The sequence below is a fragment of the Catenulispora sp. GAS73 genome (assembly GCF_041262085.1).
GTDB lineage: Bacteria > Actinomycetota > Actinomycetes > Streptomycetales > Catenulisporaceae > Catenulispora.
The window spans coordinates 1-112198 of sequence record NZ_JBGCCM010000021.1; the positions used below are offsets into that span (position 1 = coordinate 1).

At 70.8% G+C, this 112198-nt stretch carries 110 protein-coding genes and 2 pseudogenes (1 of these 112 cut by a window edge); 50 read left to right on the top strand and 62 right to left on the bottom strand.

Features of this window, described 5'->3' with window-relative positions; genetic code table 11:
• Nucleotides 1-490 precede the first annotated feature (490 nt).
• From tyrS to argC, 10 genes are all read right to left on the bottom strand, one after another.
• Entirely contained in the window at nt 491-1753 is a 1263-nt protein-coding gene (tyrS, locus tag ABH935_RS29075; RefSeq protein WP_370381292.1) for a tyrosine--tRNA ligase, read from the bottom strand.
• A gap of 89 nt (nt 1754-1842) precedes the next feature.
• Complete coding sequence (locus tag ABH935_RS29080; RefSeq protein ID WP_370381123.1) at nt 1843-2460, bottom strand: DNA-3-methyladenine glycosylase; 618 nt, start codon at nt 2458-2460, stop codon at nt 1843-1845.
• Nucleotides 2461-2511: 51 nt separating this feature from the next.
• Nucleotides 2512-3015 carry a dual specificity protein phosphatase family protein gene (locus tag ABH935_RS29085; RefSeq protein ID WP_370381124.1) on the bottom strand — a complete coding sequence of 168 codons (504 nt, stop codon included), beginning with the start codon at nt 3013-3015 and terminating at the stop codon, nt 2512-2514.
• Nucleotides 3016-3080: 65 nt separating this feature from the next.
• A complete protein-coding gene (argH, locus tag ABH935_RS29090) occupies nt 3081-4499 on the bottom strand; it encodes an argininosuccinate lyase (RefSeq protein ID WP_370381125.1) in 1419 nt (472 codons plus the stop codon).
• 42 nt (nt 4500-4541) lie between these two features.
• Nucleotides 4542-5048 (bottom strand): arginine repressor, encoded by a 507-nt coding sequence (locus ABH935_RS29095; protein WP_370381126.1) that lies wholly within the window; start codon nt 5046-5048, stop codon nt 4542-4544.
• Nucleotides 5045-5971 (bottom strand): ornithine carbamoyltransferase, encoded by a 927-nt coding sequence (argF, locus tag ABH935_RS29100; protein ID WP_370381127.1) that lies wholly within the window; start codon nt 5969-5971, stop codon nt 5045-5047. The genes ABH935_RS29095 and argF overlap by 4 nt, the downstream gene beginning before the upstream one ends.
• Before the next feature lie 2 nt (nt 5972-5973).
• The gene (locus ABH935_RS29105; protein ID WP_370381128.1) at nt 5974-7260 is read right to left on the bottom strand and encodes an acetylornithine transaminase; all 1287 of its coding nucleotides are present in this window, start codon (nt 7258-7260) and stop codon (nt 5974-5976) included.
• Nucleotides 7257-8165 carry an acetylglutamate kinase gene (argB, locus tag ABH935_RS29110; protein WP_370381129.1) on the bottom strand — a complete coding sequence of 303 codons (909 nt, stop codon included), beginning with the start codon at nt 8163-8165 and terminating at the stop codon, nt 7257-7259. Before argB ends, ABH935_RS29105 begins: the two co-directional genes overlap by 4 nt.
• Nucleotides 8162-9313, bottom strand: coding sequence for a bifunctional glutamate N-acetyltransferase/amino-acid acetyltransferase ArgJ (argJ, locus tag ABH935_RS29115; protein ID WP_370381130.1), 1152 nt, complete (start codon nt 9311-9313; stop codon nt 8162-8164). Before argJ ends, argB begins: the two co-directional genes overlap by 4 nt.
• Before the next feature lie 59 nt (nt 9314-9372).
• Nucleotides 9373-10401, bottom strand: coding sequence for an N-acetyl-gamma-glutamyl-phosphate reductase (gene argC / locus ABH935_RS29120; protein WP_370381131.1), 1029 nt, complete (start codon nt 10399-10401; stop codon nt 9373-9375).
• 265 nt (nt 10402-10666) lie between these two features.
• Between argC and ABH935_RS29125 the strand changes: the two genes are divergently transcribed.
• From ABH935_RS29125 to ABH935_RS29145, 5 genes are all read left to right on the top strand, one after another.
• A complete protein-coding gene (locus ABH935_RS29125; RefSeq protein ID WP_370381132.1) occupies nt 10667-13759 on the top strand; it encodes a BTAD domain-containing putative transcriptional regulator in 3093 nt (1030 codons plus the stop codon).
• Nucleotides 13760-14037: 278 nt separating this feature from the next.
• Nucleotides 14038-14424: an antibiotic biosynthesis monooxygenase gene (locus tag ABH935_RS29130; RefSeq protein ID WP_370381133.1), complete on the top strand. Its 387-nt coding sequence runs from the start codon at nt 14038-14040 to the stop codon at nt 14422-14424.
• Between the two features lie 23 nt (nt 14425-14447).
• Nucleotides 14448-15020 (top strand): GNAT family N-acetyltransferase, encoded by a 573-nt coding sequence (locus tag ABH935_RS29135; RefSeq protein WP_370381134.1) that lies wholly within the window; start codon nt 14448-14450, stop codon nt 15018-15020.
• Nucleotides 15017-15520 (top strand): AAA family ATPase, encoded by a 504-nt coding sequence (locus ABH935_RS29140; protein WP_370381293.1) that lies wholly within the window; start codon nt 15017-15019, stop codon nt 15518-15520. Before ABH935_RS29135 ends, ABH935_RS29140 begins: the two co-directional genes overlap by 4 nt.
• A gap of 106 nt (nt 15521-15626) precedes the next feature.
• Entirely contained in the window at nt 15627-16109 is a 483-nt protein-coding gene (locus ABH935_RS29145; protein WP_370381135.1) for a glyoxalase superfamily protein, read from the top strand.
• Here the strand turns inward: ABH935_RS29145 and ABH935_RS29150 are convergent.
• Nucleotides 16106-16648 (bottom strand): hypothetical protein, encoded by a 543-nt coding sequence (locus tag ABH935_RS29150; RefSeq protein ID WP_370381136.1) that lies wholly within the window; start codon nt 16646-16648, stop codon nt 16106-16108. The two genes, ABH935_RS29145 and ABH935_RS29150, sit on opposite strands and share 4 nt — an antisense overlap.
• Nucleotides 16649-16783: 135 nt before the next feature.
• Here ABH935_RS29150 and ABH935_RS29155 point away from each other — a divergent pair, with 135 nt between their 5' ends.
• On the top strand, nt 16784-17551 hold the full coding sequence (locus ABH935_RS29155; protein WP_370381137.1) for a class I SAM-dependent methyltransferase: 768 nt from the start codon (nt 16784-16786) through the stop codon (nt 17549-17551).
• Between the two features lie 141 nt (nt 17552-17692).
• Here ABH935_RS29155 and pheT read toward each other — a convergent pair whose 3' ends face one another.
• The 7 genes from pheT to infC all read right to left on the bottom strand — a co-directional run bounded on the left by pheT (nt 17693) and on the right by infC (nt 25193).
• Entirely contained in the window at nt 17693-20194 is a 2502-nt protein-coding gene (gene pheT / locus ABH935_RS29160; protein ID WP_370381138.1) for a phenylalanine--tRNA ligase subunit beta, read from the bottom strand.
• Nucleotides 20194-21315, bottom strand: coding sequence for a phenylalanine--tRNA ligase subunit alpha (gene pheS / locus ABH935_RS29165; protein WP_370381139.1), 1122 nt, complete (start codon nt 21313-21315; stop codon nt 20194-20196). Before pheS ends, pheT begins: the two co-directional genes overlap by 1 nt.
• 131 nt (nt 21316-21446) lie before the next feature.
• Nucleotides 21447-22619 (bottom strand): ATP-binding protein, encoded by a 1173-nt coding sequence (locus ABH935_RS29170; RefSeq protein WP_370381294.1) that lies wholly within the window; start codon nt 22617-22619, stop codon nt 21447-21449.
• A gap of 210 nt (nt 22620-22829) precedes the next feature.
• Nucleotides 22830-23648, bottom strand: a complete 819-nt coding sequence (locus tag ABH935_RS29175) for a TrmH family RNA methyltransferase (protein ID WP_370381140.1) — start codon at nt 23646-23648, stop codon at nt 22830-22832.
• A 54-nt stretch (nt 23649-23702) separates the two neighbouring features.
• Nucleotides 23703-24089, bottom strand: a complete 387-nt coding sequence (rplT, locus tag ABH935_RS29180) for a 50S ribosomal protein L20 (protein ID WP_194914953.1) — start codon at nt 24087-24089, stop codon at nt 23703-23705.
• A gap of 54 nt (nt 24090-24143) precedes the next feature.
• Nucleotides 24144-24338, bottom strand: a complete 195-nt coding sequence (gene rpmI, locus ABH935_RS29185) for a 50S ribosomal protein L35 (RefSeq protein WP_370381141.1) — start codon at nt 24336-24338, stop codon at nt 24144-24146.
• Nucleotides 24339-24476: 138 nt separating this feature from the next.
• Nucleotides 24477-25193: a translation initiation factor IF-3 gene (infC, locus tag ABH935_RS29190; protein WP_370381295.1), complete on the bottom strand. Its 717-nt coding sequence runs from the start codon at nt 25191-25193 to the stop codon at nt 24477-24479.
• 406 nt (nt 25194-25599) lie between these two features.
• On the opposite strand from infC, the gene ABH935_RS29195 reads away from it, so the two are divergent.
• Complete coding sequence (locus tag ABH935_RS29195) at nt 25600-25968, top strand: DUF1844 domain-containing protein (RefSeq protein ID WP_370381296.1); 369 nt, start codon at nt 25600-25602, stop codon at nt 25966-25968.
• Between the two features lie 23 nt (nt 25969-25991).
• On the opposite strand, the gene ABH935_RS29200 is transcribed toward ABH935_RS29195, so the two are convergent.
• Nucleotides 25992-27911 carry a S8 family serine peptidase gene (locus ABH935_RS29200; protein WP_370381297.1) on the bottom strand — a complete coding sequence of 640 codons (1920 nt, stop codon included), beginning with the start codon at nt 27909-27911 and terminating at the stop codon, nt 25992-25994.
• Between the two features lie 2 nt (nt 27912-27913).
• The gene (locus tag ABH935_RS29205; RefSeq protein WP_370381142.1) at nt 27914-28639 is read right to left on the bottom strand and encodes a hypothetical protein; all 726 of its coding nucleotides are present in this window, start codon (nt 28637-28639) and stop codon (nt 27914-27916) included.
• Nucleotides 28640-28775: 136 nt separating this feature from the next.
• On the opposite strand from ABH935_RS29205, the gene ABH935_RS29210 reads away from it, so the two are divergent.
• From ABH935_RS29210 to ABH935_RS29220, 3 genes are all read left to right on the top strand, one after another.
• Entirely contained in the window at nt 28776-29999 is a 1224-nt protein-coding gene (locus tag ABH935_RS29210; protein ID WP_370381143.1) for an amino acid deaminase/aldolase, read from the top strand.
• 38 nt (nt 30000-30037) lie between these two features.
• Nucleotides 30038-30571 (top strand): AAA family ATPase, encoded by a 534-nt coding sequence (locus ABH935_RS29215; protein ID WP_370381144.1) that lies wholly within the window; start codon nt 30038-30040, stop codon nt 30569-30571.
• A gap of 161 nt (nt 30572-30732) precedes the next feature.
• Nucleotides 30733-31146, top strand: a complete 414-nt coding sequence (locus ABH935_RS29220) for a peptidoglycan-binding protein (protein WP_370381145.1) — start codon at nt 30733-30735, stop codon at nt 31144-31146.
• Between the two features lie 767 nt (nt 31147-31913).
• Here the strand turns inward: ABH935_RS29220 and ABH935_RS29225 are convergent.
• The 11 genes from ABH935_RS29225 to ABH935_RS29275 form a co-directional block, all read right to left on the bottom strand.
• Entirely contained in the window at nt 31914-32894 is a 981-nt protein-coding gene (locus ABH935_RS29225; protein ID WP_370381146.1) for a GNAT family N-acetyltransferase, read from the bottom strand.
• 54 nt (nt 32895-32948) lie between these two features.
• A complete protein-coding gene (locus ABH935_RS29230; protein ID WP_370381147.1) occupies nt 32949-33407 on the bottom strand; it encodes a hypothetical protein in 459 nt (152 codons plus the stop codon).
• Nucleotides 33408-33599: 192 nt separating this feature from the next.
• The gene (locus ABH935_RS29235; protein WP_370381148.1) at nt 33600-34592 is read right to left on the bottom strand and encodes an AAA family ATPase; all 993 of its coding nucleotides are present in this window, start codon (nt 34590-34592) and stop codon (nt 33600-33602) included.
• 132 nt (nt 34593-34724) lie between these two features.
• Entirely contained in the window at nt 34725-35963 is a 1239-nt protein-coding gene (locus ABH935_RS29240; protein WP_370381149.1) for a T4 RnlA family RNA ligase, read from the bottom strand.
• Nucleotides 35956-37065 (bottom strand): RNA ligase (ATP), encoded by a 1110-nt coding sequence (locus ABH935_RS29245; protein ID WP_370381150.1) that lies wholly within the window; start codon nt 37063-37065, stop codon nt 35956-35958. The genes ABH935_RS29240 and ABH935_RS29245 overlap by 8 nt, the downstream gene beginning before the upstream one ends.
• Before the next feature lie 92 nt (nt 37066-37157).
• On the bottom strand, nt 37158-37970 hold the full coding sequence (locus ABH935_RS29250) for a GNAT family N-acetyltransferase (RefSeq protein WP_370381151.1): 813 nt from the start codon (nt 37968-37970) through the stop codon (nt 37158-37160).
• A gap of 142 nt (nt 37971-38112) precedes the next feature.
• Nucleotides 38113-40746: a polynucleotide kinase-phosphatase gene (locus tag ABH935_RS29255; protein ID WP_370381152.1), complete on the bottom strand. Its 2634-nt coding sequence runs from the start codon at nt 40744-40746 to the stop codon at nt 38113-38115.
• Complete coding sequence (locus ABH935_RS29260; protein ID WP_370381153.1) at nt 40739-42451, bottom strand: 3' terminal RNA ribose 2'-O-methyltransferase Hen1; 1713 nt, start codon at nt 42449-42451, stop codon at nt 40739-40741. Before ABH935_RS29260 ends, ABH935_RS29255 begins: the two co-directional genes overlap by 8 nt.
• A 57-nt stretch (nt 42452-42508) precedes the next feature.
• On the bottom strand, nt 42509-43066 hold the full coding sequence (locus ABH935_RS29265; RefSeq protein ID WP_370381154.1) for an RNA 2'-phosphotransferase: 558 nt from the start codon (nt 43064-43066) through the stop codon (nt 42509-42511).
• A 909-nt stretch (nt 43067-43975) separates the two neighbouring features.
• Nucleotides 43976-44989, bottom strand: coding sequence for a hypothetical protein (locus tag ABH935_RS29270; protein ID WP_370381310.1), 1014 nt, complete (start codon nt 44987-44989; stop codon nt 43976-43978).
• Between the two features lie 382 nt (nt 44990-45371).
• Nucleotides 45372-46100 carry an RNA polymerase sigma factor gene (locus tag ABH935_RS29275; RefSeq protein ID WP_370381298.1) on the bottom strand — a complete coding sequence of 243 codons (729 nt, stop codon included), beginning with the start codon at nt 46098-46100 and terminating at the stop codon, nt 45372-45374.
• A 217-nt stretch (nt 46101-46317) separates the two neighbouring features.
• On the opposite strand from ABH935_RS29275, the gene ABH935_RS29280 reads away from it, so the two are divergent.
• The 3 genes from ABH935_RS29280 to ABH935_RS29290 all read left to right on the top strand — a co-directional run bounded on the left by ABH935_RS29280 (nt 46318) and on the right by ABH935_RS29290 (nt 49990).
• The gene (locus ABH935_RS29280; RefSeq protein ID WP_370381155.1) at nt 46318-47145 is read left to right on the top strand and encodes an enoyl-CoA hydratase family protein; all 828 of its coding nucleotides are present in this window, start codon (nt 46318-46320) and stop codon (nt 47143-47145) included.
• A 113-nt stretch (nt 47146-47258) separates the two neighbouring features.
• The gene (locus tag ABH935_RS29285) at nt 47259-47645 is read left to right on the top strand and encodes a RidA family protein (protein WP_370381156.1); all 387 of its coding nucleotides are present in this window, start codon (nt 47259-47261) and stop codon (nt 47643-47645) included.
• Nucleotides 47642-49990: a bifunctional salicylyl-CoA 5-hydroxylase/oxidoreductase gene (locus tag ABH935_RS29290; RefSeq protein WP_370381157.1), complete on the top strand. Its 2349-nt coding sequence runs from the start codon at nt 47642-47644 to the stop codon at nt 49988-49990. The genes ABH935_RS29285 and ABH935_RS29290 overlap by 4 nt, the downstream gene beginning before the upstream one ends.
• 152 nt (nt 49991-50142) lie before the next feature.
• Here ABH935_RS29290 and ABH935_RS29295 read toward each other — a convergent pair whose 3' ends face one another.
• Nucleotides 50143-51012, bottom strand: a complete 870-nt coding sequence (locus ABH935_RS29295; RefSeq protein ID WP_370381158.1) for an alpha/beta fold hydrolase — start codon at nt 51010-51012, stop codon at nt 50143-50145.
• Nucleotides 51013-51066: 54 nt separating this feature from the next.
• On the opposite strand from ABH935_RS29295, the gene ABH935_RS29300 reads away from it, so the two are divergent.
• On the top strand, nt 51067-51669 hold the full coding sequence (locus ABH935_RS29300) for a TetR/AcrR family transcriptional regulator (RefSeq protein ID WP_370381159.1): 603 nt from the start codon (nt 51067-51069) through the stop codon (nt 51667-51669).
• On the opposite strand, the gene ABH935_RS29305 is transcribed toward ABH935_RS29300, so the two are convergent.
• Both ABH935_RS29305 and ABH935_RS29310 read right to left on the bottom strand, forming a co-directional pair.
• Nucleotides 51642-52445: a PaaX family transcriptional regulator C-terminal domain-containing protein gene (locus tag ABH935_RS29305; RefSeq protein WP_370381299.1), complete on the bottom strand. Its 804-nt coding sequence runs from the start codon at nt 52443-52445 to the stop codon at nt 51642-51644. The genes ABH935_RS29300 and ABH935_RS29305 overlap by 28 nt on opposite strands.
• Nucleotides 52446-52626: 181 nt before the next feature.
• On the bottom strand, nt 52627-54336 hold the full coding sequence (locus ABH935_RS29310; RefSeq protein WP_370381160.1) for an AMP-binding protein: 1710 nt from the start codon (nt 54334-54336) through the stop codon (nt 52627-52629).
• 107 nt (nt 54337-54443) lie between these two features.
• On the opposite strand from ABH935_RS29310, the gene ABH935_RS29315 reads away from it, so the two are divergent.
• Both ABH935_RS29315 and ABH935_RS29320 read left to right on the top strand, forming a co-directional pair.
• Nucleotides 54444-55604 (top strand): acyl-CoA dehydrogenase family protein, encoded by a 1161-nt coding sequence (locus ABH935_RS29315; RefSeq protein ID WP_370381161.1) that lies wholly within the window; start codon nt 54444-54446, stop codon nt 55602-55604.
• Between the two features lie 79 nt (nt 55605-55683).
• Nucleotides 55684-56148: a hypothetical protein gene (locus ABH935_RS29320; protein WP_370381162.1), complete on the top strand. Its 465-nt coding sequence runs from the start codon at nt 55684-55686 to the stop codon at nt 56146-56148.
• A 68-nt stretch (nt 56149-56216) separates the two neighbouring features.
• Here the strand turns inward: ABH935_RS29320 and ABH935_RS29325 are convergent, their stop codons facing one another.
• Together ABH935_RS29325 and ABH935_RS29330 are read right to left on the bottom strand one after the other, a co-directional pair.
• Complete coding sequence (locus tag ABH935_RS29325; RefSeq protein ID WP_370381163.1) at nt 56217-56816, bottom strand: GNAT family N-acetyltransferase; 600 nt, start codon at nt 56814-56816, stop codon at nt 56217-56219.
• Nucleotides 56816-57340 (bottom strand): hypothetical protein, encoded by a 525-nt coding sequence (locus tag ABH935_RS29330; protein ID WP_370381164.1) that lies wholly within the window; start codon nt 57338-57340, stop codon nt 56816-56818. The genes ABH935_RS29325 and ABH935_RS29330 overlap by 1 nt, the downstream gene beginning before the upstream one ends.
• Nucleotides 57341-57389: 49 nt before the next feature.
• Here ABH935_RS29330 and ABH935_RS29335 point away from each other — a divergent pair, with 49 nt between their 5' ends.
• Together ABH935_RS29335 and ABH935_RS29340 are read left to right on the top strand one after the other, a co-directional pair.
• Nucleotides 57390-57563, top strand: a complete 174-nt coding sequence (locus ABH935_RS29335; protein WP_370381165.1) for a hypothetical protein — start codon at nt 57390-57392, stop codon at nt 57561-57563.
• Between the two features lie 112 nt (nt 57564-57675).
• Nucleotides 57676-57966: a DUF6191 domain-containing protein gene (locus tag ABH935_RS29340; protein WP_370381166.1), complete on the top strand. Its 291-nt coding sequence runs from the start codon at nt 57676-57678 to the stop codon at nt 57964-57966.
• Here ABH935_RS29340 and ABH935_RS29345 read toward each other — a convergent pair.
• Nucleotides 57923-58447 carry a DUF402 domain-containing protein gene (locus ABH935_RS29345; RefSeq protein ID WP_370381167.1) on the bottom strand — a complete coding sequence of 175 codons (525 nt, stop codon included), beginning with the start codon at nt 58445-58447 and terminating at the stop codon, nt 57923-57925. The genes ABH935_RS29340 and ABH935_RS29345 overlap by 44 nt on opposite strands.
• A gap of 140 nt (nt 58448-58587) precedes the next feature.
• Here ABH935_RS29345 and ABH935_RS29350 point away from each other — a divergent pair.
• From ABH935_RS29350 to ABH935_RS29360, 3 genes and pseudogenes are all read left to right on the top strand, one after another.
• Nucleotides 58588-59277, top strand: a pseudogene (locus ABH935_RS29350) (lysophospholipid acyltransferase family protein); the annotation flags it as partial.
• A gap of 535 nt (nt 59278-59812) precedes the next feature.
• Complete coding sequence (locus tag ABH935_RS29355; protein ID WP_370381168.1) at nt 59813-60166, top strand: DUF6401 family natural product biosynthesis protein; 354 nt, start codon at nt 59813-59815, stop codon at nt 60164-60166.
• Between the two features lie 71 nt (nt 60167-60237).
• The gene (locus tag ABH935_RS29360) at nt 60238-60630 is read left to right on the top strand and encodes a VOC family protein (protein WP_370381169.1); all 393 of its coding nucleotides are present in this window, start codon (nt 60238-60240) and stop codon (nt 60628-60630) included.
• 17 nt (nt 60631-60647) lie between these two features.
• On the opposite strand, the gene ABH935_RS29365 is transcribed toward ABH935_RS29360, so the two are convergent.
• Nucleotides 60648-61331: a TetR/AcrR family transcriptional regulator gene (locus tag ABH935_RS29365; RefSeq protein ID WP_370381170.1), complete on the bottom strand. Its 684-nt coding sequence runs from the start codon at nt 61329-61331 to the stop codon at nt 60648-60650.
• An 81-nt stretch (nt 61332-61412) separates the two neighbouring features.
• Between ABH935_RS29365 and ABH935_RS29370 the strand changes: the two genes are divergently transcribed.
• Nucleotides 61413-62909, top strand: a complete 1497-nt coding sequence (locus ABH935_RS29370) for an MDR family MFS transporter (protein ID WP_370381171.1) — start codon at nt 61413-61415, stop codon at nt 62907-62909.
• Between the two features lie 35 nt (nt 62910-62944).
• On the opposite strand, the gene ABH935_RS29375 is transcribed toward ABH935_RS29370, so the two are convergent.
• A complete protein-coding gene (locus tag ABH935_RS29375) occupies nt 62945-63754 on the bottom strand; it encodes a hypothetical protein (protein ID WP_370355128.1) in 810 nt (269 codons plus the stop codon).
• Nucleotides 63755-64026: 272 nt separating this feature from the next.
• Here ABH935_RS29375 and ABH935_RS29380 point away from each other — a divergent pair, with 272 nt between their 5' ends.
• Entirely contained in the window at nt 64027-65703 is a 1677-nt protein-coding gene (locus ABH935_RS29380; protein ID WP_370381172.1) for an amidohydrolase, read from the top strand.
• A gap of 58 nt (nt 65704-65761) precedes the next feature.
• Here ABH935_RS29380 and ABH935_RS29385 read toward each other — a convergent pair whose 3' ends face one another.
• Together ABH935_RS29385 and ABH935_RS29390 are read right to left on the bottom strand one after the other, a co-directional pair.
• A complete protein-coding gene (locus tag ABH935_RS29385; RefSeq protein ID WP_370381173.1) occupies nt 65762-66229 on the bottom strand; it encodes a hypothetical protein in 468 nt (155 codons plus the stop codon).
• A 91-nt stretch (nt 66230-66320) separates the two neighbouring features.
• Nucleotides 66321-66857 carry an N-acetyltransferase family protein gene (locus tag ABH935_RS29390; protein ID WP_370381174.1) on the bottom strand — a complete coding sequence of 179 codons (537 nt, stop codon included), beginning with the start codon at nt 66855-66857 and terminating at the stop codon, nt 66321-66323.
• A gap of 99 nt (nt 66858-66956) precedes the next feature.
• Between ABH935_RS29390 and ABH935_RS29395 the strand changes: the two genes are divergently transcribed.
• Nucleotides 66957-67523 (top strand): exonuclease domain-containing protein, encoded by a 567-nt coding sequence (locus ABH935_RS29395; protein WP_370381175.1) that lies wholly within the window; start codon nt 66957-66959, stop codon nt 67521-67523.
• Nucleotides 67524-67621: 98 nt separating this feature from the next.
• Here ABH935_RS29395 and ABH935_RS29400 read toward each other — a convergent pair whose 3' ends face one another.
• Nucleotides 67622-68794, bottom strand: coding sequence for a PLP-dependent aspartate aminotransferase family protein (locus tag ABH935_RS29400; protein WP_370381176.1), 1173 nt, complete (start codon nt 68792-68794; stop codon nt 67622-67624).
• A 110-nt stretch (nt 68795-68904) separates the two neighbouring features.
• Here ABH935_RS29400 and ABH935_RS29405 point away from each other — a divergent pair, with 110 nt between their 5' ends.
• Together ABH935_RS29405 and ABH935_RS29410 are read left to right on the top strand one after the other, a co-directional pair.
• Nucleotides 68905-69453 (top strand): Lrp/AsnC family transcriptional regulator, encoded by a 549-nt coding sequence (locus tag ABH935_RS29405; RefSeq protein WP_370381177.1) that lies wholly within the window; start codon nt 68905-68907, stop codon nt 69451-69453.
• Nucleotides 69454-69503: 50 nt separating this feature from the next.
• Nucleotides 69504-71537, top strand: coding sequence for a M3 family metallopeptidase (locus tag ABH935_RS29410; protein WP_370381178.1), 2034 nt, complete (start codon nt 69504-69506; stop codon nt 71535-71537).
• 209 nt (nt 71538-71746) lie between these two features.
• Here ABH935_RS29410 and ABH935_RS29415 read toward each other — a convergent pair whose 3' ends face one another.
• On the bottom strand, nt 71747-72205 hold the full coding sequence (locus ABH935_RS29415; RefSeq protein WP_370381179.1) for an N-acetyltransferase family protein: 459 nt from the start codon (nt 72203-72205) through the stop codon (nt 71747-71749).
• Nucleotides 72206-72260: 55 nt separating this feature from the next.
• Here ABH935_RS29415 and ABH935_RS29420 point away from each other — a divergent pair, with 55 nt between their 5' ends.
• Nucleotides 72261-73277, top strand: coding sequence for an ADP-ribosylglycohydrolase family protein (locus ABH935_RS29420; RefSeq protein WP_370381180.1), 1017 nt, complete (start codon nt 72261-72263; stop codon nt 73275-73277).
• Entirely contained in the window at nt 73274-73459 is a 186-nt protein-coding gene (locus ABH935_RS29425; protein WP_370381181.1) for a hypothetical protein, read from the top strand. The genes ABH935_RS29420 and ABH935_RS29425 overlap by 4 nt, the downstream gene beginning before the upstream one ends.
• A 68-nt stretch (nt 73460-73527) precedes the next feature.
• Here ABH935_RS29425 and ABH935_RS29430 read toward each other — a convergent pair whose 3' ends face one another.
• On the bottom strand, nt 73528-73956 hold the full coding sequence (locus tag ABH935_RS29430; protein WP_370381182.1) for a pyridoxamine 5'-phosphate oxidase family protein: 429 nt from the start codon (nt 73954-73956) through the stop codon (nt 73528-73530).
• Nucleotides 73957-74077: 121 nt separating this feature from the next.
• Nucleotides 74078-74944 carry an alpha/beta fold hydrolase gene (locus ABH935_RS29435; RefSeq protein ID WP_370381183.1) on the bottom strand — a complete coding sequence of 289 codons (867 nt, stop codon included), beginning with the start codon at nt 74942-74944 and terminating at the stop codon, nt 74078-74080.
• A gap of 55 nt (nt 74945-74999) precedes the next feature.
• Here ABH935_RS29435 and ABH935_RS29440 point away from each other — a divergent pair, with 55 nt between their 5' ends.
• Nucleotides 75000-75554, top strand: coding sequence for a methylated-DNA--[protein]-cysteine S-methyltransferase (locus tag ABH935_RS29440; RefSeq protein ID WP_370381184.1), 555 nt, complete (start codon nt 75000-75002; stop codon nt 75552-75554).
• 60 nt (nt 75555-75614) lie between these two features.
• Here ABH935_RS29440 and ABH935_RS29445 read toward each other — a convergent pair whose 3' ends face one another.
• Both ABH935_RS29445 and ABH935_RS29450 read right to left on the bottom strand, forming a co-directional pair.
• On the bottom strand, nt 75615-75962 hold the full coding sequence (locus tag ABH935_RS29445; protein ID WP_370381185.1) for a hypothetical protein: 348 nt from the start codon (nt 75960-75962) through the stop codon (nt 75615-75617).
• Between the two features lie 12 nt (nt 75963-75974).
• Nucleotides 75975-76544 carry a GNAT family N-acetyltransferase gene (locus ABH935_RS29450; protein WP_370381186.1) on the bottom strand — a complete coding sequence of 190 codons (570 nt, stop codon included), beginning with the start codon at nt 76542-76544 and terminating at the stop codon, nt 75975-75977.
• Nucleotides 76545-76593: 49 nt separating this feature from the next.
• Here ABH935_RS29450 and ABH935_RS29455 point away from each other — a divergent pair, with 49 nt between their 5' ends.
• Nucleotides 76594-77073 (top strand): YbaK/EbsC family protein, encoded by a 480-nt coding sequence (locus tag ABH935_RS29455; RefSeq protein ID WP_370381187.1) that lies wholly within the window; start codon nt 76594-76596, stop codon nt 77071-77073.
• Between the two features lie 74 nt (nt 77074-77147).
• Here the strand turns inward: ABH935_RS29455 and ABH935_RS29460 are convergent, their stop codons facing one another.
• Nucleotides 77148-78242 carry a serine hydrolase domain-containing protein gene (locus ABH935_RS29460; RefSeq protein ID WP_370381188.1) on the bottom strand — a complete coding sequence of 365 codons (1095 nt, stop codon included), beginning with the start codon at nt 78240-78242 and terminating at the stop codon, nt 77148-77150.
• Nucleotides 78243-78251: 9 nt separating this feature from the next.
• Nucleotides 78252-79514, bottom strand: coding sequence for an MFS transporter (locus ABH935_RS29465; RefSeq protein ID WP_370381189.1), 1263 nt, complete (start codon nt 79512-79514; stop codon nt 78252-78254).
• A 205-nt stretch (nt 79515-79719) separates the two neighbouring features.
• Between ABH935_RS29465 and ABH935_RS29470 the strand changes: the two genes are divergently transcribed.
• Nucleotides 79720-80868, top strand: coding sequence for a hypothetical protein (locus ABH935_RS29470; protein WP_370381190.1), 1149 nt, complete (start codon nt 79720-79722; stop codon nt 80866-80868).
• Nucleotides 80869-81304: 436 nt separating this feature from the next.
• Here ABH935_RS29470 and ABH935_RS29475 read toward each other — a convergent pair whose 3' ends face one another.
• Both ABH935_RS29475 and ABH935_RS29480 read right to left on the bottom strand, forming a co-directional pair.
• Nucleotides 81305-82039: a hypothetical protein gene (locus ABH935_RS29475; protein WP_370381191.1), complete on the bottom strand. Its 735-nt coding sequence runs from the start codon at nt 82037-82039 to the stop codon at nt 81305-81307.
• Between the two features lie 299 nt (nt 82040-82338).
• The gene (locus tag ABH935_RS29480; RefSeq protein ID WP_370381192.1) at nt 82339-83898 is read right to left on the bottom strand and encodes an SPFH domain-containing protein; all 1560 of its coding nucleotides are present in this window, start codon (nt 83896-83898) and stop codon (nt 82339-82341) included.
• A 141-nt stretch (nt 83899-84039) separates the two neighbouring features.
• Here ABH935_RS29480 and ABH935_RS29485 point away from each other — a divergent pair, with 141 nt between their 5' ends.
• Entirely contained in the window at nt 84040-85206 is a 1167-nt protein-coding gene (locus ABH935_RS29485) for an aminotransferase class V-fold PLP-dependent enzyme (protein ID WP_370381193.1), read from the top strand.
• A 52-nt stretch (nt 85207-85258) separates the two neighbouring features.
• Here the strand turns inward: ABH935_RS29485 and ABH935_RS29490 are convergent, their stop codons facing one another.
• On the bottom strand, nt 85259-86005 hold the full coding sequence (locus ABH935_RS29490; RefSeq protein WP_370381194.1) for an aspartate/glutamate racemase family protein: 747 nt from the start codon (nt 86003-86005) through the stop codon (nt 85259-85261).
• 62 nt (nt 86006-86067) lie between these two features.
• Here ABH935_RS29490 and ABH935_RS29495 point away from each other — a divergent pair, with 62 nt between their 5' ends.
• The 3 genes from ABH935_RS29495 to ABH935_RS29505 are packed head-to-tail and all read left to right on the top strand — an operon-like array spanning nt 86068 to nt 87854.
• Nucleotides 86068-86676, top strand: a complete 609-nt coding sequence (locus ABH935_RS29495; protein WP_370381195.1) for a hypothetical protein — start codon at nt 86068-86070, stop codon at nt 86674-86676.
• A gap of 16 nt (nt 86677-86692) precedes the next feature.
• Nucleotides 86693-87232 carry a hypothetical protein gene (locus ABH935_RS29500; RefSeq protein WP_370381196.1) on the top strand — a complete coding sequence of 180 codons (540 nt, stop codon included), beginning with the start codon at nt 86693-86695 and terminating at the stop codon, nt 87230-87232.
• Between the two features lie 37 nt (nt 87233-87269).
• A complete protein-coding gene (locus ABH935_RS29505; RefSeq protein ID WP_370381197.1) occupies nt 87270-87854 on the top strand; it encodes a TetR family transcriptional regulator in 585 nt (194 codons plus the stop codon).
• A gap of 104 nt (nt 87855-87958) precedes the next feature.
• Here ABH935_RS29505 and ABH935_RS29510 read toward each other — a convergent pair whose 3' ends face one another.
• A complete protein-coding gene (locus ABH935_RS29510; RefSeq protein ID WP_370381198.1) occupies nt 87959-89440 on the bottom strand; it encodes an MFS transporter in 1482 nt (493 codons plus the stop codon).
• A 73-nt stretch (nt 89441-89513) separates the two neighbouring features.
• On the opposite strand from ABH935_RS29510, the gene ABH935_RS29515 reads away from it, so the two are divergent.
• On the top strand, nt 89514-90197 hold the full coding sequence (locus tag ABH935_RS29515) for a TetR/AcrR family transcriptional regulator (RefSeq protein ID WP_370381199.1): 684 nt from the start codon (nt 89514-89516) through the stop codon (nt 90195-90197).
• A gap of 21 nt (nt 90198-90218) precedes the next feature.
• Here the strand turns inward: ABH935_RS29515 and ABH935_RS29520 are convergent, their stop codons facing one another.
• On the bottom strand, nt 90219-91079 hold the full coding sequence (locus tag ABH935_RS29520) for a phosphotransferase family protein (protein WP_370381200.1): 861 nt from the start codon (nt 91077-91079) through the stop codon (nt 90219-90221).
• A 76-nt stretch (nt 91080-91155) separates the two neighbouring features.
• Here ABH935_RS29520 and ABH935_RS29525 point away from each other — a divergent pair, with 76 nt between their 5' ends.
• From ABH935_RS29525 to ABH935_RS29555, 7 genes are all read left to right on the top strand, one after another.
• Nucleotides 91156-91875 carry an ABC transporter ATP-binding protein gene (locus ABH935_RS29525; RefSeq protein WP_370381201.1) on the top strand — a complete coding sequence of 240 codons (720 nt, stop codon included), beginning with the start codon at nt 91156-91158 and terminating at the stop codon, nt 91873-91875.
• A 29-nt stretch (nt 91876-91904) separates the two neighbouring features.
• On the top strand, nt 91905-92642 hold the full coding sequence (locus tag ABH935_RS29530) for an ABC transporter permease (RefSeq protein ID WP_370381202.1): 738 nt from the start codon (nt 91905-91907) through the stop codon (nt 92640-92642).
• Between the two features lie 61 nt (nt 92643-92703).
• The gene (locus tag ABH935_RS29535) at nt 92704-93420 is read left to right on the top strand and encodes an HAD family hydrolase (protein ID WP_370381203.1); all 717 of its coding nucleotides are present in this window, start codon (nt 92704-92706) and stop codon (nt 93418-93420) included.
• 133 nt (nt 93421-93553) lie between these two features.
• A complete protein-coding gene (locus ABH935_RS29540) occupies nt 93554-93901 on the top strand; it encodes a hypothetical protein (protein WP_370381204.1) in 348 nt (115 codons plus the stop codon).
• Nucleotides 93902-93911: 10 nt separating this feature from the next.
• Nucleotides 93912-95603 carry a putative T7SS-secreted protein gene (locus ABH935_RS29545; RefSeq protein ID WP_370381205.1) on the top strand — a complete coding sequence of 564 codons (1692 nt, stop codon included), beginning with the start codon at nt 93912-93914 and terminating at the stop codon, nt 95601-95603.
• Nucleotides 95600-96214: a hypothetical protein gene (locus ABH935_RS29550; RefSeq protein ID WP_370381206.1), complete on the top strand. Its 615-nt coding sequence runs from the start codon at nt 95600-95602 to the stop codon at nt 96212-96214. The genes ABH935_RS29545 and ABH935_RS29550 overlap by 4 nt, the downstream gene beginning before the upstream one ends.
• Nucleotides 96215-96240: 26 nt before the next feature.
• Nucleotides 96241-96681, top strand: a complete 441-nt coding sequence (locus tag ABH935_RS29555; protein ID WP_370381207.1) for a DUF3224 domain-containing protein — start codon at nt 96241-96243, stop codon at nt 96679-96681.
• A gap of 15 nt (nt 96682-96696) precedes the next feature.
• Here ABH935_RS29555 and argS read toward each other — a convergent pair whose 3' ends face one another.
• Nucleotides 96697-98559 carry an arginine--tRNA ligase gene (gene argS / locus ABH935_RS29560; protein ID WP_370381208.1) on the bottom strand — a complete coding sequence of 621 codons (1863 nt, stop codon included), beginning with the start codon at nt 98557-98559 and terminating at the stop codon, nt 96697-96699.
• Nucleotides 98560-98742: 183 nt separating this feature from the next.
• On the opposite strand from argS, the gene ABH935_RS29565 reads away from it, so the two are divergent.
• On the top strand, nt 98743-100158 hold the full coding sequence (locus ABH935_RS29565) for an MFS transporter (protein ID WP_370381209.1): 1416 nt from the start codon (nt 98743-98745) through the stop codon (nt 100156-100158).
• 186 nt (nt 100159-100344) lie between these two features.
• Nucleotides 100345-100974 carry a TetR/AcrR family transcriptional regulator gene (locus ABH935_RS29570; RefSeq protein ID WP_370381210.1) on the top strand — a complete coding sequence of 210 codons (630 nt, stop codon included), beginning with the start codon at nt 100345-100347 and terminating at the stop codon, nt 100972-100974.
• A 115-nt stretch (nt 100975-101089) separates the two neighbouring features.
• Here ABH935_RS29570 and ABH935_RS29575 read toward each other — a convergent pair.
• Nucleotides 101090-101862, bottom strand: a pseudogene (locus ABH935_RS29575) (SAM-dependent methyltransferase).
• Between the two features lie 169 nt (nt 101863-102031).
• Here ABH935_RS29575 and ABH935_RS29580 point away from each other — a divergent pair.
• Nucleotides 102032-104173 carry a DEAD/DEAH box helicase gene (locus ABH935_RS29580; protein ID WP_370381211.1) on the top strand — a complete coding sequence of 714 codons (2142 nt, stop codon included), beginning with the start codon at nt 102032-102034 and terminating at the stop codon, nt 104171-104173.
• 226 nt (nt 104174-104399) lie between these two features.
• Here the strand turns inward: ABH935_RS29580 and ABH935_RS29585 are convergent, their stop codons facing one another.
• From ABH935_RS29585 to ABH935_RS29605, 5 genes are all read right to left on the bottom strand, one after another.
• The gene (locus tag ABH935_RS29585) at nt 104400-104597 is read right to left on the bottom strand and encodes a carbohydrate-binding protein (protein ID WP_370381212.1); all 198 of its coding nucleotides are present in this window, start codon (nt 104595-104597) and stop codon (nt 104400-104402) included.
• Nucleotides 104598-104784: 187 nt separating this feature from the next.
• Nucleotides 104785-105684 carry a serine protease gene (locus tag ABH935_RS29590; protein WP_370381213.1) on the bottom strand — a complete coding sequence of 300 codons (900 nt, stop codon included), beginning with the start codon at nt 105682-105684 and terminating at the stop codon, nt 104785-104787.
• Nucleotides 105685-105752: 68 nt separating this feature from the next.
• Entirely contained in the window at nt 105753-106757 is a 1005-nt protein-coding gene (locus ABH935_RS29595; RefSeq protein WP_370381214.1) for a hypothetical protein, read from the bottom strand.
• Nucleotides 106754-107707 (bottom strand): STM4015 family protein, encoded by a 954-nt coding sequence (locus ABH935_RS29600; protein ID WP_370381300.1) that lies wholly within the window; start codon nt 107705-107707, stop codon nt 106754-106756. Before ABH935_RS29600 ends, ABH935_RS29595 begins: the two co-directional genes overlap by 4 nt.
• A gap of 39 nt (nt 107708-107746) precedes the next feature.
• Nucleotides 107747-108448, bottom strand: a complete 702-nt coding sequence (locus tag ABH935_RS29605; RefSeq protein ID WP_370381215.1) for a GntR family transcriptional regulator — start codon at nt 108446-108448, stop codon at nt 107747-107749.
• A gap of 125 nt (nt 108449-108573) precedes the next feature.
• On the opposite strand from ABH935_RS29605, the gene ABH935_RS29610 reads away from it, so the two are divergent.
• Entirely contained in the window at nt 108574-109539 is a 966-nt protein-coding gene (locus tag ABH935_RS29610) for a bile acid:sodium symporter family protein (protein WP_370381301.1), read from the top strand.
• A gap of 26 nt (nt 109540-109565) precedes the next feature.
• Here the strand turns inward: ABH935_RS29610 and ABH935_RS29615 are convergent, their stop codons facing one another.
• A complete protein-coding gene (locus tag ABH935_RS29615; RefSeq protein ID WP_370381217.1) occupies nt 109566-110348 on the bottom strand; it encodes an IclR family transcriptional regulator in 783 nt (260 codons plus the stop codon).
• An 80-nt stretch (nt 110349-110428) separates the two neighbouring features.
• Here ABH935_RS29615 and ABH935_RS29620 point away from each other — a divergent pair, with 80 nt between their 5' ends.
• The 3 genes in view from ABH935_RS29620 to ABH935_RS29630 are tightly spaced (each overlapping or abutting the next) and all read left to right on the top strand, a layout consistent with a single transcriptional unit that may run on beyond the window.
• Nucleotides 110429-111124 carry an ABC transporter permease gene (locus ABH935_RS29620; protein WP_370381218.1) on the top strand — a complete coding sequence of 232 codons (696 nt, stop codon included), beginning with the start codon at nt 110429-110431 and terminating at the stop codon, nt 111122-111124.
• On the top strand, nt 111117-112139 hold the full coding sequence (locus ABH935_RS29625; RefSeq protein WP_370381219.1) for an ABC transporter ATP-binding protein: 1023 nt from the start codon (nt 111117-111119) through the stop codon (nt 112137-112139). Before ABH935_RS29620 ends, ABH935_RS29625 begins: the two co-directional genes overlap by 8 nt.
• Nucleotides 112136-112198, top strand: the 5' portion of a protein-coding gene (locus ABH935_RS29630; protein ID WP_370381220.1) for an ABC transporter permease. It continues 738 nt past the right edge of the window; 63 of the gene's 801 nt are visible here — the first part of the coding sequence; it begins with the start codon at nt 112136-112138; its stop codon lies off the right edge, out of view. The genes ABH935_RS29625 and ABH935_RS29630 overlap by 4 nt, the downstream gene beginning before the upstream one ends.

Here is a 112198-nt window from a genome sequence, read left to right on the forward strand (position 1 = left end):
GTTGAGTTCTCAAGAAACAGACGCCCGAACCACTCGTCCCGGAACCTTGATTCCGATCGGCTGCGACCCGGCGTTGTCAGGTCTTGCTGTTTTTCGTTTTGTTCTTGTCTTGCTTCGCTTTAGATCTTAGCAGATCCTCCGCGTTCTTCGCAATTTCAGCTTTCGCTTAATTGCGATTGCTTTGGGCGGGATTTAATGTCCCGTTCCTCGGCGTTTCCCAGACTGTATCGGACCGAGTGGCCGGCGACCAAATCGGCGCCGTCAGGGTCCTGACTCATCCGAAGACGCCGACACGGCACCTGCGTCGCTTTGCTGCTTCCCGAACCCGGGAACAGAGCGTCGCACTTGCCGTGGAGGTATGTCGCTTCGAATGGTTACCCGGAGTGATCCCGCGAGTGCGTTGATCCTGCCTGGTGGGCAACGTCTACAAACTATACGCTGGGCCGCCATCCTGGTCAACTCGGACCGGGATGGCGGCCGGAACAGCAGGTCAGGCTCCGACCTCGACCGAGCCGAGGGTGCGCTTGCCGCGCCGCAGCACGAGCCAGCGGCCGTGCAGCAGGTCCTCCTGGGACGGCACTTCGTCCTCGGCCTCGATCTTGCGGTTGTTCACGTACGCGCCGCCCTCGTTGATCGTCCGGCGGCCGGCACCGCGGCTGGCGACCAGGCCGGTGTCGGCCAGCAGCTGCGCGACCGGGACCAGCTCGGTGACCTTCGTGCCCGGCAGCTCGGCCAGGGCCGCACGCAACGTGGGCTCGTCGAGCTCGGCCAGGTCGCCCTGGCCGAACAGCGCCCTGGAGGCCGCGATCACCTGAGCGGTGGCCTCAGCTCCGTGCACCAGCGTCGTGATCTCCTCGGCGAGCGCCTTCTGTGCGGCACGCATCTGAGGCTTCTCCGACGTCAGCCGCTCCAGTTCCTCGATCTCCTCGCGGGACCGGAAGCTGAACACCTTCAGGTAGCTGACCACCATTGCGTCTTCGGAGTTCAGGAAGAACTGGTAGAAGGCGTACGGCGTCATCAGCTCTGCAGAGAGCCACACTGTGCCGGACTCTGTCTTGCCGAACTTCGTGCCGTCCGCCTTAAGGAGCAGCGGAGTGGCCAGAGCGTGTACCGCAGCGCCTTCAGCCTTGTGGATCAGATCCACGCCGGCGGTGATGTTGCCCCACTGGTCGCTGCCACCGGTCTGCAGAACGCAGCCGTACTGCCGGTACAGCTCCAGGTAGTCCATCCCCTGCAAGATCTGGTAGCTGAACTCCGTGTAGCTGATACCGGCCTCGGAGTTCAGACGCGTACTCACGGCATCCTTGGACAGCATCTTCCCGACGCGGAAGTGCTTACCGATGTCCCGCAGGAAGTCGATAGCGGACATCGGCGCGGTCCAGTCGAGGTTGTTCACCACGCGCGCGGCGTTGGGGCCCTCGAAGGAGACGAAGCGGGAGACCTGCTCGCGGATCTTCTCGACCCACTCCGCGACCGTCTCCTTGCTGTTCAGCGTGCGCTCGGAGGTCGGCTTGGGGTCGCCGATCAGTCCGGTCGAGCCGCCGACCAGGATCAGCGGCTTGTGGCCGGCCTCCTGGAGGCGCCGGGCGGCGATCATCTGGACCAGGTTGCCGAAGTGCAGGGAGGGCGCGGTGGGGTCGAAGCCCACATAGAACGTGACCGGCCCGTCGGCGAACGCTTTGCGCAGCGCGTCCTCGTCCGTGGACAGGGCCAGCAGCCCGTGCCACTTCAGGTCATCGACGATGTCGGTCACGGTATCCCTCGCGGTCATCGCTAGTGGGTGGTCGGTGTCGTACTCCACCCTGCCGTATAGGACACCGGTCGTGCGAACGGGTTCAGGACTCAGGACGACGTGGCGGACCGCACTTTGGGCTTGTGTTCCTTATAGGGGCTGACCGTCCTGTCCCCCTCGATCCAGAACCGCCAGGGGATCTCCTTAGCGGACGACACCCCGACGCGGGGACCGGTCGCGACAGTGAAGTCGGCGGATTCGCGCGCATGAACCGTCAAGGGACCGCCGTCGCACAAGTCGCGGCCGTTGTCGTCCCGGCCCAGACCCAGCGCCTTGGTGAGCCGCGCCGGACCCCGCGCCAAGTCGCGGTCCGAGGACCCGACCCGCACAGTGCGCGCCAGATCCGCTCCCTCGACGATCTCTCCGGCACGGATGAGAACCGCCGAACACTCGCCGTCGGGACTACAGACGAAGTTGATGCAGTAATGCATGCCGTAGGTGAAGTAGACGTACAGGAACCCCGGAGGCCCGAACATTACTTCGGTCCGCGGAGTCTTCCCTCTATAGCCGTGAGAAGCAGGGTCCAACGGACCGGCGTACGCCTCGACCTCGGTAATGCGCAGAACACGGCGGCCCTCCGCACTGTCCCGAACCAGAAGGCACCCCAGAAGGTCCGGTGCGACGTCCTCAGAAGGGCGCGAGAAGAAGGACCGCGGTACGACAGGCATACGGGGAGTCAATCACGCCGCGCCCACACCCCTTAGCGGAAACCGGACCCGTCAGTCGCTCCAAAGCCCCGACAGCTCGGCCGCGAGCCCGAGCCCGGTCTCCAGGTACGCCACAAAGGACTCGTTGTTCAGCGCGGCCGGCGAACGGTGCTTCCGGATCATCGCTATAGCGTCCGCCGCCGTATAGCCGCTCTGTATAAGTACCTCTGCGACCACCAGCCCAGAGCGGTTCATCCCGGCCCAACACCGCACCAGCACGTGCCGCCCCGCGACGTAGTCCGAGGCCGCCGACGCCGCGAACTCCTCGACGTCGCGGATCTGCTGAGCGGTCAGCACGTCGTCAGGCAGCCGCAGCACACGGTGTTCCACCCCGGGGGCGGGGCCGTAGCCCACCTTCTGTGTCAGGCTGTAGACAATGTCGAACTGGTCGGTCACGATGGCCTTCGTCGACGTCCCGTCGCGGGCCGTGTAGACGTGGCCCCCCATCCACAGCCCCGGCGCCACCTCAGACCATGGCTCACGTGGTGAGTCCTCGTAGTCGCTGTCGTCCAGCATGCCTAACAGAATGCCGAATGCGTCGCCAACTGGCTACTGTCGGCGACGCATTCGGCACGGACCAATCAGCGAGCTGCCCACTCCCGCTGCACAGTGACGTCCGCGACCAGCGCCTCCAGCTGCTCGGCGACCCGCTTCGGCGCCGTCCCGCCCCGGCCGTCGCGCGAGGCCAGCGACCCCTCGACGCTCAACACCGTCTTCACATCCGGGGTCAGCAGCGGCGAGATCTCCGCGAGCTGCGCGTCGGTCAGTTCTTCCAGCGTGAGGCCGCGCTCCTCGCAGTACCGCACCGAGCCGCCCGCGACCTCGTGCGCGACCCGGAACGGCACGCCCTGCCGCACCAGCCACTCCGCGACGTCGGTCGCCAGCGAGAAGCCCTGCGGCGCCAGCGCCGCCATCCGGTCGCCGTGCACTGTCATCGTCGCGATCATCCCGGTGAACGCCGGCAGCAGCACCTCCAGCGTGTCGACCGAGTCGAACACCGGCTCCTTGTCCTCCTGCAGGTCCCGGTTGTACGCCAGCGGCAGGGCCTTGAGCGTGGCCAGCAGGCCGGTCAGGTTCCCGAGCAGCCGGCCGGACTTGCCGCGCGCCAGCTCGGCGATGTCCGGGTTCTTCTTCTGCGGCATGATCGAGGAGCCGGTGGCGAAGGCGTCGTCCAGGGTCACGAACGAGAACTCCTTCGTGGTCCACAGGATGATCTCCTCGGCGATCCGGGAGACGTCGATCCCGATCATCGCGGTGACGAACGCGAACTCGGCGAACACGTCGCGCGAGGCGGTGCCGTCGATGGAGTTCGCGGCGCTGGTCGAGAAGCCCAGGTCCGCCGCAACCGCCTCGGGGTCGAGCCCGAGCGTCGAGCCGGCCAGCGCGCCGGAGCCGTACGCCGAGACGTCGGCCCGCTTGTCCCAGTCCCGCAGCCGCTCGGCGTCCCGGGACAGCGCCTGCGCATGCGCCAGTACATGGTGCGCGAACAACACCGGCTGCGCGTGCTGCAGGTGCGTGCGGCCGGGCATGGCCACGTCCATGTGCGCCGACGCCTGGTCGATCAGCGCCTGCTCCAGGTCGGCCACCAGGGACGCGATCTGCCGCGCGTGGTCGCGCAGGAACATCCGGCCCAGCGTGGCGATCTGGTCGTTGCGGCTGCGGCCGGCCCGCAGCCGGCCGCCGAGCTCGGCCCCGAGCTTCTCGATCAGGCCGCGCTCCAGCGCGGTGTGGCAGTCCTCGTCGGCGACCGTGGCGACGAACGCCCCGGAGACCACGTCGGCCTCCAGCGCGTCCAGCCCGGCCAGCATCGCGGCCAGGTCCTCGTCGCCGAGCAGGCCGGCGCGGTTCAGGACGCGCGCGTGGGCTCGCGAGCCGGCCAAGTCGTACTGCGCCAGCCGCCAGTCGAAGTGCACCGACGCCGACAAGGCGGCCAGCGCCTCCGACGGTCCGCCGGAGAAGCGGGAGCCCCAAAGCTGCGATTTGGGTGCCGGGTTGCTCATGTTCCTCGCCGTTCCCTTACATGAATTCGAAATCGAAGAAGGTCAGTTCTCTGCCGCGGCCAGCAGCTTCGCGGCCAGCGCCGGGCCGCCGTCCGGCTCGCGGCTGATCAGCAGCACCGTGTCGTCGCCGGCGATGCTGCCGAGGATCTCCGCGATCTGCGCCTTGTCGAAGGCGCTGGCCAGGAACTGCGCGGCGCCCGGCGGCGTACGCACCACCACCAGGTTCGCCGACGCCTCCGCGCTGACCAGCAGCTCCCCCAGCAGCCGGTGCAGCCGGTGCTCGAACACCGGCTCCGACTGCGCGGCCACCGGCGTGCGGTCGCCGCCCTCGGCCGGGATCGCGTACACCAGGTTCCCGGCACCGTCGCGCACCCGGACCGCGCCGAGCTCGTCCAGGTCCCGCGACAGCGTGGCCTGGGTGACGGACAGCCCGTCCTCGGCCAGCAGCCGGCCCAGCTCTGCCTGGGAACGGACGGAGTGCCGCTCCAGGAGCAGCGCGATCCGCTGGTGGCGCGCGGTGCGGGTCTGCGGGACGGTGGCTTCGCTCATGAGGAGGACTCCAACAGGAAAGCGAGTAGGGCCTTCTGCGCGTGGAGCCTGTTCTCCGCCTCGTCCCACACCACGCTCTGCGGGCCGTCGATCACCGAGGCGGCTATCTCATAGCCCCGATACGCCGGGAGGCAGTGAAGGACTATCGCGTCGGGGGCGCCGAGCGCCAGCGCGGCCTCGTCCAGCGCGTATGCCTTGAAGATCTCCAAGCGCGCCGCCTTCTCGTCCTCCTGGCCCATGGACACCCAGGTGTCGGTGACCAGGACGTCGGCCCCGGTGCAGGCCTCGGCGACGTCGGTGGTCACCGCGACCGAGCCGCCGGTGGACTCCGCGACGCGCTCGGCGTCGGCGACGATCTCGGGCCGGGGCAGATATTCGGCGGGTCCGCAGACCCGCACGTACATGCCCGCGGTGGCGCCGCCGAGCAGGTAGGAGTTCGCCATGTTGTTGGCGGCGTCGCCGAGGTAGGTCATGGTGAGCCCGGCCAGCCGGCCTTTGTGCTCGCGCACCGTCTGCAGGTCGGCGAGGATCTGGCAGGGGTGGAAGTCGTCGGTCAGGGCGTTGACGACCGGCACCGAGGACACCGCGGCCAGCTCCTCGATCCGGGCCTGGCTGAAGGTCCGCCACACGATCGCCGCGACCTGCCGCTCCAGCACCCGCGCGGTGTCGCCGATCTCCTCGCCGCGGCCGAGCTGGCTGCTGCCGGAGTCGATGACCAGCGGGTAGCCGCCGAGCTGGGCGACGCCGACGCTGAAGGAGACGCGGGTGCGGGTGGAGGGCTTGTCGAAGATGACGGCGACCGCCCGCGGACCGGAGAGCACCTGGTGGTCCAGCGGGGCCTTCTTGAAGGCGATGGCCAGGTCCAGGACCCGCTTCTGCTCGGCGGGGCTCAGGTCGTCGTCGCGGAGGAAGTGGCGGACCATGCTCAGGCGTCCTTCGGGGTGGCGGCGGCGAGCGCCGTGTCGAGGAGGGCGGGAAGCGCGGCCAGGAACTCGTCGGCCTGCGCGGTGGTGAGGATGAGCGGCGGGGCGAGCCGGATGGCGTCGGGGGCCGGGGCGTTGATGATGAAGCCCGCGTCCAGCGCGGCCTTGGCGACGTCGGCGGAGTACGGGCCGGTCAGCATGATCGCCAGCAGCAGCCCCTCGCCGCGCACCCCGGCCACCGCCGGGTGGTTCAGGGCGTTGATGCCGGCGGTCAGGTGCGCGCCGACGGTGCGGACGTTGGCCAGCAGGTCGTCGCGCTCGATGGCGTGCAGCACGGCCAGCCCGGCGGCGCAGGAGACCGGGTTGCCGGCGTACGTGGAGCCGTGCTGCCCCGGTCCGAGCAGCGTCGCGGCGCGGCCGAGGCCGACGCACGCGCCGATCGGCAGGCCGCCGCCCAGGCCCTTGGCGAGCGTGACCAGGTCCGGCACCACGCCGGTGCCGCTGTGCCCGAACCACTTGCCGGTGCGGCCGATGCCGGTCTGGACCTCGTCGAGGATGAGCAGGGCACCGTGCCTGGCGGTGATCTCGCGGGCCGCCTCCAGATAGCCGGGGGCCGCGGTGATGACGCCCTTCTCGCCCTGGATCGGCTCGACGATGAACGCCGCCGTCTCGTCGTCGATCGCGGCTTCGAGGGCTGCGACGTCGCCGTAGGTCACGAAGCTCACCTCGCCCGGCAGCGGCTCGAACGGCTCGCGGATCGCGGCCTTGCCGGTCAGCGCCAGCGCTCCCATGGTCCGGCCGTGGAACGAGCCCTCGGTGGAGATCATCTTGGTACGGCCGGTGCGGCGCGCGGCCTTGAACGCGGCCTCGTTCGCCTCGGCGCCGGAGTTGCAGAAGAACACCCGCGCGTCGGTGTCGTTGGCGTGGCCCAAAAGCTCCACCAGCCGTTCGGCCAGCACGATCTGCGGCGCCGAGGCGAAGAAGTTGGAGATGTGGCCGAGCGTGGTCAGCTGCGTGGTGACAGCCTGCACGATCAGCGGGTGCGCGTGTCCGAGCGCGTTGACCGCGATGCCGGCCAGCAGGTCCAGGTAGCGGCGGCCGTCGGCGTCCCAGACGTAGACGCCCTCGCCGCGCACCAGCACCTTCTGCGGCGTGCCGAAGGTGTTCATCAGGGCTCCGCTGTACCGCTCGGTCCAGGCCTGGCCGTATCCGGGTTCGACGACCGGCAGCCCGGATTCTCCGAACAGCTCGGTCTCGCCGACCGGTTCCCGATTCACCACCGCGTTCATGCCGGCACCACCATCGTTCCGATCCCCTCGTCGGTGAAGACTTCCAGCAGCAGCGCGTGCGGCACGCGGCCGTCCAAGACGTGGGCCCGCGGTACTCCCCCGCGCACGGCCCGCAGGCAGGCCTCCATCTTCGGCACCATCCCGGAGGACAGCGTCGGCAGCAGGTCGGCCAGCTCGTCGGCGGTCAGCAGGCTGATCACCTCGTCAGAGGCCGGCCAGTCCGCGAACAGGCCCTCGACGTCGGTGAGGACCACCAGCTTCTCCGCTCCCAGCCCGACGGCCAGGGCCGCGGCGGCGGTGTCGGCGTTGACGTTGTAGACCCCGGTGCCGTCGGCGGCACGGGCGATGGAGGACACGACCGGAATGCGGCCGTCGTCCAGCAGGGCGTTGATGGCGCCGGGGTTGACCGCCTCGATGTCGCCGACGCGGCCGATGTCCACGCGCTCGCCGTCGACGACCGCGTGCCGCTTGACCGCCTTCAGGGTGTCGGCGTCCTCCCCGGACAGCCCGACGGCGAACGGCCCCAGGGTGTTGATCAGGCCGACGATGTCGCGCTGCACTTGGCCGGTGAGCACCATACGGACCACGTCCATGGTCTCGTCGGTGGTGACCCGAAGGCCCCCGGCGAAGCGGTGCTCGATGCCGAGCCGGTCCAGCTGGGCGTTGATCTGCGGGCCGCCGCCATGTACCACGACCGGACGTAGACCGGCGTAGCGCAGGAAGACGATGTCCTTGGCGAAGGCGGCCTGCAGCTCCTCGTCGACCATGGCGTTGCCGCCGAACTTCACCACGACGGTCTTGCCGTGCAGGGCCGACAGCCACGGCAGGGCCTCGGTGAGGATGCCGGCCTTGGCCAGGGCCTCGTGCCGGCGCGCGCCGGCGGCGATCGACTGGACGGTGCTCACGAGGAGTACGCCGAGTTCTCGTGGACGTAGCCGGGGGTCAGGTCGTTGGTCCAGACGGTCGCGCCGCAGGTGCCGGCGGCGAGGTCGACGGTGACCTTGACCTCGCGGCCGGTGAGGTCGACCAGGTCGCGGTCCTCGCCGACGCCGCCGTCGCGGCAGACCCAGACGCCGTTGATGGCCACGGACAGCCGGTCCGGCTCGAACGCCGCGTCGGTCGTGCCGACGGCGGACAGCACCCGGCCCCAGTTCGGGTCGTTGCCGTACATCGCGCACTTGAACAGGTTGCTGCGGGTGACGGCCTTGGCGACCTGGACCGCCTCGTCCTCGGTGGCGGCCCGTACGACCTCGACGGCGATGTCCTTGGTGGCGCCCTCGGCGTCGCCGACGAGCTGGCGCGCCAGGTCCGCGCACACGGAGGTGACGGCGGCCTGGAACTCGACGAGGTCCGGGACCGTCCCGGAGGCACCGGAGGCGAGTAGCAGGACCGTGTCGTTGGTGGACATGCAGCCGTCGGAGTCGACACGGTCGAAGGTGACCTTCGTGGCGGTGCGCAGGACTGTGTCGAGCACGGCGGCGTCGGCCACGGCGTCGGTGGTGATGACCACGAGCATGGTCGCCAGCCCCGGCGCGAGCATCCCGGCGCCCTTGGCCATGCCGCCGACGACGTAGCCGCTGCCGTGCGCCTCGGCGGTCTTGGCGACGGTGTCGGTGGTCATGATGGCGGTCGCGGCGGCCGGTCCGCCGTCGGCGGCGAGCGCCTCGGTCGCGGTCTTGAGCCCGGACAGCAGCGCGTCCATCGGCAGCCGGACGCCGATCAGGCCCGTGGAGCACACGGCGATCTCAGCGGCCGAGGCGCCGAGCAGCGCGGCGCTCTCCTCGGCGGTCTTGTGCGTGTCCTGGAAGCCGGCCGGGCCGGTGCAGGCGTTCGCGCCGCCGGAGTTCAGGACGACGGCCTTGACCGCGCCGCCCTTGAGGACCTGCTCGGACCACACGACCGGGGCTGCCTTCACGCGGTTGGAGGTGAAGACGCCGGCGGCGGCGGTCGCCGGGCCGTCGTTGACGACCAGGGCCAGGTCCGGGTTTCCGGATGCCTTGATTCCGGCGGCGATGCCCGCGGCCCGGAAGCCCTTCGCGGAGGTGACGCTCACAGTTCAGCTCCCCTGTTTCGCTGTAGTTGTGATGGTCGGCGCAGTCGTGGTGGTCGGGTTCACGGTGCGATCCCGACGGTGCTCAGGCCGGCGCCCTCCGGCAGTCCCAGCGCGAGGTTCGCGCACTGCAGGGCACCGCCGGCCGTGCCCTTGGTGAGGTTGTCGATCGCCCCGATGACGACGGCGCGCCCGGCGGCCTCGTCGAACGCGACCTGAAGCTGCACGGCGTTCGATCCGAGGACGGCGGCCGTGGTCGGCAGGCGTCCCTCGGGCAGCACGGTCACGAACGGCTCGTCGTCGTAGGCCTTCAGGTAGGCCTCCCGCAGCTGGTCGGCGCCGACGCCCGGCTTCACCTTCGCGGTGCAGGTCGCGAGGATGCCGCGGGGCATCGGGACCAGCACCGGCGTGAAGGACACCGTCACCGGCTCCCCGGCGAGCGCGCCGAGGTTCTGCGCGATCTCCGGCGTGTGCCGGTGCACGCCGGCGATGTTGTACGCGGCGGTGTTCCCCATGATCTCCGAGCCGAGCAGGTTCGGCTTCAGGGACTTGCCGGCGCCGGAGGTCCCGGTCGCGGCGACCACGACCACGTCCGGCTCGACCAGGCCCGCGGCCACGGCTGGCGCCAGCGCCAGCGAGGAGACGGTCGGGAAGCAGCCGGGCACGGCGACGCGCTTGGCACCGGTGAGCGCGGCACGCGCCCCGGGCAGCTCGGGCAGGCCGTAGGGCCAGGTCCCGGCGTGCGCGGAGCCGTAGAACTTCTCCCACGCGGCAGCGTCGGCGAGTCGGTAGTCGGCGCCGCAGTCGACGATCACGGTGTCCGGTCCCAGCGCCTCGGCGATGACGGCGGACTGCCCGTGCGGCAGCGCGAGGAAGACGACGTCGTGCCCGGCCAGCACCTCGGCGGTGGTGTCGGCGACGACGCGGTCGGCCAGCGGCGCCAGGTGCGGCTGGTGCTCGCCGAGCCGGGAGCCGGCGCTCGCGCCGGCGGTGAGTGCGCCGATCTGGAAGTCGGGGTGCCCGAGGAGGAGCCGGAGCAGCTCGCCCCCCGCGTAGCCGGTCGCCCCGGCCACCGCTGCCGTGTAGGTCATGTGCATGAGAATACGGAATACGGAAACTGTATGCAAAGCGCGTCTCGTCACCCGGACATCCGCAGGCGCCGTCGGCACGCGTCGGCACGCGTCGACGTTCGCCGCCGATCACCGGGGAGGCGTCGCACGACCAGCCTTCGCGGGACGCGTCCGGCACGCTCCAGCAGTACGCCAATCGGGGGACACAACACGCCCCGGGGCCCCGATTGTCGAGAATTTCCCGGGAATTGCTCGGGCGATGTCCAGTCCAATACTGTCCGGTTCCATGTCAGGCACACGGTTCGGCGTCCTCGGTCCCCTGCTGGTCGAAGACCCTTCCGGACCGCGTACCGTCGCGGCGCCCCGGCAGCGTGCCATCCTGGCCGCGCTGCTCCTCACGGCACCCCGGGCCGTGGCCGCCGCCGACCTGGCCGAGCAGGTCTGGAACCTGGAGCCGCCGGCCGGCGCCGCCGGGACGCTGCACAGCTACCTCAGCCGGCTGCGAGGCGCGCTGGGGCCGCTCGGGGACCGGGTGCGGACGCACAGCTCCGGGTACACCGTCGAGCTGCACGCCGGGGAACTGGACATCGACGTGTTCCGGGGCCTGCGGGATCGCGCTCGGGCGGCGACGGCGCGCGGCGACCTGGAGAGCGCGACCACCGCCTACACCGAGGCGCTGGCGTTGTGGCGGGGCGCACCGTTGGCGGACGTGCCGGGCGGGCCGTGGCGCGACGACGCCGTGCGGTACTGGGACGAGCAGGAACTGCTGACGCGCGAGGAGCTGTTCGAGGTCGAGCTCCGGCTCGGACACAGGACGGCGGTAATCCCACAACTGCGGGTCCTAGTGGCGGAGAACCCGTTCCGGGAGCGCCCGGCCGCGCTGTTGCTCGGCGCACTCGCCGCGGACGGCAGGCGCGCGGAGGCGCTGGCGGAGTACCAGCGGGTACGGCGGGTCCTGGTCGAGGAGGCCGGGATCGAGCCCGGCGAGCAGCTGAAGGCCGCGTTCCTGGAGATCCTGCGCGAGGACGACGACCGACCGGCCGGCCCGCGACAGCTGCCCGCTGACCTCCCCGACTTCACCGGCCGCGCCGACCAGCTGGCGGCCGTCACCGAGGTGCTGACCGGGCCCGAACCCGGGGATCCGGCGCCGGTCGTGGTGGTAAGCGGACCCGGCGGGATCGGCAAGACGTCGTTCGCGGTACGGCTCGGCCAGCGGCTGCGGCCGCAGTTCCCCGACGGGCAGGTGTTCGTGCGGCTCGGCGGCCTGCGCGCGCCCCGCCGGCCGGCCGAGCTGGTGTCGGAGGTACTGCGTGCGCTGGGGGTGACGGAGTTCCCCGGCGACGCGGACAAGCGCACGGCGCTGCTGCGGAGCACGCTCGCCGACCGCAGGGTCCTGCTGGTCCTGGACGACGCGACCGACTCGGCACAGATCCGGCGCCTACTGCCGGCCAGCGCGCCGGCCGCGGTGATCGTCACGAGCCGCCGACGCCTGCCCGGACTGGCCGGCCAGGTTCCGGTGGAGTTGGGCCGGCTGCCGACGGAGCAGGCGACGGCGATGCTGGGGCGCATCATCGGCGCCGATCGCGCCGAGGCGGAGCCGGCAGCGTTGCGGCTGCTGGCCGAGGCGTGCGGCGGCCTGCCGATCGCGCTGCGGATCTGCGGCGCGCGGCTGGCGCAGCGGCGGGGCCGGAGTGTCGCGTCGCTGGTCGCGCGGTTGGAGGCGGTGGGGCAGCGGTTGGCGGGGATCGACGCGCTGGACGATGGGGCTGGGACTGCCGGTTCCGGTCCTAGCACTAGCACTAGGACCCGTACTAGCTCCGGTACGAGCTCTGGCTCCGGTACGAGCTCCGGGACTAGCTCCGGCACTAGCTCCAGCTCCAGCACTAGCTCCGGTTCTAGCTCTAGCTCTAGCTCTAGCTCTGGCTCCGGCACCAGCTCTAGCTCCGGCTCCGGCACTACCTCCGGTACTAGCCCTAACTCCGCTACTAACTCCGGTACTAACTCCGGCGCCGGCGCCGAGCAGCCTGGGGCAGAAACGGAGCGCGCCGCAGCCGCGATCGGAGCTACCGCCGAGCGCACCGCCCTTCGTGGTCCGCTGGAGGAGAGCTACCTCGCGCTGAACTACGGCGCCGCAGGCCGCGATGTCGACCTGGCGCGTGCCTTCCGCCTGCTGAGTCTGATCGGCGGCGAGCGCTTCAGCCTGCCGGCGGCCGCGGCGGTGCTGGGTGTCGACGAGTTCGACGCTGACTCCGCGGTGGAGCACCTGGTGCAGGTCTCGTTGCTGGAGCCGGCGGCGCCGGAGCGGTTCGCGTTCCATCCGCTGATCCAGGAGCTGGCGCGCGCACATGCGGTGGCGACGGACAGCGGCGAGGCGCGGGCCGAGGCCGTCGGGCGCTGGACGTCGTGGTGCCTGGCCGGAGCGGCGGCCGCGGACCGGCTGTTCGACCCGAACCGGCCGCGGCTGGCCTGGGAGGCGTGGATCCCGGAGGCCGAGCCGGCGCCGTTCGCGGGGCCGTCGGACGTCGGCGACTGGTTCGACCGCGAGTCGGCCGGGCTGCTCGAAGCCGCCGCCGTGGCCGCCGCGCAGGGCGATCACGCGACGGCCGCCGCGTTGCCACTGGTGCTGCTGCAGGGCTTCCGGATCCGGGGCCGCGTGGAAGAACTCGAAGAGCCGCTGCGGGCCGGCGTCGCGGCGGCGATCAAGCTCGGCGAGCCGGAGGTGGCCGGCGTGCAGCTGAACAGCCTGGCCATCGTCTACGGCGCGCTCGGGCGGTTCGACGAGGCGATCGCGACGTTCGGTGAGGCGGTTCCGCACTACGAGTCGGCCGGGCTCGTCGAGCGCGTGGCGCAGGCGCGGATCAACGCGGCCATCACCGTCGCGCAGAGCGGTCGTCCCGCGGAGGCCGCCGTGCGGTTGAAGGACTCGTTGGCCGAGCTGGACGCGTTACCGGCGACGTCGTTGCTGTCCAGCTTGCAGGTGTCGGTGATGCTCGCGCTGACCGAGGCGCTGCGAGACTCCGGCCACCCCGAGGAGGCGCTGGAGCTGTACCCGCGGCTGCTCGCGGCGGCCGAGGCGGTCGGCGACACACCACGGCTGGCGATCGCGTGGGGGAACCTGGGCAAGCTGCACGCGAAGAACGGCCGGGCCGAGGAAGGCATCCCCTGCATCGACAAGGCGTTGGAGCTCCATCGCTCGATCGGCAACCGTGACGGCGAGGGTTACGCGCTGTGGGCGCTCGGCGAGGCGTGCGCTTCGCTGGGGCAGAGCGATCGTGCGCGGCGTGCGTGGTCCGAGGCCCGCGAGATCTTTCTGGCGTTGGGACGTCAGGGTTATGCGGCCGACCTCGCGGAGTTGATCGCCGAGGCCGACGCGGCCTGAGCCCGCCGCGCGCCACGCCAGTTCGGCCGGCCCCCTCCGACCGGCCGACCAGGTGTGTGTGGCGCACAAGCGCGGTCTGCCCACCGCCCCACGACGGGCAGACCGCGTGCTCGGGCCCCCCGGGTCCGTCCGGCCCCCGATGCGGATCCGGCGGAACCCCTCCCCTGCCAGGTCCCTTGTGGTGTTCCCTGGTTGACACCAATTCTGGGCGGGCCTGCTTGCGTTTGGCTTGCGCGGCGAGTGCGCGGCGCAAGACCATGGAGGAGAGGGGATGCATCATGATCATCAGAGTGTGGCGCGGCTGGACCACGCCGGAGAACGCCGACGCGTACGAGGCGCTGCTGCGCGAGGAGATCACCGGCGAGTCGGTGAACGGGGAACAGACGCCGGGGATGCTCGGGATCGACGTGCTGCGGCACGATCCGGACGCGACCGACGACAACTCCGGTGCCGCCGCCGACGACAGCCCGGCCGCCGAGGTCGAGTTCAGCACGATCATGTACTTCTTCGACTGGGACGCGGTGCGCGCCTTCGCCGGCGACGACGCCTTCGCCGCGGTCGTCCCCGACGCCGACCGCGCCCTGTTGACCCGTTGGGACGAGCGGTCGCGGCATTACGACCTGCTGTCACGAAACGGACAGTGGAAAACACTTGCGGACGGGTGAACGCGGCGCAAAGATCACGACGTATGACCGAACCCGCTGACCCCCCGAGGGCCCTCACCCCGGGTGTCGTCCCGCCGGAGACCGTCGACCTCGACGGCTACCACCTGCGGCGCCCCACCCTGGACGACACCGACGCACTCCACCAGGCCGTCAAAGCCAGCTTCGCCGAGCTGCACCCGTGGATGCCGTGGTGCACGGAGCCGGTGGAGAGCGTGCAACAGCGGGAGTTCATCGAGCGCTCGGAGACGAGCTGGGCGGCGGGCACGACCTTCAACTGGCTGATCATGGACGCCGGCGGCGACCTGATCGGCACCATCGGCCTGATGGACCGGATCGGCCCCGGCGGCCTGGAGATCGGCTACTGGCTGCGCAGCGACGCGACCGGCCGCGGCGTGGTGACGCGCGCCACGGCCCGCGTCACCGACATCGCCCTCGCCCTGCCGGGGATCGAGCGCGTCGAGATCCACTGCGACGCGGCGAACGTCCGCAGCGCCGCGGTGCCCCGGCGGCTCGGATACCGGCTGGACCGGGAGACGCAGGTCGAGCCGACGGCCCCCGGGGAGTCGGGACTGAGTCAGTACTGGATCACGCCCTGACGCGTCCCGTCGCGTACTTGCTCGCCGGGCTGACCGGATCCGGGAAGACGACGTACGCGCGGCGCCTGGAGGCCGAGCACGGCGTGCTGCGGCTGTCGGTCGACGAGGAGGTCTTCGCACGCCACGGCCGCCACGGCGTCGACTACCCGGAGGAGGAGTACCCCGCGCGTGCGGCGCCGGTGGCAGAAGACGTCCAGCAGCGCTTGGCCGAGGAGATCCGGGCCGGGCGCTCGGTGGTGTTGGACTACGGGCTGTGGCTCCGCGTGGAGCGGGAGGCGTACAAGGAGCTGGTCGAGGCCGCCGGCGGGAGCTGGCGGCTGATCTACCTGAAGGTGGACCGGGCCGAGCTCCTGCGGCGGCTCGCCGAGCGCAACGTACGGCAGGATGCGAACGCGCTGACCGTGACCCCTGAGATGCTCGACCAGTTCGCCGCACGGTTCGAGGAGCCATGCGGCGAGGGCGAGGAAGTTGTTGCTTCCGATTCGCACCCACCGCCGTAGCCCTGTCAGAGCCGGCGGGGACAGCCACCGACATCCGGCTTTCTGATCGCGGCACCCGCCGACAACGCGAGCATCGGCAGGACGGGCCGCGTGGAAGGCTGACGCCATGGCGTCCATCGGTGCAGACCGTGCCAATACAGACCACGCCAAAGCACTTGCCAAGCTGCTGTGTGAAGACCTCGCCGCGGCGGGCTTCGACATCCCGCACAGCCTCGCCCTCGAACTGACCGCCCACCAGGTCGGCGGCATCCCGGTGCTGCGGGTGATGTCGGTCGAGGCGGCGCTGCCGTTCTACGTCGACTACCTGGGATTCACGCTGGACTGGGAGCACCGGTTCGAGCCCGGGCTGCCGCTGTATGCGCAGGTGTCCCGCTCGGAGGCGGTGCTGCACCTGTCCGAGCACCACGGTGACGGCAGCCCGAACGGCGTTGCCTGGTTCCCGGTCGCCGACGTCTTCGGCCTCCACGCCGAGCTGCTGGCACGCCCGAACGCGCCGCTGCGTCCGGGGCTCGATCGGGACGCGCCCGGCGGGCCGACGTTCCAGGTGATCGATCCGTATGGCAACGTCCTGCGATTCGCGCAGAGCTAGATTCCCGCCTCGGCCGCGGGCGGGATCCGGGTGAACGACATCCGCCAGTTGTGCACCCAGGTCTCGCCGCCGTCGAACGAGAACGCTTGCTCCCACTGCGCGGTGTCGGCGTCGAACACGTTCCAGTCGAAGCGCACTTCGATCGGCTTGCCGTTGACGGTGTCCGTGCCGTGGAAGACGCCGTGGGTGCCGGTCCAGCGGCCGGTGACCGGGGGGTCGAGGTGGCCGGGGGCGGCGGTGGAGGCCCAGTAGATGTTCCACTCGGCGGTCTCGGGGTTGAACAGGCGCAGGGACATGCCCTCGAAGCGGCTGCCGTTCGGCATCTTCTCGACGGTGAGGTTGTCGACGTTGGCCAGGCCGCCGAGGGTGGGGCGGAGCCATTGGACGCCTTCGAACTCGACCCAGTCGGTGCAGTGCGGGTCGGCCATCGCGGCCAGTTTGCGGTGCTTGACCTGCCAGGTGCCGGCCAGGAAGTCGAAGTCGTGGCGGCCGTCGTTGGTCGGGGCCTCGGGCGCGGCGGTGGTGATGTTCTCGGTCATGTGACCACTGTGAGCCCGCTCCCCTGACATCTCTTGTCAGTGATCTCCGAAGATCTCTTGCGCTCGGCACGGGCCTCATCCTATCTTCTCGATGTATCGGACCGATACATCGAGAAGATACAAGGGAGCCTTGGCATGCGGCTGACGAACTACGACACCGAGCAGTATCAGGACTATGCGCGGGGGCGCGCGCTGAAAGATGAGCAGATGGCGGCGTGGATCGGCGCCTTCAGTGCCCTGCTGCCCGAGCGTCCGGAGGGACGACCGCTGGTCGGATTAGACGTCGGCTCCGGGACCGGCAGGTTCACCCCGGCGCTGGCGAGCGCCTTCGGGCCGGTGACCGGAGTCGAGCCGTCGGTCCGCATGCGCGAGGTGGCACTGGCACAGTCGCAGCACCCCGACGTGCAGTACGTGGCAGGCGCCGCCGAGGACATCCCGGTGCCGACGGCCAGTGCCGACTACGCGGTCCTGCTGCTGTCCCTGCACCACGTCCAGGACAAACCGCGGGCAGCGCGCGAGTTGGCACGCGTCGTCAAGCCCGGCGGACGGCTGATCATCCGCTCCGGATACCGCGACCAGATGCCGTGGATCTGGTGGTTGGAGCACTTCCCGAACGGCTTCGACAAGGACGCCGTGCTGTTCCCGCCGCTGCACGAGGTCGTCGAGACCTTCAACTCGGCCGGCTGGCGTGTGCGCACCTTCAGCCCCTTCACCGAGCCCTCCTCCGGCACATACGGCGAGATGCTGGAGCGGCTGCGGCTGCGGACGCACACGATCTTCAACCACTTGAGCACGGAGGAGGTCGAGATCGGGTTCGAGCGGTTGGAACGGGCCGTCGCGCGGAATCCCGACGCACCGGTGCCGGGCGAGCCGGCGCCGCTGCTGAGCTTCGAGCGCCGCTGAGGCTTGAGGGGGACCCGACTGCACACAAGAAGCCGGGTCCCGTCCAAACACGGACGGAACCCGGCTTCCACAACAACCTCAGCCCTCAGACCTCAACGTCAGCCCTCAGCCCTCAGACCTCAGCCCTCAGCCCTCAGCCCCCTAAGACCGCAGCACCGCCCCGGTCCGCGCACCAGCCAGCGCCACCGCGCTGTCGCGGGCCTGGGTCGCCTCCTCAGCGGTCAGCGTCCGGTCCGGGGCCCGGAACCGCAGCGCGAAGGCCAGCGACTTGCGTCCCTCGCCGATCCGCTCCCCGGTGTAGACGTCGAACAGCCGCACCGACTCCAGCAGCTCCCCCGCACCCTCGCGCAACGCCGTCTCGACGTCGTGCTCGGCGACCGCGGCGTCCACGACCAGCGCGACGTCCTGGGTGGCGACCGGCATCGAGGAGATGCTCGGAGCCTGCGTCAGCACCTCCTCGGCCGGGATCATCCGGTCCAGTTCCAGCTCCATCGCGGCGGTGCGGGGCGGCAGGCCCAGCTCCGCCACAACCCTCGGGTGCAGCTCGCCGGCGTGGCCGACCAGGCGGCCGTTCACTGCCAGGCGGGCGCAGCGGCCCGGGTGCCAGGGCTCGTGCTGGTCCTGCGTGATCTCCAGCTCGACCCGGCAGGCGTCGGCGATGACGCGCGCGGCCTCGATCGCGTCCTGCCAGCCGGCCGGGCGGCCGGGGCCCCACCAGCCGGCGGGCTCGCGCAGGCCGGACAGCACCACCGCGACACGTCGCGGCTGCAGCGGCAGCGCGGCGTCCAGGGACGCCAGTTCCTCGTCGGTCGGGCGGCGCTCGACCGTCAGGCGCGGGGCCACGGGCGCCGCGTCCTTGCGGGGCCGGAACACCAGGCCCTGCTCGAACAGCGCCAGGTCCGCCGTGCCGCGGCCGACGTTGCGGCGCAGCGCCGCCAGCAGGCCGGGCAGCAGCGTCGTGCGCATCGACGGCTGCTCCTCGGAGATCGGGTTCGCCAGCGGCACCGTGTTGCGGCGCGGGTCGTCCTCCGGCAAGCCGAGCGCGTCCAGGTCGGCCTGGCCCAGGAACGGGTAGGCGATGACCTCGGCGTAGCCGGCCGAGGCCAGCGCGGTGCCGACCCGGCGGCGGATCCGCTGCACGTGCGTGTAGCCGGTGCCGGCGGCGACCTTGGGCAGCGTGGAGGGCAGCCGGTCGAAGCCCTCCAGCCGGATCACCTCCTCGGCCAGGTCGTTCGGGTCCCGCAGGTCCGGGCGCCAGCTCGGCGGAGTGACGACCAGGTCCTCGTCACCGGCCGGCGTCAGGTCGCAGCCGACCTGCAGCAGCCGGCGCTCGGTCTCCTCGCGGGTGTAGTCGACCCCTGCCACGCGGCCCGGGTGCGTCCACGGGATCGTGATCGGCGCCGGCCGGGTGACCTCGCCGACCACGGTCACGCCCGCCTCGGCGGTGCCGCCGGCCAGCTCGACCAGCAGGTCCACCACGCGCTGCGCGGCGGCGGCCGCGGCGGCCGGGTCCGCGCCGCGCTCGAAGCGCTTGGAGGCCTCGGAGTGCAGCTTGTGACGGCGCACGGTCCGCGCGATCGAGGTCGCCTCGAAGTACGCGGCCTCGACCACGACCTCGGTCGACCCGTCGTGGATCTCCGTGGACGCCCCGCCCATCACACCGGCCAGGCCGATCGGCCCGGAGTCGTCGGTGATCAGCAGGTCACCCGGGTCCAGCTGCCGCTTGGCCCCGTCCAGCGTCTCCAGCACCTCGCCGGCGGCCGCGCGGCGCACCGCGATCGGCCCGGACAGCCGGGCCCGGTCGTAGGCGTGGATCGGCTGGCCCAGCTCCAGCATCACGTAGTTGGTGATGTCGACGATCAGCGAGATCGGCCGCATCCCCGACATCTGGAGCCGGCGCTGCATCCACAGCGGCGAGGGCGCCTTCGGGTCGATGCCGGTCACGGTCCGCGCCACGAACAGGTCGCAGCCGGCCGGGTCCTCGACCACGACCGGGTACCCGTCGTCGTTGCCGGCCGGGACGGCCAGCGCCGCCGGGTCCCGGAACGCCACGTCGAACCCGGTGGCCGCCTCCCGCGCGATGCCGCGCAGGGACAGCGTGTAGCCGCGGTCCGGGGTGACTTCGAACTCGATGACCTCGTCGTCCAGGCCCAGGTAGGCGATCGCGTCCGCGCCGACCGGGGATTCCGGCGACAGCACGATGATGCCGTCGTGGTCCTCGCCCATGCCGAGCTCGCGCGCGGAGCAGATCATGCCGTTGGAGTCGCGGCTGTAGGTCTTGCGCGCGGCGATGTGGAAGTCGCCGGGCAGCACCGCGCCGGGCAGCGCCACGACCACGTGGTCGCCGACGGCGAAGTTGCGGGCGCCGCAGACGATCAGCTGCGGGTCGGCGGCCGAACCGGGGCCCTCGGCGGCGGCCGTGACGACCACCTGGCAGTGCCGGATCGGCTTCTTGAACCCGGTCAGCTCCTCGATCGCGGCGACCTGGCCCACGACCAGCGGCCCGGTCAGGCCCTCGCCGACGCGCTCGATGGTCTCCAGCTTGCCGCCGCCGGTCCGGGTCAGCTTGTCCGCGACCGCGAAAGCGGTGGTCCCGTCCGGCAGCGCGACGTAATCCTGCAGCCAGGAGTAGGGGACGTGCATCAGATCTCCATCCCGAACGGGAGCGTGAAGCGCACGTCTCCCTCGATCATGTCCCGCATGTCCTGCACGTTGTTCAGGAACATCAGGCTCCGCTCAAGACCCATCCCGAAGGCGAACCCGCTGTAGCGCTCGGGGTCCACGCCGCACGCGATGAGCACGCGCGGGTTGACCATGCCGCAGCCGCCCCACTCGATCCAGCCCTCCGAGCCGCAGGTGCGGCACGGGTTGTCCGGGTCGCCGACCGAGGCGCCCTTGCAGACGAAGCACTGCAGATCGACCTCGGCCGAGGGCTCGGTGAACGGGAAGAAGTGCGGACGCAGCCGGGTCACCACGCCGTCGCCGAACATGGCGTTGGCCCAGTGGTCCAGGGTGCCCTTCAAGTCGCCCATCGTCAGACCCTCGTCGACGGCCAGACCCTCGATCTGGCTGAACACGGGGGTGTGCGTGGCGTCGAGCTCGTCGGTGCGGTAGGTGCGGCCCGGGGAGACGGCATACACCGGGGCGCCTTGCTCCAGCAGCGTGCGCGCCTGCACCGGGGAGGTGTGGGTGCGCAGCACCATGCCGCTGCCCTCCCCTTCGTTCTTGCCCGCGACGAAGAACGTGTCCTGAAGATCGCGCACCGGGTGGTCCGGCGGGAAGTTCAGCGCGTCGAAGTTGTACCACTCGGCCTCGACCTCGGGACCGTCCACCACCTGGTAGCCCATGGCCACGAAGATGTCCGCGATCCGCTCCTGGATCGTGGTCAGCGGGTGCCGGGCGCCGCGCGGGGCGCGGTCCCACGGCAGCGTGACGTCCACGGCCTCCTCGACCAGGACCCGCGCGTCGCGTTCGGCCTCCAGGGCCTCCTGCCGCTCGGCCAGCGCGGCCTTCACCGCGCCCCGGGCCTCGCCGATGCGCTTGCCGGCCTCGGCGCGGGCGGCCGGCGGCAGCGCGCCGATCTCCCGGTTGGCCAGCGCCAGCGGCGCGCGGTCGCCGGTCACGGCGATCTTCACCTGGTGCAGTTCGTCCAACGAGGTCGCGGCGGCGATCGCGGCCAGCGCGTCGGCCCGGTGGCGGGCGACCTCGTCGGGCTTCACCGCCTCGACTTCCACCGGGTCGTACGACTTGTTCGGTGCCGACATGTTGTTGTTGTCTCCATGGATTAATGGCCCCGCGAGGTCGGCGAGGTACTAGCCGAGTCTAAGGGGGCCATGGAACGAACACAGATTCCGCCCATGCGGGAACGCGAGAAGCCCGCGCGCCGGGAAGATCCCTACGCGACGGGCAGCGTAAATCGGAAGCGCGCGCCACCATCGGGCCCGTTACCGACGGACACCAGTCCGCCGTGCGCTTCCACCAGACCCTTCACGATGGACAGGCCAAGGCCGGTCCCACCCCGGCGACCACCCCGCCAGAAGCGGGTGAAGACGCGGTTGAGCTGGTCCTCGGGGATCCCGGGACCTTCGTCGCTCACCGCAACCGCCACGCTCGACACACCTTCAGTATGGAGACTGTCTGGGTGGGGCCGATCCGAACATCCCTGCGGGTCGGGTCGATGCCTCGACCCTGCTCCCGCAGATGCGTCCGGGCCCAACTCGGCCCGCACCTCAATAGTGACAGTCCCCCCGCCGTGCCGCACGGCGTTTTCCAAAAGATTAGCCAGGACTTGACGCAGTTTGTCCGGGTCGGCGGCGACCGGCGGCAGCCCGCGCGGGATCCGAGTCCGGAACGTCTCCTCCGGCACGCCCTGCGCCACGCAGGCGCGCACCTGGTCGGTGATCAGCTCGCGCAGGTCCACCGGGACCCGGTGAAGCTCCATCCGGCCGGAGTCCAGCCGGGCGACGTCCAGCAGCTCGGCGATCAGCCGCACCACGCGGTCGGCGTCGGCGTCGACGGTCTGGAGCATCATCCGCTTCTGGTCGTCGGTGAACCGGTCCCAGCGCGCGAGCAGGGTCGCGGTGAAGCCCTTCACGCTGGTCAGCGGCGAGCGCAGCTCGTGCGCGACGGTCGCGATCAGATCGGACTGCCGGCGCTCCCGGCGCCGCCGGGCCTGGGTCCCGCGCAGCGCCACGACCAGGCCGGTGACCGGCGTCGAGCGGCCGTCGCGGCGCTGGTAGCGCGCGGTGACGAGCAGTTCGGTGCCGGCTTCGGGGTCGTCCTGCTCCGGGTCGTCCGGCAGGAACAGCTGCGCCTCGCGATGGCCGGTCCTTATGCTCAGGCCGCCGTAGGGGTCGGTGAGCCGCCACCAGTCGCGGCCGTCGACCGTGCGCAGCGGTAACACCTCGTCGAACGGACGGCCCAGGGCATCGTCGGCGGGGATCCCGGTGAGCGTCACGGCGGCGCGGTTGAAGACCCGCACCAGGCCGTCGGTGTCGGCGGCGACGAACCCGTCGGGCAGGTCGTCGGGCACCAGCAGGCCGTCCAGGGCGCCGGCGAACAGCTGCATGCCGGATCGCGCACCGCGTGCGCCGACCGAAACGGTCACCTGACGGTCCTCCTGCCTGCCCTCGCTGTCGTCGCGCTGCGCGCCTTGTGCGTCACCTTGGCGATGATCGGCCAGACTATCGTTCCGCTCCGACGGATCATCGACCACAGTGGCGAACCATTCGCCACCCTGACCGCCTGCGGACTCGGAGCGGACTCACATCGGACGCGCCTAGCGTTGCGCCCGGGCAGAGGAATATAAGCACACTGCTGCCGCCGTCGCCAGGTTGAGGCTCTCGGCCCGGCCGTGGATCGGCACCCGGACCGCCTCGTCGGCCAGTCCCAGCAGCGCTTCGGGCAGTCCCCAGGCCTCGTTGCCGAACATCCAGCATGTGGGCCGCGCCAGCCGGCCGGCGTCGAGCTCGTCGTCGAGGTCGGCCGCGCCGGTGCCGTCGGCGGCCAGGATCCGCAAGTCCGCCGCACGCAGAGCACTGACAGCCTGCTCGGCGCTCACCCCCACGGAGACCGGCACGTGGAACAGGCTGCCGGCCGAGGCGCGCACGGCCTTGGGGTTGTAGACGTCGACGGACTCCGAGGTGACGACCACCAGGTCCGCCCCGGCGGCGTCGGCGCAGCGGATCACGGTCCCGGCGTTCCCGGGGTCGCGGACATGCGTCAGCAGCGCGACCAGCTTCGGGCTGCGCGCGGCGAGGAAGGATTCGAGCGGGACGTCCAGGAACCGGCACACGCCGATCAGGCCCTGCGGCGTCACGGTCTCGCTCAGCGACTCCACCAGATCAGGGGTCGCGACGGTGATCTTCGAGCCCTGCTTGCGGGCGGCGGCGACGATCTCGCCGTACCGGTCCGCGGCCTCGCCGGTGGTGAACAGCTCGACCAGCACCCCGTCGAGCTCGGCGGCCTCGCGCACCGCCTGCGGCCCCTCGGCCAGGAACAGCTCCTGTTTGGCCCGGAACGACCGCGAGGCGAGCCGCCGGGCCGCCACCGCGCGGGGTGCGCGCGGGTTGGACAGCTCAGGACTCGCCTCGCTCATCGCTCACCGTGCCTCACTGGCTTGACTGGCGAAGTGGGGCTGGATCGCCAGGACTTACGCGGCGGTCTTCGGCGCGTTGACGTCGGAGGGCAGCGCCTTCTTCGCGACGTCGACCAGGGCGCGGAAGGCCTCGGCGTCGTTGACGGCCAGCTCGGCCAGCATCTTGCGGTCGACCTCGACGTTCGCCAGGTGCAGGCCCTGGATGAACCGGTTGTAGGTCATGCCCTCGGCGCGGACCGCGGCGTTGATGCGCTGGATCCACAGCCGGCGGAAGTCGCCCTTGCGGTCCTTGCGGTCCCGGTAGGCGTAGACGAGGGAGTGGGTGACCTGCTCCTTCGCCTTGCGGTACAGGCGCGAGCGCTGGCCACGGTAGCCGCTGGCCTGTTCCAGGACGACCCGGCGCTTCTTCTGGGCGTTCACTGCCCGCTTGACGCGTGCCATTGTTCTATCTCCTGCTCAGTAACTAGGTCGGGGGGCGATGCGCCGCGGGGTGCCTCAGCGGCCCAGCAGCCGCTTGATGCGCTTGACGTCGTTCTTGGCCACCTCGACCTCGCCGGTGTGGGCGCGGGTGTACTCCGAGGACTTGCGCTCGAAGTTGTGGCGCATGCCGGCCTGGCCGCGCATGATCTTGCCCGAGCCGGTCACCTTGAAACGCTTCTTGGCACCGCTGTGGGTCTTCTGCTTCGGCATGGCGCCGTTTCTCCTTCACATGGGGCGGATCCGCGGGGTGCTACCCACACGGATCCGCTCTCGCTCTCGCCCCGGGACGACCGCCCCGCAGCTAGTGCGGGGGGCCGAGCCCTCGGGGCCGGTCCGGCCTGACCGGGGTCAGGACTGCTCTTCGGTGGCCTGGGCCGCGCCGACGACGGCGGCTTCGGCCGGCTCGGCCGACTCCACCGGCTCCGCCGACTCGATCGGCTCGATCGACTCGGTGAGCTCGCCGGGCTCGGCGTGCTCGACCTCGCCGGACGCGCCGGAGGCGTCGGCCTTGCGCTGCTCCTTGGCCGCGCGGGCCTCGGCCATGGCCTCGGTCTTCTTCTTGTGCGGGCCGAGGACCATGATCATGTTGCGGCCGTCCTGCTTCGGCGCGAACTCCACGAAGCCGAGCTCGGCCACGTCCTCGGCGAGCTTGCTCAGCAGCCGCCGGCCGAGTTCGGGCCGGGACTGCTCCCGGCCGCGGAACATGATGGTGATCTTGACCTTGTCCCCGGCCTTCAGGAACCGCACCACGTGACCCTTCTTGGTCTCGTAGTCGTGCGGGTCGATCTTCGGGCGGAGCTTCATCTCCTTGATGACCGTGTGCGCCTGGTTCTTGCGCGCCTCACGGGCCTTCAGGGCGGACTCGTACTTGTACTTGCCGTAGTCCATGACCTTGACGACCGGCGGGCGCGCGGTCGCCGCGACCTCGACCAGGTCGAGGTCCTGCTCCTGAGCCAGCCGGAGCGCGTCCTGGATCGACACGATGCCGACCTGCTCACCGTTGGGGCCGACCAGCCGCACTTCGGGAACGCGGATCCGGTCGTTGATACGGGGCTCAGTGCTGATGGGGCCTCCTACGTTTTGGGCTCGATGCCCGGGGTCTTCTTCGGTGCGCGGCCCCTGCGAAAAACACAAAAGCCCCGCACGACACGCATGCGAGGCTCCACCACCGGACTGACCGACGCCGCAGGGGTTGCCGGGACGAGCGCGAGCGCCGCCCGCACACCCTTCGGCGTGAGGCTGTGTGACCGGAACCCGTCCGCCCGGAGGCAAACCAGGTGGGAGATGGAATCTCCGCTTGCGGATCGAGGCACGCGAGCGTGCCCGATCGGTCGTGGAACCGATACTAGCAGCTTCCGGCCGGTGGTCGTGACCGCGAGGTCACTGCCCCAGCGTGGGAAGCTTGATCCGTACACGGAAACATCCGCCGCGAGGAGCCGCAGTGACCGACAACACCCCCGAACCCCAGGGCATTCCCGCCGACGCTGACGCTGACGCCGACGCCGACGAACCGAGCGAGCAGCGCGATCTGGCGGACGTCCCCGCGGTCGAGGTCATCGGGACGGTGACGGTCCACCTGATGAGCGCGGCGGCGGTGAAGCTGGGCCTGGCCGAGGGCGGCGAGGACGATCTGGACCTGGACGAGGCCCGCAAGCTGATCACCGCGCTGGCCGGGCTGATCACCGCGGCCGCCCCGGAGATCGGGTCGCAGCACGCGGCGCCGCTGCGCGACGGGCTGCGGACGCTGCAGCTGGCGTTCCGGGAGGCTTCGCCGTACCCGGACGAGCCGGGGCAGGGGCCCGGTGAGAAGTTCACCGGGGCTGTTTACGCGCGTTCTTAGGGGCTGCTTCTCAGAAGCTGCTCTCAGCTGGCTTCTTCGGCGGCTTCAGCACTCTCCGCGGTGCCGTAGGCGGCGTTGGCCTCAGTGGTGTCTCCGGCCTCGCCGGCCTCGCCCTGCTTCTCCAGCACGGCCGCGAACGCCCGCACCGCCGCCGGTTCGACCTCCAGGAACGACGGCCGCGCGAGGTCGACGAGCACGACCTCCGCACCCTCGGCTTTCGCGGCCGCACAAGCCCGCGGGAACGCCACCGGCATCGGCCGGGCCTCCGGGTTCCAGGTGACGAGCGCCTCCACCGAGGTGAACACCGGCAGCGCCCGCGTCCCGTCCGGGGCGACCAGCGTCACCAGCGCCATGTCGCTGTTCTTGTCGCGGCGCAGGTTCCGGCCCTGTTCGTCCGGCACCTCCTCGGCCTCGCCGAGCACCGCCACGATCGGCGCCAGCACCCGGGCGTTGAGCAGGTAGCCGTAGGCGTGCTCGACGGCCGCCTCGCCCCGGCCGTGCGCTTCCAGGACGGCCAGCAGCGCCGGGTCCGCGGTCCCGTCGTCGGTCGGGAAGGCGGAAGGGGCCAGCGTGCGTCCAGCGAAGTCGGTCATGGGCTCGACTTTAGTGGCGGCCCAGGCGGTCACCGGCACGCCGGGGCCGCCCACCGCTCCGGCGGGGCCCCCGATGCCACCGAGGCCGCCGGCGCCCCCGACGCCCGCGAGCTGCGCGGCCCGGGCCCGCCGCCGCCCGCGCACCGCCAGCCAGCCGCCGAGCACGAGCGAGCCGCTGAAGGCGACCGCGGCGTCGACCATCCCGCGCTGCCGCGTGCTCAGCCCGCCGATGGTCTGATCGGCGACCGCCTCCGGGCCGAACCCGAAGTACTTCGCGCCCTGATACGCCGGGCCCTTCGGGGTCGCCGGCTGCCCGGCCACCCCCGCGGCCGCCCTCAACGCCGCCACCGGGTCCACGATCCCGCTGCCGAGCTGGTCGTCGCGGCCGCCGGCCGGCCGGTGCGAGGCGGTGTCCTTCACGATCTGCGCCACCTGCTCCGGGCTCAGCGCCGGGTTCGCCGACCGGATCAGGGCCACGACCCCGGCGACGTACGCGCACGCCGGACTGGTCCCGGCGCCGACCAGGATGTCGGGGCCGATCTCCGGTCCGAAGTCGGCGTAGGTGTTCCCGGCGGCGTCGTTGATCGGCAGCGCCATCGGGATGTCGACGCCGGGCGCGGCGACCGCCACGTCCCAGCCGGTCGAGGAGAAGAACGCGCGCCGGCCCTTCTCGTCCACCGCCGCCACCCCGATCACCCCGCGCTCGCCGGCCGGGTACTCGGTCACGTCCTTGTCCGGCTTGTCGCCGGAGTTCCCCGCCGACACCACCACCGACACCCCGTGCGCGATCGCGTAGCGCACCGCGCCGGCCTCGTTGGTGGCGTCGCTGTCCGCGCCGGGCACGGTGCCGCCCAGCGACATGCTGATGACCTGCGCGCCGTGGTCGACGGCGTACTTGATGCCCTCGGAGATCGGCGTGTGCGAGGCCTGGAGCAGGCCGCGGTCCGGGCTCTCGTCGTCCCGGATCACCCGCACCGACAGGATCTTCGCGGCCGGCGCGACACCGATGACGCCCTGGGTGCCGCCGGGGCCGTGGCCGTGTCCGGCGATCACCGACGCCATCCCGGTGCCGTGCACGCCCCAGTCCGGGTCGCCCGGCTTCTCGCTGCCGCCGACCAGGTCCGGTCCGGTGGTCACCTGGCCGGTCAGGTCCGCGCGGGTGCCGACGACGCCGGTGTCGAGCACCGCGACGGTGATCCCGGCGCCCTTCGTGGTCTTCCAGGCCTGCGGCAGGTTCAGGAAGCTGATCGGCCACTGCGCCGACCGCACCTGGTCGGCCCGGGCCGCGGGCGCCGCGATCAGCACCGGCAGCATGGCGGCGGCGGCCAGGGCCGAGGCTCGGCGCAGCATCGTCACTGGCCCTTCTCCGGGTTGGCGAACTCGGTGGCGAACAGGTCGGACAGCCCGGAGGCGGCCTGCACCGGCGGGGAGTCGGCGACCAGGGCCTTGCCGGATCCGGCGCGCAGCTGCGCGTCGCTGGAACCGGCGCGGCCGTCGGCGAACCCCGACACCGCGTACACGAGGTACGAGCCGTCGTTGGAGGCCTGGGAGTTCCACACCACACGCTGGCGGTCGGCGAAGTGCGCGGCCACGGTCCCGGGAACGGGGAACACGTCGGGCATCAGCTCCGGCCGCTTGGCGTCCGCGTCCGGCGACCACTCCCGCCACACCTTGTCGCGGGCGACCGGGTCGCCGCCGACGACGACCACCCCGACGGTCGCGAAGACGGTCTGCGTGACGTCGGTGTAGGTGGCACGCAGGACCCTGACGCAGGACGTGCCGGGGGCGTCCACGGCCAGCTCCGACACGAAGCCCTTCGGCAGCACGTCGCACCCGGCCGCGGCGGTGACGCCCAGGCGCACGTACTGGCTGCCCAACGTGACGGTCTCGGGAAACACCTGCTCCACCGGCTTCGTCCGCCACATCGCCCGCACCGACTCGTCCGCGGCCTGCGTGGACGGCACCACCACCGGCTTGACCGCCTGTGCGGACCCGGACGTGGCCAGCACCGCGCCGACCGCGACGGCGGCCCCCACCACGACGCTCGCCGCCGCACCCACCCACCAGCGCTCAGGCATTCCGCTCCGCGTGCACCTCAACACCCCTATCCACGTTCGAACCCCAGAACACTAGCCGTCTGGCCACCACCGGCGTAACCCGAACCCGGCTCTTGCGCCTACCACTTCGCCGCTCGCCTGTGCGAGGCTGATGGACATGCCCCCCACCCCGCCCGGCCCCGAAGCGGACCGCCGCCGCCTCGACACCGCGACCGCCGCCCTGGAACCCCCGTTCGCCGCCGTCGACCTGGACGCGTTCCACGCCAACGCCGCGGACCTGACCCGCCGCGCCGCGGGCAAGACGATCCGCGTGGCCAGTAAGTCGGTGCGCTGCCGGGCGTTGCTGGAGGAAGTGCTGAGCCGGCCCGGCTACCAGGGCATCCTGGGCTTCACACTGCCCGAGGCGCTGTGGCTGGCCGCCGAGGGCTTCGACGACATCGTGGTCGCCTACCCCTCCGCCGACCGCGTCGCCTACGCCGAACTGGCCGCCGACCCCACCGCGCTGGCCGCCGTCACGGTCATGGTCGACAGCACCGACCACCTGGACCTGATCGAGAAGTCGGCGGCCGGCACGCCCGGCGGCCAGGCCGCCCCGATCCGGGTCTGCATCGACATCGACGCCGCCTTCGTGGCCGCCGGCGGCCGCATCCGCATCGGCGCGCGCCGCTCCCCGCTGCACACCCCGGCGCAGGTCGCGGCGATGGCCCGGGAGGTGCTGCGGCGCGACGGGTTCAAGCTGGTCGGCCTGATGGGCTACGAGTCGCAGATCGCCGGCGTCGGCGACGCCCCGCCCGGGCGCCCGCTGCGCGGCGCCGCGATCCGCGCCATGCAGAGCCGGTCGGCCCGGGAACTGGCCGCGCGCCGGGGCGCGATCGTGGAGGCGGTGCGGGAGCTGGCGCCGCTGGAGTTCGTCAACGGCGGCGGCACCGGCAGCATCGAGCGGACCACCGCCGAGGAAGCCGTCACCGAGATCGCCGCCGGCTCCGGGCTGTACCAGCCGTGGCTGTTCGACTCCTACCGGGCCTTCCGCGGCCGGCCCGCGGCGCTGTTCGCGCTGCCGGTGGTACGCCGCCCGGGCCCGGAGACCGCGACCGCGCTCGGCGGCGGCTACCCGGCCTCCGGCGCGGCCGGCAAGGACCGGCTGCCGCAGCCGTACCTGCCGCCGGGGCTGTCGTACGACCCGAACGAGGCCGCCGGCGAGGTGCAGACGCCGCTGCTGGGGAAGGTCGCCGCGAGCCTGCGGGTCGGCGACCGGGTGTGGTTCCGGCACACCAAGGCCGGCGAGCTGTGCGAGCGGTTCGACGTGCTGCACCTGATCTCGGGCGATGAGGTGGTCCGCTCGGTCCCGACGTATCGGGGCGAGGGTAAAACGTTCCTGTGACTGTGAACGACCCAGAACCCTTTCATCGCACCATAGTCATGATCTCCGGCGCGCCTGGCGTCGGGAAGACGACCATCGCCCGGCCGCTGGCCCGGGCCCTGGGCATGCCGCTGTTCGCGAAGGACAGCATCAAGGAACGGATTCACGACGTCCTGGCGGAGACCGGATCGGTGGAGAGCGGGCCGGTCGAGGCCGGGTGGTCGCGGCGCCTGGGGGCGGCGGCGATGGAGCTGCTGTGGGTACTGGCGGCTGACGCGCCCGAGTGCGTACTTGAGGCCAACTTCTGGACCGGGCACGAGCAGCAGAACGCCTCGCTGCGCGCACTGAGCGAGGGCGGGAAGCTGGTCGAGGTGTACTGCACCGCGCCGAAGGACGTGGTCATGCAGCGGTTCCGCGAGCGTGCCGCCGCCGGAGAGCGCCACGCGGTGCATCCGGACCAGGAGCTGAGCTCCGAGCGCTGGGAGGCGGACTTCCACGCGCCGATCGGCGTCGGGCAGCTGCTGACGGTCGACACCTCGACGCCCGTGGACGTGGCACAGGTCGCCGCCAAGGTACGCGCGCTGCTGGCTTGAACTCGGACGGCCGCCGACGCCGCGACCCTCCCGTCTGGTGCCACGCGGCTTCCACAGCGGTCGCACGGAAATGCCACACCCCTTCGCCATGGTCTTCGTGACGACTTCGGCACCTGACCGCGGTCATCACAGACAACGTCCTTCCGAAGGGGAAGAAAACCATGGCGAACCTCTCGCTCGCTCTGCCGACGCGGCGCCGCTTCATCGCGGCCGTCGTCGGCGTTCTGGCCATCAGCGGCGGCACGATGGCCGCCAGCGCGCCGGCGCAGGCCGCCACCTCGAACTTCTGCAGCTACACGAACGCCCAGCCGCAGCTGTACGTCGGCAGCCAGGGCCTCGCGGTGTACCAGGCCCAGTGCGAGCTCGACGTCGCCTACGCCTACGGCCACTCGACCAACTACGGCAACGGCCCCTACAACGGCGTGCGCACCGACGGCGACTTCGGCCAGAACACCGAGGCCGCGGTCAAGAACTTCCAGATCCACTGCATGGGCGCCACCAACCCCGACGGCATCATCGGCCCGAACACCTGGAACGCGCTCAACGAAGGGGTCGACTCCGGCCACTTCTGCTGAGCCGGCGCTGGTCGCTGATCGCCGGTCGCTGATCGCTCTGGCCGGACCCGGTGCCGCTGGTGTCGCCGGGACCGGCCGGGCCGCGCCCCGTGGCGGCGTGCGCCATGCCCCATGCGCCGTGTTCGTGCTTGTGCTGGCCTCGTGCTCGTGCTCGGACTGCGGATCGCCGACGCGCACTCGGCCGCGAGCGGCCTCACGGCGGCGGAAAGCATGGCGCTACCGGCTCGGGAGGTGCTGGAAAACGCGGGGTGGCGACGATCATCGCAACCGACTGACGGCCGGACTGGCCGCTTCGGCACGCACCGCCGCGAGCCCGCCAGCCGCCTTCGACTTCAGCCCAGACCACAGCAGACTGATAAGCCCATTTTCCGTTCGCGCGGGCCGCAGCCGGCGACTGGCCTGCCGCCCGGTTTGGCCCGGACCACAGTCGGCGATCAGCCCGCCTTCCGCTTGAACACGGGCTGCGGCAGGCGACCCGTCTGGCATCCGTCTTGGCCCCGGCCGCAGTCGGCGACCAGCCTGCCCTCCACGTGAACGCGACCGGCGACCGGTCTGGTATCCGTCTTGGCCCGGACCGCAGTCGGCGATCAGCCCGCCTTCCGCTTGAACACGACCGGCGACCGACGACCGGCCTGGCATCCGTCTCAGCCCGGACCGCAGCCAGCGACCAGCCCAACTCCCGTTCGCACGCAGGCCGCAACTGGCGCCCAGGCTGGCATCCGCCTCAGCCCCGGCCGTCCGCCTGGACCCGAGCCCCCGCCTCCTCGTCAACCCGCCTTCCGCTTGACCAGCGCCGTGTCGCGACTCAGCTCCCGGAACCCGAGCCCCTCGTACAACCGCAGCGCGGCATTCCCAGGCGCCCCGAGGCAGGCGACCGTCATGTGCCCGGCGCCGGCGTCCCGCGCGGCGCCCATCGCGTGCAGCAGCAGCGCCCGGCCCAGCCCTCGCCTGCGGAAGCGCGGGTGCGTCCCCACCGGCTCGAACTCGGCGGTCCGGTTGGCCTCGTCGAGCCACACGATCGTCGAGGCCGCCATCGTCCCGTCCGGTGCCTCGACCAGGAAGTGCAGGTCCTCGCGGTAGCCCGCCGTCGTCCGCACTCCCTGGTACGCCTCGACCGAGTACGTGGACGGATGCCACGCGTCCAGGTGCGCCTGTGCCACCGCCGCGGCCGGGACCTCGGCGGCCGTCCGGAACCGGTACCCCTCCGGCAGCATGGGTTTCGCGACGTCGTCCGGGTCCCGCTCGGCCAGGCCGCGCTCGTTCAGACGCGTCCACTCCCCGGCGGCAGCGGGATCGGGCCGGTAGCCGAACTCCGTCCAGCGCACCACCATGTCCTTGTCGGTGTCCGTCATGACCACGCGCCGGTCGACGTCCGGCGCGACGCCCTCGAACCAAGCGATGACCTTGTCGATCAGCTCGGCGTGGTCGGGGTGCACCTGGAAGGTGAGCGAGGCGTCCTCGACCTTCCGGACCGAGCCGTCGCTGCTGCGCACCCACCGCGGCAGCCCGGCCCACGCCCAGGCGACGAGCTCCTTGCCGGACGGCGTGTCCGCGAACCACAACGCGCGCCGCCAGCAGTTCCCGGCCGAACCGTGCCCCTTGCCCCAGATCCAGGCCAGCCCGCCGAACGACGCGCCGGGGTTCACCAGATCGGGCCGGATCGCGACCAGGCGCCGGGCCAGCCCCTGCATGAGGACGACGTCCCCGGCGGTCACCAGATCAGACGGTTTCGACGGCGATGAGCTCATGAACGGTCACAGTGGCAGGGTGCGAACCGGTCGTGCAATGAATTTCGCCCGCGTTCACACGCAAAGCCAGCAATACACCCGCTCGCCACGCTCGCTCGCGCCCCGAGCCAGCGCGCGGAGCTCGGTCAGCAGGCCGACGATCGGCCCGGTGTCGGCCAACGCCCGCCCCGGCACCGCCACACTCCGCGCCAGCGCGACCGCGGCCGCCTTGAGCGCGGGCCCGGTGGCCGCGACCAGCGCCGCACACGCCCCCTCCGCGATCGGCACCACCAGGCGCTCGCCCTCGTCGCGCATCGCGACCGGCCGGGGCCTGCGGTCCCAGACGTCCTCCCAGATCTCCCCGGTCAGTGCCACCTCGACCGTCGCGACGTCGGCGAAGGGGTTGAAGTCCTTGGTCGACACGACCTGGAACCCGTGCTCGGAGAGCCGTCCGCCCGGCCCGCCGACGATGTCGAGCGCGGCGGCCGCCGTGGCATCGTCGGCGGCGGCGAAGTAGTCGCACAGGATTCCCATGCGGCAGACGCTAACGATCGACTCCGACATCCGTCGGGGCTGTCCACTGCGGCGGCTTCGACGCCTGACCCGCCCGGACCGGCGCGTGCCAGCGCTGTTCGCCGAGGATCCCGAGTGAGCCGGCGCGGCTGGTGCCGAGCGCACTGCGCCGACGCCGGCTCCGTATCTCATCCGTCGTAACTCATCTGTATCTCAGAAGTCCCCGTAGTCCACCTGCCAGCACGTCAGCCCCATCCGCCGCCACAGAGCCACCACCCGCGAACGGTCGTCCAGCACGACCCGGACCGCGAACCGGTCCCGCACGTGCGCGTCGAACAGCTCGCTCTTCACGATGTCGTCCGCCCGCGTGTCGCCGGCCTTGCGCATCCACAGCTCGTCGTACTTCACGTCGTGCGCCGCGAGCCAGCGCTCCGTGCCCTCGCGCACGTCGTCGCCGCGCCCCGACATCAGGACGATGCGGTCCCCGCGCGCGGCGAACGCGACGAGCGCGTCAGCGGTCGCGATGATCAGCTCGTCACTCTCCACCTTCGCCCAGTCGTACGGGCCGCGGTTCGTGTTGTCGGCCAGCGTGCCGTCGATGTCACACAGCACCGCCGCCGGCAGCGCCGGGTCCGCGACATAGGTCTGGACCGGTACGACGGCGTTCAGGTCCGCCGCCGTCAGCTTCCAGCCCGAGGACTTCGTGGAGGCCAGCCGCAGCGCCATGGCCCGGATGTGCTCCTCCCCCACCGGGTTGGGACGCTGCGCGTCGCGCCGGACGCACTCCTCGACGTCCACGTCGGTCAGGTCGTGCACCTCGAACACCGCCCGGCCGCCGAGCAGGGTCTTCAGCCGCTTCGGGATCCGCGAGACCAGGTGCGTGTTGTCCACCACGACGTCGAACCCGCCCTCGACCGCGGCCAGCACCACGGCGTCCTGCACCGCCAGCACGGTCTCCTCGTGCCGGCGGCCCAGGCGCTTGGAGCCGTCGTTGTCGTCCATCATCCGGCGCAGCTCGTCCAGGCTGACGCGGCGCATCCGGCCCTCGGCCTCGGCCATCATCCGCCGGGCCAGGGTCGACTTCCCCGAGGCCGGGAGCCCGCGCATGATGTGCACCACCGGCTTGGCGGCCTGCACGCCGGGGCCGGTGGGCACCGGGTCCGGGCCGGCGCCCGGGAGCGCGTCGTCGAAGTAGTCGTCGTCCATCAGTCCTCATTCATCGCTTCGGTCATTGCACGTCGGCCGGCGGCGGCCGCCGTCGACCCCCGTCAGCCGTCGGCGGCCGTCGCCGGCCATGGTCAGGCCTCGTCAGACCTCGTCAGGCCTCATCAGGCCTCGTCAGCCCTCGTCGTCGTCCCGGAACGCGTCCGTCGCCTCCGGCTTCACCGCGCGCCACACGTGCATCGCGATCGGCCGGCCGTCCACCAGCAGGAACATCCCGGCGCGCACGAAGCCGTCGAACTCCTTCGCGGCCCGCGCGTACGCACCCCGGTCGCCGGCCAGGTGGGCCAGCGAGCGGTGCGCGTCCTCGATCGTCGAGGTGAGCTCGGCGGCGCGCGCCTTCAGCTCGTCGCAGACGCCGCGCACCCAGGCGTCGTACTCGTCGGGCACGTCCTCCAGCAGCGGTGCCAGCGGCCCGCCGGGGATCCGGCGCATCCCGACGACCTCGTTGGTCTGCACCCCGACGGCCTGCGCGATCTGCACGTCGGTGGCCTCCGGGTACAGCTCGACGGCCAGCGCGCGCCACAGGTGCCGCGGTCCAACGCTGGTCAGCCGGTAGTGCAGCGAGACGTAGCCGGTGAGCTTGGTCTTGGTGCGCACGCCGGAGGCGAAGCGGATGACCCAGCCCTCGGCGTCGGTGCCGGTGGCGTCGCAGCCGTCGAGGTGCTGGTTCTTCTCCGCGAGCGCGGCCAGCACGCCGAAGGTGTCCGACCAGTCGTAGGTACGCACCACGGTGCCGATGCCGTCCCAGGCCGGGGCGGCCTCGCGCAGCGCCAGCTCCCCGCCATCGGCTCGGAACGCGGCCAGCAGCACCAGGTCGCGGCGGTCGCCGTAGTTCACGACGATGCGGTTCTCGGGGTAGACGATCTCCGCGAGGTAGGTCACCGACGGGTCCAGCGCGGAGGTGTCCTTCTTGGCGAGGTAGCGCTGGGCCCAGGCGGCCTGGTCGGAGATGAACGAGCCCTTCGACGCCACGTGCCAGGCACCGTCGTGGTGGAAGACGATGCCGAGGGAGCCGTCGACCTTGTCGTAGACCTCGAACGGCTCGTCCGGCAGCGTCGGCGCGTAGTCGAACTTGCCGTGCTGGCCGTGGTTGAAGAACTTCGGCAGGCACCAGGCGGCCACACGGCCGGTCGCGTCGTCCACGATCAGGCCGCGGGTGCGGGTGGTGACGGGGGTCCAGTACTGCTCGTACTGGCAGGCGCGGCTGTAGGAGTAGATCGACAGCGGCAGGGTCGGGTGCGTGCGGCGGGTGACCTTGTCGGCGGCGATCTCGCGCGCCAGTTCCTCCGGGTCCAGGACCTCGGACAGCAGGGGACGCTCAGGTCGCTCCCCCACGGTTACCTGCTCACTCATATTCGGTTCCCCCGCTCCTCGTCACGTACTCCGCCGACACGATCTTGCCGATCGTGCGACTCCCCACCACGGCGTTCGCGTGCTCCCGCTGCGAACGCACGACGATGCCCTCCCGGATGTGCGCGCCCGTGCCGCTGACGGTCTCCTCGCCGGAGGCCAGGGCCAGCAACAGGGCCTCATCGTAGGGGCCTTCATAGAGCGTCGGCACCTGGGGGATCTCCAGGCCGGTGTCCCTCAGCGCCTGCGACCACTCCGGGGCCCCCAGCCAGCGGACGACGCCGTCGATGTCGACGCAGACGTCGAACGCGGCGAAACCGGGCGTGTCCTGCGCGTTGGCGCCGTAGGCCAGGTCCTGGACGCCTTTGCCGTAGACCTCTCCGTAGATGCCGACGCGGCGCGCGCCGTAGGCCTCGGCGATCTTCGCGGCGGCCTCGGGCACGCGGTGGGCCCGCGCGGTGCGCCAGTACAGGTTCTTGTCGCTCTCGACCAGGGCCAGGTACTTGGACCCGAAGCCCTTGGACGACACCAGGTACTTGCCGCGATCGCCGTTCTCGCCGTTCCCGCCGGCCTCGGCCAGGTACGTGAGCATGCAGCACGTCCCGTGCACCTTCTCGGTGGCGGACACCGGCTCGCCGGGCTCGAAGATGCCGGGGTAGCGCGCGATGTTCTCGATGTCGGTCCACGGCAGCAGGTCGGCGGCGGAGACGACGTCCCCGGACATACTGACCGGCACCGGCGGCACCCACTTCACGACGCCCAACAGCTCGGCGAAGTCCTCCCCGGCGGCATGGGCCGCGGCGAGATCGACGCCGTCCAGCGCCTGGGGACGGCACACGATGCCCTGCGACAGCTCGCCGCGCAGCCGGACGGCCTTGACCCGGTCCTTGCCGGACCCGGCCAGCCGCCCGGTCAGCCCCAGCTCCTCGATCAGCCCGGCCGGGAGGACGGACTGCTCGGGGACGTATATCGCGTAATCACCGGACCGGAACGCGCCCTTGGCGACGACGGCCCGGTACAGGCCGACTTGCGCCAGTTCCAACGCGTCGGCGTTGGGATGGACGTGGATCGTCAGGGGTTCGGCGGTGACACGCAGGGTGGACATGGGCTTCTCGTCTCGTGGTGGTCAGGGTCCGGATATGGACTCGACGACGACAGTAGAGACGAGAACCTGCTGGTTGAAATCATTATTTTCGGCTAAGCGAGATCCAGCTCCGTCCAGTCGCCGATCGGCCGGTAGCCGAGGCGCTGGTACAGGGCATTGCTGGTGGGATTGGCGATATTGGTGAACAAGATCACCTCGTGACCGGCGTCCAAGCCACGCCGGCTCAGGGCCGCGGTGACGGCGCCCGCGTAGCCACGTCCACGCAGCCCGGCCGGTGTGAAGACGGGAGCCACACGCGTCACGCCCGCGATCGGCGTCGTCACGCCTGCCATCGAGACGGGGACGCCATCCAGCTCCCACAACAACAGTTCGCCGTTCTCCAGGCGCCGATCCACCGCGCGCGCCGCGTCCGCTCTCGGCTCGCCGACATCGATGCCGAAGGCTGCGAACCATTCGACCAGCAGGTCCCGATCGACGTCCGTCACCAGCCGGGCGCGGCCCTTCGGCGCGGGATGCGGCGGGGTCAGATCTACCAGGCGGAAGAGCCTTCGCTGCGACGCCGTCTTCGGCTCGTGGCCGTTCGCGGCATGCCAGGCCTGTGCGAAAGCTCTCGCGGTCGCGGTGGGAGCGTGGAGCCCGGGCGCACCGTCCAGCACCTCGACCAGCTCCCTCGCCGCGCCGGCCGGAGCATCGGTCACGATCGCCGGCATCGGCGGCGTGCGCAGGAACGCAGCACGGACCTCGGAGTCGGCGTACCAGCCGAAGTAGGGCGGGGTGTCGCTGTAGGTAGTAGCTCCGGAGGTCTTCAGCGATGCGACCACCGTCAGCAGCACGGTGTTCCGCACAGGATCGGCGCGCAGGAAGTCGCCGGCCACGGTCTCGAACTCGTCGATGTCAGCTGTCACATGCCAGGTCATGCCTTACCGTTGCACACCCCGGCGCGCGCTCGCACCCACGTTTCGCCCGAGCCGGACCCCGGTCTCAGCAGCAGACTGAAACCGCCGCCGAGACCGGAGCCGGAGCTGGTGCCAGTCCGAACCGCCCGTCCTACAACCGCGGGTCCACCGGCTCCGACTCCAGCGCCAGCACCGCGAACACCGCCTCGTGCACCCGCCACAGCGGCTCCCCGCCCACGAACCGCTCCACCGACTCCAGCCCGAGTGCGTACTCGCGGCTCGCCAGCGAGCGCTTGCGGCCCAGGCCGCGGTTGCGCAGCCGGTCCAGGTTCGCCGACTCCAGGTATTCGGGGCCGTAGATGATGCGCAGGTACTCCGGTCCGCGGCACTTCACGCCCGGCTGCACCGGGCCGCGCGGACCTGCGGTGAAGCCGTGCCTCGGCTTGACCACCATGCCCTCGCCGCCGGACGCGGTCATGGCCTGCCACCAGGCCGTCGCCTCGGCGACCGAGCCCTCGTCCTCCAGGTCGACGACGCGGCGCTCGGTGCGCGTGAAGAACTCCGGGTCGGCGGCGACCAGCTTGTCGGCCAGCGCGATGTGCCAGTCGTTGCCCTTGGTCACGGCGTGGTTCGCCCCCTGCGAGGCCAGGACCTGGAACGGCGCCAGGCACAGCCCCTCCAGGCCGTCGACCGGCCAGCAGTAGCGGCCGTAGGCCGTGGTGAAGGCGAGCGCGTCGGCGAGGCGTCGGTCCTGGCGCGCGGCCAGGTCGGCGACGTCCAGGCCGCGGGCCGCCGCAGCGCCGAGCACCGACGTGGCGGCGGTCAGCGAGGCCCGCGCCGCCGCGCCGACCGCGGCGTACTGGTCCCGCAGCAGGCCCATCGCCTTCGCCGACCACGGCAGCAGCTCGCAGTCCAGCAACAGCCAGTCCGTCTCCAGCTCCGACCACACGCCGGCGGTGTCGATCGCCGCACGCACCCGTGCCAACACCGCCTCGACCTTCGCCGGCTCGTCGAAGAACGGCCGTCCGGTCCGGGTGTACACGGCACCGGTGCTGCCGTCCTCGACGCCGAAGCGGTTGCGCGCGGCCTCCATGTCGCGGGCGATCACCACCACCGCGCGGGAGCCCATGTGCTTCTCCTCGCACAACAGCTCCCTGACGCCCTCGTCCCGGTACGCCGCGAACGCCTGCGCCGGGTGCTCCAGGAACCCCGGCAGCGTCGAGGTCCCGCACGGCGCCATCGTCGGCGGCAGGTAGACCAGCCAGCGCGGGTCCACCGCGAACCGGCTCATCACCTCCAGCGCCGCGGCGGCGTTCTCCTCCTGCACTGTGACGCGGCCCAGGTGGCGCGCCTCGACGGTGCGACGGCCGAGGACGTCCTCCAGGTCCAGCACGCCGGGGTCGCGCCGCACCACGCCCTCGGCCGAGGCGAACGTCGTGGCCTCCAACGGCCGCACCGGCTCGTACCAGACCTTCTCGGCCGGGACCGACACCGGTTCGCGCTCCGGGTAGCGCAGGGCGCTGAGCCGGCCGCCGAACACCACGCCGGTGTCCAGGCACAGCGTGTTGTTGACCCACTCCAGGTTCAGCACCGGGGTGTGGCCGTACAGGACCATCGCCTTGCCGCGGTAGTCGTTGGCCCACGGGTAGCGCACCGGCAGGCCGAACTCGTCGGTCTCGCCGGTGGTCTCGCCGTACATCGCGAACGAGCGGACGCGGCCCGAGGCGCGACCGTGGAACTCCTCCTTCAAGCCGGCGTGCGCCACGACCAGGTTGCCGCCGTCGAGCACGTAGTGGCTGATCAGACCGTCACAAAAGGTGCGCACGCGCTTGCGGAAGTCCTCGTCCTCGCCTTCGAGCTGCGCCAGCGACTCGGCCAGGCCGTGCGCGACCTTGACGTTGCGGCCGTCGAGCGCGCGCACCAGCTTGTTCTCGTGGTTGCCGCTGACGCACAGCGCGTGCCCGGCCTCGATCATGCCCATCGCCAGACGCAGCACGCCGGGGGTGTCCGGGCCGCGGTCGACGAGATCGCCGACGAAGACCGCGGTGCGGCCCTCGGGGTGCACGGCGTCCACGGGACGCCCCTGGTCGTCTCGTGTGAGCACGTAGCCGAGGGTGCCGAGCAGCGTCTCCAGCTCGGCCCGGCAGCCGTGCACGTCGCCGATGACGTCGAACGGGCCGGTGAGATCGCGCTTGTCGTTGTAGGCCTTCTCGTAGGCGATGACGGCCTGGTCGACCTCTTCGACGCTCTTGAGGACGTGGACCTTGCGGAAGCCCTCACGCGACAGGTTCCGCAGCCCGTTGCGCAACTCGCGGCGCTGACGCGCGATGACGCGCGCCGGCAGGTCGGCACGGTCCGCGCGCTGGGCGTTGCGGTCGACGCAGACGCGCTCGGGGATGTCCAGGACGATCGCCACCGGCAGGACGTCGTGCTCGCGGGCGAGCTTGACCAGCGCCTCGCGCGCCTTGGTCTGGACGTTGGTCGCGTCCACGACGGTGAGCAGGCCGCGCCGCAGGCGGACGCCGGCGATGTGGTGCAGCAGGGCGAAGGCCTCGGGGGTCGCGGACTGGTCGTTCTCGTCGTCGGCGACGATGCCGCGGCAGGCGTCGGAGGAGACGACGGCGGTGGGGCGGAAGTGCTTGCGGGCGAAGGTGGACTTGCCGGAGCCGCTGGTGCCGATGAGGACGACCAGGGACAGTTCCGGAACGGCCAGCGGGAGGCCGGGGGTGGTCGGCGGCGGCTCGGGCACGGCCGACGACGGGCCGGGGGTGGTCAGGTCAGACATCTGCCGAAGCCTCCTTGTCGTTCTTGGTCTGGTTCTTGGTCTCGTTCTTGGTCTCGTTGTTGGTCTGGTTGGTGGTCTGGTTGGTGGTCTGGTTGGTGGTCTCGTCGGTGGTCTCGTTGTTGGTCTCGTTCTTGCTCAGGGTGAACAGCGCGAGCTGCGTGGACGGCCCGAGCTCCGGATCGATCTCGCCGACCGGCTTGAACCGCACGTCGTACCCGTGCGCCGCCGCGACCCGTCCGGCCCAGTCCCGGAACTCCGCACGCGTCCACTCGAACCGGTGGTCGGCGTGCCGGAGCCGTCCGGCTTCGAGCGTCTCGTAGCGCACGTTGAACTCGACGTTCGGTGTCGTGACCACGACCGCACGCGGGTGCGCGGCACGGAACACCGCGTGCTCCAGCGCGGGAAGACGGTGAGCGTCGACGTGCTCGATGACCTCCATCAGGACGGCCGCGTCGTAGCCGACGAGCCGCGCGTCGGTGTACGTCAGCGCACCCTGACGCAGGGTCAGGCGCGCCCTGACCCGGTCCGGCAGCCGGTCGACGCGAAGCTTGCGCGCGGCCATCTGGAGCGCACGCGCCGACACGTCGATCCCGACGACCTCGCTGAACGCCTTGTCCTTGAGCAGGTCACGCAGCAGCGCGCCTTCGCCGCAGCCGAGGTCGAGGACGCGCGCGGCGTCGACCTCGTGCAGCGCCTCGACGACGGCTTCGCGGCGCGCGGTGGCCAGGGACAGCTTGCGTTCGCTCGGGTGGCCCAACTTCGGATCGGATTCGTTGACCTCGGCCGGGGCGGCGGCGGATTCTTGGGCGTGATCGCCTGGCGCGCCTTCCTCTTCTCGGTGGGTGAGCCCCCTGGGTGGGTGGGGTGTGTTCTGCGACGCGGATGCGATCTCGGCGGCCGGAGCGGCGGCCTCCTCCTCGAACCCGACCGCGTTGTCGAGCGCCTCCGGCTCGACGTCGTCCACCTCCGCCAGCCGCGCCAGCGCCTCGCGCACCAGCGGCTGCCGGCGGGCCAGGTAGCGGCGCGCGATCATGGCGCGCAGGGGGTGGGCGCCGAGCCAGCCCTCGCCGACGCGGACCAGCTTGTCGACCTCGTCGCTGGCGACCCAGTAGTGCTTGGCGCCGTCGAGCGCGGCCAGCAGTACGAACAGGTGCGACAGCGCGTCGGACAGGCGGAGGGTGCCGGTCAGCGTCAGCTTCGTGTAGCGCGAGGCGCCCCAGTCCGGGAAGGCCGGGTCCAGCGCCACCGGCTCGGCCTGGACCGTCCAGCCCAGCGGTTCGAACAGCTCGGCGGCCAGCTCCGGCTCGCGACAGATGAGAGCCGGCACCTCGATGCGCAGCGGTAGAGCGGTGGCAGCGAGTTCGGGACGCTGGTCGCAGCGGCCGCGCAGGGCCGAGCGGAAGACGTGGCCCAGGGCCGACGCCAGCAGCGACGAGGCCGCGTACGGCCGGTCGTTGACGTACTGCGACAGCGCGAAGTCCGGGCTGTTGCGTCCGCGACCGCGGACCAGGGCGACCGGATCGACCTCAAGCAGCAACGCGGCGGTGCACTCCTGCGGGCCGGCGGCCGGATAGAACACATGGGCCTTGCCGTAGGTCACGTCGAAGGCCTGAACCCGCTCGGGGTTCTTGTGGAGCAGGAAGCCCAGGTCAGTGGCCGGCCAGTCGGCGCCGGGCGGCGGCGTCGCGGTAATCGTCAGGAGCATTGCACGATCGTGACGGACCGGCCGCGGCCGGGGCAACCTGGTATTTCGTCAGATGTATCACCCGAACGCGGAAACCTCGCGCAGGTACTCCGCGGGCACGGCATCGCTCAGCCACACCCCGTTGCCCGTCACGGAGAACGCGTAGCCGTCAGCCTGCATCCGTGCGGCGGCGACAGCCAGCACCGCCGGCTTGCCGTGCCGGGATCCGACCTTCACCGCCGTGTCCTTGTCCGACGACAAGTGCACCGCGTGGCGCTTCATCGGCAGCAGCCCGTCGCGCCAGATCAGGGTGAGCGTGCTCTGCGCGGTGCCGTGGAACAGCACCTCTGGCGGCTCGGCAGTCGAATAGCCGAGCTCGACCGGCACGGAGTGCCCCTGCCGGGCCCGGATCAGCTCACCGGTGTCGTCGATCTCGAACCGCTGCTTGTTGTTCTCGGCCACGACCTCGTCCAGCTGGGCCCGGCTGAACGCCTGCCCGTGCGCGGCGGCCTTGGCGAGCAGTTCGTCGACGCGCACCCAGCCGGCGCCGTCCATCGTCAGGCCGATGGCCTCGGGATGGTGGCGCAGCCAGCTCGACATCCGCTTCGACAAGCGGATCATGTTCTTCTCATTCATATCGGCGACCAAGGTCCCGCAGCCGCGCCGCAGATCGCAACAGAGTTTGCGTGAACCCGCCGACCGACTGGGCCTCCGGCCCGGGATGAACGCATTCGGCTCCGGGCCCCGCCGGGAATGGGCGACGGGTTCCGGAGCCGAACGCTGTACGAGATGCCACCTTCTCGCCGTTAATACAGGCGTCACAGGCTTCTCTGGCGTTACACAGCTTCTGACCTGCGGCGAAGCGCCGCACAGTAGCTGGCCCCAGGACGCCGCGGCGGTCGGCCGGGTCCCGGCGGAGGCGGCGGAGCACCGGCCGGACGGACTCCGTGGCCGGGATACCCGTCGGGGCTCGGCGGATAGGCACCAGGCGGGAACGGACCTCGCGGCGGGCCGTCGCCGGGATGCGGGCGCGGCGAAGGACCGGCGGCGCGGCGGGGCTCGTGCCGGTACTCGTGCCTGGGTTCGTCCAAGTGCTCGTGCCGGTGCTCGTCCAAGTACTCGTACCTGGGTTCGTCCAAGTACTCGTACCTGAACTCGTCCAAGTACTCGTACCTGAACTCGTCCAAGTACTCGTACCTGAACTCGTGCCAGTGCTCGTACCCGAACTCGCGCCCCGATGTGACCCCGAACTCGTCAGACGAGGCTCCGACGGCGCGCTCTGCCCCGGAGACCCGCCCGGCGAGCCGGCCCGTGCCGCGGACCGCGTGCCGTCCAGTCGGGGTCCACACCGTTCGTCGTCCTTCGCCATCCGATGATGGTTGTGCCCCGCCGCATCGCAGCGGGGCACAGCCTGGAGGACCGGCCGGCAGGGATGGGTACGGCCGGGCTCGCATGCCGCGAATCCCTCTTGTCGGAAGAGGCGTACGAAACCTGCGTGCCGTTACCGCAGCAGGTCAGGGCACGTGCTCGGCTGCCCGCGAGGGGCTACTTCGGAACCCGCCGGTGTTTGCCCCCGCCGCCGTCCTGCGAGGACGTGCTGACCGGGCCGAAACCCGGGGCGCTGCTGGACGTGTTAGCGGCCGGCTTGTGATCGTGCGACGGATCCGGGCTCGCTGACTTTGAAGTCGGTGTGGACGTGGGCGACGTCGGCGTCGACGCGCCGGTCGGCTGCGGGATCGGCGCGCCCGACGCCGCCGCGAGCACCTGCGCGCAGAAGGCGCTGATCTTGTCCTCGCCCCCGGCCAGCGCGGCGAGCCGGCTCCGGTCGTGGTCGTTGAGACCGCCGTTGCCCTTGCCGTTCCCCTTCCCGTTCGCGTCGCCGTTGCCCTGGTGCGCGACGTAGGTACGGCACAGCGCCAGCACGTCCGCGGCCGGCGTCGAAGCAGCGCTCTGCCCCGGCGTGTCGGCGGTCCCGACCGGCGTCCCCGGCAGCGAACCGGCGCTGGAGCCGCCGTCGGACGCCTGGTCCGTACCCTGCGAGTTCGGCGGCAGCAACTGCCCAGGATGCGAACCCTGCGAGCCCTGCGACCCCGGCAGACCTTGCGACCCGGGGCCTCCCTGCGAACCGGGAACGCCGGACGTCCCCGGCGAGGACGCCATCGTCTGCTCCCCGCGCGGACCCGGATCCGGGTCCGGCACGCCGACGCCGCCGAGCACCTGGTGCGCGGCCCGCTGGATGGGCGATGGGAGCACGTCGGCCTCCGCCGCGACCGCCACACCGGTGACGGTCAGCGCCCCGGCCACCGCGGCCAGCTTCACGCCGATCAGCCGCCGCAGCGGCACCCCGACTCCGGCCCTGGCCGCTCCGGCCCTGGTGCCGGCGCTGTGCGTACCGCCGCGCACCGGCGCCGCACCGGCGTTCTCGAACGCCCGCCGCGCCGATTCGTACCCGCGCAGCTCGTGCGGCCACGGGGGCGCGGCCGCCGCCGAAAGCACCCGGGCCACCGCCCGCGCCTCCGCCGACGGCCCGAGGCCGGCGAGGATGTCCACGCTGCTCACGGTCGTGCCACCTCCACTGTCCCCCGAGCCTGCGTCCGAGTCCGGCGTCCGGGCCCCTTCCGGGGCCTCCGGACCGCCGAGTCCTGCCTCTGGTAGGTCTCGTACTCGGGCGTCGCTTGCGTCTCGTCCGTCGAACCGTGCCGGGCCGTGTGCGCCGTCGGTGGCATCTCCAGCGCCGTCCCAGCCGGCCGAGTATGGCATCCGCGAGGGTGATCCGGCGACGGCAGAAATTCCCGTACCCGGAAGAGCCGCAGGTCCGGGCGCGGGAAGCCGCTCCCCGTCTCTGACTCCGGACTGTCGATCCGGAGTGGGAACGGGGGCCGGAACCAGGCCGGACGCGCGGAAAGCGTCCAAAAGCCGCTCGGCCTCATCGTCGCTGAGCTCAGCCATACTCCGCACCCTTCACCGTGCGCGAGCCCCGGCCGTTCCGGCCAGGCCCCGTCTCGCCGGTCTCCTCCATTCCCCCTGAGTCGTCCTTGTCCATGTCCCGGTCCATGTCCCGGTCCATGTCCCGACCGGTCTCGCTGCCGGCCTGCTGCTCGGCCAGGATCGCCGCCAGCCGCTTGAGCCCGCGCATCGCCGCTATCCGCACCGCGCCGTCGCGCTTGTCCAGCACTTTCGCCGTCTGCGCCACGTCGAGTCCGGCGACCACGCGCAGCAGCACGGCCTCGGCCTGGTCCTTGGGCAGCCGGGCTATCAGCCGCAGGGCCCGCTCGGTGTCCTCGCGCTCAGCGGCAGCGCGCTCGGTGTCGTCGGGGGCTGGCCAGTCGGTGACGTATTCGGCGACGTCGCCGTTGTCCTCCTTGCGGCGCGAGGCCTTGCGCAGCTCGTCCAGGGCACGGTGGCGCGCCACCCGGAACAGCCAGACCCGGAAGCCGGCCGCGTCGCCACGATACCCGCGCACGTCCTTGGCGGCCTGGAGCCAGGTCTCGCTGGCCACGTCCTCGGCGGCGTCGCCGACCACGGCGCGCAGGTAGCGCAGCAGCGGCGGATGCAGGGCGTGCCAAAGCTCTGCGAATCCCGTCTCCTCGCCGCGGCGGGCCGCGGCCAGGGCGGAATCCAGATCGCCCCAGGCCAAGCCGTACCCCTCCTCGAACCGTGCGTGCACCATCGCCACTGCTACAGCTTGTCGCCGCCCGAACGATACACGGATCGCGCCGTCCTGCCCGCCCCCCCGACCGGACGCGCGGACCTGATGCACCGACATACCCGACAAGACCGCGACCTCCGACACGTCCGCCGGGTATGGCGTTTCCTTGACGACAGTCATATGTTGGTGATGACCGGACGGACCGCGCCGGCCGAGGCACAGCACCGGGAGGACACCGATGAGCCCGTTCCGGGGTTCGGTCCCGTTCACCGACAAGTGGGACCACTTCCACGTGGAACACGCCGACGGGGTCGCGACCGTCACCCTCAACCGGCCCGACAAGATCAACGCCTTGACCTTCGAGGCCTACGCCGACCTGCGCGACCTGCTCGCCGAGCTGCCGCACCGCGGCGACACCCGGGTCCTGGTGCTGCGCGGCGAGGGCCCCGGCTTCTGCTCCGGCGGCGACGTCAACGAGATCATCGGCGAGCTGCTGAAGATGCGCCCGGACGAGCACCTGTCGTTCACACGCATGACCGGCGACGTGGTGCGCGCGCTGCGCGAGGTCCCGATCCCGGTGATCGCCTCGATCCACGGCATCGCCGCCGGCGCCGGCTCGGTGCTCGCACTGGCCGCCGACTTCCGGATCGTCGCCCGCTCGGCGCGCTTCGCGTTCCTGTTCACCAAGGTCGGCCTGTCCGGATCGGACATGGGAGCGGCGTACCTGCTGCCGCGGATCGTCGGCCTGGGCAACGCCACCAAGCTGCTGATGCTCGGCGACACCGTCAAGGCCCCCGAGGCCGATCGGTACGGCCTGGTCAGCGAGCTGGTCGAGGACGACGAACTCCAGATCGCCACCGACGCGCTGGCCCGCCGGCTCGCCGACGGCCCGGCGCTGGCCTACGCGCAGACCAAGATGCTGCTGACCCGCGAGCTGGACATGGGCCTGTCGCCGTCGCTGGAGATGGACGCGGCGGTCCAGGCGCTGCTGATGAACACCCGCGACCATGCCGAGTTCCACCGCGCGTTCAACGCCAAGGAGACGCCCAAGTGGGAGGGCCGATGACCCCGCAGCCGACGACGCCGACCCCCGGACCAGCACCAGCACCAGCACCAGCACCAGCACCGACGTCAGTATCGACGCCAGCGGCCTCACAGCCAACGACCCCGCACGAGCTGGTGAACCCGCCGGAACTGGCCCCGGCGATCGGCTTCTCGCACGCCGTCGCCGTCGGCCCGGGCCGCACGGTCTACCTCGGCGGCCAGGCCGCACTCCACCCCGACGGCACGGTCGACCCGAAGTCCACCCTGATCGAGCAGTTCGACCTGGCGCTGGCCAACATGGTCACGACCCTGACCGCGGCCGGCGCGAAGCCGGAGCACCTGGTCACCGTCACGGTCTTCGCCACCGACGCCGAGCAGTACCGCGCGGACCTCAAGGAGCTCGGCACGATCTGGCGCCGGCACCTCGGCAAGCACTACCCGGCGATGGCATTCTTCGAAGTCAAGGGCCTGTTCGACCCGGCGGCGCAGGTGGAGCTCACCGGCGTCGCGGTGGTGCCGTGAGGTTCGGCGACGCCCCGCGGATCGCGGTCGTCGGCGGCGGCCCCGGCGGCCTGTACTTCGCGGCACTGGCCAAGCAGCTGAACCCGGCGGCGGTCGTCGACGTCTGGGAGCGCAACGCCGCCGACGACACGTTCGGCTTCGGCGTGGTCTTCTCCGACGAGACACTCGGCGGCATCGAGCACGCCGACCCCGAGATCCACGAGGCGATGGCCGCCGAGTTCGCCCGCTGGGACGACATCGACGTGCACTACCGCGGCCAGGTCGTGACCTCCGGCGGGCACGGCTTCGCGGCCCTGAGCCGGGTCCGGCTGCTCCAGATGCTCCAGCAGCGCTGCGCCGACCTGGGCATCGACGTGCGCTACCTGACCACCGCGCCGCCGACCGAGCAGCTGTCCGCCGAGTACGACCTCGTGGTCGCCGCCGACGGCGTCAACTCGGCGATCCGCACCAAGTACGCCGACGCCTTCAAGCCCTCGATCCGCACCCACGACTGCCGCTACATGTGGCTCGGCACGGACCTGGTCTTCGACGCCTTCCGCTTCCAGGTCCAGCCGACCCCGTACGGCGTCATGCAGGTCCACGGCTACCCCTACGACGCACACGGCTCGACGTTCATCGTCGAGATGCACGAACGCGTGTGGCGCGAGGCCGGCTTCGACCAGTTCGCGGCGCGCGACTTCGCCCCCGGCGAGAACGACGACGAGAGCATCACGCGGATCAGCGAGCTCTTCGCCGACATGCTCGGCGGCCACCGGCTGATCGCCAACAACTCTCGCTGGCTCAGCTTCGCGACCGTCACCACGGCGCACTGGTCGCACGACAACATCGTGCTACTCGGCGACGCCGCGCACACCGCGCACTTCTCCATCGGCTCCGGCACGAAGCTGGCCATGGAGGACGCGCTGGCGCTGGCCGCGTGCCTGCACGAGAACCCGGACATCGCCTCGGCCCTGGCGGCGTACGAGGCCGAACGACGGCCGGTGGTCGCCTCCACGCAACGCGCCGCGGCCGCCTCCCTCCGCTGGTTCGAGGACCTGGGCCGCTACACCGCCCAGGAGCCCCTGCAGTTCGCGTTCAACCTGCTCACCCGCTCGCGCCGAGTCACGTACGACAACCTCAAGCTGCGCGACCCGGAGTTCGTGGCGGAGGTGAACGGCGACGCCACTCCCCCGATGTTCCGGCCGTTCCGCCTGCGCGAGCTCACGTTGAAGAACCGTGTGATCGTCTCACCGATGGACATGTACTCGGCCCAGGGCGACGGCCTACCGACCGACTTCCACCTCGTCCACCTGGGCTCCAAGGCGCTCGGCGGCGCCGGGCTCGTGATGACCGAGATGGTGTGCGTCTCGGCGAACGGCCGAATCACCCCGGGCTGCACCGGGCTCTACACCGACGAGCAGGAGGCGGCGTGGCGACGGATCGTGGACTTCGTCCACGCGCAGTCGACCGCGGCGATCGGGCTCCAGCTCGGCCACTCGGGCCGCAAGGGCTCGACGAAGCTGATGTGGGAGGGCATCGACGAGCCACTGCTGGAGGGCAACTGGCCGGTGGTCGGCCCCTCGCCACTGCCGTACAAGCCCGGCGTGAACCAGGTCCCGCACGAGCTGACCGTCGCGGAGATGCAGGCGATCAAGGCCGAGTTCGTCGAGGCCGCCGAGCGCGGCGCCCGGGCCGGCTTCGACCTGCTGGAGCTGCACTGCGCCCACGGCTACCTGCTGTCCAGCTTCCTCTCCCCGCTGGCCAACCAGCGCACAGACGAGTACGGCGGCCCGCTGGAGAACCGGCTCCGCTTCCCGCTGGAGGTCTTCGAAGCAGTCCGTGCAGTGTGGCCGGCCAAGCGCCCGATGAGCGTGCGCGTGTCGGCGACCGACTGGGCCCCCGGAGGCGTGGACGCCGCCGAATCGGTGAAGATCGCCCAAGCCTTCGCGCTCCTCGGCGTCGACGCCATCGACGTCTCCACCGGCCAGGTCACCCCCGCCGAGCAGCCGGAGTACGGACGCTCGTACCAGACCCCGTACGCGGACCGCATCCGCAACGAGACCGGCCTGGCCACGATCGCCGTCGGAGCCATCTCCTCCTACGACGACGTGAACTCGATCCTGCTCGCCGGCCGCGCAGACCTGTGCGCCCTGGGCCGCACGCACCTCTACGACCCGCAGTGGACGCTCCACGCGGCCGCCGAGCAGGAATACACGGGCCCTGGGAGCCAGTGGCCGGCGCCGTTCCGCGCAGGCGCCCGGAAGCCGGCGTCGGGCCGCACGGACGGACCTCGGCCACGGCTGGAGCTGATTCGGGAAGGAGCGGAGGAGACGGCGCACGCTCGGTGGCGGCCCGGCACGTCGTAGCGCGGGAGCTCTACGCGGCACGGTGTCAGGACCAACACCGGCACCGACACTGGCCCGGTCTGGTCTGGCTGGCCTGGCTTGCTCTGACCTGGCTTGGTCTGGCTGGCTGGCTGGCTGGCCCGGTACTAGCACTAGCACTAGCTCCGATACGGTCAGCTACCAGCCACGGCCGCGTTCAGGATCCGGTCGGTCACCAGTTCAGGCTGGTCGGTGGACAGCGCGTGCCCGGTTCCCGGAACCACCTCGACGCGCGCCGCTGGCATCAGCCGGCTGATGCGCTCCGCCACCTGATCCGAGGAGTGGATCGCACTGCGTGCACCGAGCGAGAACTGCGCGGGCACCTGAACCTGCCGTAGTTCCTCGTCGGTGAACACATCGGGCTTCGGCAGCCGTCGCCGAAAGCCCATCGAGGCCCGCATCAGCGCCATGAGGTCGTCGTCGAGAATCGCGCTGTTGTGCACTACGCGTGCCAGCCGCGGCCGCAGTGCACGCGGAGCGAGCCCGGCCAGTCCCCCGACGATCACCCACCGATAGAACCGCCACCCGACCTCGGCGAAGCCTGCGGGATCGACCAACGTCAGACGCGCGACACGTCCCGGGTGGTGGATCTGGTGCTTCAGCGTGATCCAGCCGCCGTACGAGCAACCGACGAGGTGCACGCCCGCCACGTCAAGCCCGCTCAGCACCTCCTCCAGCCACGCCGCGACGTCGCCGCCGTCCGCGATCGGCGCGGTCTGCACGCTGCCGCCGGGCTCGCCGACGGTGTCCACGGCGTAGACCGCGTGGTCGCGACTCAGAGCTTCGACGTACCGGTGCCACATCAGGGCGTTCCCACCGGATGCCGGCAGCAGAACGACGGGCTCGCCGTCGTCGGGGCCGGTGCGCACGATCCGGGTGGTCCCGAACCGTGTCGGCACGTCCAGCACGCTCCGCGAAGCCGGCCACAGCTTGTCGAGAAGCTGCTCGTACTCACCCAGGAAGCGCTCGGCGACCTTCGCGTCCTTGAACTCGCCAACTGTCATGATACATGTGTATCACGACATGATACGGGTGTACCACGAGAGGGAGGTCACACCATGGCCGCGCGTGTCGACCACGAGGAACGCAGAACCCAGATCGCCGAAGCGCTACTGCGCATCGCGGACACACAAGGGCTGCAGTCGGCGAGCATGCGGGCGGTCGCCGCCGAGGCCGGCGTGTCCCTGCGCCTGGTGCAGTACTACTTCACGACTAAGGAAGCCCTGCTCTTGGACGCCCTGGCACGACTGCAGGGCCAGCTCCAGGCACGGATGAACACCTGGATCGCCGCAGCAGGCTCACCACCGACCCCGCGCACGGTGATCACCGCGATCCTGTCCTGCATCGTGCCCACCGACGCCGAGAGCAGCCGCATCGCCCGGACCTACAACGGCTACTACACCCTGGTGCTCAGCGACCCCGACGTCCTGGAGAAGCACGGAGCGGCCCAGCCGGCCGTGCTCGAAGGCTTCCTCGCCAAGCAGATCCGGGCCGCGCAAGCGGCCGGTGACGTCGCGGCGGACCAAGACCCGGAGATGACCGCAGCGGGACTGCTGGCGATGGTCAACGGCCTGGGTTCCAGCGTCCTGGGCGGACAGCGCAGCGGCGAGGAAGCGCTGGCGATCCTGACGTACTACCTGGACACCACGCTCTTCACATAGCTCAACCCGCGTCCGCGCAGGCGGTCGTGCAGCCCGAAGAAGATGTCGGCGGCCTGTGTGCCCCGCCAGTCCTCCGGTAGTAGCTCCGGCGGCAGCCCGGGGTCGCGGTACGGCATGCGCCGCCAGGCGTCCAGGGCGAGCAGGTAGGTCGCGAACGCGTCGGCGTCGTCGGCGGCGCCGGCGTTCTTCTCGGTGGCGAGGAACTGTTCGGAGAACTCCGCGTACCCGGCCTGCACCGCGCCGAGGTCCCACCACCGCGCCGCCGATTCGCGCAGGTCGCCGTAGGCGAGGTAGTCGGCGCGGAAGAGATCGACGTACTCGGCGAGCTCCAGCCGCTCCAACGTGTGCCGGGCCTCCTCCGCCAGGTGTGACGGCGCGATCCACACCCCGGGCGCCGTGGCCCCGAAGCCGAGCCGCGACAGCCGCGAGCGCAGCAGGTGGCGCCGGTGCCGTTCGGTCTCGGGCACCGAGAACACGGCCAGCACCCAGCCGTCCGACAGCTTCACGTCCTGCCGTAGGTAGATCCGGCGGTCACCGTCGGCCAGGATCTCCTGCGCCTGCTCCGACAGGGAGTAGCCCGCGACACCGCCGACCTGGCGGGCCTGCAGGAACCCGCGCTGCTTCTGGCGGGAGACCGCCGAGCGGACCGCGGGGGCGTCCACGCCGAGCCGGCCCAGCAGCGTGACGAGGTCGGCGACCGCGATCCAGCCGCCGAGTTCGCGGCCGTACGCGCCGAAGAAGGACACGATCAGCGAGCGCGGCGTCGGCGCCTTCATCGCGGGGGCCTCGGCCGCCGTCCCCTCGGTCTTCGACGGTGCGCTCACAGGCTGGGCTTTCCTCCGGGCGGCGATGGTCGCGTTCTGGGCTCCGTCGACGGGCTGGGCTCGATCGACGGGCTCGGCAGGCTCGGCGGGCTCAGACGGCACAGCGGCAAGATACCGTGCCGTCCACCCCGGCTCAGAGCAGATCTCGGAGCTTGAACCGCTGGAGCTTGCCGGTGTTGGTCCGTGGCAGGACCGGAACGAAGTGCACGGACCGCGGGTACTTGTACGGAGCGATGCGTGCCTTCACGAACTCCTGCAGCTCCTTGACGGTCGCCTCCCCGGTCGGTACCTCGGCCGCCAGGACCACGAACGCTGTCACCAGCTGGCCGCGGTCCGGATCCGGCATGCCGATGACGCCGGCTTCCAGGACCGACGGATGGCGCAGCAGCGCGTTCTCCACCTCCGGTCCGGCGATGTTGTAGCCGGAGGAGATGATCATGTCATCGGAGCGTGCCTGGTACCAGAAGTAGCCGTCCTCGTCCCGGATGTAGGTGTCTCCGGTGTAGTTCCAGCCGTGGCGCACGTACGTGCCCTGGCGCTCGTCAGCCAGGTAGCGGCAGCCAACCGGGCCGCGCACGGCCAGCAGGCCCGGTTCGCCGTCGGGGACCGGGTTGCCGTCGGCGTCCAGGATCGCGGCCTGCCAGCCGGGCACCGGGCGTCCGGTCGAGCCGGGGCGGATGTCGTCGTCAGCGGCCGAGATGAAGATGTGCAGCAACTCGGTGGCGCCGATGCCGTCGATGATCTTGACGCCAGTCGCGGCGTGCCAGGCGCGCCAGGTCTCGGCCGGCAATGCCTCGCCGGCTGAGACGCAGCGGCGGAGCGTGCGCAGGCGGGTGTCACCGTCAGCCTCGCCGTTGCTCTCGCTCTCGCCGTTACTCTCGCCCTCACGGTCGCGGTCGCCGTCCGGCTGGTCCGACTCCAGCATCGCGAGCATGGCCCGGTAGGCGGTCGGCGCCGTGAACAGCACGCTGACGCCGTGCTCCGCGATGGCACCCAGGAGTGCCTCGGGACTGCCGCGCTCCAGCAGCACCGTCGAGGCTCCGACGTGCAGCGGGAAGATGACCAGGCCGCCGAGGCCGAAGGTGAATCCGAGCGGCGGGCTGCCGGCGAAGACGTCGTCGGGGCCGGCCTTGAGGATGTGCTTGGCGAAGGTGTCGGCGATCGCCAGCACGTCGCGGTGGAAGTGCAGGCAGCCTTTGGGCCGGCCGGTCGTGCCCGAGGTGAAGGCGATCATCGCGACGTCGTCCTGCGAGGTCTGGACCGCGTCGAACTTCTTCTGCGACGCCTGCGCACAGCGCTCGACCAGGTCCTCGGGCCCCGTTCCGCCGAAGGTGACGACCCGCATGCCCGGCACGCCGGCCTTCGCGGCCTGCTCGTCGCAGCCCGGCGCGCACAACGCCACGCTCACCTGCGCGATCTCGGCGACGGTGGCGATCTCCTCGCTACGCAGCAGGGGCACGACCGTCACCACCACGCCGCCGGCCTTGAGCACCCCGAACCAGCAGGCCACGGTCCACGGGCTGTTCGGGCCGCAGATCAGCACCCGGTTGCCGGGCACGACGCCGAGGTCGGAGGTCAGGACGTGTGCGATCTGGTCGCTGTGCCGGTCCAGGTCCCCGTAGGTCCAGATCTCGGCCCCGCCGTGCTGGTCCGAGGTGCCGATCAGGCATCTGCGGTCGGCCCCGAAGCGGGCGATCGCGCTGTCCAGCAGGTGCGCGGCGCAGTTCAGGCGCTCGGGATAGCGCAGCTCGTCGAGGTCGAAGCGCAGCTCAGGCCACCGGTCCGCGGCCGGCAGGCGATCGCGGGCGAAGCTGTCGACGTGCGCTGACGGGAGCAGGTCCATCGGGTCCTCCGGGACTCCGTGGTGCTGACTGGGTGCTGGCTGGGGGCTCGACGGCTCCAGCGTACGACTTCTGTGACGGCAGTCAAGATTTTGTTACATTGACAGGTATGGAATCCGGCTCCCAGTTCCGCCTGACCCCGGCCCAGTCAGCCTTCTGCGCCCAGGTCCGCACGCTCGCCGAGACCGACCTCGCGCCGCTGGCCGCGGCCGGCGCGCCCGGGCACGTCAACCGTCCCCTGCTCGCCGCCATGGGCCGGCACGGCCTGCTGGCCCGGCTGTTCCCCGGCGGCGCGGACGGCCGCGCCGAGGCCGCCGCCCTGGACCTGTGCCTGCTGCGGGAATCGCTCGCGCAGGTGTCGACCGAGGCCGAGACGGCGCTCGCGCTGCAGGGCCTCGGCACCTATCCCGTCGTCCAGAACGGGACCGAAGAGCAGATCGCACACTGGCTGCCGAAGGTGGTGGCCGGCGAGGCCGTCGCGGCGTTCGCGCTGTCGGAGCCGGGCAGCGGCTCGGACGCGGCGTCACTGTCCCTGGCCGCAACGCCGACCACGGGCCCCGGCCACACCGACGGCTGGACGCTGAGCGGCGAGAAGATCTGGATCTCCAACGCTCCCGAAGCCGACTTCTACAGCGTCTTCGCCCGCACGACGCCCGAAGCAGGATCCCGCGGCGTCACCGCGTTCCTGGTCCCGGCCGACCGCCCCGGCCTGGGCGGCGAGCACCTGGACATGATCTCCCCGCACCCGATCGGCCGCGTCACCTTCGACAACGTGCCAGTCACCCGCGCAGACCTCCTCGGCGAGGTGGACCAAGGCTTCCACGTCGCGATGCGGACCCTGGACCTGTTCCGCCCCAGCGTCGGCGCCTTCGCCGTGGGCATGGCCCAGGCGGCCCTGGACGCCTCGGTCGCACACGCCGGACAGCGCGAAGCCTTCGGCGGCGTCCTGAAGGACCTACAGGCCGTCGCCCACAGCCTGGCCGAGATGGCCACCCGCATCGAAGCCGCGCGCCTCCTCGTCTACAGCGCCGCCGAGTCCTACGACAGCGGCGAGAAGCGCATCGCCAGCCGCTCAGCCATGGCGAAGCTGTTCGCCACCGAAACCGCGCAGTACGTCGTCGACGCAGCCGTGCAAATCCACGGCGCCGCAGCGCTCCAGCACGGCCACCTGCTGGAGCACCTCTACCGCGAGGTGCGCGCACCGCGGATCTACGAGGGGGCTTCCGAGGTGCAGCGGACGATCATCGGGCGGGAGTTGTATCGGGGGTAGGGCCTGTCCTGCCGATCAGCGAACGAGCACGTCGAAACCTTGGTGCTCGCGCGATGCTACGTGGGCTAGCGTCCGGCGCATGTATGACCAGCCGCGCCCGGGAGCGCGTCCCACCACGTCCGACCAGGGCCCGCACCGCCAAGTGGACCAGAAGGCCAGCCCTGCCCTGTGGGGTGAGCTGGTCGCGCGCACGTTCGCGCTGCGGGGCGTCGTCGAGGGCCACAGCCAGGTATCGCCGGCTGATTCCAGAGCGGTGTTCCTGGTCGACCAGCCCGTGGAACGTTCGCCAGAGACGAGTCTGGCACCGGGCAGGCGGCTGGAACCGGTTCACTTGCATGGCGTCACAGACACCAGCGTCCACCTGGCGCTGCCCGCCGGACGGGGCGCACAGCTGGTGGAGCTGGGCTGGGCCGAACCTCACCAGTTCGGTGACTACGGCACCGAGTACATGGTCTACGGCCCGCGGACCGAGGCCGAGGTGGCGATCGTGCTCTCGATCATCGAGGAGAGTTTGGCGTTCGCCCGCTCATCGTCGGCCGACTGACGGGCGTCGAAGCGACGGCAGGATCGCATGCCATTGACCGGTATGGCCCCGTGCGGTCCGCGAGGTCGTCACAGCGGCTTGGCGAAGCGTCGGCAGACGTGCACCCTCGCGAACTCCTTTCGCAGGTGTTCTTCGCCGGCGAGCTTCGCGTGCAGGAAGAGGACCATCGGGCTCAGGTCGGGCCTGCGCTCGGCGATCGCTCGCTTCGGCTCGGCGTCGTCGGTGTAGTAGTTGGCGTAGACGTGCAGGTAGTGGTCGCTCTCGGCGAAGCCCATGGCGCGGTACCAGGTCAGGGTGTCCGGGTCGTCGCGCGTCCAGGCGTCCAGTGTGGTCGCCGGGGTGGCGGCGGCGCGGGCGGTCGCCTCGGCGAGCAGGGCGCGGCCCAGGCCGTGGCGGCGGTGGTCGGGGTGGACCGCGACGGTCTCGATGGTCGCCAGGTCACCGTCGACCGAGACGTCCAGGATTCCGATCACCGTGCCGTCCTCGTCGACGGCGACGAGTTCGAAGCCTGGGGTGGATATCGGCGGCTTCACGCGCTCGACGGAGTCGTAGAACGCGGTATCCAGGAAGCCCAGAACCCGACAGCGCAGCCAGGATTTCTCGTCGTCCGGCGTGTATTCGCGGATGGTATGGCTCGACAAGGTGAATCCCCCATCGTCAGTGTCCATCAGCATCTTCGTTCACTGATCCTGAGCTGCCGCTGACACTCATCGAGCAGATCAGGGTACGTCTTCCCGATCGCCTCCAGCACGCGTCGTCGCAGCAGCTTCTCCGCCGCGGCGCGGCCGACCCGACCGAACATGCCCTCGATCATCGGGTCGTAGCGGACCAGTTGGTGCCGGAGGTAGTTGACCTTCCAGCGATTCAGGGTACTGCGGTCCGCCTTCGCCGCACCGACCGCCTCACGGGGATCGCTGTGCCGGACCGCGCGGTCGGTCAGGACCTCCGGGGCCAGCTTCGGAATCGGGACCTCGTCGGCGGCCACCAGCCGCAGCATCTCCTCACGGCGCCGGTTCGCCGCCTCCCGGGCGATCGCCGACCTTCGGGCCGCCAACTCCAGGCGCTGCGCGAACTTCGTCGTGCGCTCCGCAGCCTGGACGCGCGCGACCCTGAACTGCAGTATCGGAGCCGCGTTCCGGAACCGTGGGATGAATTCGGTACCGTCCGGACGGCCCAGAAAGTCACGGATCATCGCCGGCGTCCAGCCACGGGCGGCGAGCTGTTTGGCGTTGAAATAGCCGGTGGTGCTATTCGAGCCTGCCGAGCTGTTCGTGCTGTTCGTGCTGTTCGTGCTGTTCGTGCTGTTCGTGCTGTTCGTGCTGTTCGTGCTGTTCGTGCTGGTAGGACTGGTGGTGCGTGCCATGATGGCGCCCCCTTTCTCCTGTCCCCTCAGGAATGTGAAGGCACCAGGATGATTGGTGGCGAATAGTGCGGGCAACTCAGAGTCCGGATAATTCACCCTATCGGCCCCACGAATCGGCGTGTCGCGGCCTGGAACGACTCGGGGCCGCCGTGCGTTAACCGATCATGAGCGTCTTCTTCGACATGTTCGTCCCGAGCCGGCGCCACGTCGAGGACGAGCGGAACCGGCTTGAGTGGACCCGCGACGAGGAGGGCGAGGGCGATCCGCATCGCGGTCCGATCGATCTGGACGGCGGCGTGGTGAGCATCAAGGCGCCCGGTGCCGGGCCGGGGGAACCCCCGGACGCGCCGGTCGCCGGAGCGGGAACCGGCGCGCCGGAGGCCGGTGCGGCGCAGGTCACCGCGCCCCAGGTCACCAGGCCAGAAGCGAAGGAAATCCGCCACAGCGAGCCATAGCTTCCAGCTCGTCCAGCGACGCCTCGGCCTGCCCCGCGGTCTCCGGCTCACGCTCACGCAGCCCGCTGTCCTCGAACTCGTCCTCGTCCAGCCGCAGGATCTGCGTCTGATCGGCGGACAGCCACAGGTCCAGGTCCAGGTCGACGACCTCCAGCCGCGGGCCCTCCGGGGCGTCGGGCACGGCTGTGCTTGGCCGGGTGACGTCGCAGTACCAGCCCTTGAGCTTGCCGGCGGCGGTGCGGACCTCCTTGATCGAGTACCAGCGCGAGCGCCAGTAGTGCTCGGTCCAGACGTCGCCGGGCTCGAACACGGCGAAGCCCATGTCACGCGGGTCGTCCCCGAACCAGGGGGCGACGAGCACGAGGTGCTCGCCGTCGTCGGACCGGACCTCGGCCGGGTACTCGACGTCCGGCCGCGGCGCCTTCAGCAGCCGGACGGTGATGGTGGTGCCGGGCTTCAGCAGGGGTTTTCCGTCACTCACGTCTTCCTCATATTCCCTATCGCTTCCCGCGGGTCGAGGTAAGTCTCGGCCCTCAGCGAGAGGCGATAACTTACGGCAGAGTAGGTTAGGGTCCTCCTGTGGCCGAACGCGAATACGTTTATCCCCCGGTGATCCGGGCTATGAAGGGTGCTTTCCGAGCGCTCGACCTCAAGGTCGACGTGCACGGAGCCGACCGAATCCCGCGCAGCGGCGGGGCGGTGCTGGCCAGTAACCACATCAGCTACCTGGACTTCATCTTCGCCGGGGCGGCGGCACTGCCGTCGGGCCGCCGAGTGCGGTTCATGGCCAAGAAGGAGGTCTTCGACAACCGGATCTCCGGGCCGTTGATGCGGGGCATGCGGCACATCCCGGTGGACCGCGAGGCCGGCCTGTCGTCTTACCGCCAGGCCCTGGAGTGCCTGAAGTCCGGTGAAGTCGTGGGCGTGTTCGGCGAGGCCACGATCAGCCGCTCCTTCATGATCAAGGATCTGAAGAACGGCGCCGTGCGGATGGCGCAGGCCGCGGACGTGCCGCTGATCCCGGTGGTGCTCTGGGGCACGCAGCGGCTGTGGACGAAGGGCCGGCCGCGCCGGCTGTGGCAGCGGCACGTGCCGATCACCGTCCTGGTCGGCGAGCCGATGTACCCGAAGAAGGGCCAGAACTCCGCCGAGCTGTCGGCCGAACTGCACGCCCGCCTGAGCGCACTCCTCGACGAGGCGCAGTCGACGTACCCGGACAAGCCCTCGGGCCCCGCAGACTCGTGGTGGCTGCCGGCGCACCTCGGCGGCACCGCACCGACGCTGGAGCAGGCGGCCGAGATGGACGCGCGCGGCCGCGGCGAGGACGACGGTGACGGCGAGAAGAAGGCGGAGCCGGAGGCAAAGTCGACAGTCGAGGCAAAGCCTGAGCTGAAGGCGGAGCCCGAAACGAAGGCCGAGCCGGAGACAGCCCCCGGGGCGGAACTGAAGGCCGGGCCCGAGACCACCTCCGAGGCAGAGCTGAAGGCCGGGCCCGAGACCACCTCCGAGGCAGAGCTGAAGGCCGGGCCCGAGACCACCTCCGAGGCAGAGCTGAAGGCCGAGTCCGAGACCACCTCCGAGGCAGAGCTCAGGGCCGAGCCCGAGACGACCTCCAAGTCCCAGCCGGATTCCGAGCCCGAGGCGGCAAAGACTGAGCCCGAGCCGGAGCCGGACAAGGCAGCCGCGACGACAGCAGCAGCGACCGCAGTCAAGGACACCACCCCCGAGGACTGAGCGCGCCGGGTGCCGGGGTGAAGCCGCTGTTTTCAGCTACCGTCGGCACCCATCCCGTCACCCAGCAAAGTTTCCTTTGACGTGCTATGACCTGGTACTTTACCGTCAACGCATGGACTTCCCGCCGTACGACGACGCGCCCCCGATGGCCTCCCCTCTGGCCGGCGTCGTGGCCGCGTTCATGCCGCGCCTGGCCGAGTTCGCCTTCGACCCGGGCCTGCTCGCGGCGATCGACCAGCACGCGGCGGCGGTCTGCGACACCCTCAGCCTCGACGCGCCCGGCACGCCGGTCCCGATCCCGGCGCAGCGCACGGTCGGGCGCGAGGAGCTGAGCGACTACGTGCTCGGCTTCAACGACGTGCTGACCGAGACCGGCTGGCAGGAGCCCGTCGGCTACGACTTCGCCACGCTGCGCCTGACCGCCATCTGCTGGCTGGTGCGCGAGCAGAACCTGCTGGCGTTCTGACGTCCTCCGTAAGGCGTTCCCGCAGGGAATTACCCTGTGGCGGAGCAGGGCTTGATCAGACAGGATCAAGCATGCGATCCCGACGTTCCGGCATGTGGTGGGGCACCGCGATCGAGGCGCCTGACCCCGCCGCCCTCGCGCGCTTCTACTCCCAGCTGCTCGGCTGGCCGATCGGGCACGAGGAGCCGGGGACGGCCATCGTCGCCCCTGCCCCGGAGGGCCCGTACTTCGTGTTCCAGCAGGCCGAGGGCTTCCGCGCGCCGGTGTGGCCGCCGGCCGACGGCGAGCAGCGCCCGATGATGCACTTCGACTTCCAGGTCGGCGACCTGGACGAGGCCGTCGCCGAGGCCATCGAGCTGGGCGCGACGCTCGCCTCGCATCAGCCGCAGGAGAACGTACGCGTGCTCATCGACCCGGCCGGACATCCGTTCTGCCTGTGCTTCGACGGCGACGGCGACAGCTAGCCACACACCTGCCGGAGCTATCCGCCCGCACCAACTCCGACGCCGACCCCGGACCCAGACCCGGCCTCGACTCCGGCCCAACCGCTCTCCAGAACGGCGAACGCCACATCGACCGTCCCCTTCGGGTCCTTACTCGCACGAGCCAGTGACGCGGTCTCCAGCGCGAAGTGCGCGAGCACAGCAGACGCCGCGTCGTCCGGCGCCGCCCCGACCTCGGCGGCGATGGCCGCCGCCAGTGCTCCCTCGTGGCGCATCCACATCCGGTGCCAATACTCGCGCAGCACCGGCGTGCTCTCCACCAGGCGCGTGTACGCGGCGAAGGCCTCGTCCTCGGTCGGGAACTTCAGACGCTCCAGCGTGAGCGCACGCAACGCCTGCGGGATCGACGTTCCCGCCTCCCGGTCGCGCACGGCGGCCACCAGCCGCGCCTCGATCTGCGCGTCCTCGTCGAAGACCAGCGCCTCCTTGCCGCTGAAGTGCTTGAACAGCGTCGTCGTCGAGACGTCGGCGGCGTCCGCGATCTCGCGGATCGACACCTGGTCGTAGCCGCGCTCAAGGAACAGGGCCAGCGCGGCGTCGGCGATGGCCTGCCGCGTGGCCGCCTTCTTCCGCTCGCGCCGCCCCGGCGGCTCAGGCCGCTCAGGCCGCTCCACCTGCTCAGACCGCTCAATCCGCCCAGATCCCGCGCCACCACCGCTCATGCTGCCATCCTACGACCACGGTGGACTCGATGGCAAAGTTGACTCGTTGCACTTTTGAAATGAGTGTGCTTTTCTGAGCCCATGACCACGAACCCCGACCCCGCCGCCCCGCGCCACGTCCGCTGGGCCCTGCTGGGCGTCATGCTCGCGATGCTGCTCTCGATGCTCGACAACACGGTCGTGGGCACCTCGATGCCGACGATCGTCCGCGACCTCGGCGGCTTCGACCACCTGTCCTGGGTCGTCGTCGCCTACACCCTGGCCACCGCGGCCTCGACCCCGGTCTGGGGCAAGCTCGGCGACCTGTACGGCCGCAAGCACACCTACCTGGTCTCGATCGTCCTGTTCCTGGCCGGCTCCGCGCTGTCCGGCGCCGCACAGTCGATGAGCTGGCTCATCGCGGCCCGCGCTTTCCAGGGCATCGGCGCCGGCGGCATCGGCGCGGGGGCGTTCGCGCTCATCGCCGCGCTCGTGCCGCCCCGGGAGCGCGGCCGCTACCAGGGCATGACCGCCTCGGTCATGGCGATCGGCACCATCGGCGGGCCCTTGCTCGGCGGCTTCGTCACCGGGCACTTCGGCTGGCGCTGGGCGTTCTACATCAACCTGCCGCTCGGCCTGCTCGCCCTGGTCTGGTGCCAGGTCATGCTCGACCTGCCGCGCCTGCGCCGCCAGGCCCGGATCGACTGGCCCGGCATCAGCCTGCTCACCTTGGTGATCACGTCCATCACGCTGGCGGCGAACTGGGCCGGCACCACGTACACGTGGGCGTCCTGGCAGGTCCTCGGGCTCTTCGCGCTCGCGGCGGCCGGCGTCGCAGCCTTCATCGCGGTCGAGCGCCGCTCCCCCGAACCGGTCCTCCCGCCGCGGGTGTTCACCGGCCAGCGCAATTTCCCGCTCGCCATAGCCCTGATCACGGCCTCCGGCGTGGTCATGTTCGGCGCCACGCTCTACCTCCCGCTGTTCCAGCAGAGCGTGCAGCACGCCACGGCCACCAGCTCCGGGCTGCTCCTGCTCCCGCTGATGATCCCGATCGTCATCGTGTCCCAGATCGGCGGGCGCTACATGTCCGCGACCGGCAAGTACAAGATTTTCCCGGTCGTCGGCGCGGCGCTGATGGCGGTCGGACTGATCCTGCTGTCGACCATGGACGTCTCCACCTCCCGTACGACCACGAGCCTTTACATGGCCGTCGTCGGCATCGGGCTCGGCGGGCAGATGCAGATGGTCACGACCATCGCGCAGAACAGCGTCGAGATGCGTGACATGGGCGCCGCCTCGGCAAGCCTGAACCTGTTCCGCACCGTCGGCGGGTCGATCGGCGTGGCGGTCTTCGGCTCGCTCTACAACCGCCAGGTCAGCCGCCAGGTCGGCCAGCAGGTCAGCCACCAGGCCTCGGCCATGCAAGGGGCCGCGAACGGCTCGCACCTGATCTTCCTGATCGCCGGCCTGGTCTGCGCCGTCGCGTTCCTGGCCGCGCTGGCGCTGAAGGAGGTGCCGCTGCGCAGCCAGAAGCGCCAGGGTGCGGGACCGAACTCACCGGACCCGCACCCTGGCGTCGCCGCGTCAGCGGTCCGCTGACGTCACCAGGTCAGCCGTGCGCTGACGCCGGAACCTCACGCGGTCGTGCCGGGCTCCCGGCCGTACGGCATCTGCGACTGCGTCTCGGTCGCGGGCTGCCCGGCGCGGGCGTCGGCGCGGCCCTTCTGGTAGGCCAGCGCGTTCTGCTGCACCGAGGCCTGGACCCGCGTGGTCTCGGACTCGGCCTTGGTCAGCATGCGCTCCCAGCGGGACCGCATCGGTTGGATCAGGCCGCCGCCGACGCCGACGATCGCGACGCCCGCCAAGGTGAACAGCACCGCGTTGAGGATCGGCCCCAGAACGAACGTGGCGACCCCGATCTGGGCCAGCGCCGCGATGGCGCCGAAGAACGCGATGAACGCCCACGCCACCCAGCCCAGCACCTTGCCGTAGGAGGCCGCGGACAGGATGTTGGAGATGAACTCCTTGGCCACGTTGGCCAGCCACATCGCCACGACGACGATCACCAGTGCGACGATCGCCTTGGGGATCCAGGCCACGACGCTGTGGATCATGGTACTGATCGGGTTCGGCCCGAAGACGCCCAACGCCAACTGCAAGAACACCAGCAGCAGGCCGTAGTACACGACCTTCACCAGGATCGCGGTGGTGTCCCACTTGGAGTTGGACAGGAACCGGCCGGCGCCGGCCCGCTCGGCCATGCGCTCGACACCGATCCGACGGAGTACCGCGTCCAGCACCTTGGCGATCGCCTTGCAGATCAGCCAGCCGACGAACATGATCACGGCGAACGCGATCAGCTTCGGGATGATTCTTGTGACCGAGGTCCAGGCGTTGGTGATGCCCGAGCCCCAGTCGACCGATAGTGCGAGTCTCGGTCCCATGTAGGTTCCTCCATCGATGCGGTGACGGGGCAGATCCCCACATAGTTCGTAACACCCGTATTTCCACGCCGCACTTCAGAACGCTGGGTGTGGTACTCCGGTCAGGTGGCGGGAGCCGGGCCGCACCCCGAGTGTGTGTTCGAATTCGACGGTCGCGTCCCAGCACTGTGACGTGATTCGGAGGCAGCGCCAGCCACGTTGGCAATGTCGCCGCGGGCCGGCGCGGACCAGACTTCTGGTTGACCCCTCTGTTCAGCCACCTTGGAGGACCGGTGTCCCGATCGCCGTTCGCAGACCTCGTCTTCACCGGCGGCCCGTGCTACACGGTCGACGCCGCACGCTCCTGGGCCAGCGCGGTGGCGGTCGCCGGCGGCCGGATAAGCGCGGTCGGCCGGCACGCGGACGTGAAGGACCTGATCGGCCCGGACACCGAGGTCGTGGACCTGGCCGGCAAGCTCCTGCTCCCGGGTTTCCAGGACGCGCACGTGCACCCGGTCCTCGGTGGTACGACGCTGCGCCAGTGCGACCTGCACGAGCTGCACACAGCCGAGGAGTTCGTGGCCGCTGTCGCCGACTACGCGGCGCGCAACCCGCAGGCCGCATGGATCCGCGGCGGCGGCTGGAGCATGGACGCCTTCCCTGGCGGCATGCCGACGAAAGACCTGCTGGACGCCGTGGTCCCGGACCGGCCGGTGGCCCTGCCGAACCGTGACGTCCACGGCATGTGGGTCAACAGCAAGGCGCTGGAGGTCTGCGGCATCACGCGCGACACACGGGACCCGTTCGACGGCCGGATCGAACGCGACGCCGACGGCGAGCCCAACGGATGCCTGCAAGAAGGTGCGATGGCGCTCGTCAACGCTCATCTGCCGATTCCGACCGCCGAGGAGATGGCCGACGGGCTGCTGGCCGGGCAGGCGTACCTGCACTCGTTCGGGATCACCGCATGGCAGGACGCGTGGGTCGGCGGCGGGCTGGGAATCGGCGACGTGTTCGAGACCTACCTGGACGCTGCGGCCTCCGGTGCTCTGACCGCACGGGTCGCCGGGGCGCTGTGGTGGGAGCGCGAGGGCGGGTTGGAGCAGCTGGAGCTGTTCCGGGAGCGGCGCGAGACGGCCGAGGCGGCCGGGGCGGGGCGCTTCCGTGCGAGGACCGTGAAGATGATGCTCGACGGTGTCGCCGAGAACCACACCGCCGCGCTGCTGAACCCGTATCTGGACGGCTGCGGCTGCGCCACCGACAACGCCGGCCTGGACTTCATCGATCCGGACAAGCTGAAGACGTACGTCGCCGAGCTCGACGCCGCCGGCTTCCAGGTCCACTTCCACGCGCTCGGCGATCGCGCCGTGCGCAACGCCCTGGACGCGCTGGAGGCGGCGCGCGCCGCGAACGGCCCCGGCGGACGCCACCACCTCGCACACCTACAGGTCGTGCACCCGGACGACGTCCAGCGCTTCCGCCGACTCGGCGCGACGGCGAACATCCAGCCGCTGTGGGCAACGCACGAGCCGACGATGGACGAGCTGACGATCCCGTTCTTGGGTAAGGAGCGGGCCGGGTGGCAGTACCCGTTCGGGTCCTTGAGCCGTGCGGGGGCGACGATCGCGGCGGGGTCGGACTGGTCGGTGACGTCGCCGAACCCGCTGTGGGGGATTCATACGGCGGTGAACCGGGTGGAGCCGGGACTGTCGGCAGAGGAGTTCGCGGCACGGAAGGTGTTCTACCCGTCGGAGCGCCTGGAGTTGGGGCAGGCGATCGCTGCTTATACGGCGGGGTCGGCGTATGTGAATCAGTTGGATGATGTGACCGGCTCGGTCGAGGTTGGGAAGCTGGCCGACCTGGTGGTGTTAGATCGGGATCCGTTTGAGGGGTCCGCGTGGGAGATCGGTGAGGCGCGGGTGCTTCGAACGTTCGTGGAGGGGGTGGAGGTGTACGCGGCCGACGCTTAGGGGTCGGGACTTCGTGCCGTTACTCGTGCTTGGGGGCGACGTACGCCTGCGGGTCCTGCTACTCCGGCTCGGGGCAGTCAGCTGGAACCCATGCCGCGTCCAGGTCCCCGCACACGATGGTCAGCGTGCCGGTGTGGCAGGCGATCTCGTGGCTGCATCCGCGCTCGTGCGGGAGGACCTCGTCGAGGATGACGATCTGGCCGCCCCACTTGTCGTCCGGGTCGTTGCCCAGCGTGAGGGCGGACAGGCGGCGGTAGGTGATGCGCAGGTCTTCCTCGTGCTTCCAGCAGTTGTGACGGAAGTGGATCTCGAAGGTGGCACCGTCGTCGTCAGCACCGAAGCGCAGCTGCTCGATCTTCAGGTCCTTGACACAGCGGTCACCGTGGAAGTCGTAGTGGTCCGGGTCGGTGGCGAAGGCCCGGGCGCCGGGCGGGAGCTGCGGGGCGAGGTCGGCCAGCTGGTCCAGATAGGCCAGGGGGTTGATCGAGCTGCCCGTACCGGTCACCTCGATGTCGACGAATCTCACGGCGCTGCTCTCCCAGTTCCTGCGTGATGGTGAGACCAGCATGCGCGTGGAAGATATCAACACGGTAAGGGTCGGTGTAACAAGCGTGCAGCTACTCGACGACCGGGCTGCGGCGTTCGAGGAGCACCACGTCTCGCCAGACTCCGGCGGCCGTCTTGCCGATGCGCTCCTGTCGTCCTAGGACGCGGAAGCCGTGGCGCTGGTGCAGGGCGAGGCTCGCGGTGTTCTCCGGGAAGATTCCTGCGTTGATGGTCCAGATCCCTGCCGCCTCGGTGGACTCGATCAGGGTGCTGAGCAGGCTGTTGCCGACGCCTCGGCAGCGTGCTTCGGGCGCGACGTAGACGGTGAGTTCGACGACGCCTGCGTAGCAGGCACGTTTCGAGATGGCGGAGACGGCGACGTAGCCGAGTACCGCGGGCTTGGCTCCAACTGTCACATTCGCGTCCAGCGCCACGAAGCGGTGCTCGGCCATCTTCCCGGCGTCGAACACGTCCCAGGCCGGCGCGGCCGTCTCGAACGTGGCGTTCCCCTCGTCGATGCCGTGTTGGTAGATGCGCAGGACGTCGGCGGCGTGGGCGGCCGTCATGGGGACGATCCCGATGGGCGCGGGCCAGATCGGCGCGGTCATCACCGCAGGTTAGAACCGCGTCGTTTCCCCGGTGTTTCAGCGCGCGGCCGGCGAATAATCGGCAGCGCACCGTGCCCGTGCGGATCTACCCTGCCCGGCATGGAGACGTACGGGCGGTACTTGAACGTGGTCGATGTGGAGGCTACGTGCTGGGTCGGCAAGCCACCACCGGGCCAGGTGTCCGAGATCATCGAGATCGGCCTCACGGTCGTCGACGTCCGGGAACGCGTCCGGGTCGAGAAGCACCAGATCATGGTGCGGCCGGAGCGTTCGACGGTGAGCGAGTTCTGCACGGAGCTCACGGGCCTGACGCAGGAGCAGGTCGACACCGGAGTGACCTTCGGCGAGGCCTGCGATCAGCTGCGCCGGCAGCACTGCGCCGATTCGCGGCCGTGGGCGAGCTGGGGCGACTACGACCGCAAGCAGTTCCAGCGCCAATGCGACGCCACTGCCGTGCGCTACCCCTTCGCCGCCACGCACACCAACGCCAAACAGCAGTTCGCCTTCGCCAACGGCTGGCCGAAGGGCGTCGGCATGCATCGGGCACTGGACGTCGCGCGGCTCCCGTTGGAGGGCCGGCATCACTGCGGCGCCGACGACGCGTGGAACATCGCGGCGCTGGTGCTACTGATGATGGCGCGGCGTGCTTGGCCAGAGGAGGCGTGAGCGTTCCGGCGCCGCGTCGGGACGGGACGCCCGGAGAGTGCTCGCGGCTCTGCGACCGACGTCCCACCAGGCGTCCGACCGGCGGCCCAACCAGACCCTTAAGACCGCAGCGCACGCTCCAGGTCCGCGTACAGGTCCTCCGGGTCCTCCAGTCCCACCGAGACCCGCAGCACCGAACCGTGCGGCTTGGCGTCCGCGGCGACCGGCCGGTGCGTGAGGGAAGCCGGGTGCTGGATCAGCGTGTCCACGCCGCCGAGCGACACCGCGTGCGTGATCAACCGCACCGAGTCCGCCGCGCGCGCCGCCGCGTCGTAGCCGCCGCGCACCGCCATCGCGAACACCGCGCCGGGGCCGGTCATCTGCCGTCCCACAAGGTGCTGCGGGTCGCACTCGGTCAGCCCCGGGTAGTACACGCGCTCGACGGCCGGGTTGGCCAGCAGGCGGTCGACCAGTTTCTCGGCGTTCTGCGACTGGTGCCGGACGCGCAGCGGCAGGGTCTGCAGGCCGCGGTGCAGGAGGTACGACGACAGCGGGTGCAGCACCGAGCCGGTGATGGCGCGGACCGGGCGCAGCCGCTCGGCCCACGCCGCCGTGGTCGCGACCGCGCCGGCCAGGACGTCGCCGTGGCCTCCGAGGTACTTCGTGGCGCTGTGCACGACCAGCGTCGCGCCGAAGTCGGCCGGCTTCTGCAGCACTGGCGTCGCGAACGTGTTGTCCACCAGCAGCGGGACGTCGCCGCACTGCTCGGCGACGCGCGCCAGGTCCAGCAGCTCCAGCGTGGGGTTCGCCGGCGTCTCCAGGATCACCAGGCCGGTGTCGGGGCGGAGCGCGGCGGCGATGCCGTCGGCGGCGGCCCACGTGACCTCCGTGCCCAGCAGACCGCTGGCCAGCAGGTGGTCGCTGCCGCCGTAGAGCGGCCGCACGGCCACGATGTGCCGCTTGCCCTCGGCCGCCGCGGCCAGCAGGCACGCGGTGATCGCGGCCATGCCGGAGGCGAACGCGACCGCGGCCTCGGTGTTCTCCATCCGCGCCAGTGCTTCCTCGAAGCGCGCGGTCGTCGGGTTCCACAGCCGCTGGTAGACGTGGCTGCCGCCGCTGATCGGGGTGCCGCCGGTGGCCAGCGTCTCGTAGCTGTCGCCGCCGACGCCGACGTTCGGCAGCGGGTTGGTGGTCGACAGGTCGATCGGGGGGACGTGGACGCCGAGGGCATTCAAGTCGTCCCGGCCGGCGTGGACGGCGATGGTGTCGGGGAGCGCGGAGGCGGGGAGCATGCGGTCATTGTTGAATATACATCGGTGAGATGGAAAGTATCGCGAACAAGATTCTGCATCTGTCGCACCGATCGTTGAAAGATTCAGTGTCATCGGTAACACTGAGCGGTATGCCGAACGATCTGCGAGCTCCCAGGCCGGTCCTGGACGACACCGACCGCGCGATCCTGGCGGTGCTGGCGGCCGACGCGCGCACCCCGAACAACGCCATCGCCGATGCGGTGGGCATCGCGCCGTCGACGTGCCTGGCGCGGATCCGGACCCTGCGGGAGCGCGGGGTGATCCGTGGCTTCCACGCCGACATCGACCCGACGGCGCTGGGGCGGGGGCTGCAGGCGATGATCGCGGTACGGCTGCGGGCGCACACGCGCGAGCGCGTGCAGGAGTTCATCCGGGACGTGCCGGGGCTGCCGGACGTCGTCGGGGTCTGGCACGTCGCCGGCGCCGACGACTACTTGTTGCACATCGCCGTCGCCGACTCCGACGCGCTGCGTGACTTCGTCCTGGAGCACCTGACGACTCACCCGGCGGTCGGGCACACCGAGACCAGTCTGATCTTCGGCCACCTGCGCGGTGCCGGCGGCGCGGCAAGCCCGGCGGCAACAGCCCCAGCGCCGCCGTCGCCGCCACCGTCGCCCGACCACGCAGAGCAGAGGTAACGACCAAACCGCTCTCGGCCCGCTACCGACCGAGCGTTAGAGTCGGGAGCGTGACCACCGAGAATCCGTTTTACGTCGCCAGCACGCTGCCCTACGAGCTGCCGCCCTTCGCGGACATCCGGGAGGAGCACTACCTCCCGGCGTTCGACGCGGGCTTCGCCGAGCACCTGGCCGAGATCAAGACGATCGCCGAGAACCCGGAGCCGGCGACGTTCGAGAACACGATCGTCGCCATGGAGCGCGCCGGCACGCTGCTGCACCGGGTCCGGGCGGTGTTCTTCCCGCAGACGTCCTCCGACACCTCCGACGCCCTGCAGGCGATCGAGCAGGAGATCAGCCCGCGCTGGGCCGCGCACATGGACACGATCAATCTGGACGCGGCGTTGTTCGCACGGATCGACGACCTCTACGAGCGCCGGGCGAGCCTGGGGCTGACCGACGTCGAGCTGCGCCTGCTGGAGAAGATCCACCTCGGCTTCGTCCGGGGCGGGGCGAAGCTCTCGCCGGCGGACAAGGACCGGCTCAAGGAGCTCAACGAGCAGCTGGCGGCGCTGTCGACGGACTTCGACCGGAACCTGCTGGCCGCGAACAAGGCCGGGCAGCAGGTGTTCGACTCCGCCGAGCAGCTGGCGGGGCTGTCGGCGGACGCGGTGGCGGCGGCGAAGGAGAACGGCGAGGCGGTCGGGCTGCCCGGAAAGTACGTCATCTCGCTGAAGAACTTCTCCAACCAGACGCAGCTAGCCTCGCTGGACGACCGGGAGGCGCGGCGCGCGCTGCTGGAGGCGTCGCTGGAGCGGGCGTGGGAGACCAACGGGCCGATCGCGGTGCAGATGGCGACGCTGCGGGCCGAGCGTGCGGCGCTGTTGGGCTTCGGGTCGTACGCCGAGTACGCGGTCCAGGACCGGACGGCCAAGACCACCGCGGCGGTCGAGGACCTGATGGCGCGGCTGATCCCGACCGCAGTGGCCAACGCGGCCAAGGAGGCCGAGGCGCTGCGGGCGCACCTGCCGGCGGGGCAGAGCCTTGAGGCGTGGGACTGGACGTACTACTCCGAGAAGGTGCGTCTGGCCGAGTACGACGTCGACTCCGAGGCCCTGCGTCCGTACCTGGAGCTGGACAGCGTGCTGATCGACGGCGTGTTCCACGCCGCGGAGCTGGTCTACGGGATCACCTTCGAGGCGCGTCCGGACCTCGTCGCCCACCACCCGGACGTGCGGATCTGGGAGGTGTTCGACGCCGACGGCACCGGGATGGGGCTGTTCCTCGGCGACTTCTACGCCCGGGGCTCCAAGCGCGGCGGGGCGTGGATGACGACCTACGTCGACCAGTCGCGGCTGCTCGGGCAGGCGCCGGTCGTGGTGAACAACCTGAACGTGGCCAAGCCGCCGGCCGGCGAGCCCACGCTGCTGACCTGGGACGAGGTCCGCACGCTGTTCCACGAGTTCGGGCACACGCTGCACGGCCTGTTCTCCGACGTGGAGCACCCGACGTTCTCCGGTACGAACACGCCGCGCGACTTCGTCGAGTACCCCTCGCAGGTGAACGAGATGTGGGCGGAATGGCCGGAGGTGCTGGCCAACTACGCCAAGCACTACCGCACCGGCGAGCCGGTGCCGGCGGACCTGCTGGAGCGGATGGCCGAGGCGGAGAAGTTCGGGCAGGGCTTCGCGACCGTGGAGATCCTCGGCGCGGTGATGCTGGACTGGGCCTGGCACACGCTGCCGGCCGGCACGGACCCGGGCGACGCCAAGGAGTTCGAGGCCGCGGCGCTCACACGGTACGGGCTGCTGGTCCCGGAGATCCCGTCGCGGTACCGGACGAGCTACTTCGCGCACATCTGGCCCAACGGCTACTGCGCCGGCTACTACTCGTACTTGTGGAGCGAGGTCCTGGACAAGGACACGGTCGACTGGTTCAAGGAGGGCGTGTCGCAGGGGCGCTCGATCCGCGAGAGCGGCGAGGCGTTCCGGCGCGCGGTGCTCTCGCGCGGCGGGAGTGTGGACCTGATGGCGGCGTTCGCGGAGTTCCGGGGGCGCGCGCCGGAGGTGGAGCCGATGCTGCGGGCCCGGGGGCTCGCGGGCTGAGATACCTCGAATCGATATACCTCGCTACCGGGGTACCTCGGCGGCGAGGTACCCCGTTACCGATGTACCTCCGGCTGCTCGTTACCGATGTACCTCCGGGCGGAGGTACATCGATTCGAAGCACCCGCGAGGGATAAGCGGCGCCAGGCACGGGGAGCCGGGTGAGGTCTGGCAGGCCTGGCGGGTCCGGCGAGTCTGGCGCCCGTGGATCAGCCCAGCTTGAGCTTGAACCCCACGTGCGATGGAACGAACCCGAGCCGCTCGTAGAACCGGTGCGCGTCGGGCCGGCCGACGTTCGACGTCAGCTGCACCTGCCGACAGCCGGCCTGCCGCGCCTGGTCGACGGCCCACAGCATCATCTGGGTGCCGAGCCCGCCGCCGCGCTCGGTGGTGGCGACGCGCACGCTCTCGATCATGGCGCGCTTCAGGCCGCGCTGCGCGACGCCGGGGATGAAGCTCAGCTGGAACGTGCCGACGGCTGTCCCGTCCCGCTCGGCGACGATCAGGCGCTGGTTCGGGTCGGCTTCGAGCTCTGCGAACGCCGCGAGGTAGGGCGCCAGGTCCTCGGGGTCCTCCCGCGTGGAGCCCAGCTTGTCGTCGGCGAGCATGGCGACGATCTCGGGCAGGTCGGCGGCGGTGGCGTCACGAAGGATCAAGGACTCGGTCATAGACCGGCACTGTAGCTGGCAGACTGGCACGATCATGCCACCGGGGAGGGATCATATGACAGCGACCGGTTCGATGTTCGGGCTGGCGTTCGGGGACAGCATCGGCAAGCCCACGGAGTTCCAGCGCTTCGAGGAGATCGTGCGGCTCTACGGTCCGGCCGGCCCGACAGACCTGTCGCAGGGCGGCTACGTCACCGACGACACGCAGATGGCGCTGGCTGTCGCCGAGGCCCTGCTGGAGCAGCCGGAGGGCTCCGACCTGGCGGTCGAACCCCTCACCAGCTCGCTGATCGAACACTTCCTGGCCTGGGCCAAGTCCCCGGACAACAACCGCGCGCCGGGCATGACCTGCCTGCGTGCCTGCGGCCACCTGGGCAACGGCGTGCCGTGGCCGGAGGCGAGCCAGCGCGGCTCGAAGGGGTGCGGCGCGAACATGCGAGTGACGCCGATCGGCCTGCTGCCGCACGTCCCGGAGACGACCGTCGCAGGCGCCGCGCAACTCCAGGCGGCCCTGACTCACGGCCACGCGACCGCCCTGGCCGCCTCGGACCTGACCGCCTTCGCCACGCGCTGGCTCCTGCAGGGCATGGCACCGGCGGACCTCGTCCCGGCCCTGCGTGAACGCTGCCAGGAGCAGCGCCGGGTCTACCACGGCGACTGGCTCGGCGAGGACCTGTGGCGCGTCCCGCTGCGCGACTCCCCGGAGGAGTTCATCGAACACGGATGGGTCGAGTGCGGCATGGTTCTCGGCGTGCTGGCCAAGGCGGCGGAGAACCCGGACCCGGCTCTGGACCCCTGCGGCTATACCGGCGAGGGCTGGATCGCGGAGGAAGCGCTGGCCACCGCACTTCTCTGCTTCCTGATGTACCCGGACGAACCGGTGCGCGCCCTCGGCCGTGCCGCGGCCACCGGCGGCGACTCGGACTCGATCGCGGCCCTGGCGGGCGCGTTTCTGGGCGCCCGCCACGGGATCGAGGCCTTTCCTTCGGACTGGCCCGAGCGGATCGAGTACCGCGACCGCCTGGCGCGCGCCGGCGACGTGTGGGACGCCGGTTGGGGGCGTGCGGCGTGAGCGGGTTCGAGGTCTGGCGTCAGGACGACAACGGGAACCGGTTCCTGGTGTCAGGACACGCCGAGCGTGCCGACGCCGAGGCCGCGGTCGCCGCGATGGAGGCCGGGGTGCAGCACAAGCAGTTGTACTACGTGGTGGTTCGGGAGACGCCTGATTCTGAGGCGACGGGCGATAGGCGGTAGGCGCTAGGCGCTAGGCGCTGGGGCAAGGCGACAAGCGCTGGACGCAGGGCGACGAGCGCCAGGCCGGACTAACCGACGTACACCTTGGTCGGCTCGATCACCAGACCGGCGGTGAACTGTTCGCCGAAGCTCTCGGGCGTGTCGAACATCGCGCCCATGCGCTCGATGTACTTGGCGAGGAACGCGGGGTGCTCGTGCGCCGGCGGCAGGCTCGGGTCGTGGCGTGCCACGCCCTCCAGGCGCACGATGTTGCGGCCGATGTCCGTGACGTCCAGGCCCAGGCTCACCTTCGGGTTGGACGCGATGTTGGCGAGCTTGGCCTTGTTCGCACGGCTGTAGATGAGGATGCTTCCGTCCTCCCGGGCCAGGAACCACACCGGCACGCTGACCGGCTGGCCGTCGGGACGCACGGTGGTCAGCCAGACCATGAGGTTGCTGTTCAGGCGGCCCAGGACGCGCTGGCGGTCGGCCTCGGAGAGATGATCCAGAAGTTCCATGGCTCAGTTGTACACAGGAGATCGCCGCGGTGCTCCGGATTCGGGACCGGCCGAATCCGGGGTGCGCGGCGGCGCGTGCCGGTGCTTGGTTCAGCTGGCGTGTGCGCGCGTTGCCGGCTGCTCAGCCGGCTTTCTGGGCGTTCGCGACGATCGCCTCGACGTACGTCGGCCACAGTTCCTCGGGCAGATCGTGGCCGGCGCCGGGGATGATCAGCGGCGAGACGCCGAGCGCGGCGGCGGTGGCGCGGCCGCCGCTGACGTCGACGAGCTTGTCCGCGTCGCCGTGGATGACGGCGCTGGGGACGTTGACGGCCGACAGCGCCGCGGTGCGGTCCGGCGAGGCGACGATGCAGGCGAGCTGGCGGGCCGAGCCCTCGGGCGTGAAGGAGCGGTCGTACGCCTCGCCGATGCGGGCCCGCAGGTCCTCGGTCGGCGTCGGGTACGCCGGGGAGCCGACGGTCTCGAACATCTTCTGCCCGCGGTCGACCGCTTCTTCGCGGTTGGTCGCCGCCGGGCTCAGCAGGATCATCAGGACCTCGGCGGCGGGCTGGCCGACGTCGGGGGCGCCGGTGGTGGACATGATGGAGCACAGCGTGCGCAGGCGGCCCGGGTGGTCGATGGCGAACTGCTGGGCGATCATGCCGCCCATGGACAGCCCGACGATGTGCGCGTCCGGGAAGCCGAGCGCGTCAAGCAGGCCGGCGACGTCGTCGGCGAGGTCGGACATCAGGTAGGGGACACCGGAGGTGTCGCCGGCGAGCAGGTCGCCGAAGCTGGGCGGCGGGACGTCCAGGATGGTGGACAGGCCGCAGTCGCGGTTGTCGAAGCGGACGACGTGGAACCCGGCGTCGGCGATGGACTGGCAGAAGGGCTCCGGCCACGCCGTCATCTGGGTGCTCAAGCCCATGATCAGCACCAACGGCGGGGCGCTCGGGTCGCCGAAGGTGTCGTATTCGAGCTCGACGCCGTTCGCGGTGGCCTTGGGCATGCCGTCCTCCTGAAAGTCGCACCGGGTTGTCGGCCCCGGTTGGCACAATGTTTGCATGCAGACCGCGTCGCTGGACACCCCGATCGGAACGCTCACCGTCGGGACGACCACCCGCGGCTTACGTGTGGTGCAGTTCCCGATCGATCGCGGCCAGAGCCCGTCGCCCAGAGCCATTGAGGAAGAGGACGAGGAAGAGGAAAAGGCCAAGACCGCCAAGGACGCCAAAGACGACCGCATCGCCCAGGCCCAGCTCGACGAGGCACTCCTGCAGTTGACGGAGTACTTCGACGGCACCCGCACGACCTTCGACATCGCCCTGGACTGGTACGGCGTGAACGGGCTGCGCCTGACGGTGCTCAAGCTCCTGGCCGAGGTCCCCTTCGGCGAAACGGTGACCTACGGCGACCTGGCGAAGGGCTCCGGCGCCGGCGTGACGGCCTCCCAGGCGGTCGGCGGGATCATGGGCAGCAACCCGCTGCCGATCGTCGTCCCCTGCCACCGGGTGCTCGCCGCCGACGGCCTCGGCGGCTTCGGCGGCGGGCTTCGGACGAAGGAGTGGCTGCTGGCTTGGGAGGGCGTGATGCCGCCGGCGCTGGATTGGGGGATGTAGGTGGCGGCGGTGGGGTGGCGGGGGCGGCGGCTCGGCTGTCCGGCTGGCTGGCTGGCTGAGTCAGGCGTCAGCCCAGCCGCGACCTGATCTGCACACCGACATCCTCGAACCCCAACGCCCGCGCCACCCACAGCGAAGCCAGCACCCGCGCACGCCACTGCGGTAGAGCCGCTGCGGCGTGCATTCGGCCAGGCGCGTGTGCATGGCGTGCGCGGTCGCCTCGTCGGGAGTCGTGGCGATCCCGGTGTCCCCGAGCACCACGAGCCCGACCCACCCCGGTGGGCACATTCGTGACCCGGCCGAGGCGACGACGCTGATCCCCCGGTCCGGGAACGTGACCGGAGCTGCGGCGATGTCCGTCCACAACTCTCGCGCGGCCTTGAGTAGCTGCTCGTTCGGCGTGCTCACCTCTGGATGAGCTCAGCGCCCCGGCACCGGGTCCCCGACCAGCCGTCCGTGGATGTGCTCGTCGTGCAGCTCCCCGTCGCCGTAGCGGTACGAGCTGCGCGTCGTACCTTCGGGTAGGAACCCGCTTTTCTCCGCCACGCGGCAGGACGCGGCGTTCTCCACCGCGTGGATCAGCTGCAGCCGTGTCAGCTCCAGGGCGCCGAAGGCCCAGTCGCTGACTGTGCGGAGCGCCGTCGTCGCGATGCCGCGGCCTCGGGCCCGGGGCGCGACGCGGTATCCCAGCTCGCCGGACGACAGATCGAAGTCGATCTTGTGCAGCGACACCAGGCCCAGCAGGCGCCCCTCGACGGCCTCGTACACGCCGAACACCGGGCTGCGCCCGCCGTCCCAGTCCGCGTACCGCACGGCCCAGGCGTGCGCGGTCTCCTCGTCGGCGCCGGAGTCGATGGGGTTCCACAGCGCGACGTCGGGGTCGCGGGACATCTCCATCATGTCGGGGACGTCGCGCAAGGACGGCGGACGCAGCTGGTAGCGGCCCGCCACGATCTCCGTGGGCTCCACGACACGATCAAGCGTTTCCATGCCGCGTATTGTGCCGGACTTCCGCGCCGCCCCGGATTAATATCCCGGCATGGAACGGATCGCTGACCATCCGGCCGTGCAGGCCGTGGAGAAGGAACTGCGGGCGAAGGGCTTCGAGCCGAAGGTGGTGGTCCTGCCGGAGTCCGCGCCGAACGCGCAGGCCGCCGCCGACCAGGTCGGCTGCGAGGTCGGCGCGATCGCCAACAGCCTGGTGTTCGAGGCCGACGGCGCGCCGCTGCTGGTGCTGACCAGCGGGGCGCACCGCGTGGACACCACGAAGGTGGCCGCGGACCTGGGCGTGGCGAAGGTCGGGCGGGCCACGAAGGAGTTCGTCCACGAGCACACCGGCCAGCGCATCGGCGGCGTCGCCCCGCTCGGCCACCCGGTGCCGGTGCGTACGCTGATCGACCGGACTCTGGAGACGTATCCGGAGGTCTGGGCCGCCGCGGGCCACGCGCACACCGTCTTCGCGATCACGTTCGCGGAGCTGGTGCGGGTGACCGGCGGCGACGTCGTCGACGTGAACTGACGACTGGCAGCGAACAGCAAACGGCAAGCACTAACCACGAACGGCGAACGGCAAACAACAAACAGCCGACGCTGTCAGCGCAGCCCCTCGTAGGCAGCCGCGACGATGTTCAAGCCGCGGCTGTCCTCACCCGCCCGCGGGTCGAGCATCTGGTTCATCGCGTAGGCGACCGTCAACCCCGACACGTGGTCGTTCATCACCAGCGACCCGCCCCAGCCGCCCCAGCCGAACGTGTTGCCGAACACCCCGAACCCCGCGCCGTAGCTGGCCGGCTGCCCCAACACCCGGTCCTGCCCGGCGTACTCCACATGCCACGCCGGCTCGCACCCCTTCTCGGACAACAGTCGCACTCCCCCGGCAACCCCGCCGTTGCTCAGAACCGACTGGATACGAGCGATCCCACGCGCGTTCCCGAATCCGTTGGCCGCCGGGATCTCCGCACGCCGCCACGCCTCCGTGTTCGCGTCCTTGACCCGGATGCCGCCGGTCGAGTCGTAGTCGGGGCCGCTGGAGGCGAAATCATCAGTCTGCGACGGCGGCGGATACAAGCGTGCGATCCGCGCGTCGTGCTGAGCGTCGAGCCCGATGTGGAAGTCGGCGCCGAGGGGCCCGGCGACTTCCTCGGCGAGGAAGCGCCCGATACCGCGTCCGGTGACCCGCCGTACGACCTCGCCGACGAGGAACCCGAACGTGATCGAGTGGTACCCCGCCGCCGTCCCCGGTTCCCACTGCGTCGGCAGCCCGGCCAGCAGATCGGTGACGGCGGCCCAGTCGTACAAGTCCTCGGCGACCAGCTTCCCCGGCCAGTCGGGGAGCCCGGCGGTGTGCGACAGCAGATGCCGCACCAGGACGTTCTCTTTGCCGGCCGCCGCGAACTCCGGCCAGTAGGTCGACACAGGCGCTGAAAGGTCGAGCTCGCCACGATCGGCGAGGATCAGCGCGCACAGGGCCGTGGTCGGCTTGGTCGAGGACATGACGTTCACGATCGTGTCGCGCTCCCACGCGACCGTCCGCTCGGCATCCACGTGCCCGCCCCAGATGTCGACCACCGGCTCGCCGTTCAGGAAGATCGCCGCCGAGGCCCCGATGTCCTGCGTGTCGAGCAGTTCGGACAGCGCGTCGGCGACCGCCGAGAACTCTTTCGTATATGTACCCTGAACTTCGGTCATAGCCGGACGCTACCGCCGTGCAGGCTCCGGCCGACTCTCATTTTCCGCCGCGCGCGCCCCGAGATTGCGCACCGCCGGCACGCACAGCATCGCGATCAGCACCGCGATCAGGAACGCGGCGGACGCATAGAGGGCAACCCCGGTACCGACCGCGTCGCTCACCGGGCCGGCGAGCGCCTGCCCGATCGGGAACGCGATCAGCGAGCCGGCGATCTCGTAGGCGGAGATGCGGTTGAGCACGGCGGCCGGGATGTGGGTCTGCACGCTGGTGGACCACATCACGCCCCAGAACGCGGTGGTCGCGCCGCCGAGCGCCGCCCCGGCGCACACCATCGGCAGCGACAGCCCGGCGGCCAGCGTCAGCGGCCAGGCCGACCAGGCGACCAGTCCGACGGCGCCGACGCGCAGCGGGTGCCGCGGGCGGAAGCGCACGCCGGCCAGCCCGCCGATCACGCCGCCGGCGCCGAACCCGGTCCACATGAGCCCGAGCCCGGAGGCTCCGTGCCGGCCGGTGACCAGGATCGTGGCGAGCGGCCGGATCGGGCCCCACACCGTGATGCCCAGCACGATCCACGCCAGGATGACCGACGGCATCCAGGTCCGGGTCCGGAACTCGTACCAGCCCTCGACGAGGTTGCGCCAGGTGGATTCGCGGCTCGCGGGCCGGGCCACCGGTGCCAGCCGCAGCATCAGCAGGCAGATGCCGCTGATCGCGAATGTCGCGGAGTCGGCGGCCAGCACCACCGGCACCCCGGACACCGCGATGAGCAGTCCGGCGATCGCCGGTCCGCCGAGCGTGGCCATGGCCTCGGCGACGCGCGTGACGGCGTTGGCGCGCTGTAAGTCCCCGGACACCTGTGTGATGACGCTGGCGAGCCCCGGCTGGAACGCCGCGGTCCCCACCCCGGACAGCCCGGACAGGCCCATCAGCAGCCACAGCGACGGATGTCCGACGGCGAACGCGGTCGCGGTGACCGCCTGCAGCACGAACCGTGCGGCGTCGGCGCCGACCATCATCCGCTGCGGCGTGAACCGGTCGGCGAGCACTCCGCCGAACAGCACGAACGCCGCGAACGGCAGCACCTGCGCGGCCAGCACGAGTCCGACGCCGGTGGTGCCGTAGCCGAGGCTGACGACGCCGTAGAGCAGGGCGACCGGGAGCATGGCGTCGCCCAGGAGCGAGACCAGGCGCGCGGTGAAGTACAGCCGGAAGTCGCGGTTCCACAGGCGCGGGTGCGCGGGCAGCCGGACGTCACAGGTCGCCGTCGTCAAGGCGCCCCACCCCTTTGGGTCTAGACCAATGTCGCGAACGTACGGAGAACGCGAGCGGGTTCGCAATGTATTTCGGGGAGTGGACGGCGTTGACAAGCAACGATGCGGCGATCTGCCCATGATCTCCTCGCGATCTCCCCGCAGACGTCCGCGGCGCGTAACAATGAGCTGCCCGAGCCCGCCCGCACCCGGAAGGCAGCGCCGCATGCCCGTCCCCCTGCCCGACGACGCCTCCGTCCTGTTGCTGCCGCCGGACGCCGCCGAGGTCGCCTGCGTGGCGCGCGGCGTCATCTCCGCCGTCGCTCCGCGGGGCGGGCTGACCGGTCTGCAGCAGACGCTGCTGGCGGCGATGTTCCACTCGCTGACCGGGTTCGACATCGATCCGCTGGCGGTACAGGCCGAGCTGGCCGACAAGCCTTACGGCGCGCGGGATCTGGCCGAGGACCTGCACCGGCGCAACGCGGCGTTCCGGGGCCGGATCGTGCAGACGATGGTCACCGCCGAGCTGGTGCTGGACCCGCTGCCGCCGGAGGTGGCCGGCCGGGTCGCGGAGTTCGCCGCGGAGCTGTCGGTCCACGACGATCTGGAGGACGTGCTGCTCGGCCACGCCGACTCCGGGCGCCGGCTGGCCGCGATCGACTTCGACCGCAACGGGTATCTGCACGACTTCGACGTCCACCACACCCAGCAGCTGCACGTCGGCGACGGCGCGCTGACCGGGCCGTGGACTCCGGTCGAGGACGATCCGGCACTGGCCGCCCGCTGGGCCTCGCTCGGGGAGCTGCCGGCCGGGACGCTCGGACGGGGCGTATACGACTTCTACAAGACGCGCGGCTTCGCCTTCCCCGGCTCCCCGGGCTCCGCCCCGCCGCTGCTGGCCCAGCACGACTGGGTCCACATCCTGGCCGACTACGGGACCCGGGTCGAATCAGAGATCGAGATCTTCGCCTTCATCGCCCGCGCGAACGACGACCTGCACGCGTTCTCGTTGCTGGCCATGGTGGTGAGCCTGTTCGAGACCGGCGCCCTGGCCGCCGGCGCCGGCCTGTTTCAGGCCGACCGCGGGCACCTGTCCCAGCCGGGCATGGCGGTGCGCTTCGGCGACGCGCTGCGCCGCGCGGCCCTGTGCGCGGGCAGCAACGACTTCATGGCGACCGACTGGTTCGCGGTCGCCGACAAGCCGGTGGCGGTGCTGCGGCAGGAGCTGCTGCTGCCGCCCAAGAGTGAGGAAGCGGTCACGGCCGGCAGCGTCGGGCCGTGGGATGCTGGAGGGATCAGCCCGTTCCAGCTCAACGCCGGGCGCAAGCTGGCCGAGGCCGAAGGGCGGGAATACGCGGGCCCCGCCGTGGAGTAAGGGGCGCACATGCTGAAACCGCCGCAGATACCTGTACTTCAGAAAAAGGGCGAGGCCCAGGGTTTTGCCCGCCCTGGGCCCCTCCACACTTAGAAGGTGTGGTGCCGTCGTAGTGCGCACGCCGATGGCGTTTAAGAAAGCGGGTAAGTCTGAGGCACCGCGCTCTTCCTATTGAGCTATCCCCGCATGAGAGAGCAGGGAACAGGGCTCGAACCTGCAACCTCGGTGTTGGACCCGCTTCCGGTCGATCCGGCGATGGACGGCGAGGGCTAAGCTTGGAGCGAGAGTCTGAGCTTCATCACTGCTGCCTCTACCTGCTTGGGCTACCTCCGCACGGTTTGGCGGAGAGAGGGATTCGAACCCCCACTGTCACAGTGTTCGTCAGTTTCAGGCGTCACATTAAGCTTGGTCGCTCGCCGCTGATCCTAGCGAAACCTCAGGCGAAGAGGTAACCGAATACCGCCTCGCCGACCCGCTGGTCGCTGACCTCGAAGGTGTTCGCCTCCTCGCGGGCGAACTTCACCGCCTGGCTCAGCTTCTCCACGCGCTCCACGAGCTCGTTGACCCGCTGCGCGGGCAGCGCGCCGGAGAACTTCGTCTGCGTCCAGTAGCCGACGGTGATGTCCTCGTAGTAGACCTCGACCTGCGCCGGGTGCTTGTCGGTGGCCTCGGCCTTCACGTGGTTGCGCGGCACCTTCTTGGTGCGCAGCGTGCGCACCGGCTCGGTGCGGTACCAGTCCGTGGAGGGGTCGGCGGTCCAGGACTCGGCGGCGTCCAGCACCGGCAGCTTCTTGACGAAGGTGTTCAGGTCGGCGAGCTGCTTCTCCAGGAACAGCAGGTAGGACACCGGCACGTCGCGCAGCAGCGTGCGGCCCTCGACGACGACGTCGGCGCGCGCCACGCAGTTCGCCCAGTCCTTGGTGGCGGTGACGTCGAACAGCCGGGTCAGGCCGGCAGCGATCTGGTGCAGCACGTCCTCGGCCTTGACCTGCACGCGTGTGGACTCCGGCGGCAGCTGCTCGCCGTCCTCGTCCTTGGCCTGGTAGGTGCGGCTCAGCCCGGTGAGCAGGGGCTGCTTCTGGACGTCGTGGTGGGCCTGGGTGAGTTCGGCGTAGGACTTGCTCTTGACGCCCTTCTCGATGGCGATGATCTGGCTGAGTTTCGTGGCCATGATGGTTCCCCCCATGCGGAGCGCATGTCGTGAATCTGATTTGTTCTGACACAGAGCCTATGGACAGGTGCCGACAATCCGTTCGCCGGGTCGGCGGGGTCCGTGGCGTGTGCACGATGATGGCAGACGCGCCGCATTGGGATGTAGGTAATTTGGCCGACGCGGTGAGGGCTCGAAGTAGTCACTTGAGAGCGTCGGCCGGATACCCCGAGAGGTCGAACGGCTCGGAAACACCCGTCCCCGAACCGCCCGACCTACGAAACCGACGCCCTAACGAATCAACGCCCTACTCCCCGGCCCTACTCCCCCACCTTCAGCGCCCCGAGCACCGCGGAAACCTGCGCCACCACCCCGGCCAGCGACGCGCCGTCCGCACCCCCGACCGTCACCGCCTTGTACTCCGAGGGCACCGGCAGCTTCTCCACGATCTCCGGCAACCGCCCGATCAGCTCGGCCTGCAACGCCGCGGCCGTCCGTGCGTTGGCGATCTCGGCGCGCACCCGCTCGCGCTCCAGCTCCAGCACCTGCCGGTCGTGCTCGGCCGCGTGCCGCGCCCGCACCGCCGCGAGCTCGGCCTCCAGCCGCATGCGCGCCAGCTCCTGCTCCTCCTCCAGCCGCAGGCGGGCCATCACGCTCTCCTGCTCGTGCCGCTCCCGTTCGAGCGCCAGCGTGTGCAGCCGCGTCCGGTGCGCCTCGTCGGCGGCCTTGCGCGCGTTGTTCTGCGACTGCTCGTCACGCCGCGACTGCTCGGCGGCGTCCCGATCGAACTCGCGCGCCCCGTTGAGCGCTCGCAGCTCCGACAGCTCGCGCTCGTCCGACAGCCGGCGTGTCTCCTGCTTGCGCGACTCGGCCATGCGGCTGTCGGTGATGACGCTGTCCGCCGCCAGCTCCGCCAGCGCCGCCAGACGGCCCTGCTCGGAGCGGAACGGCTTCTGCAGGTTCTCCCACAGCGTCTTGGAGCTGACCACCGCCTCCTTGATCTGCACGGTGACGATCCGCAGGCCCAGGCCGCCCTCGGCCCGCCCGGCGCCCTCAGACTGTCCGGCTCCCTCAGCCTGTCCGGCGCCCTCGGCCACGCCGCGCAGCCGCGCCGTCAGCTCCTCGATGATCGGCTGCCGGTCGGAGAGCACCTCGTGCACGCTCATCGTGGCGACCTTGTCCTTGATCGCCGCCTCGGCCTGTTCCCGCAGCTGCAGGTTCACCAGCCGCATCGGGTCCTCCGGGTCGGAGAAGTCCAGCCGGCGGTAGGCGGTGCCGAAGTCCTCGATGATCCACTGCACGTAGGCCTGGACGAGGATGCCCTGCAGCTCGCTGCAGATGCAGAACGCGTTCATCAAGATGGTCTGCATCGCCCCGGGCACGACCAGGAACGAGTCGGTCGCCGGCCGGTAGCGGAAGGACACGCCCAGGCCGATGTGCCGGGGCTTGGTCTCGCCGCGGCGGGTGTGGACGACGAAGGCGTTCGGCGGGACCAGGACCGTCTTCCAGCGTCCGACGCCGGTGATGCGGACCTCGACGCCGTTGGCGGCGGCCGCTGCCCCGCCGCCGCCACCACCGCCGCGGCCCGCATCGACCTCGGCGGCGAAACGTTCAAGACGCGCGGCGCGGCCCCGGCTCGGGCCGGCGGGAGCACCGGGGCCGGCCGGCGCGGGAGGCGCGGGCATCGACGGCGCGGGCAGCCGCGCGTCCGCCAGACTCCGGGTCTGTTCCGGCGAAGGAAGCTGCGGGCGCGGACTGCTGGAGGCCGAGGCGGCGCCGGAGTTCGCCGCAGCGTAGCCCTTGGAGCGCAGGTCCGACTCCAGCCGCTCCTGATTGGCCAAGACGTCGTCGAGATAGGTGTTGCGACCTTGGTCTGGCACGATGTCACCCCCTGGATAGTCGCGATGGTGTCGGAACCGTAGCAGGGCTCGACGACACCCGGAGCCGGAACGCGCCAGCGGGCCAGAGAAGCCGAAGTGGCCCTTGGGCCGGTCCGGTCCGGCCGGTTACGCTCGTCGAGCATGGAGACCCTCGCGAACCCCTTCTGGGGCGACGACTGGACCGAGATCCGTGCCCTGTTCGACACCCTCCAGCCCGGCCACGCCTACCTGAACCACGGCGGCTTCGGCAACTCCCCGCGCACCGTCCTGCTCAACCAACAGCAGTGGCGGGACCGGATGAACGCGAACGCCACCCGGTTCTTCCGCCGGGAGCTGGCGCCGGGGATGGCCACGGCGAGCCGCGCCGTCGCGGAGTTCCTCGGCGCGCCGGCCGGCGACCAGGTCGCGCTGGTCACGAACGTCACCACCGCCATGACGATCGCGGTGGGCTCGGTACCGCTGGCCACCGGGGACGAGGTGCTGGTCACCGACCACGGGTACCTGACCTCGACATGGGCCGCCGAACGCCGGGCCCGGGAGGCCGGGGCGAGCGTGGTGACCGCGCGGATCCCGCTGGCCGCCGACGCCGCGCAGATCGCCGAGACCGTGCTGGCCGCGGTGACGCCGCGAACGAAGGTCGCGCTGATCGACCACGTCTCCTCCTCGACGGCGCGCCGCTTCCCGGTCGAGGAACTGGTGCCGGCGTTGCAGGAGCGCGGCGTGATCGTCATCGTCGATGCCGCGCACGCCCCGGGCATGGTGCCGATCGACCTGGCGGCGCTGAACCCTGATTTCTGGGGCGGGAACCTGCACAAGTGGGGCTACGTGCCGCGCTCGGCCGGGGCGTTCTGGGCCGCGCCGAAATGGCGGTCGGCGCTGCGGAACCCGATCGTGTCGTGGGGCGAGGCCGAGCCGTTCCCGGTGAACCTGCAGGAGATCGGGACACACGACGCGACCTCCCGGCTGGCCGCGCCGAACGGCATCGCCTTCCTGCGCGCGCTGGGCCCGGAGCGGGTGCGGGAGCACAACGTGAAGCTCGCCGAGTACGGCCAGGCCGCGCTGGCCTCGGCCCTGGACATCGACCCGGCGACGCTGCCGGGCGACCCCGGGGTGTCGATGCGCCTGGTGCCGCTGCCGGTCGCCGCGGACGATCCGCGCGACCTGCAAGGCGAGATCTCCGACCGGCTCGGCGTGGAGGTCGCGGTGCCGAAGTGGAACGGCCGGCACCTGCTGCGGATCAGCGCGAACGTCTACAACGCCCCGGCGGAGTACGACCGGCTCGCGGCGGGGATCCGGTCAGTCTTGTAGGGCCGGGCGCGGCCGGGGCTAGGGCCGAGGCGCGGCCGGGGCGCGGCCAGGACTAGGACCGGGCCGGAGGGCCGCCGCGCCACGTCGGCAGGGCGCGCGCGTTGATCGCGACATCGAACGCCGCGCGCGCCTGCAGCCGGGTGGAGTCCAGGGTGGGCAGCGGCGAGGTCTCGGGCGTGACGAGCAGCGGGATCTCGGTGCAGACCAGGGCGACGGCGTCGCAGCCGGCGGCGGCCAGGTGTTCGATGACACGGTGGTAGGCGGCGCGGCTGGCGTCGGTGAACACGCCGTTGACCAGCTCGTCGAAGATGATCGTGTCGACGGTGGCGCGGTCGGCTGCGTCGGGGACGGCCGAGGCGATGCCGAGCGCGGCCAGGGCGCGGGGGTATACGGGCCCTTCCATGGTGAAACGGGTGCCGAGGATGCCGACCTTGCGGTGGCCGCGGGCGGCGGCCTCGTCGGCGACCACCTCGGCGATGTGCAGGCCGGGGATCGGGTAGGGGTCGCCGTCGAGCTCGAAGGCCAGGTGGGCGGTGTTGTCGGGGCAGATGAAGAAGTCAGCGCCGGCGGCCGCGAGGCGGTCGGCGCTCTCGCGCAGGATGTCTCGGACGGCGGGGTAGTCCCCTGATTCCCAGTGCGGCATGGAACGGGCCAGCGGGATCAGGTCGAGGGTGACGTCCGGGTGGTCGTGCGGGCCGAGGCGCGCGAACCCTTCGCGGCAGAAGGTCTGGAAGGACAGGGCGGCGCCTTCGGCGGAGTGGGCGAGGATGCCGAGGTGGCGATGATCGCGGTTCTGCATCGGGCCATTGTCCCGATGCGCCAGGCGTTCCGCTCGGCCGCGTCGTCGGCGATGCTGGAAGCGTGCGGCTGCGACGGGAACGGGGCGCCGGCTGGCGGATCGCGGTGGGCGACCGGCGGACGATGACGATGGCACTGTGGCTGCGGGACGCCTCGGGGATGGCCCCGGACTTGGATCCCGCGATCCCACCGCTGGACCCGCCGGTGCCGGTGGACAAGGAGCTGGCGGCGCTGGCCGGACCACACGCCATCGCGCAGTGGACCGGACTGTGGCTCGGTCTGTGGGAGGGCCGGCTGGAGGACTGGTTCGCCCTGCAGACGCTCGGCCCACCCGGCTTCGAACTCCTGGTCCGCTCCCCGGAACTGAAGACGCTGGTCGAAGCAGGCTTCCGCGACGCCGCCCGCTGGTCCTCCGACTACCGCCCGCTGGCCCCGCGCACCAGCGGCGCCCCGCCCTACATCGCGCGCGAACCCGGCGCGGTGGTGAAGCAGCTGGAGGCCGAACTCGGCCGGCAGGCCCGGGAGTTCGAGCTCGACATCACGGTGCTGCCGGTGGCCGGCCGCGTGTTCTGGCTGCTCGCCGACGGCACTCTGGTGGTGAGCGAGAACCTGCTGCGGGACGTGCGAGCGTTTCGGGCGCTGCTTTATGACGTGCTGTCGGGGGTGGTGTAGGGCTACGGTCTGGGCTGTGACTGAGGCCGAGGTCGAGTGGGAGGCGCTGCCCGAAGTACTTCGAGCGCGAGTCGACGAGCTCGTACTGGTGGATGAGTGGTTCGCCGCTGTCCATGCGCTGTGGACCAGCGGCAGCGGTGCGGAGCGGATCTCGCTTCAGGACTGTCAACGGCTCGTCTTCCGACGGCGAAGCACGCTTGCCGACCGCGTCCAGCCCAAGCCCGAGCCGCCCCGCGACCTGGCGACGTTGATCGCCAAGGTCTGCGAACTGCCGAACCGTCCCGATGCGATCGAAGCGATCTGGGACGGCGACTCCGTCGGCTGGATGGTGCGGCTCGTGGCCGTGACCGCCGATCCGCGCGCCGAGCACTGCCTGGCGATGATCCGGCACGGAGGCGACCTCCGGCTGTTCAACGGTCAGGTGCCGCCGTGGACGGAGTCCGAGGAGGCCACCGAGCTGGGAACGGGACTGGCGAAGCATTTCAGCGTCCCGTTCTACTTCGAGCACGCCGACGCGCCGGACCTGCCCGACGTCCGCTGGTGCGACACGCGGTAGCGGTCCGCCGCCGCAGCCGGCGGCTACTGTAAGAATCATGACCGCCCCCGCCAAGCGCCCGGGGCGTCGGCCCGGTTCGGCCGACACCCGCGGCGAGATCCTGGACGCGGCGCGCGCCGAGTTCGCCTCGCGGGGGTACGAGAAGGCGACGGTGCGGGGTATCGCGCGGGCGGCGGGTGTGGATTCGGCGCTGGTGCACCACTACTTCGGGTCGAAGGACCGGGTGTTCCTGGCGGCGCTGGAGTTCCCGGTGGATCCGGCGGCGGTGCTGGAGCAGGTGGCCGGGGACGCGGCGGGGGTCGGGGAGCGGCTGGCGCGGTTCGTGGTCGGGCTGTGGGAGGTGCCGCAGGCGCGGGAGCGGTTGCTGGCGGTGCTGCGGACGATCGCGTCGAACGAGGAGATGGCGGCGCTGGTGCGCGGGTTCGCGCAGCCGCGGCTGATCGCGCCGTTGGCGGCGCGGGTCGGCGGGCCGGATGCCGAGGCTCGGGTGGAGATGGCGATGGCGCAGATCATCGGGTTGGCGATGGCGCGTTATGTGATCGGGGTGGAGCCGGTGGCTTCGCTGGGTTCTGAGGAGCTGGTGGCGTTGTTGGCGCCGGCTTTGCAGCGGTTGTTGGGGTAGCGCGGAATCAACTAGCCAGGCAGAAGGGTGGCGCGGTTCGAACCCGTCTCCGGGTTCGAACCGCGCCGCCGCACCGGGGGGTCGGGTTCTGTGCGCGCCGGCGCCTACCCCTTGACCGGCTCGCTTCCGCGCCGCGGCAGCAGCGCCGCGACGACGCCGGCGGCGGCCACCGCGATCGCCGCGCCGATCATCGCGCCGCCGTAGCCCGCGGCCAGCGCGGACTTGGCGCTGCCGCCGTGGCCGGCGGCGACGTGCGCGGAGACCGTGGACAGCGCGGCCAGGCCGATGGCGCCGCCGACCTGGCGGGAGGTGTTGATCAGGCCGGAGGCCAGGCCGGCCTCGTGCCGCGGCATGCCGGCGGTTCCGGCCACGGCCAGCGGCGTCATTGCCAGGCCCATGCCGAACGTCAGCAGCATCAGCGGGCCCAGAACGTCGACGGTGTAGGAGCCGCCGGCCGGGAAGCGCGACAGCCAGGCCAGGCCGATCGCCGCGACCACCGGGCCGACCAGCAGCAGCGGACGCGGGCCGATCCTGGGCAGGGCCCGGGTGGCCAGCATGGTGCCGAGCACGATCATCGCCGAGCCGGGCACGAAGGCGAACCCGGCCTGCAGCGCGTCGAACCCGAGCACCTGCTGCAGGTACAGGCTGACGTAGAACCACATCGCGAACATGCCGGCGCCGATCAGCAACGCGGCGACGTCCGCCACGGCCAGCGACCGGTTCCGGAACACGCGCAGCGGCACCAGGGCGTGCTTGCTGCGCGCCTCCAGCAGGACGAACAGCGCCAGCAGCACGACGCCGCCGATCATCGGGGCGAGCACCGCGCCGGAGCCCCAGCTGTGCGTGTCGGTGGTGACGACGCCGTACACGATGCCGGTCAGGCCGAGCGTGACGGTGATGGCGCCGGGCAGGTCCAGCGTCCGCAGCGTGGCGCCGCGGCCCCGGGTGCGGGCGATCAGCGGCACGGCCGCCAGGATCAGCACCACGCCGATCGGAACGTTGACGAACAGCACCCAGCGCCAGCTCACCCACTGCGTGAGCATCCCGCCGACGACGGCGCCCATCGCCCCGCCGGCCGCCATCGTGGCGCTCCAGGCGCCCAGGGCCTTGGTCCGCTCGCGCGGGTCGGTGAAGGTGGTCATGATCAGCGTCATGGTCGCCGGGGCCAGGACCGCGCCGGCCAGGCCCTGCACCGAGCGGGCCGCGATGAGCAGCGTGCCGGTGTTCGCCATGCCGCCCGCCAGGCTGGCGGCGGTGAAGCCGACCAGGCCGGTGAGGAACACCGGCTTGGCGCCGAACAGATCGGCGGCGCGTCCGCCGAACAGCAGCAGGCCGGCGAACCCGAGCGCGTAGGCGTTGACGACCCACTGCACGCCGGTCGGCGACAGGTCCAGCGCCCCGCGCATGGCCGGCAGCGCGACGTTCACGATGCTCACGTCGAGCACCACCATGAACTGGGCGACACACGCGATGACCAGCAGCGCGGTCTTGTTCCCCACGCGTGAGCCGCCGGCGCGGGGGCCGGGCACTGTGGTGGCCTGCGCCGATGATGGCGGCGTTTCGGCTATCTGATCGGTCGAAGACAAGGGACCCTCCCCGGAGCGCGTTTAATCTTAGAGTGACTCTAATGATAGACGAAGTCCAGGTAGTATTCATTCCATGGAGACCGGAGCTGGAGCACCCGCGTTGGGGCCCATCGACCCGCCAAAGAGCGACCCCCCGCAGCTGGGCCTGCGCGAGCGCAAGAAGCAGCGCACCCGCCGAGCCATCCACGACGCGGCGATGACCCTGTTCGCCGAGCGCGGGTACGACCACGTCACGATGGCCGAGATCGCCCGCGCCGCCGACGTCGCCCCGGCCACGGTCTTCACGCACTACGCCTCGAAGGAGGACCTGGTCTGGGAGCTGCGGCACGAGGCGAACGATCGGCTGCGCACCGCGCTGGGCTCGCGGGCGCCGGAGATCGGCGTGCTGGCCGCGGTGAAGGAGTGGCAGCAGGAGATGTACCGGTACTACGTCCAGACGCCGGAGCAGGTGGAACGGTCGCGGACGTTCTCAAGGCTGCTCAGGGAGTACCCGACGCTGTGGACGCGCTCGGTCGGGTTCATGTACGAACGGCAGAATCTGCTCACCGAGCTGCTGGTCGAGCACTACCCGCGGACAGACCGCTTCCAGCTGGAGATCGCGGCGGCACAGATCGCGGGGGCGGTGCAGGCGGCGCAGGTGCGCTACCAGGGGGACCTGGCCGCGGGGATGGCCAAGGACGAACTGCTCGCGCGCGCCGACGCCCGCTCGGAGCAGGTGTACGAGCAGCTGGCCCAGGGGTTGGCGGAGGTGTTGTAGGGGGCTGCTGGTTCCGCGCTTCTACAGACCATCCAGTCGCCTGTGGACCGTGTCGAGCGTCGGCCAAGGAGGCCCTGCGCGCAGCGAGCGCAGGAGTTCCTCGCCGAATCGCCTCCCGTTCGGAAGCTGGTCGCCGCGTTCCCAGCGCCAGGCCGCGACCATCGCGAGGACAAGTTGTCGGCACTCGTCCAGCAGTCCCTGGTCGACGTTCGGGTAGTGCTCGCAAACCGCCTCGGTGACATGGGCGAGATCGAACTCGACGGGTCCACGGCAGCACGTCTCAAGGTCGATGAACAGTGGGCCGTTCTTCGTGCTGAGCACGTTTCCTGGATGCGGCTCGCCATGGAGCAGCTGTTCCGCGGCGCCGCGGTCTTCTATCGCCCGTCGCAGGCTTCTCAGTCTGCTGCTGAGGAACACGCGGTCCACGTCGGCGAGCTCTGGCGAGAGATCCGGGTCGGCAACGATTTCCTCCGCCTGCGAGATGCGATCCGTGAACCGTGGGCTCGGCGTCTCAACCATGCGCATGCCGGCGTGCAACCGCTCCAGAGCCTTGGCGTAGTCCGCTGGTGAGACGTGAGGTGTCACGGGTTCGTAGTAGGTCCACAGCGTTACGGTGAACCCGTCGCACGTGTACACGCGCGGTTCCACTCCGGGCGCCAAGAGGCCCACCGGGCATCCGACCTGGGCGAGCCGCTGAGCGAGTTCGACTTCGAACTGTCCGGCCTCATGCCCGGCAGGAGCGACCCGGGCGAGGACGTCGCACGGCGTCAGCCGCAAGGCCAGCCGGTTCGAGTCGTGGAGGACGACCGCGTCGTCGGTCGGCAGGTCAAGTGAGGCGGCGACCGTGGTCGCAGCCGCGATCGCGCGCGTGACGTCGGTCATCTCCACTCCCGAATCGTGGCACATATGAGCTCGGCGGTCCTTGACACCCGTTCCGTCCCGGGCGGAAACTCATCACATGATGAATTACGCGGTCGACGTCCACGGCCTGCGCGTCGTGCGCGGCGGGCAGGTGGTGCTGCACGCCGTGGACGCGCAGGTGGAGGTCGGTTCGGTCACCGGGTTGCTGGGACCGTCGGGGTGCGGGAAGACGACGCTGCTGCGCTGCGTGGTCGGCGTGCAGAAGGTGGCTGGCGGCGAGGTGCGGGTGTTGGGGGCGCCTGCGGGCAGTGCGGCGCTGCGCGACCGGATCGGATACGTGACTCAGGCCCCTTCGGTCTACGGCGACCTGTCGGTGATCGAGAACCTGCGCTACTTCGCGGCGGTGTTGGGGGCACCGCGCGACGATCCCGATCGGGTGATCGCGGAGGTGGGGCTGGAGGGCAAGGAGAGCGCGCGAGTCGACCGGTTGTCCGGCGGGCAGCGTGCGCGGGTGTCGCTGGCCGCGGCGCTGCTCGGGACGCCGCGGGTGCTGGTGCTCGACGAGCCGACGGTCGGGCTGGATCCGGTGCTGCGGGCCGAGTTGTGGGGGCTGTTCCACCGGCTGGCAGGGGGCGATGATCCGGTGACGTTCCTCATCTCCAGTCACGTCATGGACGAGGCCTCACGCTGCACGCGGCTGCTGCTCATGCGTGAGGGGAGCATCCTCGCCTCCGACACGCCCGAGGGACTGCTGGCCCAGACCGGCGCGCGCGATGTCGAGGACGCGTTCCTGCGGCTGGTGGGGGCGGCGGCATGAGCGGGAGCAGCAAGAGCGGGAGCGGCGGCATGAGCCTGCGACGTACCACCGCCACCGCGCGCCGGGTGCTGGAGCAGCTGCGGCACGACCCGCGCACGATCGCGCTGATGCTGGTCGTGCCCTGCGTGCTGATCAGCCTGCTGAAGTGGGTCTTCGACGCCTCGCCGCACGTGTTCCAGTCGATCGGCGCGGCACTGCTGGGGATCTTCCCGTTCATCGTGATGTTCCTGGTCACCTCGGTCGGCATGCTGCGTGAGCGGACCAGCGGGACGCTGGAGCGGCTGCTGACGATGCCGCTGGCGAAGGGCGACCTGCTCGGCGGGTACGCGCTGGCGTTCGGCACGGTCGCGCTCGTGCAGGCGCTGCTGGTGTCGGCGCTGACGATCGGGCCGCTGGGGCTGACGGTGGCCGGACCGGCGTGGGCGGTGGTGCTGGTGGCGGTGCTCGACGCGCTGTTGGGGACGGCGCTGGGGCTGTTCACGAGCGCGTTCGCACGGACGGAGTTCCAGGCGGTGCAGTTCCTGCCGGCGTTCGTGCTGCCGCAGTTCCTGCTGTGCGGACTGTTCACGCCGCGCGACCAGATGCAGACGGTGCTGCGGTGGGTGTCGGACGTCATGCCGTTGTCGTACGCCGTGGACGCGATGGACAAGATCACGTCACGGTCTGAGGTGACCGGCGGGCTGATCGCCGACATGGCTATCATCGCCGGTGCCGGGGTGCTCGCGCTGGCGCTGGGCGCCGTGACGCTCCGTCGCCGGACGGAGTGAGCGGCGCGGCCGACTTCGGCCGGCGACGGCCGGTCGCGGCCGACGAGGTGAGGAGCCGGTTGTGGGCGGCGGACTGCTGGTGCTGTGGGACATCGACCAGACGTTGATCAAGACCGACGGGGTCGCCACGGAGGCCTACGCCGAAGCCGTGCTGGAGACCGTCGGCAGCCCCTGGCGCGGCGACATGACGTTCAACGGCCTCACCGAGCGCGCGATGGCCGTCCGCGTCCTGCGCATGCACGACGTCGACCCGGACCCGGAACTGCTCACCGTGTTCCTGAGCAACCTCGAACGCTCACTCCTGAGCCGAGCCGAAGCCACCAAGGCCCGCGGCTACGCCCTGACCGGCGCCCTGGCCGCACTCCAGGCGCTCGACGCCGAAGCGGACGTCAGGCAGTCGGTGCTGACGGGCAACATCCGCACCGTCGCGGAGATGAAGCTGGAGGCGTTCGGCCTCCACTCCTGGATCGACTTCCCCATCGGCGCCTACGGCGACGACGAGTTCGAACGCAACGCCCTGATCCCGCACGCCTGGCGCCGCACCGAGGCCCGCTACGGCCGGACCTACGCACCGGCCGAGACCGTCATCCTCGGCGACACGGTCCGCGACGTTGAGGCGGCGCTGGCGCACGGCGCCGCGGTGGTCGCCGTCGCCAGCGGCACGACGCCGGTCGCAGACCTGCGGGACGCGGGCGCGGAGGTCGTGCTCGACGATCTCGCGGACACCGGCCGGGTGCTCGCGGCTATCGCCGAGGCGACGGCGGCGGCCCGGAGGTAGACCGGAGGTAGAACCGACGACCGCATCGGTCACTGTCCGCAACCATCGAGTTCCGATAAGAGTTGAACGCAGGTCGGCGGCCCCTCTAGTATCAGAGCCCTCACACGCACCACACCGAAGCCGGGGGGCCGGGATGGGGGATCAGCTGCACGCCGACCTGGACAAGATCCGGGACATCGGGCCGGGTCTTCGGAGCCTGCGAGGGCAATACGCGAAGGTCACGGCGGTCGACCAGGGCACGTTCCTCAGCGAAGCCGGGGTGCCGGTGCTGGCCCGGGCGCTGGCGGAGTTCGCCGACGACTGGAACATCAGGCTCCGCGATCTCCTCAACGATCTCGACGACCTGGCGCGCCTGTCGGACGCCGCGGCCGAGGCGTACGCCCAGGCCGACAAGGACCTCAGCCTGGCCCTGACGCAGGCGCTGGAGCCTGTGCTGCCGCCGCCGGCCATGCGCGGCCACATCCGTCCCGCCCTGGAGTGAGGAGCAGCCGATGCCGAACAGGTACAGCTCGAAGGCGATCGACGGCGGGAACGGCGACATCGACTGGTACCCGCTGGACAGGTCGAATCCGACACCGGGCGACCCGGACCAGCTGAGCTGCCATGCCCAGGAATACCGCCGACTGGCCCGCCAGGCGTTCGACACCGCGGAGTACCTGCGCACCGTGTGCAGCGCCGAGTTCTGGAAGTCCGGCGCCGGCGGGGAGTTCCGCATCCGCTGCGAGAACCTGGCGGCGGAGCTGCTACGCACCGTTCCGAGGCACGTCGCCGCCGCCGACGCGCTGGACACGTACGTCCCCGAACTCGAACACGCGCAGGACACGGCGTTCCGGGCGCTGCTGGCCGTGAACGACGCCGAGAAGCAGCTCGCGGCGGCGGGGTACCAGCACGGTCCGGTGACCGTGTCCGAATCGCCGACGCTGCCGGCCAACATCGTCCCCGACCCGATGCCCCAGGGGCAGCCGGGCCAGGCCGCGTTCGCCGACGGCGACGCCGGCTGGCACCAGGCGCGGCGGCTGTGGGAGGACGCGCGGAACACGCAGGACGTCGCGGCGCAGCGGGCGGCGGCGAGGATCCTCGACTTCGCCGGGCAGGACGGGTTGTCGGACAAGCAATGGACGGCCCAGGACGACAACCTTCGGGTTGAGGTGTTGTACGCGGAGCAGACGGGCTACATCGATCCGTCGCTCGACACCGCACTGAACAACGAGGCGGACTCGACCGAGACGCTGGTCCCGCAGGACTGGTACAACCAGCACGCGGATGAACTGCGGAAGCAGATTCCGACGGATGCGCGGGCGCGCGCGGCGTGGTGGGCGGCGTTGCCGGATGCGGAGCGCACGCTGTACCTGGATGTCGGCGTGGCTATGCTGCAAGGGCTGCCGGGCGTGCCGTCGGTCGCCGAGTACTACGCGATGCGAGCGGCGGAGGATGCGGGGATCGACTATACGTCCTGGGATCCGACGAAGGGCTTCTCTGCGAACAAGGACAACGTGCGGAAGTCGTACGAGTGGTATCGCGAGATGTTCGACGCGCACCCGGAGTTCCAGTGGATGGGGCTCGGCCGGCTCGCGGGCGTGACGGTGTACGCGGGCATGCTGGACCTGGACGACCACAAGGGCGACATCGGCGTCGGGGGCGATCTCCAGTTCATACAGGAGCAGCTACTGAAAGCCCAGCAAGCTATATTCACGGACATCGGTGGCCAGCACGAGGCGTATCTTCGAGGCGGACTTCCAGCGATACAGGGACTATACGACGCACAGAACATAGACCAAAAAGATCGTGACGCCTGGGCTGGAATCGCATCAGGAGATCCTCAGCATATCACCGCCGCCAACCTCCGGTTCGCGTTCCGAGAGCAGAGGGTCATCATCCCGCAATACATGTCGGCGATCTACCACAATGGTGCCATCGGGTTCGAGTTCGATGCGTTCCTCTCGGACAGCGCGCAAAATCCCGTTCCTGGCGGGCAACCGTTTCATGATTTCTACAGCAACGGCCTGACGAAGACCGATCCGCGATGGGACTGGGTCACGAAAAGCATCTACCCGAGCTACCAGGACATGCTCCACAACCATCCCGACCAGTTGAATGCGGCGATCAACGAGCCACTGGACGAAGCGGCCTCCAAGTACCGATTCGACATCGCCAAGTTCGTCGCGAATGGGCTCTTCGAATGAAAACATCGGTCAAGTCACTGGCCTCGATCGTCTCCGCCGGCCTGCTCGCCACAGCGGCGGGCTGCGCATCGGATGCAGCATCCTCGACAGACCACATAAAAAGCGTGACATGGGATCTCCGCAAGCCAACTGACATCAAGACTCTGGGACTTCCAGAGAACACTGTCGACCTGCCCGACGTGGATGTGTCGATCACGCTGTCCGACGGCGAGGTCTACTCAGCTCAGCATGTGTATCTGATGATCGACGGGGATCTCCAGAACCCGACGCGGATCACTACGATCCGCGTCGGCTTGGGGCCCCAGACCATCGACCAGGCCTATCAGACCGCCAAGGAGATCGGAGCTCGGTGGCACATCTCCAATAGCTATATCGATGGATGGTATAAAGACGCGAAGATGTATCCGAGTTATAGCGGAGGCGGCGCCGGCCGTAGCAGCACGCTGCCCGGCGGCAACACAGTGGGACTCTTCATGCCGATATCAGGCAATGACAGCAAGCCCGTGTATCCGGAGTTCGAGATCGACAACGTGAACGCAAGCGACCTCGGCGGCACTGCGGCCGCGTCCCCTTCCCCAAGCTCGACCTCGAACTCACCGACCCCGAAGTAGCCCGCCCGACCCGCTACCGTCATCCCATGAGAACCGAGGGCACGTTCACCGTGGCGTCGTTCGCGCCGGTCGCCGTCGAGCCGTCGCTCGACATCGTCACGGCCACGCCGACCGGCGTCGCGACGATGGAGAAGGCCTTCGAGGGGGGTGTCGCGGGACGCTCCGCGACCCTGTTCACCTCGGCCTACGACCAGGATCGAGGGGCGGGGACCTACGTCGCGCTGGAGTCGTTCGAGGGGACGCTCGACGGACGGGCCGGCACCTTCAACTTCGTGCACTCCGCGACCACCGGCGGCGACGACCGGTCCGACGAGTACTTCCTGATCGTGCCCGGCAGCGGGACCGGTGAGCTGGCGGGCATCACCGGGACCGGGAGCATCGAGATCGAGGACGACGGGACCCACCGCATCCGGTTCGAGTACGAGATTGCCCCGGTCGCCGAGGCTCCGGGGCAATCTCCGTCCTAGTTCACAGCCGACCGCTCACAACTGATCCGGCGCGCTGATCCCCAGCAGCGCCAGGCCCAGCTTCAGCGTGTCCCCGGTCAGCCGCACCAGCGCGGCCCGGTTCTCCCGCACCGCGTCGGTCGGCGCCTTCACCACCGGGCAGTTCTCGTAGAAGTCCGAGAACGTCTGCGCCAGCGAGTACAGGTACGAGGCCAGCCGGTGCGGCTCGAAGTTCTCCGTCACCGTCGCCAGCGTCGCGCCGAAGTCGTCCAGGTGCAGCGCCAGCCTGCGCTCGGCCGGCTCCAGTGCCAGCTCCCGGTGGACCTGCGGCGTCGCGCCCTCCGGCAGCTTGCGCAGGATCGAGTGGATCCGCGCGTGCGCGTACTGCAGGTACACGCTGGTGTTGCCGTGCAGGGAGACCATGCGGTCCAGGTCGAAGATGTAGTCCTTGGTGCGGGACGTCGACAGGTCCGCGTACTTCACCGCGCCGATGCCGACGACCTTCGCCTCGACGCGGACGTCGGCGGCCGGCAGGTCCGGGTTCTTCTCCTCGACGGTCGCCACCGCGTGGTCGACCGCGTTGTCCAGCAGCTCGATCAGGCGGACGGTCTTGCCGGCGCGGGTCTTGAACGGCTTGCCGTCCGTGCCCAGCACCGAGCCGAACTGCACGTGCACCGCCTCCACGCCCTCCGACAGGTAGCCGGCGCGGCGCGCGGTCTCGAACACCATGCGGAAGTGCAGCGCCTGGCGGCTGTCGACGACGTAGAGGATCTGGTCGGCCTTCAGGGTGTTGACCCGGTAGCGGACGGCGGCCAGGTCGGTCGCGGCGTAGCCGAAGCCGCCGTCGCTCTTGCGCACCATCAGCGGGACCGGGTCGCCGTCGGGGCCCTTGATGTCGTCGAAGAACACGCACAGCGCGCCCTCGCTCCACACCGCGATGCCGCGCTCCTCCAGATCGGCGGCGACCTCGGCGAGGTAGGGGTTGTAGAAGCTCTCGCCGACCGCGTCGGCGTCGACCAGGCGCACGTCCAGGCGGGCGTAGACGTCCTCGAAGTAGCGCTTGGACTCCGCGACCATCTCGCGCCAGGCCGCCAGCGACTCCTCGTCGCCGCCCTGCAGCGTCACCACGCGCTTGCGGGCCCGGTCGGCGAACTCGGCGTCGGACTCGAAGTGCGCGCGGGCGTCCCGGTACAGGGCGGTCAGCCAGGAGATGGCGACCTCGCCGGAGTGCTCGGCCTCGGCCGGGCGGGCCTCGGGGTGCTCGACGAGGAACTGGATCAGCATGCCGAACTGCGTGCCCCAGTCACCGAGGTGGTTCTGCCGGACCACGGTGCGGCCGTCGAACTCCAGCAGCCGGACCAGCGCGTCGCCAATGACGGTCGAGCGCAGGTGCCCGACGTGCATCTCCTTGGCGATGTTCGGCTGGGAGTAGTCGATGACGGTGGTCTGGCCGACGGCGGTCGGCGCCACGCCCAGGCGCGGGTCGCCGAGGCGCTCGGCGGTCTGCGCGGCCAGGGCGGCGTCGGTGAGGGTGAGGTTGAGGAAGCCGGGGCCGGCGACTTCGACGGCGGCGATCACGCCGGAGGTGGGGACGGTCGCGGTGGCGGCGCCGGTGCCGTCAGCGCCCTCGGCGCCCTCGGCGCCCTCGGCGTCCGAAGCACCGGTAGCCGGGGCAGCGGGAGCACCGGCAGCCGGCACGAGCACCGCCGCCACCCGCGTCGCCAGCTCCCGCGGGTTCCCCTTCACGGCCTTGGCCAGCGGCAGCACCCCGTTGGCCTGGAAGTCGGCGTGGTCGGAGGGCCGGATCAGCGGGTCGGCGTCGCGCGCCGCGTCACCCAGGACCGCGGTCAGCGCGGCGCGGACGTCGTCCGCCAGGATCTCCGACAGTGCCTTGGCCATGGGTTTCCTCGCTGCTCGGACCGGTTCGCCGGGGTTTCGGTGGGGCTTCGGTGGGGTCAATCAAGCCTATCGTCCAGCGCCGTTCGGACAACTCGAACACTAGCGTTTGACTTAGCTCGCGGCGCGCGCCATCGTGGAAATCGAACAGTCATGTTTGACTTCTTCGATCGGAGGGGGAATCCGATGGAGCACATCCGGGTGGAGCACATCCGCCACCGCTGGGCCGCTCTGGCCCTGCTGTGCCTGGCGCAGTTCATGCTGATCGTCGACATCACGGCGGTGAACCTGGCGCTGCCGTCGATGGCCCGCGACCTGGGCCTCGGGCGCCAGGCGCTGACCTGGGTGCCGGCCGCGTACACGCTGTGCTTCGGCGGTCTGCTGCTGCTCGGCGGCCGGCTCGCCGACGGCCTGGGACGCCGCCGCGCGTTCCTGCTCGGCCTGGCCGCGTTCATCGCCGCGTCGCTGCTGTCAGGGCTCTCCCACACTTCCGGGGAGCTGATCGCCGGGCGCGCCGCGCAGGGGGTGGCTGCCGCGTTGCTGTCGCCGGCCGCGTTGTCGATCGTCACCACGACGTTCCACGGACCGGAGCGCACGAAGGCGCTCGGCGTCTGGGGCGCGATCGGCGGGGCGGGCGCCGCGGTCGGGGTGCTCATCGGCGGGGCGTTGACGTCGGGACCGGGGTGGCGCTGGGTGTTCTTCGTGAACCTGCCGGTCGGGCTCGCGGTGCTGGCGCTGCTCCCCCGGCTGGTTCCGGCGTCGGGGGCGGCGCGGTCGCTGCGCGGCCTGGACGTGCCCGGCGCGCTGACCGCGACCGCCACCGCCGCGCTGCTGGTCTACGGCCTGATTCACGCCGGGGGTTCCGGCTGGGGCACGGCCGCGACGCTGCTGCCGCTGGCCGGGGCGGTGGTGTCCGGCTCCCTGCTGGTGGTGGTGGAGCGGTCGGCGGCGCAGCCGTTGCTGCGGCCGGGGCTGGTGCGCGATCGTGCGGTCGTGGCCGGGACGGCGGTGATGTTCGCGGCGACGATCCTGCTGATCACCGGGTTCTTCCTCGTCTCGTGGTACCTCCAGCACCGCGCGGGCTACTCGGCGCTGCGGACCGGCGTGGTGTATCTGCCGGTGGCGGTGGCCACGGGTCTGGGCGCGCATCTGGCGTCGCACAGCGTCGGGCACCTCGGGTTTCGTGGCACCGCCGGCGCCGGTTTCGCCGTGGCCGGCGTCGGCGCGGTGCTGTTGACCAGGCTTCCGGCGTCCGGCGACGCGGCGCTCGCGGTGCTGCCGGGGTTCATGCTGCTCAGCGCCGGGGTGGGGATGGCGCTGGTGACGGCCACGACGGTGGCACTGCACCAAGCCGACCACCGCGAGGCGGGGCTCATCTCGGGGCTGGTCAACACCGGGCACGAACTCGGGTCGGCGCTCGGCGTGGCGCTGGCGTCGGTCCTGGCGGCGGGGAGCCTCGGGGTGGCGGCGACCGGCGTCGGCGGGTTCCGGACGGCGTTCGCGGCTGCGGCCGGTATCGCGGCGGTGGCAGCGGTTGGGGCGCTGGGGGCGTTGCCGGCGGGGCGGCCGGATCCGGGGGCGCGGCCGGTGTTCGGGCACTGAGGGGTCGGGCGGGCCCGCCGCGTCGGCTCGCGCCGGGCCTGTCGTGCTCTGGCTCGCGTCGTCTCGCGCCACGACTCGCCGCATCGCACGCCCCCACCGCGCGCCACGCCGCACCGCACGGCGCACCGCACGGCGCGGCGCCCGCCTCGCGCCGCACCCACCCCGCCCGCACCCTAGGCTTTGCCCATGGCCGACAAGACCGACAAGCGCCCCCGCTCCGGCGGCGCCCCGGCGGCCGAAGGCCGTCCCGCCAAGCGCGCCGACGCCGAGCGGACCATCACCGCCATCCTCGACGCGGCCCTGTCGTGCTTCGGCACCAGCCCCGACGCCACCGTCACCGAGATCGCCAAGGCGGCCGGCATCGGCCGCGTGACGGTCTACGGCCACTTCGACTCCCTCCCCGCGATCGTCGACGCCCTCCTGACCCGCTCCCTGTCCGAGGCCGACGCCGGCTTCGCCGCCCTGGACCTGGAGTCAGGCACCGCCACCGAAGCAATAAACCGCCTCCTGCACGCCCCCTGGCTCCTGGGCCGCTACCGAGGCCTACTCGCCGCCGCCACCACCCACCTGGGCCCAGACAAAGTCCACCGCCTCCACGACCAGGTCTTCGCCCGCATCGAGGCGGTGGTCGCCCGCGGCCGCGCCGCCGGCGAGTTCCGCACCGACCTGCCCCTGCCCTGGCTGACGGCATCCATCTACGCACTCGCGCACGCGGCGCTCGCTGAGGCAGACGCCGGACGCGTGGGGCGCGAGGAGGCGGCTGAGTTGCTGAGTCGGACACTGCTGGGGCTGCTGCGCGTACCGGATCAGGCTTGAACACTCATCGCCGAGACGGCCGTGTCGATGAACCGGCCGCCGAAGATCCAAGGCTGCGCCTCGAATGCTGGAACTCGCCCTGAGGTTTTGCCTGCGAAGCTCCAACGGCGGCCGATCACCCCTTGCGCGCGGCCCCGCCGTACATCCCTATCCGCTCGGCCTTCGCATCGACCTCGCCGTCGGGGCGCCAGCGCGCGAGCAACACGATGACGGGCTCCAGTGGCTCCAGGCCGTCGAAGAAGGCTTCGATCTCCTTGCCGGAGCGCACGGCGACCTTCACCGAGGACTTGTCGTAGGCCTTGGCCGTGGCGCGGACCCGCTGTGGGTCCAGGTCGTCGGTGACGTGGGAGACCACCAGTACGCTGCCCGGTGCGAGCGCGTCCATCAGTGTGCGCACCGCGCCGTACGGGTCCTCGTCGTCGACGACGAAGTGCAGGAGTGCCACCAGCAGCACCGCGATCGGCCGATCGAAGTCCAGCCGGGCTCGGACCTCCGGGTGCGCCAGGATCTCGGCCGGCCGCCGCACGTCGCCGGCGATCACCGTCACCGGGTCGTTCGTGTGCGCGCGAGCGTGGGCCAGGACCACCGGGTCGATGTCGACGCCGACGATCCGCGCGTCGGGTTCACCTTCAGCGCGGTCTCGGCCGTGCCGCCGGGTGCGGGCAGGCCGATGCCGACGTCCAGGAACTGGGTGATGCCAGCACTCGCGAGGTGGTGCACCACCCGGGTGAGGAACGCCCGGTTGACCAGCGCGAAGTCGCGCGCCTCCGGCATCGCTTCCAGGGCCTTCTCGGCGGCCTCGCGGTCGGCCGGGAAGTGGTCCTTGCCGCCGAGCATGTACGAATAGATCCGTGCCGCTGTCGCCACACCAGGGTCGACCTCTGACATCTGACCGACCTCCCCGTCGCGCGCTCCCCTGACGATCCCGCGACCCTAGCCGAGGATCGACGGGCCTTGGAATACCTCGGGTGAACTCTGGGCCTCGGCGAGGTCGGGAACAGCCCGGTTCCGCTGGACGACGCACGCCCTGTCACTGCGAACCTGTACAAATAAGACCATGAGCAACACCAGCGCACCCGCCCCCGACTCGTCCCCCGCCGTCCGTGAGGAGGCCGAAGCGCTGCTGCGGCGGTTGGCTGGAGAGTCGGCGCGGCTGCGGGAGGACCAGTGGACGGCGATCCATGCGCTGGTGGAGGAGCGGCGGCGGGCGTTGGTCGTGCAGCGGACCGGGTGGGGGAAGTCGGCGGTGTACTTCGTCGCCACGGCTCTGCTGCGGGCGCGGGGGGCGGGGCCGACGGTGATCGTGTCGCCGCTGCTGGCGTTGATGCGGAACCAGATCGAGGCCGCTGAGCGCGCCGGGATTCGGGCGCGGACCATCAACTCGGCGAATCTGCACGAGTGGGAGGAGATCCGGGGCGAGGTCGCGGCCGGTGAGGTGGACGTGCTGCTGATCTCGCCGGAGCGGCTGAACAATCCCGACTTCCGAGACGAGGTGCTGCCGAAGCTGGCCTCGGAGGTCGGACTGCTGGTGGTGGACGAGGCGCACACCGTCAGCGACTGGGGGCACGATTTCCGGCCGGATTATCGCCGTATTCGTACGTTCCTGGCCGACCTCCCGCCCGGGGTGCCGGTGCTGGCCACGACCGCGACGGCGAACGCGCGCGTCGTCGCTGACGTCGCCGAGCAGCTCGGGACACACAGCGAGGCCGACACGCTGGTGCTGCGCGGGACGCTGGATCGCGAGTCGCTGTCGCTGCACGTGGTGCGCCTCGGCAGTCCGGAGGAGCGGTTCGCGTTCCTGGCCGAGCACCTGCCGGAGCTGCCGGGCTCCGGCATCATCTACACGCTGACGGTCGCGGCCACCGACGAGGTCGCGACCTTCCTGCGCTCCCGTGGCTTCGAGGTGGCCTCCTACTCTGGGCGCACCGAGGACGCCGAGCGGCGGCAGGCGGAGGCGGATCTGCTCGGGAACCGGATCAAGGCCCTGGTCGCCACCTCGGCCCTCGGCATGGGCTTCGACAAGCCGGACCTGGGCTTCGTGGTCCACCTCGGCGCCCCGAACTCCCCGATCGCCTACTACCAGCAGGTCGGCCGCGCCGGTCGCGGCGTGGACCACGCCGAGGTGCTGCTGCTGCCCGGGCAAGAGGACCGCGCGATCTGGCAGTACTTCGCCTCCCTGGCCTTCCCGCCGGAGCAGCAGGTCCGCGCGACCCTGGACGCGCTGGCCGCCGCCGGCCGTCCGCTGTCCACCGCGGCCCTGGAGCCCCGCGTCGACCTGCGGCGCTCGCGCCTGGAGACGATGCTGAAGGTGCTCGACGTGGACGGGGCGGTGCGCCGCGTCAAGGGCGGCTGGGTCTCGACCGGCGAGAGCTGGGAGTACGACGGCGAACGCTACGCGCGCGTGGCGGCGGCCCGCGAGACCGAGCAGCGTTCGATGATCGAGTACGAGACCACCACCGAATGCCGCATGACCTTCCTGCGCCGCCAGCTCGACGACCCCGCGATCGAAGGTCCCTGCGGCCGCTGCGACAACTGCGCCGGCGCGAAGTTCACCGCGGACGTCACCGGCGAAGGCGCCGAAGCAGCGCGCGCCGCCCTGGCCAAGCCCGGCGTGGAGATCGCGCCGCGCAAGCTGTGGCCGACCGGCATGTCAGCGCTCGGCGTCGCGCTGACAGGCAAGATCCCGCCGGGCCAGAGCGCCGAGACCGGCCGTGCGCTGGGCCGCCTGACCGACCTGGGCTGGGGCACGCGGCTGCGCGACCTGCTCGCCGACGGCACCGCCGACCGCACGCTGCCCGAGCCGATGGTCGACGGCATCGTGAAGGTCCTGGCCGCCTGGGACTGGAAGCAACGGCCGACGGCGGTGGTCTCGATCGGCTCCCACAGCCGGCCCACGCTGATCGCCGACACCGCACGCCGCATCGCGGCCATCGGCCGCCTGGAGTACCTCGGCGCGGTGGACCCGTCCCCGGCACCGGGACAGGCCCGCCGGGGCAACAGCGCGCAGCGGCTGATGCAGGTCCACGACGCCTTCACGATCAGCCCGGCGCTGGCCGAGGCGGTGGCGGCGCATCAGGGCCCGATCCTGCTCGTCGACGACCGAGTCGACACCGGGTGGACGATGACGGTCGCCGCCCGGATGCTCCGGCAGGCCGGCGCTGACGAGGTGCTGCCGTTCGCCCTGGCGATGGAGGCGTAAGAAGGCAGAACAGGCAGCAGACAGAGGCAGGCAAAGGCGGACAGGGCCAGACAGTAGCGCGCGACGCGAGCGGGGCGAGACGCTCGCGACGCGCGGAACGAGGGCTCTGTCCCCAGCCCTCAAGAGCGCTGCCACCGGCGCCAGGCGAAATACCGGCGGCGGCACCTGCCACGCCGCTCGTTACACGCCCTACTGGGCCTGCCAGAGCGACGGGGCGTTCGGGGGTTCAGCCGGTCTGGGAGGTGTGCGCCTGCAGGCACGCGTACGTGGCGCCGCTGTACGTGACCGTGTCACCGGCGTTGTAGGCGTGGCCGGCGACCCAGCTCGTGCCCGGCGGGGGCGGCCCTCCGCCGGGATCCTGCTGCACGTTCAGCACGAAGTCGAACGCGACCGCCTCGCCCGTGCCCCGCTGCGTGACGTCCATAGACGACACCGGTCACGGTCAGCGGCGTCCCCGGCGTGTCGGAGGTCGCCAAGACGGTGCGCTGCGGCCGGCACGGCCAACCATCGGCCGGCGCGCGGGAAGCGACGAAGCCCGAACGTCCATATCCGCATCCTGCGATGCCATCCCGCCGCACGTCCAGGCCCAGCGGCCGACCGCCGGCCACAGATCACGACCCGGCGGTGGCCCGATAGATCTTCGCGATCTTGTCCGTGAAGTAGATGCTGTACGAGGTGTCCGGCGTGTTCCCGCCCTTCTCGTACCCGCCGAGCACGCCGACCAGCCGGTCCCCCGAAGCGATGAACGGACTGCCGCTGGCCCCGTCCGGCAGCCCGCTGCAGTCCAGCTCCAACTGGGTGTCGGAGGCCTTCTTCGTCTTGCTCGCGCACCCGACCGGCTTCGAGGCCGTCAGCGGATAGGCCGCCACGCTGACCGCGTTCTCGTACCCGGGCCACGTGGTGAACGTGTCCGCCCCGGTGATGCTCTCCAACGTCTGCGTCCCGCCGCCGACCTTGCGCACCTTGAGGAACGCTATGTCCGAATCCGCGTCCTGCTTGTTCACCCACCCCGCGTCCACATACGCCTCCGTGGCCGCCCACAGCCCGTACGGCGCGATGTCGTCGTGGTACCCGGGCACGAACACGACGTGGTTCTGCCACCCGGCGAACAGCTTGTCGTAGACGCAGTGCCCGGCGGTGACGATCAGGTTCCCCGACGCGCTGTGCACGACGCTGCCGGTGCAGTAGTGCGCCGACACCGCGCCGCCGACGCTGAAGAACACCGCGCCGACCTTCGGAACGCCGTCGAAGGGCTGCGCGGTCACCTTCCCGTCCGGCCCGGCGCCGGTCGGTATCGGGCCCGTGCCCGGGGCTCCCGAGCGCAGAATCGTGTGCGGATCGACGGGATTGGTCTCCATCACATGCGTGACCACCTTCGCCGCGGCCGCGCTGCTGGAGGCCGAACTGGCCTCCGCGCTCTGACCGGAGGAGCCGCCGGAGCAGGCGGTGGCCGACACCGACAAGGCGAGGGCGGTGATTGCGAGCAGGAGACCATGGCGGCGGTGCTTCATGGCGGTGAGAATGCCTCCCGTGTCGGAACGTTGTCAGTCGCGCAGCATACCGGCGGCGACGACGGGGCTCAGGATCCCACAGATAGCGAGCGCAGCACTGCCGCCCGCACGGAAATGGGCTCCCGCGAGGCGTTCGGCGGGGCGCCGAGAAGCCCGGGCAGGGACGCGCCGAACGGATCGACGTCGAGGACGTACTGCGAGTCGCTGTTGTCCATGATGAGATCGACGCCCAGCGACCGGATACCGGGAAAGTACGTAGCGGTCCGCTCGGCCAGCGCCACCAGCTGCTCCCAGCGCTCCATTCCGAACCGCGCCAGGAACGCCTCGATCTCCGGGCGCCGGCCGCCGTACCACTCGCGCAGGACCACCTGTTCCCGGTTGATCCCGGCGGCGTGCGTGGCCTTGCCGTCCACGACCGCGAACCGGATGTCGTAGAACGCGTTGCCCAGGTGCACGCGGTGCAGCGAGCCGACCCTGTGAATCCCGTCGTCGGCGAGCAGCTCGACGAGCTCGTCGAGTTCGTTCCGGCTGCCTGCCGCGTCGCCGGGAGCGCGCCACACCTCATAGCCGGTGCGGCTGCGGTGCCGGTACAGCCGGGTGCGCCAGCCGTCGATCAGCCAGTCGTCCGAGCCGGCGAACCGGGGACGCAGGATGCCGCGGACCGCCGGATCGGGGAGCCCCAGCACCGGGACGCCGTTCTGGCTCAGGAACTCGTCACGCTTCGCGCGATCCAGCGCCAGCAACGTCGGTTCGACGGCCGCGGCCAGCCGCGCGCCGGCCTTCCTCACCCGAGCGTCCAACTGCCCCAAGGCGGCCTGAAGCTCCGCATACCGCGCACGCTGACCGCCGACCGGATTGCCGGTGACGCGCGGATGCAGGCGCTCGGCGAAGACCACTTCGCCGGGGCCGAACTCGGCCTCGGAGTCGGCTTCGGAGTCGGCCTGGGAGTCCAGCACGGCCGACCACGCCACGAAACGCGGCGGCGGCACGTCGGCGTCCTGCGCCGCACGCGACCACTCGGCGCGCGCCGGCTCGTCCTCAAGGGCGACGACCACCCAGCTCGGGGTGCTCATTCGGCCACCGCTATGAACCGGTCGCCGTCGCGCCCCAGCAGCGCTTCGTCCACGTTGACGTCCACTTCGGGAAGGGCTTGCCACAGCCGGTCGATCATCTCGTCACTGATCCAGTGGTGGTGCAGGTCCAGCCGGCGCAGGTGGGTCAGCGGCTGCCCGGCCAGCAGCGCGGCCACGCCTTCGTCGCCGAGCATGCCGAGCGCGAGGTCCAGGGACTCCAGTCGGGCCACCACCGGCGCGTGCGCGAGCAGCGCGGCCAGGGCGTCGGTGTCCTCGGCGTTGCGCAGTCCCAGGTGGCGCAGGGTCGGGAACGCCGTGCCGGACAGGATGTCGGCGAGGTCGTCGGCGCCGGCGCCGCCTTCGTAGATCGAGGTGCCGAGGTAGAGGTCCAGGCCGGTGAGTGCCGGAAGGGTGGACAGTCCGAGGGTGCGCACGACCCGCGGCGGCAGGCCGCCGGTCTGCATCGTCAGCTCGCGCAGGTTTTCATGGACCAGCGGTTCCATGTCCAGTGCGGAGGCGCCGCGCATGCCGAAGACGACCAGGTTCGGGAACGCGGCGAGCAACGGACCGGGGTCGGCCTGCTCGATCCAGGAGACTTCGGTCTGCTCGGAGGAGACGTCGCCGAGGAAGAGCGCCTCCAGGTTCGGGAACCGGCTCGCGTCGGCGAGGAGAGCGTCGCGGGCGTCGTCCCAGCCCGACATGGCCTCTTCGCCGTCCCAGCTGCTCAGCGTCAGGGCTTTGACGCGCGTGGTGTCGACCGAGGCGAGGAACAACGCCCAGATCCGGTCGCCGGCGGCGCTGTCCATGTCTTCGCAGCCGACGCGCCAAGCCCAGGCCTCGACGTCCTCCGGGATGCCGCCCGGTTCGAGGTCGGCGGCACTGCCGAACGAGAAGGAGAAGATCGGCAGCCCGTGGAACGTGGTCAGGGCGTCATGTCGGAAATCCTGCATCACCCGGGCAAGGTATCGCTGTCGGAAATCGTATACAATCTAGGAGTCAGAGCATTGATCCGCCGCGATCGTCTGCGGATCCGGCGGGTCCAGCGGACGGTGTGCGCCGCGGCCCTTGGCGATGTGGCGGGTGACGACGCGCGCCGCCTTGTCCGGGTCGCCGGATTCCAGGACCTCGACGATCTCCCGGTGCTCGCGCCAGGAATCCTGCGCGCGGCGCGGCAGCTTGGCCGTGTAGACCCATTCCATCTTCCATCTGAGCTGGGTGATCAGCTCGGCCAGGGTCCGGCTGCCGGAGGCCTGGGCCAGCACTTCGTGGAACCGGCTGTTCAGTCGGGCCAGCTCCTCCAGGCGGCCGGCGACCAGCGCGTCGTCGGCCAACGCCACCAGCTCCTTGAGCCGGCCGAGCTGCTCGGGGGTGTGGCGGACGGCGGCTCGCGCGGCGCCCAGAGGCTCCAGCAGGGAGCGGATCTCCACCAGGTCCTCGGCTTCGGCGTCGTCGAGTTCGGCGACGACCACGCCGGCGTAGGGGCGACGGGCGACGAAGCCCTCGGCCTCCAGCGTACGCAGGGCTTCGCGGACCGGGACGCGCGAGACGCCGTAGCGCGCCGACAGCGCCTCCTCGGCCAGCCGGGCGCCGGGGGCGTGGACGCCGCGGATGATGTCATCGCGGATGGCGCGGGTGACACCACCGGCGCCCCCGACACCCCCGCCGCCGTCCTTGTCGACCCTGCTGTCCATCGGCCACCTTGATTGTATACAATCGAGCCCGACCGGGAGGAGGAAGGGCTGTGGCGAACGTACTACAGCGGGGAGGGCGCACCGCGCGCGGCGCTCTGGCCAAGGTCGGGGTCGATCCCCAACTGATGGCGATCCTCGGCGCGGTCGGGCTGGCGACGCTGCTCCCGGCCCGTGGCGGCGCCGCGACCGGTCTGAGCCATGCGACGGTGTTCGTGATCGGCCTGCTGTTCTTCCTGTACGGCGCGCGACTGTCGCCGAGGGCCGCGTGGGACGGCGTAAAGCAGTGGCGGCTGCACCTGGTGATCCTGGCCTCGACGTTCGTGCTGTTCCCGCTGCTGGGGCTGGCGGCCGAGGCGGCGTCCCAACCGGTGCTCGGCCCGGATCTGGCCAAGGGCGTGCTGTTCCTGACGCTGCTGCCCTCGACGGTGCAGTCCTCGATCGCGTTCACGTCGCTGGCCCGGGGCAACGTCGCGGCGGCGGTGTGCGCGGCGTCGTTCTCCTCGCTGGCCGGGATCGTGGTGACCCCGGCGCTGGCCTCGGTCGTGCTCGGCGGCGCGGTGCGGGTGGACGGCGGCGCGGTGACGTCGTTGACGGCGCAGTTGCTGCTGCCGTTCGTCGCCGGGCAGGTCGCGCGCCGCTGGATCGCCGACTGGATCGGCGCGCACAAGCCGCTGCTGACCGTCGTCGACCGCGGCTCGATCCTGCTGGTGGTCTACAGCGCGTTCAGCGAGGGCATGGTCGCAGGGGTCTGGCATTCGGTGTCGCTGCCGCGGCTGGGGACGCTGGTGGTGTGCTGCGCGGCGGTGCTCGCCGCGGTGCTGACGCTGACCGGGCTGGCTTCGCGGCAGCTGGGGTTCGCGCGGCCCGAGCGCGTGACGCTGGTGTTCTGCGGTTCGAAGAAGAGTCTGGCGGCCGGGCTGCCGATGGCGGCGGTGCTGTTTCCGGGGCACGCGCTGAGTCTGATGGTGTTGCCGCTGATGGTGTTCCACCAGATCCAGCTGATGGTGTGCACGGTGCTGGCCCGGAGGTGGGGACAGGAGCCGGTGTCACAGAAGTTTGATGAAGTGGCTGTGCTGCCCGCGCCTGCGTGAGCGAATCTGAGTCCTGCTAAAGCTGCCTAGGCGCGCCACCCCAGATCCCCCGACAATCGCCGCGCCACCCCGGCCAACCGCTGCCCCAGCGCGTCGAGGCGCCCTTCCAGCCGGCTCTTAGGCGCGGCCACGTTCAGCGAGGCCACCGCGATCCCGCGGAAGTCGTACACCGCCGAGGACGCGCCGACCAGGCCCGGCTCGAACTCCTCGTCCACCGTGGCGTATCCACGTGCCCTGATCCGCGCGCACTCGTCGATCAGCTCTGTGCGGGTCCTGATATGCCCGGTCGGCGGGACGTCCGGCAGTTCCTCGTCCGGATACAGCGCCAGCAACGACTCCGCCCCCAACTCCGCCAACAGGACGCGCCCGGCGGTCAGCGTGTGCGCGGGGGCCTCGACCCCGACCCAGGCCAGGCCGCGGAAGCCGTGGCGCGGGATCTCGGAGTGCACCGTCACGCAGGCGATCCCGCGCAGCACGCACAGATGCACCGTCTCCCCGAGCGAGGCGACCAGCTCCCGCATCACCGGCTGCGCTCGACCGGTGAGGCGCGCCTCGGCGGTCATGGCGGCGAAGTGGAACAGCCGCCACCCGAGGCCGAAGCGGCGCGAGGTGTCGTCGCGCGCCACCAACCCGGCCCGCTCCAACCGCGACAAAGCGCGGGAGACCTGGCTCTTCTCACGGCCGGTGGCCACGGCTATGTCGGTGAGGCGCAGTCCCTCGCCGGTCCGGGCGATGGCCTCGGACAGGGCTTCGAGGATGTCGAGATCCCGGACAAAACCGGATTCTTTGACCTCTGATATCGGCGGCATGTTGCAACCATAGCAACTTCTGGTGACGCCTATTGAAACTTTCGCTCACGCGGTTCTAGTTTGAGCCACACCTCAAGCTCATGACCGCAACAAACCAGCGGAAGGAAAGGAGGGGGACCGTGCCGAGCCCGTCGCTGTCGGACTACTTGAAGGTCCAGTGGCCGTACATCAGGCCCCTGTTCTGGGAGCAGATCCAGCTGGTGCTGCTGACGATGGTCATCGCCGCCGCGGTAGGCGTCACGATCGGTGCGCTGGTCTGGGACCGTCCGCGGATCTCGGGGCCGGTGATGGCCCTCGCCGGGGCGCTGCTGACGATCCCCTCGCTGGCGCTGCTGACGCTGTTGCAGCCGGCCACCGGCCTGGGCTGGACCACCACCGTCATCGCGCTGGTCGTCTACGCGCAGCTGCCGATCATCCGCAACACGGTGGCCGGGCTGCGCAGCGTGGACCCCGCGGTGACGCAGGCCGCCGCCGGCATCGGGATGGGGCCGGTGCGCCGGCTGGTCCGGGTGCAGCTGCCGCTGGCCTGGCCGGTGATCCTGGCCGGGCTGCGGGTGGCGACCATGCTGGTGTTCGGCATCTCGGCGATCGCCGCCTACGTCTCCGGGCCGGGGCTGGGGAACCTGGTCTTCACCGGCCTGTCCCGGCTCGGCTCGGTCAACGCCACCAACCAGGCGGTCGTCGGCGCGTTCGGGATCGCGTTGCTCGCCTTGGCCTTCGACGCCGTGTACCTCGTGCTGCGCCGCGTCACCGTCTCCAGGGGGATCCGTGTCTGAGAACTCTGACAGCCCGCAGGCGCTCGGCATCGAGCTGGAGCACCTGACCAAGGTCTACCCGGGGCAGCCGGCCCCGGCCGTGGCCGACGTGTCGATGGAGATCCCCGCCGGGGAGCTCGTCGCCTTCGTCGGGCCCTCCGGCTGCGGCAAGACCACCACGATGAAGCTGATCAACCGGCTGATCGAGCCGACCTCCGGGGTGATCCGCCTCGGCGGCGAGGACGTCACGCACACCGATCCGGTGAAGCTGCGGCGGCGGATCGGCTACGTGATCCAGTCCATCGGTCTGTTCCCGCACATGACGATCGCCGACAACGTCGGCGCGGTACCGAAGATGCTCGGCTGGCCGAAGAAGCGGATCGCCGCGCGCTCGGAGGAGCTGCTGACGCTGGTCGGCCTGGAGCCGGCGAAGTATCTCTCGCGCTACCCGCGCCAGTTGTCCGGAGGGCAGCAGCAGCGCGTCGGCGTGGCGCGCGCTCTGGCCGCCGACCCGCCGGTGCTGTTGATGGACGAACCGTTCGGCGCGACCGACCCGATCACGCGGCTGCGGTTGCAGCGCGAGTTCAAGGATCTTCAGCGTTCGCTGGGCAAGACGGTCATCTTCGTGACGCACGACTTCGAGGAGGCGCTGCTGCTCGGCGACCGGATCGCGGTGCTGGCCGAGCAGTCGCGCGTGGTGCAGTACGACCGGCCGCTGGCGCTGCTGACGAATCCGGCCGACGAGCACGTCCGGCAGTTCGTCGGCAGTACGGCGCACGTCCGGCTGCTGGGGCTGCTGCCCGCCGCGCACGCCGCCGATCCGGCGATCGCGACGAGCTCGCAGGATCCTGCGATCGCCGCCGACGCGACCTTGCGCGAGGTCACCGAGCAGCTGCTGGGCAGCGCGCAAGCGGTGCGGATAGTGGACGCCGCCGGCGCCACCCTCGGCGGCGCCGATTTCGCCAGTGTGCGCAAGGCGGTCGCGGCGACGCAGCTGGCCGAGGCTGAGAGCGCCTCCGCGGCGGTCGGGCTGTGAGCGCCGTCGAGGCGCCGCCGACCGGCGTCGACGCCGGAAGCCTGGCGTTCACGGTGGCC

Coding starts and splice junctions, on each gene's coding strand:
- ABH935_RS29080 (WP_370381123.1), bottom strand. CDS start 2,460: ATGCCTGTCGTACCGCGGTCCTTCTTCTCGCGCCCTTCTGAGGACGTC.
- ABH935_RS29085 (WP_370381124.1), bottom strand. CDS start 3,015: ATGCTGGACGACAGCGACTACGAGGACTCACCACGTGAGCCATGGTCT.
- argH (WP_370381125.1), bottom strand. CDS start 4,499: ATGAGCAACCCGGCACCCAAATCGCAGCTTTGGGGCTCCCGCTTCTCC.
- ABH935_RS29095 (WP_370381126.1), bottom strand. CDS start 5,048: ATGAGCGAAGCCACCGTCCCGCAGACCCGCACCGCGCGCCACCAGCGG.
- argF (WP_370381127.1), bottom strand. CDS start 5,971: ATGGTCCGCCACTTCCTCCGCGACGACGACCTGAGCCCCGCCGAGCAG.
- ABH935_RS29105 (WP_370381128.1), bottom strand. CDS start 7,260: ATGAACGCGGTGGTGAATCGGGAACCGGTCGGCGAGACCGAGCTGTTC.
- argC (WP_370381131.1), bottom strand. CDS start 10,401: ATGACCTACACGGCAGCGGTGGCCGGGGCGACCGGCTACGCGGGGGGC.
- ABH935_RS29125 (WP_370381132.1), top strand. CDS start 10,667: ATGTCAGGCACACGGTTCGGCGTCCTCGGTCCCCTGCTGGTCGAAGAC.
- ABH935_RS29130 (WP_370381133.1), top strand. CDS start 14,038: ATGATCATCAGAGTGTGGCGCGGCTGGACCACGCCGGAGAACGCCGAC.
- ABH935_RS29135 (WP_370381134.1), top strand. CDS start 14,448: ATGACCGAACCCGCTGACCCCCCGAGGGCCCTCACCCCGGGTGTCGTC.
- ABH935_RS29145 (WP_370381135.1), top strand. CDS start 15,627: ATGGCGTCCATCGGTGCAGACCGTGCCAATACAGACCACGCCAAAGCA.
- ABH935_RS29150 (WP_370381136.1), bottom strand. CDS start 16,648: ATGACCGAGAACATCACCACCGCCGCGCCCGAGGCCCCGACCAACGAC.
- ABH935_RS29155 (WP_370381137.1), top strand. CDS start 16,784: ATGCGGCTGACGAACTACGACACCGAGCAGTATCAGGACTATGCGCGG.
- pheT (WP_370381138.1), bottom strand. CDS start 20,194: ATGCACGTCCCCTACTCCTGGCTGCAGGATTACGTCGCGCTGCCGGAC.
- pheS (WP_370381139.1), bottom strand. CDS start 21,315: ATGTCGGCACCGAACAAGTCGTACGACCCGGTGGAAGTCGAGGCGGTG.
- ABH935_RS29170 (WP_370381294.1), bottom strand. CDS start 22,619: ATGCAGCTGTTCGCCGGCGCCCTGGACGGCCTGCTGGTGCCCGACGAC.
- ABH935_RS29175 (WP_370381140.1), bottom strand. CDS start 23,648: ATGAGCGAGGCGAGTCCTGAGCTGTCCAACCCGCGCGCACCCCGCGCG.
- rplT (WP_194914953.1), bottom strand. CDS start 24,089: ATGGCACGCGTCAAGCGGGCAGTGAACGCCCAGAAGAAGCGCCGGGTC.
- rpmI (WP_370381141.1), bottom strand. CDS start 24,338: ATGCCGAAGCAGAAGACCCACAGCGGTGCCAAGAAGCGTTTCAAGGTG.
- ABH935_RS29200 (WP_370381297.1), bottom strand. CDS start 27,911: ATGCTGCGCCGAGCCTCGGCCCTGGCCGCCGCCGCCATGCTGCCGGTG.
- ABH935_RS29205 (WP_370381142.1), bottom strand. CDS start 28,639: ATGCCTGAGCGCTGGTGGGTGGGTGCGGCGGCGAGCGTCGTGGTGGGG.
- ABH935_RS29210 (WP_370381143.1), top strand. CDS start 28,776: ATGCCCCCCACCCCGCCCGGCCCCGAAGCGGACCGCCGCCGCCTCGAC.
- ABH935_RS29215 (WP_370381144.1), top strand. CDS start 30,038: ATGATCTCCGGCGCGCCTGGCGTCGGGAAGACGACCATCGCCCGGCCG.
- ABH935_RS29220 (WP_370381145.1), top strand. CDS start 30,733: ATGGCGAACCTCTCGCTCGCTCTGCCGACGCGGCGCCGCTTCATCGCG.
- ABH935_RS29225 (WP_370381146.1), bottom strand. CDS start 32,894: ATGAGCTCATCGCCGTCGAAACCGTCTGATCTGGTGACCGCCGGGGAC.
- ABH935_RS29230 (WP_370381147.1), bottom strand. CDS start 33,407: ATGGGAATCCTGTGCGACTACTTCGCCGCCGCCGACGATGCCACGGCG.
- ABH935_RS29235 (WP_370381148.1), bottom strand. CDS start 34,592: ATGGACGACGACTACTTCGACGACGCGCTCCCGGGCGCCGGCCCGGAC.
- ABH935_RS29240 (WP_370381149.1), bottom strand. CDS start 35,963: ATGAGTGAGCAGGTAACCGTGGGGGAGCGACCTGAGCGTCCCCTGCTG.
- ABH935_RS29245 (WP_370381150.1), bottom strand. CDS start 37,065: ATGTCCACCCTGCGTGTCACCGCCGAACCCCTGACGATCCACGTCCAT.
- ABH935_RS29255 (WP_370381152.1), bottom strand. CDS start 40,746: ATGTCTGACCTGACCACCCCCGGCCCGTCGTCGGCCGTGCCCGAGCCG.
- ABH935_RS29260 (WP_370381153.1), bottom strand. CDS start 42,451: ATGCTCCTGACGATTACCGCGACGCCGCCGCCCGGCGCCGACTGGCCG.
- ABH935_RS29265 (WP_370381154.1), bottom strand. CDS start 43,066: ATGAATGAGAAGAACATGATCCGCTTGTCGAAGCGGATGTCGAGCTGG.
- ABH935_RS29275 (WP_370381298.1), bottom strand. CDS start 46,100: ATGGTGCACGCACGGTTCGAGGAGGGGTACGGCTTGGCCTGGGGCGAT.
- ABH935_RS29280 (WP_370381155.1), top strand. CDS start 46,318: ATGAGCCCGTTCCGGGGTTCGGTCCCGTTCACCGACAAGTGGGACCAC.
- ABH935_RS29295 (WP_370381158.1), bottom strand. CDS start 51,012: ATGACAGTTGGCGAGTTCAAGGACGCGAAGGTCGCCGAGCGCTTCCTG.
- ABH935_RS29300 (WP_370381159.1), top strand. CDS start 51,067: ATGGCCGCGCGTGTCGACCACGAGGAACGCAGAACCCAGATCGCCGAA.
- ABH935_RS29305 (WP_370381299.1), bottom strand. CDS start 52,445: ATGAAGGCGCCGACGCCGCGCTCGCTGATCGTGTCCTTCTTCGGCGCG.
- ABH935_RS29310 (WP_370381160.1), bottom strand. CDS start 54,336: ATGGACCTGCTCCCGTCAGCGCACGTCGACAGCTTCGCCCGCGATCGC.
- ABH935_RS29315 (WP_370381161.1), top strand. CDS start 54,444: ATGGAATCCGGCTCCCAGTTCCGCCTGACCCCGGCCCAGTCAGCCTTC.
- ABH935_RS29320 (WP_370381162.1), top strand. CDS start 55,684: ATGTATGACCAGCCGCGCCCGGGAGCGCGTCCCACCACGTCCGACCAG.
- ABH935_RS29325 (WP_370381163.1), bottom strand. CDS start 56,816: ATGGACACTGACGATGGGGGATTCACCTTGTCGAGCCATACCATCCGC.
- ABH935_RS29330 (WP_370381164.1), bottom strand. CDS start 57,340: ATGATCCGTGACTTTCTGGGCCGTCCGGACGGTACCGAATTCATCCCA.
- ABH935_RS29340 (WP_370381166.1), top strand. CDS start 57,676: ATGAGCGTCTTCTTCGACATGTTCGTCCCGAGCCGGCGCCACGTCGAG.
- ABH935_RS29355 (WP_370381168.1), top strand. CDS start 59,813: ATGGACTTCCCGCCGTACGACGACGCGCCCCCGATGGCCTCCCCTCTG.
- ABH935_RS29360 (WP_370381169.1), top strand. CDS start 60,238: ATGCGATCCCGACGTTCCGGCATGTGGTGGGGCACCGCGATCGAGGCG.
- ABH935_RS29365 (WP_370381170.1), bottom strand. CDS start 61,331: ATGAGCGGTGGTGGCGCGGGATCTGGGCGGATTGAGCGGTCTGAGCAG.
- ABH935_RS29370 (WP_370381171.1), top strand. CDS start 61,413: ATGACCACGAACCCCGACCCCGCCGCCCCGCGCCACGTCCGCTGGGCC.
- ABH935_RS29375 (WP_370355128.1), bottom strand. CDS start 63,754: ATGGGACCGAGACTCGCACTATCGGTCGACTGGGGCTCGGGCATCACC.
- ABH935_RS29390 (WP_370381174.1), bottom strand. CDS start 66,857: ATGACCGCGCCGATCTGGCCCGCGCCCATCGGGATCGTCCCCATGACG.
- ABH935_RS29395 (WP_370381175.1), top strand. CDS start 66,957: ATGGAGACGTACGGGCGGTACTTGAACGTGGTCGATGTGGAGGCTACG.
- ABH935_RS29400 (WP_370381176.1), bottom strand. CDS start 68,794: ATGCTCCCCGCCTCCGCGCTCCCCGACACCATCGCCGTCCACGCCGGC.
- ABH935_RS29405 (WP_370381177.1), top strand. CDS start 68,905: ATGCCGAACGATCTGCGAGCTCCCAGGCCGGTCCTGGACGACACCGAC.
- ABH935_RS29415 (WP_370381179.1), bottom strand. CDS start 72,205: ATGACCGAGTCCTTGATCCTTCGTGACGCCACCGCCGCCGACCTGCCC.
- ABH935_RS29420 (WP_370381180.1), top strand. CDS start 72,261: ATGACAGCGACCGGTTCGATGTTCGGGCTGGCGTTCGGGGACAGCATC.
- ABH935_RS29430 (WP_370381182.1), bottom strand. CDS start 73,956: ATGGAACTTCTGGATCATCTCTCCGAGGCCGACCGCCAGCGCGTCCTG.
- ABH935_RS29435 (WP_370381183.1), bottom strand. CDS start 74,944: ATGCCCAAGGCCACCGCGAACGGCGTCGAGCTCGAATACGACACCTTC.
- ABH935_RS29440 (WP_370381184.1), top strand. CDS start 75,000: ATGCAGACCGCGTCGCTGGACACCCCGATCGGAACGCTCACCGTCGGG.
- ABH935_RS29450 (WP_370381186.1), bottom strand. CDS start 76,544: ATGGAAACGCTTGATCGTGTCGTGGAGCCCACGGAGATCGTGGCGGGC.
- ABH935_RS29455 (WP_370381187.1), top strand. CDS start 76,594: ATGGAACGGATCGCTGACCATCCGGCCGTGCAGGCCGTGGAGAAGGAA.
- ABH935_RS29460 (WP_370381188.1), bottom strand. CDS start 78,242: ATGACCGAAGTTCAGGGTACATATACGAAAGAGTTCTCGGCGGTCGCC.
- ABH935_RS29470 (WP_370381190.1), top strand. CDS start 79,720: ATGCCCGTCCCCCTGCCCGACGACGCCTCCGTCCTGTTGCTGCCGCCG.
- ABH935_RS29475 (WP_370381191.1), bottom strand. CDS start 82,039: ATGGCCACGAAACTCAGCCAGATCATCGCCATCGAGAAGGGCGTCAAG.
- ABH935_RS29485 (WP_370381193.1), top strand. CDS start 84,040: ATGGAGACCCTCGCGAACCCCTTCTGGGGCGACGACTGGACCGAGATC.
- ABH935_RS29490 (WP_370381194.1), bottom strand. CDS start 86,005: ATGCAGAACCGCGATCATCGCCACCTCGGCATCCTCGCCCACTCCGCC.
- ABH935_RS29505 (WP_370381197.1), top strand. CDS start 87,270: ATGACCGCCCCCGCCAAGCGCCCGGGGCGTCGGCCCGGTTCGGCCGAC.
- ABH935_RS29515 (WP_370381199.1), top strand. CDS start 89,514: ATGGAGACCGGAGCTGGAGCACCCGCGTTGGGGCCCATCGACCCGCCA.
- ABH935_RS29520 (WP_370381200.1), bottom strand. CDS start 91,079: ATGACCGACGTCACGCGCGCGATCGCGGCTGCGACCACGGTCGCCGCC.
- ABH935_RS29525 (WP_370381201.1), top strand. CDS start 91,156: ATGATGAATTACGCGGTCGACGTCCACGGCCTGCGCGTCGTGCGCGGC.
- ABH935_RS29530 (WP_370381202.1), top strand. CDS start 91,905: ATGAGCCTGCGACGTACCACCGCCACCGCGCGCCGGGTGCTGGAGCAG.
- ABH935_RS29540 (WP_370381204.1), top strand. CDS start 93,554: ATGGGGGATCAGCTGCACGCCGACCTGGACAAGATCCGGGACATCGGG.
- ABH935_RS29545 (WP_370381205.1), top strand. CDS start 93,912: ATGCCGAACAGGTACAGCTCGAAGGCGATCGACGGCGGGAACGGCGAC.
- ABH935_RS29550 (WP_370381206.1), top strand. CDS start 95,600: ATGAAAACATCGGTCAAGTCACTGGCCTCGATCGTCTCCGCCGGCCTG.
- ABH935_RS29555 (WP_370381207.1), top strand. CDS start 96,241: ATGAGAACCGAGGGCACGTTCACCGTGGCGTCGTTCGCGCCGGTCGCC.
- argS (WP_370381208.1), bottom strand. CDS start 98,559: ATGGCCAAGGCACTGTCGGAGATCCTGGCGGACGACGTCCGCGCCGCG.
- ABH935_RS29565 (WP_370381209.1), top strand. CDS start 98,743: ATGGAGCACATCCGGGTGGAGCACATCCGCCACCGCTGGGCCGCTCTG.
- ABH935_RS29570 (WP_370381210.1), top strand. CDS start 100,345: ATGGCCGACAAGACCGACAAGCGCCCCCGCTCCGGCGGCGCCCCGGCG.
- ABH935_RS29580 (WP_370381211.1), top strand. CDS start 102,032: ATGAGCAACACCAGCGCACCCGCCCCCGACTCGTCCCCCGCCGTCCGT.
- ABH935_RS29585 (WP_370381212.1), bottom strand. CDS start 104,597: ATGGACGTCACGCAGCGGGGCACGGGCGAGGCGGTCGCGTTCGACTTC.
- ABH935_RS29590 (WP_370381213.1), bottom strand. CDS start 105,684: ATGAAGCACCGCCGCCATGGTCTCCTGCTCGCAATCACCGCCCTCGCC.
- ABH935_RS29595 (WP_370381214.1), bottom strand. CDS start 106,757: ATGAGCACCCCGAGCTGGGTGGTCGTCGCCCTTGAGGACGAGCCGGCG.
- ABH935_RS29600 (WP_370381300.1), bottom strand. CDS start 107,707: ATGCAGGATTTCCGACATGACGCCCTGACCACGTTCCACGGGCTGCCG.
- ABH935_RS29605 (WP_370381215.1), bottom strand. CDS start 108,448: ATGGACAGCAGGGTCGACAAGGACGGCGGCGGGGGTGTCGGGGGCGCC.
- ABH935_RS29610 (WP_370381301.1), top strand. CDS start 108,574: ATGGCGATCCTCGGCGCGGTCGGGCTGGCGACGCTGCTCCCGGCCCGT.
- ABH935_RS29615 (WP_370381217.1), bottom strand. CDS start 110,348: ATGCCGCCGATATCAGAGGTCAAAGAATCCGGTTTTGTCCGGGATCTC.
- ABH935_RS29620 (WP_370381218.1), top strand. CDS start 110,429: ATGACCGCAACAAACCAGCGGAAGGAAAGGAGGGGGACCGTGCCGAGC.